At 43.1% G+C, this 115343-nt stretch carries 86 protein-coding genes, 2 pseudogenes and 1 riboswitch (2 of these 89 cut by a window edge); of the genes and pseudogenes, 56 read left to right on the forward strand and 32 right to left on the reverse strand.

The features are described 5' to 3' along the window. The 5 genes from MKZ05_RS02075 to MKZ05_RS02095 all read left to right on the forward strand — a co-directional run. Window positions 1-3476, forward strand: the 3' end of a protein-coding gene (locus MKZ05_RS02075) for an amino acid adenylation domain-containing protein (protein WP_339161157.1). It extends 7219 nt beyond the left edge of the window; only the last 3476 of its 10695 coding nucleotides appear in the window; its start codon lies off the left edge, out of view; the stop codon is at window positions 3474-3476. 44 nt (window positions 3477-3520) lie between these two features. Continuing rightward, window positions 3521-7354 (forward strand): amino acid adenylation domain-containing protein, encoded by a 3834-nt coding sequence (locus tag MKZ05_RS02080; RefSeq protein ID WP_339161159.1) that lies wholly within the window; start codon window positions 3521-3523, stop codon window positions 7352-7354. A 63-nt stretch (window positions 7355-7417) separates the two neighbouring features. Next, window positions 7418-17548 carry an amino acid adenylation domain-containing protein gene (locus MKZ05_RS02085; RefSeq protein ID WP_339161162.1) on the forward strand — a complete coding sequence of 3377 codons (10131 nt, stop codon included), beginning with the start codon at window positions 7418-7420 and terminating at the stop codon, window positions 17546-17548. A gap of 13 nt (window positions 17549-17561) precedes the next feature. Beyond that, complete coding sequence (locus MKZ05_RS02090) at window positions 17562-25757, forward strand: amino acid adenylation domain-containing protein (protein WP_339161164.1); 8196 nt, start codon at window positions 17562-17564, stop codon at window positions 25755-25757. Window positions 25758-25763: 6 nt separating this feature from the next. Beyond that, window positions 25764-26504, forward strand: coding sequence for an alpha/beta fold hydrolase (locus tag MKZ05_RS02095; protein WP_050945481.1), 741 nt, complete (start codon window positions 25764-25766; stop codon window positions 26502-26504). A gap of 35 nt (window positions 26505-26539) precedes the next feature. Here the strand turns inward: MKZ05_RS02095 and MKZ05_RS02100 are convergent, their stop codons facing one another. Further along, the gene (locus tag MKZ05_RS02100; RefSeq protein ID WP_226804645.1) at window positions 26540-27454 is read right to left on the reverse strand and encodes a DMT family transporter; all 915 of its coding nucleotides are present in this window, start codon (window positions 27452-27454) and stop codon (window positions 26540-26542) included. Between the two features lie 130 nt (window positions 27455-27584). Between MKZ05_RS02100 and MKZ05_RS02105 the strand changes: the two genes are divergently transcribed. After that, entirely contained in the window at window positions 27585-28922 is a 1338-nt protein-coding gene (locus MKZ05_RS02105; RefSeq protein WP_339161166.1) for a PLP-dependent aminotransferase family protein, read from the forward strand. On the opposite strand, the gene MKZ05_RS02110 is transcribed toward MKZ05_RS02105, so the two are convergent. Both MKZ05_RS02110 and MKZ05_RS02115 read right to left on the reverse strand, forming a co-directional pair. Further along, a complete protein-coding gene (locus MKZ05_RS02110) occupies window positions 28919-29611 on the reverse strand; it encodes a 4'-phosphopantetheinyl transferase superfamily protein (RefSeq protein ID WP_050945484.1) in 693 nt (230 codons plus the stop codon). The two genes, MKZ05_RS02105 and MKZ05_RS02110, sit on opposite strands and share 4 nt — an antisense overlap. Window positions 29612-29807: 196 nt before the next feature. Beyond that, the gene (locus tag MKZ05_RS02115; protein ID WP_044140485.1) at window positions 29808-30452 is read right to left on the reverse strand and encodes a YitT family protein; all 645 of its coding nucleotides are present in this window, start codon (window positions 30450-30452) and stop codon (window positions 29808-29810) included. Between the two features lie 534 nt (window positions 30453-30986). Here MKZ05_RS02115 and MKZ05_RS02120 point away from each other — a divergent pair. The 3 genes from MKZ05_RS02120 (at window position 30987) to MKZ05_RS02130 (ending at window position 35993) form a co-directional block, all read left to right on the forward strand. Beyond that, entirely contained in the window at window positions 30987-35036 is a 4050-nt protein-coding gene (locus MKZ05_RS02120) for an isopeptide-forming domain-containing fimbrial protein (protein WP_339161171.1), read from the forward strand. A gap of 6 nt (window positions 35037-35042) precedes the next feature. Next, window positions 35043-35603, forward strand: coding sequence for a class D sortase (locus MKZ05_RS02125; RefSeq protein WP_339161174.1), 561 nt, complete (start codon window positions 35043-35045; stop codon window positions 35601-35603). 105 nt (window positions 35604-35708) lie between these two features. Next, window positions 35709-35993, forward strand: a complete 285-nt coding sequence (locus tag MKZ05_RS02130; protein ID WP_339161177.1) for an AbrB/MazE/SpoVT family DNA-binding domain-containing protein — start codon at window positions 35709-35711, stop codon at window positions 35991-35993. A 40-nt stretch (window positions 35994-36033) separates the two neighbouring features. Here MKZ05_RS02130 and MKZ05_RS02135 read toward each other — a convergent pair whose 3' ends face one another. The 3 genes from MKZ05_RS02135 to tcyA are packed head-to-tail and all read right to left on the reverse strand — an operon-like array spanning window position 36034 to window position 38284. Next, window positions 36034-36777 (reverse strand): amino acid ABC transporter ATP-binding protein, encoded by a 744-nt coding sequence (locus MKZ05_RS02135; RefSeq protein ID WP_003214030.1) that lies wholly within the window; start codon window positions 36775-36777, stop codon window positions 36034-36036. Window positions 36778-36789: 12 nt separating this feature from the next. Continuing rightward, entirely contained in the window at window positions 36790-37482 is a 693-nt protein-coding gene (locus MKZ05_RS02140) for an amino acid ABC transporter permease (RefSeq protein ID WP_034325166.1), read from the reverse strand. Then, the gene (gene tcyA, locus MKZ05_RS02145) at window positions 37469-38284 is read right to left on the reverse strand and encodes a cystine ABC transporter substrate-binding lipoprotein TcyA (RefSeq protein ID WP_003213831.1); all 816 of its coding nucleotides are present in this window, start codon (window positions 38282-38284) and stop codon (window positions 37469-37471) included. The genes MKZ05_RS02140 and tcyA overlap by 14 nt, the downstream gene beginning before the upstream one ends. Window positions 38285-38651: 367 nt before the next feature. Between tcyA and MKZ05_RS02150 the strand changes: the two genes are divergently transcribed. Further along, the gene (locus MKZ05_RS02150) at window positions 38652-40043 is read left to right on the forward strand and encodes an amino acid permease (protein ID WP_050945663.1); all 1392 of its coding nucleotides are present in this window, start codon (window positions 38652-38654) and stop codon (window positions 40041-40043) included. Window positions 40044-40088: 45 nt separating this feature from the next. Here MKZ05_RS02150 and MKZ05_RS02155 read toward each other — a convergent pair whose 3' ends face one another. Beyond that, window positions 40089-41582: a peptide MFS transporter gene (locus tag MKZ05_RS02155; protein WP_044140493.1), complete on the reverse strand. Its 1494-nt coding sequence runs from the start codon at window positions 41580-41582 to the stop codon at window positions 40089-40091. 262 nt (window positions 41583-41844) lie between these two features. Between MKZ05_RS02155 and MKZ05_RS02160 the strand changes: the two genes are divergently transcribed. From MKZ05_RS02160 to MKZ05_RS02195, 8 genes are all read left to right on the forward strand, one after another. Then, window positions 41845-43629: a right-handed parallel beta-helix repeat-containing protein gene (locus tag MKZ05_RS02160; RefSeq protein WP_050945490.1), complete on the forward strand. Its 1785-nt coding sequence runs from the start codon at window positions 41845-41847 to the stop codon at window positions 43627-43629. A 200-nt stretch (window positions 43630-43829) separates the two neighbouring features. Further along, entirely contained in the window at window positions 43830-45155 is a 1326-nt protein-coding gene (locus MKZ05_RS02165; protein WP_137055599.1) for an LLM class flavin-dependent oxidoreductase, read from the forward strand. Window positions 45156-45172: 17 nt separating this feature from the next. Beyond that, entirely contained in the window at window positions 45173-45676 is a 504-nt protein-coding gene (locus tag MKZ05_RS02170; RefSeq protein WP_003214146.1) for a GNAT family N-acetyltransferase, read from the forward strand. 22 nt (window positions 45677-45698) lie between these two features. Further along, window positions 45699-46493 (forward strand): amino acid ABC transporter substrate-binding protein, encoded by a 795-nt coding sequence (locus tag MKZ05_RS02175; protein WP_050945492.1) that lies wholly within the window; start codon window positions 45699-45701, stop codon window positions 46491-46493. Between the two features lie 24 nt (window positions 46494-46517). After that, window positions 46518-47192, forward strand: a complete 675-nt coding sequence (locus MKZ05_RS02180) for an amino acid ABC transporter permease (protein WP_003214174.1) — start codon at window positions 46518-46520, stop codon at window positions 47190-47192. 12 nt (window positions 47193-47204) lie between these two features. Then, on the forward strand, window positions 47205-47951 hold the full coding sequence (locus MKZ05_RS02185; RefSeq protein ID WP_003214010.1) for an amino acid ABC transporter ATP-binding protein: 747 nt from the start codon (window positions 47205-47207) through the stop codon (window positions 47949-47951). A 33-nt stretch (window positions 47952-47984) separates the two neighbouring features. Then, window positions 47985-49142 (forward strand): amidohydrolase, encoded by a 1158-nt coding sequence (locus MKZ05_RS02190; protein WP_339161181.1) that lies wholly within the window; start codon window positions 47985-47987, stop codon window positions 49140-49142. Then, the gene (locus MKZ05_RS02195; RefSeq protein WP_339161182.1) at window positions 49133-50467 is read left to right on the forward strand and encodes an MmgE/PrpD family protein; all 1335 of its coding nucleotides are present in this window, start codon (window positions 49133-49135) and stop codon (window positions 50465-50467) included. The genes MKZ05_RS02190 and MKZ05_RS02195 overlap by 10 nt, the downstream gene beginning before the upstream one ends. Window positions 50468-50530: 63 nt before the next feature. Here the strand turns inward: MKZ05_RS02195 and MKZ05_RS02200 are convergent, their stop codons facing one another. The 5 genes from MKZ05_RS02200 to MKZ05_RS02220 all read right to left on the reverse strand — a co-directional run bounded on the left by MKZ05_RS02200 (window position 50531) and on the right by MKZ05_RS02220 (window position 55799). Next, window positions 50531-51376 (reverse strand): GAF domain-containing protein, encoded by an 846-nt coding sequence (locus tag MKZ05_RS02200; RefSeq protein WP_003213998.1) that lies wholly within the window; start codon window positions 51374-51376, stop codon window positions 50531-50533. A gap of 164 nt (window positions 51377-51540) precedes the next feature. Then, a complete protein-coding gene (locus tag MKZ05_RS02205) occupies window positions 51541-52917 on the reverse strand; it encodes an aspartate kinase (protein ID WP_335356167.1) in 1377 nt (458 codons plus the stop codon). A 173-nt stretch (window positions 52918-53090) separates the two neighbouring features. Then, the gene (locus MKZ05_RS02210) at window positions 53091-54524 is read right to left on the reverse strand and encodes an MDR family MFS transporter (RefSeq protein WP_335356166.1); all 1434 of its coding nucleotides are present in this window, start codon (window positions 54522-54524) and stop codon (window positions 53091-53093) included. Between the two features lie 16 nt (window positions 54525-54540). Next, complete coding sequence (locus MKZ05_RS02215) at window positions 54541-55407, reverse strand: TetR/AcrR family transcriptional regulator (RefSeq protein ID WP_335356165.1); 867 nt, start codon at window positions 55405-55407, stop codon at window positions 54541-54543. Window positions 55408-55544: 137 nt separating this feature from the next. Next, the gene (locus tag MKZ05_RS02220) at window positions 55545-55799 is read right to left on the reverse strand and encodes a hypothetical protein (RefSeq protein WP_335356164.1); all 255 of its coding nucleotides are present in this window, start codon (window positions 55797-55799) and stop codon (window positions 55545-55547) included. A 237-nt stretch (window positions 55800-56036) separates the two neighbouring features. Between MKZ05_RS02220 and MKZ05_RS02225 the strand changes: the two genes are divergently transcribed. Beyond that, window positions 56037-56348, forward strand: a complete 312-nt coding sequence (locus MKZ05_RS02225) for a metalloregulator ArsR/SmtB family transcription factor (protein WP_050945500.1) — start codon at window positions 56037-56039, stop codon at window positions 56346-56348. A gap of 207 nt (window positions 56349-56555) precedes the next feature. Here MKZ05_RS02225 and MKZ05_RS02230 read toward each other — a convergent pair whose 3' ends face one another. From MKZ05_RS02230 to MKZ05_RS02250, 5 genes and pseudogenes are all read right to left on the reverse strand, one after another. Continuing rightward, entirely contained in the window at window positions 56556-56906 is a 351-nt protein-coding gene (locus tag MKZ05_RS02230; protein WP_310026016.1) for a hypothetical protein, read from the reverse strand. A gap of 548 nt (window positions 56907-57454) precedes the next feature. Next, a complete protein-coding gene (locus MKZ05_RS02235) occupies window positions 57455-57841 on the reverse strand; it encodes a hypothetical protein (protein ID WP_339161186.1) in 387 nt (128 codons plus the stop codon). A gap of 30 nt (window positions 57842-57871) precedes the next feature. Then, window positions 57872-58393, reverse strand: a complete 522-nt coding sequence (locus tag MKZ05_RS02240) for a hypothetical protein (protein ID WP_339161188.1) — start codon at window positions 58391-58393, stop codon at window positions 57872-57874. 3 nt (window positions 58394-58396) lie between these two features. Continuing rightward, window positions 58397-58627, reverse strand: coding sequence for a hypothetical protein (locus tag MKZ05_RS02245; RefSeq protein WP_339161191.1), 231 nt, complete (start codon window positions 58625-58627; stop codon window positions 58397-58399). Window positions 58628-58646: 19 nt separating this feature from the next. Continuing rightward, a pseudogene (locus MKZ05_RS02250) lies at window positions 58647-58760 on the reverse strand (peptidase); the annotation flags it as partial. A 77-nt stretch (window positions 58761-58837) separates the two neighbouring features. Between MKZ05_RS02250 and MKZ05_RS02255 the strand changes: the two are divergent. After that, entirely contained in the window at window positions 58838-59149 is a 312-nt protein-coding gene (locus MKZ05_RS02255) for a metalloregulator ArsR/SmtB family transcription factor (protein WP_339161193.1), read from the forward strand. A 31-nt stretch (window positions 59150-59180) separates the two neighbouring features. Here MKZ05_RS02255 and MKZ05_RS02260 read toward each other — a convergent pair whose 3' ends face one another. Continuing rightward, window positions 59181-60605: a PLP-dependent aminotransferase family protein gene (locus MKZ05_RS02260; protein WP_339161195.1), complete on the reverse strand. Its 1425-nt coding sequence runs from the start codon at window positions 60603-60605 to the stop codon at window positions 59181-59183. A 108-nt stretch (window positions 60606-60713) separates the two neighbouring features. On the opposite strand from MKZ05_RS02260, the gene gabT reads away from it, so the two are divergent. From gabT to MKZ05_RS02275, 3 genes are read left to right on the forward strand one after another with little or no spacing between them, the layout of a single operon-like run. Beyond that, window positions 60714-62030, forward strand: a complete 1317-nt coding sequence (gene gabT / locus MKZ05_RS02265; protein ID WP_003214114.1) for a 4-aminobutyrate--2-oxoglutarate transaminase — start codon at window positions 60714-60716, stop codon at window positions 62028-62030. Between the two features lie 21 nt (window positions 62031-62051). After that, the gene (locus tag MKZ05_RS02270) at window positions 62052-63440 is read left to right on the forward strand and encodes an APC family permease (RefSeq protein ID WP_339161198.1); all 1389 of its coding nucleotides are present in this window, start codon (window positions 62052-62054) and stop codon (window positions 63438-63440) included. Continuing rightward, window positions 63415-64809 carry an NAD-dependent succinate-semialdehyde dehydrogenase gene (locus MKZ05_RS02275; protein ID WP_310026027.1) on the forward strand — a complete coding sequence of 465 codons (1395 nt, stop codon included), beginning with the start codon at window positions 63415-63417 and terminating at the stop codon, window positions 64807-64809. Before MKZ05_RS02270 ends, MKZ05_RS02275 begins: the two co-directional genes overlap by 26 nt. A gap of 48 nt (window positions 64810-64857) precedes the next feature. On the opposite strand, the gene MKZ05_RS02280 is transcribed toward MKZ05_RS02275, so the two are convergent. The 3 genes from MKZ05_RS02280 to MKZ05_RS02290 form a co-directional block, all read right to left on the reverse strand. Further along, window positions 64858-65454 carry an NAD(P)H-dependent oxidoreductase gene (locus MKZ05_RS02280; protein WP_003213835.1) on the reverse strand — a complete coding sequence of 199 codons (597 nt, stop codon included), beginning with the start codon at window positions 65452-65454 and terminating at the stop codon, window positions 64858-64860. Between the two features lie 197 nt (window positions 65455-65651). Continuing rightward, complete coding sequence (locus MKZ05_RS02285) at window positions 65652-66266, reverse strand: DUF1775 domain-containing protein (protein WP_003214390.1); 615 nt, start codon at window positions 66264-66266, stop codon at window positions 65652-65654. Window positions 66267-66282: 16 nt separating this feature from the next. Then, entirely contained in the window at window positions 66283-67917 is a 1635-nt protein-coding gene (locus tag MKZ05_RS02290) for a copper resistance CopC/CopD family protein (RefSeq protein WP_339161204.1), read from the reverse strand. Between the two features lie 507 nt (window positions 67918-68424). Here MKZ05_RS02290 and MKZ05_RS02295 point away from each other — a divergent pair. The 5 genes from MKZ05_RS02295 to MKZ05_RS02315 all read left to right on the forward strand — a co-directional run bounded on the left by MKZ05_RS02295 (window position 68425) and on the right by MKZ05_RS02315 (window position 73986). Next, window positions 68425-69867 carry a PTS mannitol transporter subunit IICB gene (locus MKZ05_RS02295; protein WP_212046378.1) on the forward strand — a complete coding sequence of 481 codons (1443 nt, stop codon included), beginning with the start codon at window positions 68425-68427 and terminating at the stop codon, window positions 69865-69867. A 95-nt stretch (window positions 69868-69962) separates the two neighbouring features. Then, window positions 69963-70397 (forward strand): PTS sugar transporter subunit IIA, encoded by a 435-nt coding sequence (locus MKZ05_RS02300; protein WP_012008933.1) that lies wholly within the window; start codon window positions 69963-69965, stop codon window positions 70395-70397. Between the two features lies 1 nt (window position 70398). Then, on the forward strand, window positions 70399-71520 hold the full coding sequence (locus MKZ05_RS02305; protein WP_339161208.1) for a mannitol-1-phosphate 5-dehydrogenase: 1122 nt from the start codon (window positions 70399-70401) through the stop codon (window positions 71518-71520). A 97-nt stretch (window positions 71521-71617) separates the two neighbouring features. Next, complete coding sequence (locus MKZ05_RS02310; protein WP_339161211.1) at window positions 71618-73366, forward strand: methyl-accepting chemotaxis protein; 1749 nt, start codon at window positions 71618-71620, stop codon at window positions 73364-73366. A gap of 227 nt (window positions 73367-73593) precedes the next feature. Beyond that, window positions 73594-73986, forward strand: a complete 393-nt coding sequence (locus MKZ05_RS02315; protein WP_034664057.1) for a RidA family protein — start codon at window positions 73594-73596, stop codon at window positions 73984-73986. 232 nt (window positions 73987-74218) lie between these two features. Here the strand turns inward: MKZ05_RS02315 and MKZ05_RS02320 are convergent. Next, window positions 74219-74388: pseudogene (locus tag MKZ05_RS02320) on the reverse strand (DUF2651 domain-containing protein); the annotation flags it as partial. A 21-nt stretch (window positions 74389-74409) separates the two neighbouring features. Between MKZ05_RS02320 and MKZ05_RS02325 the strand changes: the two are divergent. Continuing rightward, window positions 74410-74781: a hypothetical protein gene (locus MKZ05_RS02325; protein ID WP_339161214.1), complete on the forward strand. Its 372-nt coding sequence runs from the start codon at window positions 74410-74412 to the stop codon at window positions 74779-74781. A 35-nt stretch (window positions 74782-74816) separates the two neighbouring features. On the opposite strand, the gene MKZ05_RS02330 is transcribed toward MKZ05_RS02325, so the two are convergent. The 4 genes from MKZ05_RS02330 to MKZ05_RS02345 form a co-directional block, all read right to left on the reverse strand. Further along, window positions 74817-75062, reverse strand: a complete 246-nt coding sequence (locus tag MKZ05_RS02330) for a DUF2651 family protein (protein ID WP_339161217.1) — start codon at window positions 75060-75062, stop codon at window positions 74817-74819. 16 nt (window positions 75063-75078) lie between these two features. Further along, a complete protein-coding gene (locus MKZ05_RS02335) occupies window positions 75079-76206 on the reverse strand; it encodes a hypothetical protein (RefSeq protein ID WP_339161219.1) in 1128 nt (375 codons plus the stop codon). Window positions 76207-76272: 66 nt separating this feature from the next. Further along, on the reverse strand, window positions 76273-77064 hold the full coding sequence (locus MKZ05_RS02340) for a septation ring formation regulator EzrA (protein WP_339161221.1): 792 nt from the start codon (window positions 77062-77064) through the stop codon (window positions 76273-76275). A 370-nt stretch (window positions 77065-77434) separates the two neighbouring features. After that, on the reverse strand, window positions 77435-77812 hold the full coding sequence (locus tag MKZ05_RS02345) for a VOC family protein (RefSeq protein WP_003214168.1): 378 nt from the start codon (window positions 77810-77812) through the stop codon (window positions 77435-77437). 184 nt (window positions 77813-77996) lie between these two features. Here MKZ05_RS02345 and MKZ05_RS02350 point away from each other — a divergent pair, with 184 nt between their 5' ends. From MKZ05_RS02350 to MKZ05_RS02385, 8 genes are all read left to right on the forward strand, one after another. Continuing rightward, window positions 77997-78266, forward strand: coding sequence for an excalibur calcium-binding domain-containing protein (locus MKZ05_RS02350; RefSeq protein ID WP_339161223.1), 270 nt, complete (start codon window positions 77997-77999; stop codon window positions 78264-78266). Between the two features lie 127 nt (window positions 78267-78393). Next, a complete protein-coding gene (locus MKZ05_RS02355) occupies window positions 78394-79149 on the forward strand; it encodes a Cof-type HAD-IIB family hydrolase (RefSeq protein ID WP_003214460.1) in 756 nt (251 codons plus the stop codon). A gap of 172 nt (window positions 79150-79321) precedes the next feature. Beyond that, window positions 79322-80080, forward strand: coding sequence for a 5-oxoprolinase subunit PxpA (locus MKZ05_RS02360; protein WP_003214363.1), 759 nt, complete (start codon window positions 79322-79324; stop codon window positions 80078-80080). A 26-nt stretch (window positions 80081-80106) separates the two neighbouring features. After that, window positions 80107-81324 (forward strand): NRAMP family divalent metal transporter, encoded by a 1218-nt coding sequence (locus MKZ05_RS02365; protein WP_050945512.1) that lies wholly within the window; start codon window positions 80107-80109, stop codon window positions 81322-81324. 5 nt (window positions 81325-81329) lie between these two features. Next, entirely contained in the window at window positions 81330-82121 is a 792-nt protein-coding gene (locus MKZ05_RS02370; protein ID WP_339161228.1) for a putative hydro-lyase, read from the forward strand. Window positions 82122-82139: 18 nt separating this feature from the next. After that, window positions 82140-82886 (forward strand): 5-oxoprolinase subunit PxpB, encoded by a 747-nt coding sequence (gene pxpB / locus MKZ05_RS02375; RefSeq protein WP_339161231.1) that lies wholly within the window; start codon window positions 82140-82142, stop codon window positions 82884-82886. Then, window positions 82883-83896: a biotin-dependent carboxyltransferase family protein gene (locus tag MKZ05_RS02380; protein ID WP_339161234.1), complete on the forward strand. Its 1014-nt coding sequence runs from the start codon at window positions 82883-82885 to the stop codon at window positions 83894-83896. Before pxpB ends, MKZ05_RS02380 begins: the two co-directional genes overlap by 4 nt. Window positions 83897-83911: 15 nt before the next feature. Then, window positions 83912-84673, forward strand: a complete 762-nt coding sequence (locus MKZ05_RS02385; RefSeq protein WP_339161237.1) for an IclR family transcriptional regulator — start codon at window positions 83912-83914, stop codon at window positions 84671-84673. A gap of 45 nt (window positions 84674-84718) precedes the next feature. Here MKZ05_RS02385 and MKZ05_RS02390 read toward each other — a convergent pair whose 3' ends face one another. Then, window positions 84719-85354, reverse strand: coding sequence for an FMN-dependent NADH-azoreductase (locus tag MKZ05_RS02390; protein WP_003214444.1), 636 nt, complete (start codon window positions 85352-85354; stop codon window positions 84719-84721). 403 nt (window positions 85355-85757) lie between these two features. On the opposite strand from MKZ05_RS02390, the gene MKZ05_RS02395 reads away from it, so the two are divergent. The 3 genes from MKZ05_RS02395 to MKZ05_RS02405 all read left to right on the forward strand — a co-directional run bounded on the left by MKZ05_RS02395 (window position 85758) and on the right by MKZ05_RS02405 (window position 89780). After that, window positions 85758-86390 carry a GDSL-type esterase/lipase family protein gene (locus MKZ05_RS02395; RefSeq protein ID WP_253621848.1) on the forward strand — a complete coding sequence of 211 codons (633 nt, stop codon included), beginning with the start codon at window positions 85758-85760 and terminating at the stop codon, window positions 86388-86390. A gap of 89 nt (window positions 86391-86479) precedes the next feature. Next, window positions 86480-87562, forward strand: a complete 1083-nt coding sequence (locus MKZ05_RS02400) for a C45 family peptidase (RefSeq protein WP_310026056.1) — start codon at window positions 86480-86482, stop codon at window positions 87560-87562. A 130-nt stretch (window positions 87563-87692) separates the two neighbouring features. Further along, on the forward strand, window positions 87693-89780 hold the full coding sequence (locus tag MKZ05_RS02405; protein WP_339161241.1) for a BglG family transcription antiterminator: 2088 nt from the start codon (window positions 87693-87695) through the stop codon (window positions 89778-89780). Between the two features lie 218 nt (window positions 89781-89998). Here the strand turns inward: MKZ05_RS02405 and MKZ05_RS02410 are convergent, their stop codons facing one another. Continuing rightward, the gene (locus MKZ05_RS02410) at window positions 89999-90610 is read right to left on the reverse strand and encodes a class I SAM-dependent methyltransferase (RefSeq protein ID WP_339161244.1); all 612 of its coding nucleotides are present in this window, start codon (window positions 90608-90610) and stop codon (window positions 89999-90001) included. Window positions 90611-90765: 155 nt separating this feature from the next. On the opposite strand from MKZ05_RS02410, the gene MKZ05_RS02415 reads away from it, so the two are divergent. Both MKZ05_RS02415 and MKZ05_RS02420 read left to right on the forward strand, forming a co-directional pair. Then, a complete protein-coding gene (locus tag MKZ05_RS02415) occupies window positions 90766-91635 on the forward strand; it encodes an SDR family oxidoreductase (protein WP_339161246.1) in 870 nt (289 codons plus the stop codon). Window positions 91636-91925: 290 nt separating this feature from the next. Beyond that, on the forward strand, window positions 91926-92348 hold the full coding sequence (locus MKZ05_RS02420; protein ID WP_003213986.1) for a pyridoxamine 5'-phosphate oxidase family protein: 423 nt from the start codon (window positions 91926-91928) through the stop codon (window positions 92346-92348). A gap of 480 nt (window positions 92349-92828) precedes the next feature. Here MKZ05_RS02420 and MKZ05_RS02425 read toward each other — a convergent pair whose 3' ends face one another. After that, entirely contained in the window at window positions 92829-93011 is a 183-nt protein-coding gene (locus tag MKZ05_RS02425; RefSeq protein WP_106051290.1) for a hypothetical protein, read from the reverse strand. A 13-nt stretch (window positions 93012-93024) separates the two neighbouring features. Beyond that, window positions 93025-93243, reverse strand: coding sequence for a hypothetical protein (locus tag MKZ05_RS02430; RefSeq protein ID WP_003214476.1), 219 nt, complete (start codon window positions 93241-93243; stop codon window positions 93025-93027). 160 nt (window positions 93244-93403) lie between these two features. Between MKZ05_RS02430 and MKZ05_RS02435 the strand changes: the two genes are divergently transcribed. After that, window positions 93404-95653 (forward strand): hypothetical protein, encoded by a 2250-nt coding sequence (locus tag MKZ05_RS02435; protein ID WP_339161251.1) that lies wholly within the window; start codon window positions 93404-93406, stop codon window positions 95651-95653. Between the two features lie 58 nt (window positions 95654-95711). Here the strand turns inward: MKZ05_RS02435 and MKZ05_RS02440 are convergent, their stop codons facing one another. After that, window positions 95712-96008, reverse strand: a complete 297-nt coding sequence (locus MKZ05_RS02440; RefSeq protein ID WP_003214125.1) for a DUF3817 domain-containing protein — start codon at window positions 96006-96008, stop codon at window positions 95712-95714. A 136-nt stretch (window positions 96009-96144) separates the two neighbouring features. Beyond that, window positions 96145-96819, reverse strand: a complete 675-nt coding sequence (locus tag MKZ05_RS02445; RefSeq protein WP_003214154.1) for a GntR family transcriptional regulator — start codon at window positions 96817-96819, stop codon at window positions 96145-96147. A gap of 154 nt (window positions 96820-96973) precedes the next feature. Between MKZ05_RS02445 and MKZ05_RS02450 the strand changes: the two genes are divergently transcribed. The 13 genes from MKZ05_RS02450 to MKZ05_RS02510 all read left to right on the forward strand — a co-directional run. Then, a complete protein-coding gene (locus MKZ05_RS02450) occupies window positions 96974-97801 on the forward strand; it encodes an AraC family transcriptional regulator (protein ID WP_106036163.1) in 828 nt (275 codons plus the stop codon). Then, window positions 97791-98723: a DMT family transporter gene (locus MKZ05_RS02455; protein ID WP_339161254.1), complete on the forward strand. Its 933-nt coding sequence runs from the start codon at window positions 97791-97793 to the stop codon at window positions 98721-98723. Before MKZ05_RS02450 ends, MKZ05_RS02455 begins: the two co-directional genes overlap by 11 nt. Window positions 98724-98821: 98 nt before the next feature. Next, a complete protein-coding gene (locus MKZ05_RS02460; protein WP_339161256.1) occupies window positions 98822-99877 on the forward strand; it encodes a tartrate dehydrogenase in 1056 nt (351 codons plus the stop codon). Window positions 99878-99949: 72 nt separating this feature from the next. Continuing rightward, window positions 99950-102136, forward strand: a complete 2187-nt coding sequence (locus MKZ05_RS02465; RefSeq protein WP_339161258.1) for a DNA topoisomerase III — start codon at window positions 99950-99952, stop codon at window positions 102134-102136. A 197-nt stretch (window positions 102137-102333) separates the two neighbouring features. Beyond that, window positions 102334-103416 (forward strand): glycosyl hydrolase family 8, encoded by a 1083-nt coding sequence (locus tag MKZ05_RS02470; protein ID WP_310427569.1) that lies wholly within the window; start codon window positions 102334-102336, stop codon window positions 103414-103416. Beyond that, window positions 103397-104248, forward strand: a complete 852-nt coding sequence (locus MKZ05_RS02475) for a GGDEF domain-containing protein (RefSeq protein WP_034620220.1) — start codon at window positions 103397-103399, stop codon at window positions 104246-104248. The genes MKZ05_RS02470 and MKZ05_RS02475 overlap by 20 nt, the downstream gene beginning before the upstream one ends. Beyond that, window positions 104238-105953 carry a DUF2334 domain-containing protein gene (locus MKZ05_RS02480; protein WP_339161259.1) on the forward strand — a complete coding sequence of 572 codons (1716 nt, stop codon included), beginning with the start codon at window positions 104238-104240 and terminating at the stop codon, window positions 105951-105953. The genes MKZ05_RS02475 and MKZ05_RS02480 overlap by 11 nt, the downstream gene beginning before the upstream one ends. Continuing rightward, complete coding sequence (locus tag MKZ05_RS02485) at window positions 105946-107214, forward strand: glycosyltransferase (RefSeq protein ID WP_113386728.1); 1269 nt, start codon at window positions 105946-105948, stop codon at window positions 107212-107214. Before MKZ05_RS02480 ends, MKZ05_RS02485 begins: the two co-directional genes overlap by 8 nt. 4 nt (window positions 107215-107218) lie before the next feature. Beyond that, window positions 107219-109306 carry a cellulose biosynthesis cyclic di-GMP-binding regulatory protein BcsB gene (locus MKZ05_RS02490; RefSeq protein ID WP_339161261.1) on the forward strand — a complete coding sequence of 696 codons (2088 nt, stop codon included), beginning with the start codon at window positions 107219-107221 and terminating at the stop codon, window positions 109304-109306. Window positions 109307-109375: 69 nt separating this feature from the next. Continuing rightward, window positions 109376-109523: riboswitch (cyclic di-AMP (ydaO/yuaA leader) on the forward strand. A 112-nt stretch (window positions 109524-109635) separates the two neighbouring features. Further along, window positions 109636-111462 carry an APC family permease gene (locus MKZ05_RS02495; protein ID WP_212046400.1) on the forward strand — a complete coding sequence of 609 codons (1827 nt, stop codon included), beginning with the start codon at window positions 109636-109638 and terminating at the stop codon, window positions 111460-111462. Window positions 111463-111532: 70 nt separating this feature from the next. Beyond that, on the forward strand, window positions 111533-113254 hold the full coding sequence (locus MKZ05_RS02500) for a pyruvate oxidase (RefSeq protein ID WP_335356141.1): 1722 nt from the start codon (window positions 111533-111535) through the stop codon (window positions 113252-113254). A 194-nt stretch (window positions 113255-113448) separates the two neighbouring features. Continuing rightward, window positions 113449-115047, forward strand: a complete 1599-nt coding sequence (locus MKZ05_RS02505) for a T7SS effector LXG polymorphic toxin (protein WP_339162335.1) — start codon at window positions 113449-113451, stop codon at window positions 115045-115047. 14 nt (window positions 115048-115061) lie between these two features. After that, window positions 115062-115343, forward strand: partial view of a hypothetical protein gene (locus MKZ05_RS02510; RefSeq protein WP_050945533.1) — the 5' portion only. Its footprint extends 228 nt past the window's final position; the window shows 282 of its 510 coding nt (coding positions 1-282); its start codon is at window positions 115062-115064; its stop codon lies off the right edge, out of view.

A 115343-nucleotide genomic window follows, 5' to 3' on the forward strand; every position in this document is an offset into this window, starting at 1 on the left:
TTCCGAAAGACACTAGCCGCAACCCATTGTTTAGTGTCATGCTGACAACGGATGACCGTGATATGACGTTACCGAATCTAAATGGTCTCAAGCTTTCGCAAAAACAGCAAGAGACAGTTCATGCAAAATTTGATGTAACGCTCGGTGTATTCGAAGAAAAGGACCAAGTGGGCTTACGCTTTGAGTATGCAACAGCGCTGTTTAAAAAGAAGACCATTCAGCGTTGGAGTCGATATTATGAACAAATCATAGACGAGATGCTGGCGAAGCTAAATGAACCAATTTCATCGCTTTCGATCTTAAATGAAGAGGAAAAACAAGAGCTGATCAATGAATGGTCAGGCCCTGTGCTACATGTACCGTCAGATCAAACGGTTCATGCACTGATTGAGGCTAAGGCATACCAGATACCTCATCAAAAAGCGGCGACCTTCCGCGGAACGAGCTGGACGTATGAGGAACTGAACAATCGGGCAAATACAGTCGCTTCAAGGCTTATCTCAAACGGCATAAAAAGAGGAGACCGCGTCGGCATTCTCACCCGTCCGTCCCTTGACATGACGGCAGCCGTCCTTGGCGTCCTCAAGACAGGTGCGACATTCGTTCCAATTGATGCGGATTATCCGGATCAGCGTATTGCCTACATGCTGGAAGACTGCGGGGCAGAGGTGCTTCTCATGCAAAAAGGATTAACTGCACCAACTTCCTTTGCAGGTCATGTCCTGTTGATAGAAGATGCCGTAGAAGGCGAAGCGCAAGAAATTCAGGTTCATGTCAAACCAACAGATCTCGCCTATATGATTTACACATCTGGAACGACAGGACAGCCGAAGGGTGTCGTGGTCGAGCACCATTCTCTTGTCAATCTTGCGTTCTGGCACAATGATGCCTTCCAAGTGACAAACGCGGACCGAACCGCCAAATATGCCGGCTTTGGCTTTGATGCTTCCATTTGGGAAATGTTCCCGACATGGATCGCCGGCGCAGAGCTGCACATCATTGATGAAGCGATTCGTCTCGATATGATCAAGCTCAATGCGTATTTCAATGACGAAAATATCACCATTGCATTCCTGCCAACTCAGCTATGCGAGCAGTTTATGTCGATGGACAATCATTCCTTGCGTTACTTACTAACAGGCGGAGACAAGCTGAAACAGGTAAAGCCTGTTCCATATCAACTCGTGAATAACTACGGCCCAACTGAAAACACAGTCGTAGCGACAAGCGGGATCATCGATCCAGATCAAGGTACGCTTCCGATTGGAACAGCGATTGCCAATACCCGTTTTTACATTATGGGTTCGTTATATGACCTCTCGCCGCCAGGCGTACCGGGTGAGCTTGTGATCGCAGGAAAAGGACTGGCAAGAGGGTACTGGAATCTTCCGGAGGAAACAGAGAAAAGCTTTGTCCCAGATCCATTTTATCCAGGTGAGCGTATGTACCTGACAGGCGACTTAGTGAAATGGACAGAGGATGGCGAGCTAATCTATCTCGGCAGAAAAGACCATCAGGTCAACATCCGCGGCTTCCGGATTGAGCTGTCAGAAATTGAAGCTCAGCTTCTTGAACTGAATTCAGTCAAAGAAGCAGTCGTGACAACGGTCAAAGATGCCAGCGAACAAGATGCGCTTGCCGCTTACGTCATCACAGATGAAGAAACGACCGACCTAAAAGAAAGTCTAAAACGAAAGTTGCCAGACTATATGGTGCCTTCATGGATCATCAAGCTTGACCAACTGCCGATGACGGCAAATGGCAAGGTCGATCTGAAAGCATTGCCAGCACCAAATATGGAAGCGAACCAAACAGCATACGAAGCCCCAAGAGATGAAGTCGAAACACTACTTTGCGGCATTTGGGAAGACGTGCTTGGCGTCAACCAAGTCGGCATTCACGATCACTTCTTCTTCCTTGGCGGAGATTCGATTAAAGGCATTCAAATGGCAAGCAGACTCACACAAGCGGGCTGGAAGCTTGATATGAAGCTATTATTCCAGTATCCAACCATTGCCGAGCTGCGCCCATATATCGAAGAAGCTGATCAACTGACAGCCGACCAATCATCGGTTGAAGGGGAAGTCATGTTGACTCCAATTCAACGCTGGTTCTTTGAACGAACATTCACTGACCAGCATCATTGGAATCTCTCGATGATGCTTCATGCGCCAAATGGATTTGACCTTTTGATGACAGAACAAGTGATGCAGAAATTACTTTCACATCATGATGCACTGCGCATGGTATACAGGCAAGAGGATGGCGGCATCCTGCAATACAATCAGCGGGAGCTCACTGAACCGATTGCGGTTATTTCTCATGATGTCTCTAAAGAGCACGACGTGAAAAAAGCCATTTCCACCTATGCCAACGAGTATCAGCGTCAGCTGAACCTCGAAACAGGTCCGCTCATGAAAGTGATCTGTTTCCGTGCAAAAGATGGCGATCACTTACTTATCGTGACACACCATCTTGTGATTGATGGTGTCTCATGCCGAATTTTACTAGAGGACTTTATGTCTCTTTATCAACAGGCAGCCCAAGGACAAACGCTCGTCCTACCGCCTAAAACCCACTCCTTTAAAGAATGGGCAGAGGCGATCGAACGATACGCACAGTCCAAGCCGTTAAAAAGCCAAAGTGAGTACTGGAATGAGATTGACAGGACGCCAATGACCACTTTACCTGTTGATCATGAAGTAACGAAAAGAAAAGTTGCTCAAACAAAAGCAGTACAGATGCAGCTTTCAGAGTCCGAAACCGAGCATCTTTTGACCGACATTCATCTACCGTACACAACGGAAATGAACGATATTCTTCTATGTGCGCTCGGTCTTGCCGTTCAGGAGTGGACAGGTGAATCCCATGTACATGTGCAGCTTGAAGGTCATGGAAGAGAGGATATTTTATCAGGGCTGGATGTCTCCCGCACGGTTGGATGGTTTACGAGTATGTACCCAGTCGTACTGAAAGCAAAGTCGGATCAGACCGTAGCTGAGGCTATTAAAGAAACGAAAGAGATGCTGCGGCGTGTCCCGAATAAAGGGATCGGCTACGGGATTTTAAAATACCTCACAGCCACTGAATCGTCAGGACAGCATGTACAGCCTGAAATCAGCTTGAACTATCTGGGGCAGATTGATCAAGAAGTGACGACAGAACTCTTTAGACCGTCCGCCTATGATATGGGACGACAAGCAAGCCCTGATTCAGAAGCTGTCTATAAGCTGAATCTCAGTGGTCTTGTTCAACATAATCGATTCATGATGTCGTGTTCCTATTGTACAGATGAATATGAAGAACAAACGATACAGCAGTTCATGGCATTGCTAAAAGAAAAAATCCAATCCATCATGACTCATTGTTTAGCGCAGCACGAACGAGAATTTACGCCAAGTGATTTCTCTGCTGGTGACCTTGAAATGGATGAAATGGACGATATATTTGACATGCTTGAGGAGAAATTGACCTAACAACATGAGATCAGTCATAAAAACGGGAAGGGAGGATGAAATAGATGAGTTCATTTAAAAGGGATCAAGTTCAAGACATGTATTATCTGTCACCGATGCAAGAAGGCATGCTGTTTCATACCCTCCATCACCAAGAAAAGGGCTTTTATGTAGAGCAAATGGATATGAACGTAAAGGGCACACTGCGTCATGACTTACTTGAGAAAAGCATGAATGTCATCGTGGAGCGGTACGATATTTTTCGTACCGTATTTCTCCACGAAAAAGTGAAGCGCCCTGTCCAAGTTGTGCTGAAGAAACGTCCTTTTACGCTTGATGTGGTGGACATGCAGAATCTTTCTGAAGACGAACAGCTTGTACGTCTTGAGACATTTAAACAACAGGATCGCCTGAGAGGATTTGACCTTTCGAAGGATGCTCTCATGCGGGCAACTGTTTTCCAAACGGGCCCTGCCAGCTATCGCTGGATATGGAGCTACCATCATATCCTTCTTGATGGCTGGTGCTTTGGGCTTGTGGTGCAGGAGTTATTTGCGATTTATCATGCCCTTTTACATGACATCCCTTACAAACTGGAACCGGTTAAACCGTACAAAGAATATATTCAATGGCTTGAAAAACAAGATAAACAAGCATCACTTCAATATTGGCAGCAATCATTAGCCGGGTTTGATGGGCAATCTACCTTTAAAGAACAGAGAAAGCAAACGAATGAACATGAATTAGGCGAATTGGAATGGTCGATGAGTAAGGCAGAAACGGCTGCTTTATCAGAGTTAGCGTTCCAGCAAAATGCGACGTTAAGCAGTGTGCTGCAATCGGTCTGGTCAATTCTGCTGAGCAGATATCAGCGGTCAAATGATGTGCTGTTTGGCACGGTTGTGTCGGGACGTCCGGCAGATTTAGCTGGTGTTGACAGAATGGTTGGCTTGTTCATCAATGTCATCCCAAGAAGAATTCAGCTGACAGATGATATGACATTCCGTTCTCTTCTGTCAGAAACGCAGCAGCAGTCTCTTGCAGCCGAGCCGCATCAATATATTCCGATTTATGATATTCAGGCAAAGACAGGTCATCAGCCACTCATTGATCATATTGTCGTGTTTGAAAATGTCCCAGCCGCAAAGAAGGACGAGCAAGAGGCGCGGTTAGGATTTACTGTGGAAAACATGAATGTGTATGAAAAATCGAACTATGATCTCAATTTGCTGGCATCACCAGGAGAACAATTGCAATTGAAGCTGGCCTTTAACAAAAAAGCATTTGATCCTCAATTTGTTCAACGGTTAAAGGAGCAGCTGAGTTTATTGATGAGCGAGGCGATCAAGCATCCTGATCAATCGGTTCATACACTTACACTTGTCACGAAACAGGAAAAGCAGCTGATTCTTGAGGAATGGAATGCGCCCGAGCTTGAGCATGACCAGCTATATTTGTCGAAATGGTTTGAGCATAATGTCCGCAAACAGCCGAATGCGGTCGCATTATCAGCAGGTGAGCACACGATGACATATGCGGAGCTGAATGAACAAGCTAACCGATTGGCAAGACATTTGCAAAAAAATGGGGTCACGCATCAAACGGTCATCGCCATTTTAGCGGGCCGCACGCCTGAACTGATTGTCAGTCTACTTGCTGTCTTAAAAGCAGGTGCAATCTATGTGCCAATTGATCCCGATTATCCAGAAAGCCGCATTCAATACATGCTTAAAGACAGCGGGGCAACGCATCTACTGACTCACTCATCCTTTATCGGTCAAGTGAAGGGACTTGCGTTTGATGGAAAGTATCTGTTTGCAGATGATCAAGAAATTTCACTGATGAGCTCAGAGAATCTGCCGCTTGAAGCAGGCTTACACGATACGGCTTACATCATGTATACGTCTGGTACAACAGGTCAGCCAAAAGGCATCATGACGACCCATTCCAATATTGCCCGGGTGGTCAAAAATACAAACTACTTAACCATTTCAGAAACAGATACACTGCTGTCATTATCCAACAGCGTATTTGATGGCTTTACATTTGATGTGTATGGCGCACTTTTAAACGGAGCGAAGCTTGTCTTGCCGAAAAAAGAGACCATTTTAAACATGGGCGAGCTGACGGGATTGATTAAAAGGGAAAACATTTCTGTCATGTTTGTTCCAACGGCATTATTTAATCTCCTTGTTGATGAAGAAACCGACTGGATGCGTAGTGTGCGCAAGGTGCTATTCGGAGGAGAGCGGGCATCGGTACAGCATGTGAGGAAAGCTTTTGCTGTCATGGGGAAAGGCAGACTCATCAATGTCTACGGCCCAACCGAATCAACAGTATTCGCCACTTATTATCCAGTCGATGAGGCTCTGCCGATGGAAGCGCGTTCGATTCCAATCGGAAAGCCGCTCAACCAGACGGGTGCTTATATATTGAGTCAGCACAGGCAGCTTCAGCCGATTGGAATGGTCGGAGAGCTTTGTCTGAGCGGCAAAGGGCTTGCGAAGGGGTATTTGAATCGTCCTGATCTGACAAAACAAGCCTTTATCGCGCATCCATTTGCTGCGGGAGAAAGGCTGTATCGTACAGGAGACTTGGCTTATTTTCGAACGGACGGTTTGATTGAGTATGCAGGCAGAGTGGATGATCAGGTGAAAATTCGCGGTCACCGAATTGAGCTGACAGAAATTGAAGCCCACCTTCTCATGCATCCAGGTGTAAAACAAGCGGCTCTTATAGCTGATCAGCATAACACGCAGCATACAAGGCTGCTCGCCTATATGACGTGTGAGGAGGAGTGGAAGGATAAACTGGATGTGATCAAATCAGGGCTGAAGGAAAAACTTCCGGCTTACATGCAGCCTCATGACCTGATCAGACTTGAGAAAATACCACTTACGCCAAATGGAAAGGTTGATAAACGTCAGCTGCCAAAGCCAGAGGTGCCTCAAGGAAACCGTCATGTGAAGCTTCCGGTAAATGAGGTAGAACAAAAGCTACTTGTGATGTGGCGGGAAGTGCTTGAACGAGAAGATATCAGCACAGATGACCATTTCTTTGAGCTTGGCGGGCATTCATTAAAAGCGATGTCGCTTTTATCCAAGATGTCGAAGGAATTCGATGTTCAGGTGCCTATTCACTTGCTGTTTGAGACGCCTACCATTGAAGCAATCAGCCGTTATATTCAACAGCAGGATCAGGAAGCAGCCGGCTATCTTGTATTCAATGAATCTCAAACGCCAACAGTCTTTGCTCTACCCCCATTACCAGGCTATGGCTTTATCTATCAGGAAGCCGCAAAAACGCTCGACGGTGTTCGTTTGATCGCCTTTGACTTTATTGAAGCTGATCACCGAATCACGCAATACGTTCAGCATATCCAGCACCTTCAGCCTGAAGGACCGCTGACTTTGATGGGTTACTCTGGCGGGTGCTACCTAGCCTTTGAGCTTGTTCAATCGCTCGAACAAGCAGGGCGGACCGTCGAAAAAGTCATCATGATCGATTCCTATAAGAAAATAGGAGAAAGTGATTTAGAAGGACGATCCATTGATGACGATATTGCAGCGATCGTCCATCAGTCGAAGCAAAGTGAACTTGCCCAAGCGGAGCTCATTCAAGACGCGCTTGCTCAAAAAACGAGGGCTTACTATGAAACTTTTGTTAAGGGGGTGAACCAAGGAGAGATACAAGCAAACATTGATTTCATCCAATCCGAAGAAAACATTGCGATACCAGAATGGATGGAACATTGGGAAACTGCGACGACCGGCGCTTATCGACAATATCAAGGCTATGGTCAGCACGCCGACATGTTCAAAAACAAAGAATGTGCCGCCCGAAATGCACAGCTAATTAAAGAAATAGTCCATCATAAAAATAGAGAAACAGTCTTGTGAACTTTAGATGAGGCAGGGGTGCACATTGGCAGCCCTGCCTGACAAAAAAGGGAAGGAACTCATATGAAACCATCAACCATTAATCAATCGAATGTACATGAATCAATGGATACGATTTTACAAGATGTACAGAAAACCATTTTACAAACCAACGAAATCGAACGCTTCGCTGTTTTTTCTCGTGAAAAAACCATTCGACCACGGCCATATCACCTCTCTCATTTATTTCTAGACCAACACATGGAGCAGGAGGCCGCAGCTGAATGGATACAAACGCAAATGGCTTCACCTGCTTTAGCGGACATGCCCCCAGCCATTTCCTATGGAGGGGATATAGATGTTCGGGCAGGAGCTCAAACCTTGCAGGACGCTCTAACTGAGGCAGCCAAAACAACAAATGGGCTGACTTATATCATCAATAGTGAAAACGAGCTCACGCAATCCTACGCGCAGTTAAAGGAGGATGCCGAGCGGGTGTTGACGGGTTTAAGGGCACTAGGGCTTGAGCCAGGAGATCCTGTGTTCTTTCAATTTTCATCGAATCATGCGATGGTCACGGCTTTTTGGGCATGTGTGTTAGGCGGATTTGTCCCAACACTTGTGTCGGCAGCCCCGACCTATCGGGAAATGAATGCCTCAGTGAAGAAGCTTCATCACGCTTGGGACCTGCTGGAGCATCCGCTCATTCTCACGGATGACTCGCTGATTGATGAGGTGCAAGGCTTGGCTTTACTGTGGCATACAGATCAATTACGTGTGGCAGCCGTTGAACCAATGCTTACTTTAGAAAGAGATCTAGAAGCACACCCAGTCACGCCCGATGATTCCGTCTTTTTTATCTTAACGTCTGGAAGTACGGGGATGCCCAAATGCGTAGAGCATTCTCATAGAAGTGTGCTGGCGAATGTCAAAGGAACAGTGGCAGCCAATGGGTTTACACAAGAGGATGTCTCGTTAGACTGGATGCCATTAGATCATATTGGCGGCATTGTCATGTTCCATCTTGTCAATGTGTACACAGGCTGTGAGCAAATTCGAGCAAGAACAGATGACTTCATCGCTCAGCCGCTGCGCTGGCTTGACTGGATGGACCGCTATCGTGCAACGAAGACATGGGCACCTAACTTCGCATTTGCGATGATCAATGATTATGAGAAAGAAATCTCTTCGGGATCGTGGGATCTTTCTGCTATGACTTGTATGATCAATGGGGCAGAAGCGGTCGTACCGAAGACGATTCACCGGTTTTTACACCTGCTCGCTCCGCACGGCTTAAAAGGAGACGTCATCAGACCAGCTTTCGGCATGTCAGAAATCTCATCAGCCGTGGTCTTCTCTTTTGCGATTGAGCGGGGAGATGAAAACAGCGGGGTACTGACCTTTGAGGAAACATCGCTGACAGAGCAGCTAAGACCAGCAGAGGCACGCGAAACTGGAACCGTCAGCTTTACAGAGCTCGGGAAACCGATTCCGGGTATCACGATTCGTATCGTTAACCATGAGCATGAGCTTCTTCCCGAAGATCATATTGGTAGCGTGCAAATCAAAGGGCCGACGACAATGAAGGGCTATTACAAGAATGACGAAGCGAATCAAGAGGTTTTTCAAACAGAGGGCTGGTTCCACACGGGTGATTTAGGTTTTCTGCATGAAGGAAGACTGACATTAACCGGTAGAGAAAAAGACATGATCATCATCAACGGGAAAAATTATCACAACTATGAAATTGAAGCCATGGCAGAGGAAGTACCCGGCGTAGAAACAAGCTTTGTGGCAGCTTGCTCCGTTCGGATGGAGGCATCTGCATCCGATGAACTGATTCTCTTTTTTACACCGAAGCTGTATGAGCCTGCTTATATCATGAGGGCTAGCCAGCACATTAAAACCCATATTGCGACAAAAATGGGTCTTTATGCATCAAGGATTATTCCTGTCCAGAAGCATGCCTTTCCGAAAACAAGCTCTGGAAAAATAGAAAGGGCACAGCTCAAGACAAGGTGGCAGGAAGGTGAATTTGACGAAATCATCAAGGAACTGGACATCAGACTTGAAAATGAACACACCTTGCCTGATTGGAGTTATCAAAAGAAGTGGACACCCGCTCCGCTTCATGAAACGGAAAAGCAAACAGAAGGGGACATGGTGATCTTTGCTGATGAGTTAGGGCTGGCAGATCAATTGAAATTCCTCTCAAACCATGAACAAACCTATATCACGGTTGAACCGGGTCAAGCATTCACACAACTCACACCCACTCACTTCATCATCCACCCGAATCGGCCGTCAGACTACGAACAACTCTTTGAGACGCTCCGTTCGTATGGCGTTTCGGTGAAACAAATCATTCACCTTTGGAACTACACAAACAAGAAAGACACACTTCAAGCGGCAATGGCGAAGGAAGCGCAGAAAGCTGGCAGCATGAGTGCATTGTATGTAACAAAAGCGATCGCCGCCTATGAGGAACCTGTAGAGATGACCTTTGTCTCCGCTCATGCGATGAATTTGCCAGAAGACAAAGTACATCATGTGGAAAAAGCAACAACAGCGGGATTGATGACAGCTGTTCAGCATGAATGGCCGTTTATCAAGGTGCGATGTCTTGATTTTTCTCTCACAGAATCGGTTGGTCATTCTCATGTATCGGCGATCATGACAGAGCTCATCCATGGCACAAGTCAGCATGTCGCTGCTTATCGTGAAGGTGTTCGTTATATTCCTCTTATAGCGCCGCTTCATCTGGAAAGGGAACAAAAGAGGAAAAAACCGCCATTTGAATCATCGGGGCTTTACGTGATGACAGGCGGGCTTGGCGGAATAGGACGGATGCTAAGTGAACATCTTCTAACATCCTATCACGCGCATCTTGTGCTGCTTGGAAGAAAGGCACGAGAGGTTTTAAGTGCGGAGCAGCAAGACGTATTGACCTCACTTGAGAAACAAGCGGAAAAACGCGGCGGCACTGTTCATTATGAAGAAGTGGACTTGACGGATGCAAAAGCCCTTGAAGCCCTTATCTCGAGACAAGAGGTGGCTCATGGAAAAAGGCTGCATGGTGTGATTCATTTCGCTGGCATCATTCAAGAAGAGCTGCTTGCGGACATGACGTCTGCGTCCTTACATGCGATGTACGAAGCAAAGGTATATGGCACGATTGCGCTTCATGAAGCGGCTTCTAAACGGCATAATGTCTTATTTCTTTCTAGCTCATCAGCACGAACGTTAAAGGGCGGGATGACCGTAGGCGCTTATTGCGCTGCCAATGAGTTCGTTGAACAATTTGCTCATTATCAGAGGCTGACATCTACCGTGAAGCCTTACTGCTTTAGCTTTAGCATGTGGGATGAGATCGGCATGAGTGAGGGTTCAATGATCAAAGGCATGTTAAAAGAAAGAGGCTATCTTCCGATTCCGAAGCGGGCGGGCTTGCAGACGATGCTGGCATGTTTGATGACTGATGCACCTCTCATTTATATGGGATTAGATCGGTCGAAGCAGGACATTCAAGAGATGCTCCATGCGAAGAGCCGAACAGAGAAAGCCGTGTATGTCTTTTTCAAAACCGACAAAACAAAAGCCATTGAAGAACGGCTGTATCAGTCCATTTATACGTCTTTGCAGTCTCATCTATCTGGTGAATATTCCGTCCATCTATTTCCTGAGGAATATTGGAAAGAATCAGAGGATGGCATGCCGGATGAAGCGCATTTCAAAGCACTCATTGAGGATAGTGGACAGGAAGCCGAGGACAGAGCGCCTCAAACGGAGACGGAGAAACTTTTGGCAAGCATTTGGTCCGAGCTGCTTGATGTCTCAAATGTCAGCTGTGGTGATCATTTCTTTCTACTCGGGGGTCATTCGCTCAAGGCAACGCAAATGCTGTCTGCGGTGAGACAAAAAATGGGGTTTGATGTGCCTCTCGCTGTTCTTTTTGAGCATACGAGACTTGGGGAATTAGCGGCATGGATCGATTCGCATGCAAAAGTGGATGAAGCGGTACAGGTGTGGAAAATGGCAAAGGGTCAGGAGATTCCGATGTCTTATGCCCAGCAAAGACAGTGGTTTCTCTATCAATTACAGCCTGATCTGCCATTTTACAATAATACAATTTCCTTTCGGATGAATGGATCTTTAGATGTGAAGGTACTTCAGCGCAGTCTTCAGCAAATGGTGCGAAGGCATGAATCGCTCAGAACTTCCTTTGCCATGAGCGGCGATGAACCGGTGCAGATCATCCATGAGCATATGACCCTTCCAGAGCTTGAAGTGGTGGATCTATCAGATCTGACGTCACAGGAAGAAAAAGAACAAAAAGCGGCTGAGTGGGCAAAAAGAGAGGCAAGCAGAGCTTTCCGCTTAGAGCATGATCCGCTCTTTCGGGTAAAACTAATTCGGTTGTCGGACACAGATCATTTGCTACTAATGTCCATTCACCACATTGTGTCAGATGGCTGGTCGGTTGGGATTGCCGCAAGAGAGCTGTCTGAATGGTATACAGCGATGATTGACAAGAGAGAGCCTGATCTTTCGCCGCTGCCAATACAATATGCGGATTACGCCCTATGGCAGAAGGAGTATTTGACTGGAGAGACGCTGCAAAAGCAGGTTTCCTATTGGAAGGAGCAATTTGCTGTCCCTGTAGAAGATTTGGTTTTGCCGTATGACTACCCGCGGCCAGCCGTTCAATCCTACAAGGGAAAAACGAAAAAATACCACCTGTCGAAGTCGCTGTCTGAGCAGCTGGCAGCTCTTTCTAAAAAAACAGACAGCACCCTTTATATGACGCTACTGACTGCCTTTTCTACCTTGCTGCACCGTTTGTCTTCACAGGATGAGTTTGTGATTGGATCAGTCATTGCTGGGAGAAATCGGACGGAGATGGAGCAGCTCATCGGATTTTTCGTCAATACGCTAGCACTTCGGATCAATCATAGCGGGAATCCTGCTTTCACTGACCTATTAGAACGGGTGAAAGAAACAACAATGGGCGCTTATGCGCATCAGGATGTGCCGTTTGAGATGGTCGTAGATGAGCTGAATATTGTACGTGAGGCTGGCAAACAGCCGCTGTTTCAGGTCATGTTCGTTTTGCAAAATCTGCCTCTTGAGGCTTCTCCGATGGGGGAGGCGACATCTGTTTTAGCCATTGAAGATAACGATACCGCCAAATTCGATCTATCCCTGTTTGTTTTTGAAGGAGCGGAGGGTCTTCAACTAAAACTGGAGTATGATGTGGACTTATTTTCTGACGATACGATGGACCGGTTCCTTCAGTACTACGAGCAGCTGCTTGAGCGTATTTGTGAAAATCCAGCACAGCCGATTAGACTAATGAATTACCTGCCAGAAAAAGAGAAGCATCAGCTGCTCTATGAATGGAGCGGCAAAACAGATCAGCCTGCAGGCCCGCTTCTCATCACTGAACGGTTTGAAGCGCAGGTGAGAAAGTCACCCGATGCCATCGCTCTCGAATTCGGGGAAGAGCAGTGGACGTATCGTGTGTTACAAGAGAAAGTCGACCGGCTTGCGGCTTCTCTGCAGCAGCGAGGTGTGACGCCGCATGAACCAGTAGGGCTGCTCATCGACAGGTCGCCTGAAATGATTCTTGGGGTGCTGGCGATTGTGAAAGCAGGAGGCGCCTATGTGCCAATTGATCCTGAATATCCAGATGCCCGCATTGATTATATGCTGAGGGATACAGGTATTCAGCTGTTACTGACAAAAAATAAATGGCTGAAAAAGGTGTCCATCAGTCAAACCGAACTCATTTGTCTTGATGAAGGATATGAAGAATTTTTATCAGAAGCAGAACTCATACCTGCTGCCTTAAAACCTGATGGACTCGCTTATATCAATTACACCTCAGGATCAACTGGACAGCCAAAAGGGGTATTGATCCCGCATCAAGCAGTCATCCGGCTTGTGTGTGAAACAGATTATGTCACCCTTGATGAACATACACGTATTTTACAAATCGCTAGCTTCTCCTTTGATGCCTTTACGTATGAAATATGGGGAGCCCTGCTAAACGGGGGAAGACTGATCCTGACCGATCGAAATACAGTTTTATCAATGGATACACTGGCTGATACACTGACATCATACAAGATCACAACAGGATTTCTGACGGTGCCGCTGTTCAACCGATTGACAGAAGAACATCCAGAAGCTTTATCTGGATTCGATGCATTATTGGTCGGTGGTGATGCGCTCTCAGCTGCTCATATCCGCAAGGCACTGCCGTATTTACCGGAAGGGCTTTTAAACGGCTATGGACCAACTGAGAATACGACGTTCTCCTGTGTGCATCACATTCGTTCATTAGACGAAGGGCAGACGACCGTTCCTATCGGTCAGCCAATTGCTTATTCACAAGCCTATGTATTAGACGACCAGCTGCAGCCGGTTCCGCAGGGTGTCATTGGAGAAATCTACGTTGGCGGAACAGGGCTGGCACTCGGCTACCTTGGAGATGAAGAAAAAACATCGCAATCATTTATCCCGCATCCTTTCCATAAAGGAGAGCGTTTATATAAAACAGGTGATATGGGCCGCTGGCTCCCAAATGGCATCATCGACTGCCTTGGAAGAATGGATCATCAAGTGAAAATACGCGGACATCGCGTCGAATGCGGAGAAATTGAAGCCGCTATGCTGAGTGTTGAAGACATCGTAGAATGTGCGGTTATTCCGCATCAGCACGAGAGTGGTCATAAGCGCCTGATCGGTTACTTTGTCCAAAAAGGTGAATGGACTCAGCAAGACCTTCGACGCAAGTTAAAAGATAGACTGCCAGATTATATGGTACCGAGCCTATTCATAGAGCTCGAGGAACTGCCGCTCACGCCAAACGGCAAGGTAGATCAAAAGCATCTCCCGCCGCCAATGTGGAGACAGGAAGAAGCAGACAAACCAGCAGATCAGGCACTCAGTGAGGAAGAACGAGTGCTGGAAAAGGTGTGGACTCAGCTTCTTGGCACTCCTTCAATCGGTGTTCATGATAACTACTTTGAGCTTGGCGGAGATTCTATTATTGTCATACAAATGGTGGCACGCCTAGCACAGGAAGGCTACATCATACAGCCGAGAGATGTATTTGAAAAACAGACCATTTCACAGCTGGCACGCGCTATGAAAAAAGCAGATGTATCTGTGTCCTATGATCAATCACCTGTTACAGGAAATGTTCGTCTGCTTCCAATCCAATCTTGGTTTCTTGAACAATCGATGACAAACCAAGATTATTGGAATCTATCAGCGCATATTGAATTCAAGCAATCGATACAACCTGAGCAGTTAACACAAGTTCTTTCAAAGCTTGTCGATCATCACGATATGCTGAGAGCCATTTATACAAAAGCAGCAGACGGTACATGGATTCAAACCGTTCGTGCGCCTGGCATCATTCCTTGTGTCACTTTCGTTGATTTGACGGATATTTCTCACGAGGAAGCGCTAGAGCAAATTCGCTTGGAGACAAGCGCTTGTCAAGGAACATTGTCATTAGAGAGAGGAGAATTGATCAAATTTATTCTTTTTCAGACAAGTGATCGTACGTCTGAACTCTTTATCGCAGCCCACCATCTTGTGATGGATGGAATATCGTGGCGCATCATACAGGAAGATGTATTAAATGGGTTAAAGCAGGTTGCGGCAGGGCAGGAGATCACGCTTGCAAAGAAAACCGCTTCCTATCAGCAGTGGGCAGAGGCACTCTATGAATATGCACAAACCGATCAATTACAAGAGCAGGTTCCTTTTTGGGAAAAGATCATGAATCAAGAGGAAGAAGGTTCTCCTTTTCAACCACCTGCGCTTTTCAATATAGAAGAACATGCAGAGATCCTGACTATTCAATTGACGAAGGATCAAACAGACATTTTACTAAGGCACGCATCACAAGCGTACCGAACAGAGGTCAACGATTTACTCCTGTCAGCACTTGCGCAAGCTGTTGGAAAGCCACTACTGATTACATTAGAAGGACACGGACGCGAGGATTTATTTGAACAGATGGATTTGTCACGGACAGTCGGCTGGTTTACAAGCTCTTATCCTATTTTTATTCCTTTTATTCAAACCGATGTTGAGAGACAAATTAAAGATGTCAAAGAAACCTTAAGAGCTGTGCCGCAAAAGGGGATCGGCTATGGCTTACTTCAATACATGACCGCATCACGTTTACTTAAAACGGCAGCGCCGCAGGTGAGCTTTAATTACCTTGGACAGTTAGATCAAATAGATGGTGAGGCAAATCTGTATATAGCAGATGAACGAAATGGACATGTACATGACCCAAAAGCAGAAAGACAGCATTTGATCGATGTGTACGGATACGTTGTCAGTGGTCAGCTTCAGATGAATTTTATGATCAATCGTGAACTGCTTCAGGAGGAAGAGGTGCGTCAGTTACCTGAACGATTTAAAGAAAAAATGGAGGGCATTTTGACGCATTGTGTAGAGGCAAAAGGCGGCTTTACGCCATCTGATTTTCCAATGGTCCAGCTGACGCAAAAGCAAATAGATAAGCTTCCAGACAATGTGGTAGATGTGTATCCATTATCTCCGATGCAGCAAGGGATGCTGTTTCATGCACTGTTAGATCAAGCATCACAGGCGTATTTTGGTCAGGTGCATATGACACTCGAAGGCTTAACGGACGGCGAAGCCTATGAAAAAGCATGGAATCTGCTTGTGGAACGTCATTCGATTTTACGGACAAGATTTGCTTGGGAGGGGCTAAAGGAGCCTGTCCAATTGATTCAATCAGAAGGAAGCATTCACCTCACTCAGCACGATGTGCGCCACCTGAGTGAAATGGATCAGAAGAAAACCATTGAGCGTTATTTACAATCCGATCGTTCAAAGGATTTTGATTTGGAAAATACGGCTGAACCGCTCATTCGTATCGCTTTGTTCCATCGTGACGAGAAAACTTGCACGTTTGTTTTTAGCTTTCATCATATTTTAATTGATGGCTGGAGCCTGTTCGGCTTGATTGAGGAATCCTTTTCAATGTATCGCTCGCTTGTGGATGAACGAGAGATGAACCTTCCTGCTGTGCGTCCATATAAAGATTTTATTGAGTGGCTGCAAAAGCAGGATCAAGAGAAGGCACAAGAGTTCTGGAAACATTATATGTCAGGAGTAGAGGGAGTCACACCACTTCCAGGAGACGGAGAGCAAGCCTCGGATGAAGGAGCAGGTATTGATCAAATTAGTATCAAACTGACGCCTGAAATGCAGCAGAAGCTGGACAAAATGACAGGGACACAGAAGGTCACGATGAGCACATTGATTCAGGCGGCATGGGGTCTGCTCTTGCACCTTCATTCAGGCTCAGAGGATGTCGTGTTCGGTGTCACAGTATCTGGCCGGCCGGCGGACTTACCAGAGGTTGAAAGCATGACAGGGCTCTTTATTAACACCTTGCCGCTTCGTTTGCCGATCACACCAGACAGGACCATTGCCGAACTGCTTACGCAGACGCAGGAAACGGTTTTTCACATGCGAGAATTCGAGTATACCGTACTCCCAGATATTCAGCAGATGACCCAAATTCCGAATGGAGAATCATTGTTCAACAGCATTGTCGTGTTTGAAAACTACCCGATTGAATCTGTAGAGCCGTATGGTGTACGGATCTTAGACATTGCTAGTCATGAAGAAACCAACTATGACCTGACCCTTGTGGCTGTCCCGGGAGATACGCTGGAGCTTCGGGTCACATACCGCTTCAATCAATATAAAGAAAAACAAATACAATCGCTGATGCAGCAGCTGGTCCATACACTTGAAGCCATGACAGAACAAGTGGAGACACCACTCTCTTCCTTCACGATCGTGACAAATAAAGAAAAAGAGCGGATGATCACCGATTGGGCGAAAAATGCACAAGTCAGCGTGCTGTACCCAGATCAAGAAGAGGTCTATTCAGTTATTCATGATCCTTCGTGTGAGACGGAAATCTATGTTCTGAGCGAAGAGCATCAGCTCATGCCGGTAGGATTTCCTGGAGATATTTTTATCGGTGCAAAGGATATCAAGGCACTTTGCGGAGAGCTTGCCGATTGGATGGAGACGCATAAAATTCCGCATCCATTCAAACATCAAACTGGCGAATACCTCTATCCGACAGGGGATGTCGGCGTTTGGACTGAAAAAAACAAGATTCAGATTTTGGATTGGGTGTAGGAGGAGAAGAACGATGTTAATGAGTAGAAGAAAAGGACATGCAGCAAATCATATCGTCAGAATCAACGGAAAACGAATCGATCTCAAAGCATTAGAACAGGTCGTGATGCTTCATTTTCCGTTAAAGGAATGTGCATTCATCCCGAAGAAAAATGAAGAAGGTAGCCTCTCGCTTGTGCTATTTGCACAGGCGAAGGACCCTTCGCTAGCAAGAGAGGATCTAATGACAGGCGCGCTTCACCCTGATGAAGTGCCAGCCGCTCTCGTCTTATTGCCTTCCTTGCCAAGGACAGAAAGTGGAGCGGTCGATACAGAAGCACTGCTTTCGATTGACATCATTGATGAAGAGAGTTTGAGAAAGATAGAAGATCGTACGAAAGCTATAGATGGAGTAGAGGAAGCGGCTGCTCTCATTGAAAGTCAGACAGAAAAACAAACGCCTTATCACCTAGATGATCTGTTTCCTAATCGGCAGCGTGCGCAAGGGAACGAATCGATCTCGAAGGATGAAGAGGGCGAAACAAAGCAAGCATCTTGTCATGAAAAGCCGCCTGCACTTGTGTATGGCGGGGATGTCATCAAAAAACCAGGCACACCTGTCACACTGACAGAGGTGTTGATTCGATCAGCCTTTATGTCACCTGACCGCGGGGTGACCTACATCAAAGAAGGCGGGTGCACGTTGACCCAATCCTATCCTGAGTTACTCACAAACGCAGAACGGGTTCTGTCTGGTTTAAGGAAAGCAGGCCTGACAAACGGCGATCAAGTGTTACTACAATTGAAAGATCATCAAGATTTCATCACTGCGTTTTGGGGCTGTATTCTCGGTGGTATCATTCCGACTCCGGTTTCTGTACCGCCTGTTTATGATGAAACGAATCAAGCTGTGAACAAGCTGAAAGGCGTGTTTCGGCTGCAAAATGAACCGTTTATTATGACGAATGAAGCAAGTGCTGAGGACATTGCTGGGCTGCGTGAGTCATTTGAGGCAAAAGACATGCCTATTTTAACAATCGAAACATTGCTCTCGTGTGAACCTGATGAACAGCATTATGAGCCAGAGCCAGATGAGCCTGTGCTTCAGCTGCTCTCTTCAGGTAGTACGGGTGTGCCAAAGTGTATTCGTCACAACCATCAAAGTATTTTATCTCGAATCATCTCTTTTGAGCAGACAAATGGCTTTACGCATGAGGATGTGTCGCTTAACTGGATGCCGCTTGATCATGTAGGAGGCATTGTCATGTTTCATGTGCATGACGTCTACTTTGGCTGCCAGCAGATTAGTCCATCCATCGATCAATTTATCGAGCGGCCGATGGTGTGGCTGGATTGGGTAGAAACATACGGCGTCACAAGGACATGGGCACCGAATTTTGCTTTTGCGATGATGAATGAATATGAGGACGACATTCGCAAGGGGAGCTGGGATCTCTCCACACTGACTTATATCATGAATGCAGCCGAAGCGGTTGTGCCAAAAGTGACGCAGCGCTTCATGCATATGATGGGCCAGCACGGATTAAGCCGTCATGCGATGGTGCCGGCGTACGGCATGTCTGAAACATCCTCAGCCATTGTTCAATCAAAGAAATTCATGCGGCATGGTGATCAGGATGGACAGCTGACGATTGATCAGACTTCGTTAACAGGTGAAATTCAATACGTGGCGCAAGATCATCCGCACAAAATGACGTTTACCGAAGTCGGTGCACCGATTCCGTCTGTATGGATTCGGATTGTAGACGAGCATCATCATGTGCTGCCAGAAGATCAGGTCGGGCGCTTGCAGGTGAAGAGTCCGACGATTATGATGGGCTATCATCAAAATGAGGAAGCCAATCAAGAGGTATTTGCGGAAAATGGCTGGTTTCACACGGGGGATTTAGGATTTATCCACGAAGGGCGTCTTGTTCTAACAGGCCGGGAAAAGGATATCATTGTCATCAATGGAGCCAACTATTTGAATTACGAAATTGAAGCAGTTGTGGAAGAGGTGGACGGGGTGGAAGTCACCTTTGCCGCTGCGTACGGCATCTACAATCCCGAATCAAGCAACGACACGCTTGCCGTCTTCTTTGTCACACAAAAGGATTCGCTAGAGGAACAAATCACGATGATTCAGCAGATTAGAGAGGCCATCATTCGTAAAATTGGCATAGAGCCCGATCACATCATTCCAGTGAAAAAAGACCAATTTCCGAAAACAGAAAGTGGAAAGATCCAACGTGCTCAGTTAGGCGCGGCGCTAAAAGAAGGGATATTCCGTGACATTGAAAGGGCACTGGACCTTGCTTCTGAAAATGAACAAACACTGCCAGATTGGTTTTTCAAACGCACTTGGGCAAAGGAGCATATTGGTCCGTCTCAGCCTGCTACTGATCATGTACTCGTTTTCGAGGATGAAAAAGGGCTTTACCAATCACTTTATGCCCATTTCGAACAAAGAAATCAGCCCTATGTTTCTGTGAAAAAAGGACATGAATTTTTGCGTCTCTCCAAAGGGATGTACCAGATGAACCCGAGAATCAAGGGGGATTATGTCAGGCTCGTTGCAGCACTTGAAGCAGATGAATTAAAGACAGGGTGCATACTCCATTTGTGGAATGTGGCAGACAAAGAAGCCATTGTTGAGCCTGCGCAGTTCACAGAAATGCATGCGAGGTCCAATCAATCGATTTTGTACTTGTATCAAGCATGGAGGCAAGAAAACAAAGAGCCTGTCCGGCTTGTTGTGGTGACAAAGGGTGGTCAATTTGTAAGCCCTGAAGACGATCTTCATGTGGAGAAAACGTCGCTCGTTGGTTTATTAAAAACCATCCCGCAAGAATGGGAAGGAGCAGAGGTGTCCCATATTGATATTGAAGCGGAGCAAGTGGAGCAGGATGCAAAGCACATTGCTGATGAGCTGTCGGCGATTCATATAAAAGCAGAGGTGGCATACCGAAAAGGGCACAGGCTCGTACCAAAGCTGGAAAAAGTCGATATGATGAACGCACCTCAAACAGAAGGATTTTTAGAATATGAAGGACTTTATTTGCTGACCGGAGGACTCGGCGGTATTGGATTTGAACTGTCTAAGCAGATGCTCCAATTTGGCCTAAAGCTTGTATTGATTGGAAGGACATCTTTGGAAGACAGCTTGGAAAAGAAAGAAGCGTTCTTACAGCTAAAAAGTCTCGGTGACGTTATCTATGTACAAGCGGATGTGACCGATTTAGCTGACGTGGAGCGGGCGATTTACAAAGCAGAAAAACATTTTGGTCAAACCATCCGGGGTGTGCTGCATTTAGCCGGTGCTGGCAATGTATCAGAGCATTTTCAGCATACAGATAAGTATACATTGGCGCATACGTCAGAAGAGGATTTTACAAAGGAACTGTCAGGGAAAGCAGACGGAGCGTTTGTCCTGCAGGAAGCCTTCAAGCATGATCCGGCAGTACCACTCGTCTTTTTTGGATCAGTAAATGGCTTTTTTGGCGGTACAACATTCGGGGCTTACTCTGCGGCCAACAGCTTTTTAGATGGGCTTGCGCACACGCTCACCTTTCAAGAAGGAAGACGGGCGATCTCTTTAAACTTTAGTATGTGGGATAATCTCGGTTTGTCTAAGGGACATACCGGCGCAGCCCTTACCGTCCGCAAGGGATTTCAATTGATTGGAAAGAAGCAAGGTCTCCATTCATTATGTCTAGGTGCTCGGCTGAATGAAGCGCATCTATTTATCGGACTAGATGGAGCCAATCCAGAAATCGCAGCGTATCTTCAGCCAGCGCCAATACCGACTTTTGAGAAAAAGCTTTTTTACACAGTTCAGCCTGGCAAAGAAGTGCATGTGGAAGATATCGCAGGCGGAACAAAAGGTGACTGGGATATTCAGCAAGTACAGGAAATACCGAAAAAACTAGATGGCTCTATTGATCATGAAGCCGTTAAGCTGAATCATCACAAAAATGGACAACACCTTGAAAAACAATTGCCTGAAACGAAAACAGAGCAAATGCTTGCTGCCATATGGGAGGACATTTTAGACGTTGATCGTGTGTACAAAGAGGATCAATTCTTTGACCTTGGCGGACATTCATTAAAGGCGACTCAAACCATTTCTCGGATCAATCATGAGTTTTCAATCAAGGCGCCTTTAAAAATATTATTTGAAAGCAAGCATCTGGCACATTTGGCGCAAATGGTTGATGACATCAAAGAGATATCGGCAGTTCATGAAGCCAATATTCCAAAGCTGGAAAAGCGAACAAGCTATGAACTGTCACATGCTCAGAAGCGTATTTGGTTCTTATCCACATTGGAAAAGAGCCATCATTACAATATATTAGGTGCTTGGAAGCTGACAGGACAACTGCACATTCAAGCGTTAACAAAAGCGATTGGTCTCTTAACGAAACGTCATGAAGCACTACGCGCAACTTTTCAATCGTTTGGTGGCAAGCCAGTTCAACTGATACGTGAAGACCTTCCGCCATCCGTCACAGTTGCGAACTTCTCATTATTTAATGAAAAAACAAGAACGAGAAGACTCAAGCAGCTTATTCAGCAAGAAGCGAACCGCATTTATGATTTAGAAAGAGGGCCTCTTGCGCAGTGGACGATTGTGGATATGGGCAATGAAGAATTTTATCTTCTTTGCGCGCAGCACCATATCATTTCAGATGCATGGTCGCTCAGTCTGCTCATTCAGGAATTAGAAGTGGCATATGACGGGCTGCTTGCAGATGAAGCGCCGCAGCTCCCAGCGCTGGAAATTGAATGGACAGATTATGTCCATTGGGAAAATGAGCAAGTAATGCATCATCAAGTAGACCAAGCCTATTGGCTCGATCATTTACAAGGTGATCTTCCGGTGTTAGAGCTGCCGTTTGACCGTCCTCGCCCGCCAGTTCAAACATTTAACGGCGCTACAGAGCAAATTGTCTTGGAAGATACGCTTATCCGCCGTTTGCAGGCTTTGTCCAAGCAGCAGGGCACAACGCTGTTCATGACGATGCTGTCAGCGTACTACGTCCTGCTTCACAAGCTGTCCGGACAGACAGATATCATCATTGGTTCGCCGATCGCAGGGCGAGGTGCCAAGCAATCAGAGAAGCTTGTTGGAATGTTTGTGAATACACTCGCGCTGAGACAGGATATCTCCACAGCAGATACGTTTGCTGATGTCATGGAAAACGTGAAGGAGATGACATTAAAAGCCTTCGAGCATCAGCGTTATCCATTTGACAAGCTTGTCGATGATCTTTCATTAGATAGAGATTTAAGTCGATCGCCTATTTTCCAAGTGGCGATGGGCTATGTAACAGATTCGCTCCATGTCAATCTCAAAGGGCTGACAAGTGAACATGTGATGGTTCATCATACAGTGTCTAAATTTGATCTCACCCTACATGTATTTGAACAGGGGGATCAGCTGTCGATCCATGTGGAATACAATACAGATTTATTTGATCAAGAGACCATTCATCGTTATATGAATTATTATCTTCATCTGCTAGATGGTATGACAGCTCAGCCTGAACGTACATTTTCTGATTATTGCTTAATGGACAAAGCGGAACAGGCTGCGATGATCATAGGGAAAAACCAAACGGCTACGCCCTATCCAAAGCGCACCATTCAAGAGCTGTTTGAAGAACAGGTGCAGCGTGATCCGCACCGCATTGCCTTGTCTTATTTGGAAGAGCACATGACGTATCAAGAGTTGGATGAGAAGGCAACACAGCTTGCTGCTTACTTGCAATCAAAAGGAGTTGGACCAGGTTCACTTGTACCGATGCTTTTTGATCGTTCCTTTGACATGATTGTCTCAGTGCTAGGCATTGTCAAATCTGGTGCTGCATATGTTCCAATGTCACCAGAATATCCAGATGCGCGAATCCGCCTCATTGTTCGCGATACGCAAAGTGATGTGATCATCACTCAGTCTCATTTAATAGAGCGTCTAGTAGACTTTACAGGTACAAAGATTGAGATGGACAAGCCATTACCAGTAACAGATGCAGTGTATCAAAGAGAACAATCAATCATTGGAGAAGACCAGTTAGCCTATGTCAACTACACATCAGGCTCAACAGGTACACCAAAAGGCGTCATGCTCCCCCATGCAGGAGTTGTCCGTCTGGTTCGAAAAACAAACTATATAAAACTAGGTCCAGATGATAAGATGCTTCAGCTCTCAAACTATGCTTTTGATGCCTTTACATTTGAGTTGTGGGGCATGCTGCTGAATGGCGGTCAGCTCATTCTGATTCCGAAATATGCCGCACTGAATATGGATGAATTATCACGGCTGATCAAAGTGCATCAAGTGACAGCCAACTGTCTGCCAACCGCTTTATTCAATCGGCTGGTGGAACACGATCCAAAAAGTGTAGCAGGCTACCGCACATTACTCGTTGGCGGAGAAGCGATGTCCAGTGAGCATGCACGAAAGGCACTGCCACATATGGAGGGTGTACTCATCAATGCTTACGGCCCAACAGAAAACACGACCTTAGCCACAACACATCAAGTCACGCACATGCCAGAGGGAGCAAGGTCAGTTCCAATTGGTGTCCCAGTATCGAATTCAACTGTTGTCATACTAGATGATGCGCTCAACCCAGTGCCAGCAGGCGTCAAAGGAGAAATTTACATCGGCGGCACAGGGCTGGCAAAAGGCTACCTTCATGATCCAGAGCGGACGCATGAACGGTTTATAGACAATCCATTCCCTGAACTAGGGGGAGACAGGCTGTATCGTTCAGGTGATCTAGGTACATGGCGTTCAGATGGCACCATTGAATATCTCGGCCGAAAAGACAACCTCGTGAAAATTAGAGGCTACCGGATTGAATGTGGAGAAATAGAGACAGCTCTCCTCAAGCATCCACAAGTAAAAGAATGTACAGTCATCGCCAAAACGTATGGCAGCTCAAAACGGCTGGCGGCCTACCTTGTCACAGACGGAGAGAATCCTGTTTCAGGCTGGAAAGCATTTTTACAGGAAAGCCTGCCAGGCTACATGATTCCAAGTTACTTTGTTGTAATGGACGAAATGCCAGTCACAACAAACGGAAAGGTTGATCAAAAAGCACTGCCAGACCCAGCAGAAACGAACTCTCTTTCTCAGGGGGAGGACAAACCAGTCACCGAAACGCAGCAGCTGATTGTCACAGCTTTCAAGGACGTGCTTGGTGTCAAACAAGTAGGCATACATGACTCATTTTTTGATTTAGGCGGCGATTCAATTATGAGTATCCAAGCTGTTGCCAAATTAAAAGAACAGGGGATTCATGTGGATCCAAAATGGATTTTCATGCATCCAGCGCCGGCTCAGCTAGCCGCACATGTGGACGCAATGCCAGAGGCCGGAGAGCACGTCGAAAGGTCTCCAAAGGACTACGTGATTGAGCTGAAAAAAGGCGATCCAGCCGTACCGAGGATTTTCTTTGCACCGCCTGCCGGTGGAACGGTGATGGGCTATATCGATGTGGCTAAGCTGATGACACATCAAGGCGCTGTGTACGCCTTGCAGTCTCCTGGCTTATATGAGGATGAAGAACCGCAATTCCTCCATTACACAGAGCTTGTGTCCATATTTGTTGAAGCCATTGAGACCTTCTATCGACCTGGTGTTGACTATCTAGCAGGGCATTCAATGGGCGGGCACCTTGCCTACGGAATGAATCAGCGGCTCTGCCATGCAGGAAAAGCGCCGAAAGGACTCATCATTTTAGATACCGTCCCTGTGTTAAGAGATGAGGCAGATCAGGCGCTCCATGCGGATATGAACGAAGAAGAAGTGAAAATGCTTGCGCTTGTCCTTGGAATGGGGAATCTTATCGGCATCCAGCCAGAAGCATTACAAGGGCTGAGCTTCCAAGAAGTGAAGCAAAAAATACTCAAAGAGGCAGAAAAGGATGAAGTGGTTCATCAATTTATGAATGATCAGTATTTAGATAAATATTTGCAAATGCAAACGCATAATACAATCATGTCACAAGCCATTGAATTAGAAAAAGAACCATTCGATGTGCCGTTTTATATTGTACAAAGCAGTGATCACGCCATTGATTTTCAGAAGAAGTTCTCAGACTGGGAGGCTTATACGAAAGGATCATGTTCGTATTATCACATCAAAGGAGACCATGTCACCATGATGAAAAGGCCGCAGGCAGATGAACTGGCACGGATTCTTCAAACGATGATAAAGGGGTAAGAACATATGAACCATTTATTTAAAACCTTTGAAAAAAAATCAGACCTTATTCAACTTATTTGTTTTCCTTTTGCAGGCGGTTATTCCGCCTCGTACCGCCCGCTTTTTGAACAGCTAAAAGGCACTGCCGAAGTAACAGCAGCAGAGCCCCCAGGTCATGGAACCAATCTCATGCCGCTCGAAACGAGCATTGACCGATTGGCTGAGCTATACAAAGAAGGGCTCTCGGGCAACTTGAACCGCCCGTTTATCCTGTTCGGACATTCCATGGGAGGACTTGTTGTGTATAGACTGGCTCAGCTGCTAGAAAAGGAAGGAATCGATCCTGCAGCAGTCGTGATCTCAGCCATTCAGCCGCCGCAAACAAAACGACAGATCCTGACCCATTTATCGAATGAAGCATTTGTTCAGCATATTGCCGAAATGGGCGGGATTCCAAAGGAATTATTAGAGAACAAACCAATGATGGATTACTTTACGCCGTCCTTACGTGCAGACTATCAGGCGCTGGAAACCTTCCAGCACAAAGATCAATCCATCATCGAAACACCCGTTTATTTATTCAATGGAACAAAAGATGAAAAATGCATGAAAGATGCAAATGGCTGGCTGCCATGGGCAAAAACCATCGAACGCACCAATTTCGAAGGAGGGCACATGTATATCAACACACACCTCGAGCCCTTCGCAGAACAGATGAGACATGTGATTGATGTTGCAAGCAAACAACAATTAATGAAACTTTAAAAGAAAGCGGTCCTCCTTAAAGGGACCGCTTTTTCTTATGAATTCCGCTTTTTCACCACATTCCCGCCAATCACTCCGCCAATGACCAGCACACCTCCGATGAGATGATACCAATCGATTGTTTCATGTAAAATGAGAACCCCAGCGGCAACTGTAATAAACGCAGATAAATTGTTAAAGATGCTGACCTTTGCCGCTTCAAGCTGAGAAAGGGCATAGTTTGATAAATATGCCGTGAGAAGTGATGAAAGAATGCCTAAAAAGAGCATTGACCATACAAAGGATGGTTGTGTAAATGGGCTGAAAAATTGCGGCATTGTCCCGTTTGCTGAATGCTGGATGAGCGCAGCGGCATTGAAGAAGACAAATCCAAAGAATGTCATCACGAAAGTGAGTTCAATCACATGGAAGCGCCGTGTAATCACTCGGGCAAATACACTGTATGCACTGGAGGATAAGGCTGAAAGTAATATCAGTCCATAGCCGATCATGTGTGAATGCTTCACATCAATTCCCTTCATGACAAAGAGAAGCATCACCCCGCACACAGAAAGAATGGTAAACAGCACTTGGATCCATGTCGCGCGTTCCTTTAAAAACCACGCGGCAAGCACCATCGTCAGAATGGGGATCGTTGCCTGAATAATACCAGCCTCTGACGAAGAGGTATACATCAGCCCCCATACTTGAAAAGCAAAAAACAACACAGGATAAAGCAAGGAAAACGGTACGATGTAGAGAAGATCACGCCATTGAATGGAGAGGCGGATTTTCTTTCGTAAAAAAGGATAAAGCAATAGTGCGGCTGCAAAAGAAACTGTAAAGCGGTGTGCCAATAAATCAATCGGATTTGCTGATTCTAATGCAACTTTGACAAACAAAAATGAAAAACCAATGATCGTGGCGTAGCCTATCGCGGCAGCATACGCTTTCTGTTTTGAAATGTCCACAATTTGACTCCTTATACGAGCATGCATGCTTCAGTTGAATTGACCGGTTCTGTTCTTCTATCGTAATCGGATCATCTAAAGTGTACAATAAGAGAACATGATATCTGTACCGGTACAAGGAGGAAGTGGTGTGAGGAAATATGATCAGCTTGTTCTCAGCTTAAAAGAGAAGATGACGTCTGGTGAATACCATGCAGGCATGAAGATCCCCTCCATTCGCCATTTGGCGGCTCAATATGCAGTGAGTAAAAGCACTGTCATCAAAGCACTAGACACATTAGAACGTGAACATCTGCTGTATTCTGTAGAAAGAAGCGGCTATTATGTCGTGAAAACGAAGCAGTCAGCGGGGAAACAGGATAGCACATGGATTGATTTTGCTTCATCTGCACCTGATCCCGTCGTGTTTCCATATGTTGATTTCCAGCACTGCATCAACCAAGCCATCGATTTGTATCAAAATGACTTGTTTATATACGGCACAGCCAACGGATTACCCTCGCTGCTGCCAGTCATTTCTAAGCGATTAATGGATTATCAAGTGTTTGCAAATCCAGAACAGATCGTTATGACTTCTGGTATTCAGCTGGCGTTATCCATTTTAAGCACCATCCCTTTTCCGAATGGCAAACAGACCATATTAGTCGAACAGCCAGGCTATCATCTATACCTTCAATATTTAGAAAAAAATCAACTGCCTGTACGGGGGATTCAGCGGACGGAAAAGGGAATTGACCTTCAGGAATTGGAGCGCATCTTTCGAGAAGAGGAGATTCGTTTTTTCTATACGATGCCAAGGTTTCAAAACCCGCTTGGAACGAGCTTGTCAAAGCAGGAGAAAAGAGCGATTGCAGCTCTTGCCGAGACATATGACGTCTATATCGTTGAAGATGATTACATAGCCGATTTAGAATTCGACGCAAAAAGAGACCCGATCTATTCGTACGATCAGGCGGGGAAGGTCATTTATTTAAAAAGCTTCTCCAAAATCATCTTTCCAGGACTTCGAACAGGAGCGGTCGTCTTACCTGAGGAACTGATTAGACCTTTTAGCGAACACAAACGGCTCATTGACATCGACAGCTCCATGCTGTCACAGGCAGCCTTAGAAATATATTTAAAAAGCGGGATGTTTGAACGGCATCGAGACAGGATGCGGGCGACCTATCGAAACCGCTCCAAGCAGCTCGTGGCAAGTTTAAAAAATGATCAGAGCGCTTATGTGCTGGGAGAACAGGAGCCGGCTACCCATACACATGTACGTTTCGATCGGTCAATTCCGATGAACCAGCTCATTCAGCAGCTGAAAAAGGCATCTGTTTCCATTCAGTCAATCGACCGCCATTATCTGTCGACTTATCAAAAAGACCCCATTCTTCAGTTGAACATTTGGCATGTGAAAGAAGAGCAAATCACACGTGGAGTCGATTTGATAAAGACAGCATTTCAGCAAATTGGGCGATATTAAAGACGAGACAGTACATCACTACAAGAGAGTATCTCAACACGTTCAGCCGCAGAAGGCTTTCGTGTACACACCGCCATTTGGTAGGTAGGATCGAGTGAGTATGTTTGAACAAAGCAGGGCGCTTCATGATCAGGTAATGCAAGCGTCGCCTGTCCATCCTCTGACAGGCGGGCTGTAAAGGACGAAAGACCATAAGATAATCCCTTTCCAGTCAGCTTGATAAAGGCCTCCTTCATTGACCATAAATGAAAGAAGTAGGCTTCCTGCCGTTCTGCCGGTTGTGAAAGTAAATCCTCATACTCATCTGCTGAAAAAAATCGTTTAGCAATCGCTAGATCAATCGGTTTGATCTCCTCAATATCAATACCTACAGGTGCATCATCTATTGCGCATACGACCCAATCACCAGAGTGAGAAAGATTAAAATGAAAAGAAGGAATGTGCCGGACGACAGGCTTGCCATTGCCCTCTGTTTCAAAAACGATCTCATCAAAAGGCAGATCGTACATATCATGGATCATCTGACGAACCAGCACCTCACCTAATAAGGTCCTTCTTGCATCGACCAAAAAGCGAAAGCGCTCAGCCGCAGCACGTTTTTCAGCTGAAACAAAGGGTTTCAATTGATCGATTTGTTTTCGTGCATGGATGTCATCTAAATGTTGTAATTGGATAGCGAAAATCTTCATAATGAACCTCTAATTTTTTACATTGATTGTACCATTGGAGAGCGCCGTACAAAAGGGAAACAGACCTCCTTTTCAGCGAAAGCTCAAAATGACAGGAAGTGGAAGGGTTGGGTTGATTTCCTCTTATGAATATAAGAATATTCTGTTTATTTATTTTAACACAAGAAAAGCCATTCTTTTTGTAGAATGGCTTTTTTTATCGGATAAGCGTCTGAACAGGTTTCTCTGCTGTTTTTGTAATAAGCAGCTGCAGGAGCCGTGTCGATTGCGGTAAGGAGAATCGAAGGACGAGACCTGTAAAAATAGCCGTCAGAATCGTGCCAACGCCAATCGGCCCGCCGAGCATCCATGCAAATAAAAGCACTGTTAGCTCAATGCCATTTCGCACCCACTGCACGTTCAATCCTGTTTTCGCTGAGATGAGCAGCATTAATGAATCCCTTGGCCCGGCGCCAAGATTCGCTGAGACATAAATGCCAACACCATAACCTGAAACCACAACGCCCGTAATAAACACATATAAAGCGGGTAAATACCCATGTGGTGCAGGTAATACCGCATTAAAGAAATCTATAAACATACCAATCAGCACCATGTTTAGTAATGCGCCGATCTTTGGAAATGATTTTGTAAAGACAGAAGTCAGTGTCACAATGAGTGCACCAATAATGATGGACCATTGTCCAATCGTGAGTCCAAAGTGCTGAAACAGTCCGTAGTGGAAAGCGTCCCAAGGACCAATGCCTAGAATCTTTCCTTTCACTGTCAGCGATAGTCCAAAAGCTAGTACGATCAATCCAACAAAATAAAAAAACCAACGTAAAAGATGTTCCCGCTTCAAAAGCTTTCCCTTCTTTCTTAAACACTCGAATTCAATCGTAACATACTCCCACGCCCCTTTAAATGGCTTTGCTAAATTGTAATCGCTTACTTATAAAAAGAATTTTTCGCATCGTAAAAGGTCAAAACAAGAGCAAGACTTTCGACTTGTTTTTTTTAACAAAGTGAACCAATCATTCCCTTTTTTTAAGATAAAATGAAAAAAATTCAATATATACTGACAAAAAAATAAGCATCACCCAATTAAAGAATATTTATCTTTAAATAGAAAGGATTGTATGTAATTCACATTATAAGACCTGTTTGGAAAATAGATAGATGAGGAATTTCGGGATGGAAAAAGGTTATTTTATTGGAAAAACATAAGCAAATCAATCATCGGGAGGTATTTAGTTCAAAATGTCTATTTTTGTCGAAAATAGTCATTTAGTCCTGTTGAGGCTTTTGAAATCTTACTGATATTCTTTACCAAAGTGTGGGAGGTGAACTGGTACATACCATTATGATTAAAGCAGGGAAAAGGGGATGTCAAAAAATGAATATATTAAAAAGAACGAGTCAATTATTTCTTATATTGGTGTTGATTGCTGGAAATTTATTAACAGTCTCACCACCTGTTACGAAAGCCGCTGGGACGGTGGTTGTCAATAACACAGATTCCTACATGATTGGAAATGGTAAGTTAGTTCTTTATCAGCTTGATGGGCAAAACCCAACAAACGTAAAGGCTAGTGTACAGGTGAAGGGAATTAATTCGTCTGTAGTGAACGGTGTTGCTGTGAATGATCAAGAAAACACAGTGTATGCAACTACGACAGCAAGTGGAGAGCCAGTTCTTTATAAAATAAATGCGACCACTGGACAAGCAGAGCGTGTAGGTGTTTTAGGCGGAAGAGCGCCAAATGCCGTTGTTTATAACGGTAAATATATTCATTCGTATGCGGTTGGTGGAGAACCCTACCTTGCAACGTACGACTTAGCAACTGGTCAAAAAACGGCCAAGAAAATTGCCGGTTATGACGTTGGCCCTGGCATTGGCGGAGACATTGGCGGAGACCTTGTAGTCGATAAGGATGGCTATCTTTGGTTCGCATCTAATACCAGTGGGTCCATTGCGCAAATGAATCCTGAAACAGCTGAAGTAATTCGAGTGATTCCAATCACAAATGCAGATGGTAAACCTATTGAGGGAGGAGTACGAGGAATTAGCTTTTTGCCAAATGGACAAATGCTATTACAATCAGGAAAAGATGACTCTATCGGTCATTCTACTCTTTTCACACTTGATGCGAAAACATTAAGTACAACATATATGGGCACTGCAGGTGATTCATTATCTTACGACTTAGCTTCAAGGGTGAAGCCCGAATTTGATCCATATCCTCCTAACCTTGAATCAGAAAAATCTGTTGCCTTACAGAAAAAAGCAGAAGGCAACACAGATGAAAAGAATCCAGAAGTAGGCGACACTTTGCTTTATACAATTAGAGCAAAAAATACGGTGCAATACGGTATTCTTAAAAATCTGACCATATCAGATAACCTTCCGAGCAGCTTAGCCTATGTTCCAGGCTCACTTAAGGTGGATGGCGCAGGCGTAACAGATGCGAAAGACCAAGACAAAGGTGATTTTACAAACGGTACTGTTACAGGTCAAATAGGTGATGTGAAAGACACCGATTGGCACACCGTGACATTTGAAGCGAAAGTAGCAAAAGGTCAAGCTGGCAAAGATATTCAAAATACAGCCAATGTCAAAGGGGAAAACACACCGCCAGACAAACCAACAACAAACATAGAAATTTATCCTCGTGATCCAAAGCTTGAATCAGAAAAATCAGCGGTCTTACAGAAAAAAGCAGATGGTAATACAGATGAGAAGCACCCAGAAGTAGGCGACACATTACTGTATACCATTCAAGCCCGTAACACTGTTGAAGACAGCTTCATTGAAGATCTTGTGATTTCTGACAAGTTACCTCAAGGGTTATCATATGTACCAAATTCTCTTCAGATAGATGGGAATCCAGTTACAGATACAAAAGATGACGACAACGGTGATATGACAGGTGGAACTGTCACTGGAACGTTCGGTGAAGTGAAAGATGCGAAATGGCATACCGTGACATTTGAAGTCACAGTTGAAAAAGGTCAGGCAGGCAAAGACATTCAAAATACAGCGAGTGTCACAACCGGCAACACACCGCCAGACGAGCCGACAACGAATGTAGAAATCTATCCTCGTGACCCGAAGTTGGCTTCTGAAAAATCAGCCGTCTTGCAGAAAAAAGCAGATGGTAATACAGATGAGAAGCATCCAGAGGTCGGTGATACCCTTCTTTATACGATTAAAACAAAGAATACGATAGAAGACAGTCTCGTTAAAAACTTAGTGATCTCAGATGAACTGCCAGAAGGATTAGCATATGTGCCCAATACACTTGAGGTAGACGGACAAGCGGTGACAGATGAGCAAGATCAAGACAATGGTGATGTCACAAATAGAACCGTCTCAGGACAATTCGGTGACATTCAGGATACAGATTGGCATACCGTGACGTTTGAGGTCACGATTCAAAAAGGACAGTCTGGTAAAGACATTCAAAATACAGCGAGTGTCACAGGTGAAAATACACCACCAGACGATCCAACAACAAAAACAGAAATCTATCCGCGTGATCCAAAGCTTGAATCAGAAAAATCAGCGGTTTTGCAGAAAAAAGCAGAAGGTAACAAAGATGAGAAACATCCAGAAGTAGGGGACACCCTTCTTTATACGATTAAAACAAAGAACACGATAGAAGACAGTCTTGTTGAAAATCTAGTGATCTCAGATCAATTGCCAAAAGGGTTGGAGTATGTCGCTGGTTCTCTTGAGATTGATGGAGAATCCGTCACAGATGTGAAAGATGACGATAGCGGTGAGTACACAGATGGAAAGGTCACGGGGTATTTTGGCGATGTGAAGGACACGGACTGGCATACAGTGACGTTTGAAGTCACTGTTGAAAAGGGACAGGCTGGTCAAGACATTCAAAACACAGCCGAAGTAACAGGTGAAAACACACCGCCAGATGAGCCAACAACAAAAACAGAAATTTACCCTCGTGAGCCAAAACTAACATCAGAAAAGGCAGCGAGCATTCAGAAAAAAGCAGAAGGTAACACAGATGAAAAGACACCACAGGTAGGCGATACCCTTCTCTACACGATCAAAACAAAGAATCTTGAAGAAGACAGCATCGTCAAAAATTTAGTGATCGCAGATCAACTGCCAGAAGGTCTTGAATACGTCGAAGGATCATTAAAAGTAGATGATCAAGCCGTCACAGATGCAAAAGATGACGACAACGGAGACTACACAAAAGGCACAGTAACTGGCCAATTTGGCGATATCAAAGACACGGACTGGCATACGATTACTTTTGAAGCGAAGGTTGCTAAAGGCCAATCAGGTAAAAGCATTCAAAACACAGCGAAAGTAACAGGCGAAAACACACCGCCAGATGAGCCGACAACCGAAACAAAAATTGATCCAAAGGATCCAAAGCTTGAATCAGAAAAAACATCTGAGATTTCTCAAAAAGCAGAAGGGAATAAAGATGAAAAACAAGTTCAAGTAGGCGACACCCTTCTTTACACCATCAAAACAAAAAATAGTGTAGAAGACAGTGTCATAAAAGATCTAGTCATCGCAGATCAACTGCCAGAAGGTCTTCAATATGTCGAAGGTTCACTAAAAGTAGATGGACAAGCTGTCACAGATGCAAAAGATGACGACAACGGAGACTACACAAAAGGCACAGTAACTGGCCAATTTGGCGATATCAAAGACACGGACTGGCATACAGTGACGTTTGAAGCGAAAGTTGCTAAAGGCCAATCAGGTAAAAGCATTCAAAACACAGCGAAAGTAACAGGCGAAAACACACCGCCAGATGAGCCGACAACCGAAATAAACATTGATCCAAAGGATCCAAAGCTTGAATCAGAAAAAACATCTGAGATCTCTCAAAAAGCAAAAGGCAATACAGATGAAAAACAAGTCCAAGTAGGCGACACCCTTCTTTACACCATCAAAACAAAAAATAGTGTAGAAGATAGTGTCATTAAAGATCTAGTCATCGCAGATCAACTGCCAGAAGGTCTTGAATACGTCGAAGGATCATTAAAAATAGATGATCAAGCTGTCACAGATGCAAAAGATAAAGACAACGGAGACTACACAAAAGGCGCAGTAACCGGTCAATTTGGCGATATCAAAGATACGGACTGGCATACGATTACTTTTGAAGCGAAGGTCGCTAAAGGATATGAAGGTAAAACCATTCAAAATATCGCAGTTGTGAAGGGTGAGAATGTTGACGAACCAGACAAACCTGAAAACTCAACAACAGTAGAACCGCCGCATGTGCCAGAGGTGCCAGGGAATCCAGAACAGCCTTCTCATTCAGAACCGGATACACCTGGTCATCATCTTCCGAACACTGCAACAGCGATGTACAACCTTTTACTAGCAGGATTTGCACTTGTGCTAATAGGTGCCTCCCTTATTGTATGGAAAAGAAGAAAAAGAAACGGGTAATCGTCCATGTTTCAAAAAATCATCTCAACTCTATTGATCACAGCAGGTATTTGTCTTGTGATGATAGGATACATGAGGATCGTTGATGGGCAAAGGCAAGTAGATCAATCTTTCCAGTCTGCACAAGCAGCCATCCAGCAAAAGGGGGAAACGGATCCCTCTTTTGTGCCAAAGGCTGGTGAAACCATTGGGCTCTTGCACATTCCAAAATTAAATGCTGAGTTACCAATTGTAGAAGGAACAGAAGCGGAGGATTTAGCAAAGGGCGTTGGTCATTATCACGAAAGCTATTTACCTAATGAACAAGGACAAATCGTTTTATCTGGGCATCGTGATACTGTGTTTAGACGAACAGGAGAACTGGTGAAAGGGGATCAACTTGTCATTGAGCTTTCATATGGACGATTTACCTATGAAATTGAGAAAACAAAGATTGTGAAAAAAGATGATCAAAGTATTATTACATTGCAACAGGAAAAGGAAGAACTTATCCTCACCACATGTTATCCTTTTTCTTTCATTGGTCCTGCACCAAACAGATATATCATATATGGGAAGCGTGTTTAGCCACTGGATCAGCCTGCAACTTATCTTTTCATGAACCGATTGGAGCGCTTCATTCCTTGATAAAGAGGGAATTGCCTATATCTAGAGATGCAGGAGGGGGTCAATTTGTTAAATCAAGACTATGTAAGATATATAGATAACGTCGGGAGAATTGTCCTGCCGACAGATATGAGAAAACGGTTGAAAATTCACCCAAAAGATATTATGGAGATTTATCGAGAAGAAGACCAAATTGTCATAAAGCCGTATTGGCAGGACAAACCTTGTATCGTCACAGGGGAAGTGACAGGCTCCAACAAAGTGCTATCGGGTGGAGTGGTTATCAGTCCAGAGGGAGCGAGATTGCTTTTACAAGATTTACTGGCGCTTCGCCTGCAAAAGGAAATATAAAAAAAGGCTGTTCTCATCACGTGAGAACAGCCTTTTTTCATCATACTGGATTCAAAATCCGGTTTAAGAATTGTTTTGTTCGTTCTTCCTTTGGTCGTTTGAAAATTTCTTCGGGAGGACCTTGTTCGACGATGACGCCGCCATCAATAAAAATCACTTCGTCTGCCACTTCTTGGGCAAACTTGATTTCATGTGTGACAACTGCCATGGTCCAGCCTTCTTTCGCTAAATCCTTCATGACCTTTAAGACTTCCCCGACAAGCTCAGGGTCAAGTGCAGAGGTGGGCTCATCAAAAAGCATGAGCTCTGGCTGAATGGCAAGTGCACGGGCAATCCCGACACGCTGCTTTTGACCGCCTGACAGCTGGAATGGATACAGGTCTTTTTTATCTTCAAGACCGACCTTTTGCAAGAGCTGAATGGCTTCTTTTCGAACCGTTTCCTTTGGACGGCGCTGCACCTGAACAGGACCTTCCATCACATTTTCAAGCACGGTGCGGTGTGGAAACAGGTGATAATCTTGAAACACCATTCCCGATTTCCGGCGAAGCTTCAGCAGATCAGCTGACTTATTTTTTTTCGAAAAATCAATCGAGAAATCATCGAAGGTAAAGGAGCCGCCATTTGGTGTTTCAAGTGCATTTAAACAGCGAAGCATCGTTGTTTTTCCTGAACCTGATGGGCCAAGAATGGCTACAACCTGCCCTTTGTTGATCGTAAAATCTATTGACTTTAAAATCTCATTTTCACCAAAGGATTTCTTGAGACCTTTGACTGTTAGCATGTCGTTCCCTCCTTACCTTGCGACATATCGATCAAGTCGTTTTTCAATTTGATGCTGAACGAGCGATAGAATGAAGCAGAATACCCAATAGATCAGGGCTGCCTCCATATAAATGAACAAGATCTGATCCAAGTTCGCCGCAGCAATTTCCTGAGATTTACGGAAAAGCTCTGCTACGAGGATTTGGGAGGCAAGAGATGTATCCTTCACCAAGCTAATGAATGAATTAGATAGCGGTGGAATCGATACACGCACAGCCTGCGGTAAAATCACGCGGACGAGCGTTTTACGATGCGTCATCCCAATTGAATAACCAGCTTCCCATTGACCTTTAGGAACAGATAGGACGGATGCACGGATAATTTCCGACGCATACGCACCTACGTTTAATGAAAAAGCGATAATGGCACTTGGATATGGATCCAGTGTGATATTAAATGTCGGAAAGAAATAGAAAATAATAAACAATTGCACAAAAAGCGGCGTTCCGCGAACGGCCGACACATAGATGGAAAAAATCCATCTGAGGGCTTTGATTTTAGACATTCTAGCAAGTGCTGTCACAAGCGCGATAAAAATACCAATAATAAAAGCAATGATGGCGAGGGGGATTGTGTAATAAATCCCCTGCATCACCATTGGCCAAAAAGATTGCTGAAGAAGATCCCAAGGAATGACGACTCCTAGGGTATTACTTTGTAACATCTTCACCAAACCATTTCTTAGAAATCTTAGCAAGTGTACCGTCTTTTTTCATTTCTTTTAATGCGCCATTCACTTTGTCAACGACTTCGCCGCTGCCTTTTCTGAATGCAAAGTAAGTTTCTTGAGGATCTCCTGTTTCAAATGCAACTTTTAGGTTTTTGTTCCCGCTTGTTTTCAAGTAATTCAATACAGCCAGCTTGTCATTGAACGTCAGATCAGCACGTCCTTGTTGAATCAATTGAATCGATTGTGCAAGACCTTCAACGCCCTCAATTTTAGCACCAGCATCTGTAGCTAGTTTATTGTAGTTACTTGTTAATGATTGTGCTGCTTTTTTGCCTTTTACATCAGATAGTTTCTTGATGTCGTTGTTATCTGATTTTGTCACAACAATGGCTTGAGACGTTGTGTATTTATCAGAGAACTCGTATTGATTTTCACGTCCAGTTTTACCAACTTGGTTCGCTACCACGTCAAAACGTTTTGAATTCAGTCCAGCAAACATGCTGTCCCATTGTGTTTCTTTGAATTCAGGTTTTAAGTCAAGACGTTTTGCTACTTCTGTGATGACTTCTACATCGTAGCCAGTTAATTTATCTGTCTTTTTGTCATGGAATGTGAAAGGAGCATAAGTTCCCTCTGTTCCGATCGTCAGAACACCTTTATCCTGAATGGATTTCCAAAGGTCGCCTGATTCCTTAGACCCAGATTGTTTATTCGCGTTGTCGCTTGCACCAGATCCACATGCCGTGATCAATGCAACACAAGCGCCTAACATAATGGCAAAGAACATTTTTTTCATTTTATTCCCCACTTTTCTTGTTGGTATTTACAACATATGATCTTACAGAGAAGCAACCTAAAAGTAAAGCATTTGAAACTAGCTTGAGCGAATCTCACCAACTTTATGCCCGCAACCCGTTTCTTTCAAACCTCTCACGTCTACAAAGCCTTTCATCTTTTATTTGTGCGAACATTATTAAAATAAAGACTTTGAGACAGTGACCATAGAAGGAAGCATATTTATTATAAAAGATGTATAATTAGTAGGTTGTTTTGAAAATGGAATGAATCACATGGAGACATGTTTTGATAAGTTATCATCTTAGAAGAAGGAGGGCATCATTGTGGATGTTGGACAAAATCAGCCTGAGCAATTGAAAAGGGCGATGACCTCCCGCCATTTATTTATGATTTCACTTGGCGGTGTCATTGGGACAGGCTTTTTCTTAGGAACGGGCTATACGATTGGACAAGCAGGGCCAGTTGGAGCCGTTCTTTCTTATATTGTGGGCGGATTGATTATGTATTTAACCATGCTGTGTCTTGGAGAGCTGTCGGTTGCACTTCCTGTGTCCGGGTCGTTTCATACGTATGCGACGAAATTTGTCAGCCCTGCAGCGGGTTTTGCGGTCGGCTGGATTTATTGGCTTGGCTGGGCAGCAACGGTCGCCCTGGAATTTTTATCAGCAGGACAGCTGATGAGGCGCTGGCTTCCACAAGTGGATGTGTGGATTTGGTGTCTCGTATTTGGACTGTGTCTTTTCTTATTAAATGCCCGGTCGGCGAAAGCGTTCGGGGAGTCGGAGTTTTTCTTTTCAACCATTAAGATTATTGCGATTTTACTTTTTATAGGTGTAGGCGGAGCGGCGATGTTTGGTTTTATTGAAACAACGAGCGGTGAACCTGCCCCTTACTTCAGTCATTTTGTGAGTGATGGGCTGTTTCCAAATGGATTGCTTGCCGTTGTGGTCACGATGATCACCGTGAATTTTTCATTCCAAGGAACAGAGCTGATCGGGATTGCGGCAGGAGAAAGTGAAAACCCTGAGAAAACCGTTCCTCGCTCAATTCATCAGACTGTTTGGCGTACACTCGTCTTTTTCGTCCTATCTATTTTCGTCTTAGCGGGTATGGTGCCTTGGAAGGAAGCGAGTGTGCTGCAAAGTCCGTTTGTTACTGTATTTGAGAGAACGGGCATTCCTTTTGCGGCAGATATCATGAACTTTGTCATTATCATCGCTTTATTATCTGTTGCAAACTCTGGCTTGTACGCATCGACGAGAATGCTCTATTCCTTATCGAAAGAAGGAATGGCAGGAAAAGCATTTAGACGCGTGAATCAGCGCGGTATTCCGATGAATGCCTTACTGCTCACGTTCTTGTTTACAGGGATTTCGCTATTATCCGGGTTCTTTGCAGAGAAAACAGTTTTTGCCTGGATCGTGTCCATTGCCGGCATGAGTGCCCAGACTGGCTGGATCACCATTACCTTATCACAAATGCTATTCCGCAGAAGATATCTTAAAGCAGGCGGAAAGCTGGAAAACTTAAAATTTAAAACCCCTCTTTATCCGGTGCTGCCGATTATTGCGATCACACTCAACACCATTGTTTTGGTCAGCCTTGCCTTTGATCAGGAGCAGCGCATCGGGTTATATGTCGGCGTCCCTCTCATGATCATTGGGTATGTCGTCTATCACCGCTATGTGAAAAAGCATCAGGCGAAAAGTGAACCGCTTAAGCTGCAAATTCATGGAGATGATGAGATCCGGTTTTAAACTAGAAAAAAGAAGCCAACCCAATGGGGAGGCTTCTTTTTTTATTTAATGAATACCTTTCATCGCTTTCTTAATCACTGGTGTTAAGAGCAGCATCACACCGCATAAAACGATGGCGAGCAATCCAATGATACCGAAATAGACGGTTTCTGGCACTTTATCAAACAGTTTGACCACTTGGGCATTGATCGCCTGTGCCATCGCATTTGAAAGGAACCAAAGGCTCATTGTTTGCGCTGAGAAGGCAGCAGGTGCAAGCTTTGTTGTCGCTGACAGCCCAACAGGTGATAAGCAGAGCTCTCCGATCACGACGAGGAAGAAGCTCAGAACGAGCCATAATGGACTCACAAGTGTATTCGGACCAGACATGTAGGCAGGAATGATCATGATGATAAAGGATAATCCTGCAAACAGAAGGCCAAGTGAGAACTTAATCGGGGTAGACGGCTGTTTCTTTCCAAGTCTAATCCACAACCAAGCAAACACAGGAGACAGCAGCACAATAAAGATTGGGTTCAATGATTGGAACCACGAAGAGGCAAGTGTCATCCCAAGGAAATTCAAGTTTGTTCGTTGATCTGCATATGTGGCTAAAATGTTTGAGCCTTGTTCTTGAATCGCCCAGAACATCACCGCAGCAAGGAACAATGGAATATAAGCAAGAACCCTTGATTGCTCCACTGGGCTCGTCTTTTTACTGAAATACATGACGATGAAATACACAATCGGAATGAGCACACCAAGGACACTGACAAACCAAGTGAATAGATTAATCGTGAGTGCGCCTGTTTGAATGCCAATGACGACAAAAACAGCGAGCACAATGGCAATTAATGTTCCGAAAATTTTGAAGTTCTTGCGTTCAGTAGCTGATAACGGATTTGTTACATAAGTACCGGCAAGACCAAGATTCGGTTTTTTCGTGATCACAAATGTAATCAGACCAACAAGCATCCCAACGGCAGCAAGTGAGAATCCGAGGTGGAAGTTCACTTTTTGACCGAGTGTTCCGACAATTAATGGGGCAATAAAACCGCCCATGTTGATCCCCATGTAGAAAATACTAAAGCCAGAATCCCTGCGTGGGTCTGTTTTGGAATACAAGTCGCCAACAATGTTTGAAACATTCGGCTTCAGAAGACCTGTCCCAATAATAATCAGCCCCATACTAATAAAGAGCGCTGTTGCACCGCTTGGCAAAGCCAAAATGACATGTCCAAGCATAATGAAAACCCCGCCATAAAAGACCGTACTGGACGAACCGAATACTCGGTCGGCGAGCCATCCGCCAATAATGCCTGACATATAGACAAGCGCACCGTAGACAGACATGATCGAATTGGCTGTCGTCTGATCAAAACCAAGACCGCCCTTTGTCACCTCTGTGTACATATAGTAAATAAGCAGTGCACGCATGCCGTAATAAGAGAAACGCTCCCAAAATTCAGTGAAAAACAGTGTGTAAAGTCCTTTAGGATGTCCAAAAAAACCTTTTTGAGGAACACTTTTAACAATTTTATCGTGGTCAATTGTTGACATGGCATAGATCCTTTCTTAAAAAAAGAGATATGAGAAAAATGATATTCTTGTATAGTTCTTGTGTCAATATAAAACTATTCTAAAACAGGAAAATGTTAGTTAAATAGGCGTAAAGACTCAAAAAACGAAAAATTCTTTCAAGTAAGAATGGTCAGAAAGTTATATTGGAAGAATTTATTTAAAATTTGAAGGATTGTACAAGCAAACCTTTTACACATGCATAGGATGACAAGAGGACATGTGTGAAAAGGAGGGGTTTAGATTGGGGGAATTGAATGAATCTGATCTAAAAAAACCTGTTGTCAATGTTCAAGATTTTGGTGTAGTGGCGGATGGGAAAACGGACTGTACAGCGAGGCTCAATGAATGCTTAGAATGGACGAAAGCGCAGGGGTATTCCCATGTCTGGCTGCCGAGCGGCACGTATGTCATCGATGCTGTGTACAGAGGTGATCAATTTTTTCCTTTTCGGGGTGCGGGTATACGTGTGCCAAGTCATATGACCATTGAGATGGCGCCGGATGCCGTCATTAAGGTGAGGCCAAATGATTCGTGGGGGTATGCGGCCTTTTATATAGGAAAGGTTCAGCATGTGACCATCCGGGGTGGGCGAATCGAAGGGGATCGCCATGAGCATGTGTACAAGTCGCTTCCCCCTGAACGAAAAACCCATGAATGGGGCTTTGGGATATGTATTGAAGGGGCCTCTGATGTGGAAGTGAATCGTGTACAAATCAAGAATTGTACGGGAGACGGCATCATTGTCAGTCCTCACGGTTTATTATCACAAGCTGAATCGTACTCGCCTGCTTCATCTATTCACATTTCTGGCTGCCACATCACAGATTCAAGACGAAACAATATCTCGATTACAGGCTGTGATGGAGTCATTGTGGAGGACTGCCTGCTGGAGAGAGCAGGAGTTGACGGAGTCGAGCCGAGAATGGGCATTGATATTGAAGGCTACGGAGAAAATGCGGTTAATATGGAGGAACCACTGAATATTCAAATTCGAAACAACATTGTAAGAGGTGGTGCCGCAAGCTCCATTTATAACTTCAACGGCTATGGTGTCATCATTGAAGGCAATCACACAGACAGCAGTATCTCCTATGGCTTTGCCACCGAAACTATCATTGCCAACAATTTGATCCGTGCAGTAGGAGGAGGCGTCACAAAAGCTGGGATTACGAGCTTAGGAGTCTCTTTTGGTCAAACGGAAAACAATGTGATCATTATTGGCAATATGATTGAGGGATTTGAAAAAGGGATTGATGTGAGGGGCGATAGTGTTCACATTACAGGGAATAAGATCAGTCTATTTGAAGATGCGGCTTTGTCCGTTTATATGGCGAACCGTATTCTAATAGAAGGAAATCATATTGAATCGGGGACGAATATAGGGCAAAGAAGCGCAGCGCTGCGTATCTATCAGTCGGATAGCGTGGTCTTTTCAAACAATACGATTTACTCGGTGATTGATGGAGCGATGGTGAGAGGAACGAATATCCTGATCCAGCACAATCAATTTAAAGATTTCAGCAGAGGGATCTGGGTGCAGGAAGGAGAAGCTGGAGTTAACGGCAATCTCTTTATTCAAGAAGGACACCCAGAGCTAGGGTCTTCGTATACGATCAGTGTCACTGGAAATGCAAAGGCTTTCATTTGGCAAAATCGCTTTAAGCACTACCAAAACTACGCCGTATACAGCAGCACGACTGGTCCATTAGAAATCAAAGACAATTCCTTTGAAGAATCATCTTTATATGTCGTGATGTATATTAAGAACGGTTCACCACAAATCGGAGATAACCGCTTTTATTTAAATCGTTCGATCGGACAGCCGACGGCGATCTTTATCGATCAAGCCGCCTCAGCCCGTGTGCTGCGGAATAACATCATTAATTTATCTCCTCAAAAAGCGATTGCCGTCCGCACCATATCTTCCACTCATTCCGTGATCGCCCATAACATGCTGGAACGCAGCCAATTGATGACACATACTACAGATCGGCTCATTGGGAATATTGAAATCGATACACCGTGATAAACGGGTGAAATCCCTAATTTTGGAGGTTCAGAAGGCGGTTGACAATCCTGTAAAAAGGGCATATAGTAATAATTATTTTTCATTTTTCGCAACATTTGCCCTTTTTTTATTGATAAAACCGATTAATTCAATCAGAAAAATGTATCTTACGAGGACTTCAGTTTGATACATCAGGATATAGAAAGGATGAAGAACAAGTGTCACAGCCGAAAAGGAAGCTCAAGCTAGGCGTATTCATCGCAGGAACTGGACATCATGTTGCCTCTTGGAGACATCCGAATGCCGTATCAGATGCAGCCATGAACCTGGATTATTTTAAACAATTAGCGAAAAAAGCAGAGGAAGGAAAGCTAGATTTACTCTTTTTAGCCGACAGCTTATCCATTAACCAAACCTCTCATCCGAATGTACTGACGAGATTTGAACCGCTTACCCTGCTTTCGTCCATTGCTGAGTCTACTTCATCAATTGGTTTAGCAGCAACAGCATCCACTACATACAGTGAGCCTTTCCATATTGCAAGACAGTTTGCCTCCCTTGATCATTTATCAGACGGAAGAGCGGCATGGAATGTGGTCACATCTTCTATTGAAGAAACAGCGAAAAACTTTAGCGGAGAAGAGCATTTAGCCCACCATAAACGATACGAGCGAGCAGAAGAGTTCGTCGAGGTCGTGAAAGGTCTTTGGGATTCTTGGGAGGAAGACGCCCTTGTCAGAAACAAGGAAACGGGAGAATTCTTTGAATCTAGTAAGCTTCATGAGCTCCAGCATAAAGGAGAGTTCTTCTCAGTACGAGGTCCTCTCAATGTATCACGCACGCCTCAAGGGCAGCCAGTGATCATTCAAGCAGGATCATCCGAAGATGGTCAAAAGCTTGCAGCAAAAACAGCTGAACTCATTTTCACAGCACAAAACGATCTCAAAAAAGCGAAGGAATTTTATCAAAGCTTAAAGGAGAAAGTAGAGGCTGCTGGCCGTGCTAGAGAGGACGTCAGCATTATGCCGGGCATCTTCCCGATTATTGCTGATACAGAGGAAGAAGCCAAAGCGAAATATGAAGAATTACAGGAGCTGATTGTTCCTGAGATTGGGCTGAGCATTCTGCAAAACTACTTAGGTGGGATTGATCTGTCTCAGTATCCTTTAGACGGACCGCTTCCAGAGATTGATCCAAGCACGTCAAATGCGGTAAAAAGCCGTTTTGATCTCGTGATGAATATGGCGAGAAAGGATCACCTGACCATTCGCCAGCTCTATCAATCGGTTGCCGGCTCTCGTGGTCATAATATTTTCATTGGTACACCGCAGCAGCTCGCAGATGTGATGGAGACATGGATCAATGAAGAAGCAGCAGACGGCTTTAACGTCATGCCGCCGCTATTGCCAGAAGGGCTGGATATGTTCGTAGACCGCGTCATCCCAATCCTTCAGGAAAGAGGCTTATTCAAAACAGAATATACAGGACAAACCTTACGAGAAAATCTAGGATTAACTGAGCCAAAAAATCGCTACACGACATAAGGGTGAGGTGACTAACGTTGGGATACACGTTTCGTCTGGCAACAGAGGCAGATATAGAGGCACTGCTTGAACTGACAACAAGAGCCTATGAGCCAATTCGTGAGCTCGGCATCCAGTTCCAAGCAGCACATGCTGATTTTGCTCTCGTTCAGAAAAATGTACAAAAGAATCTTTGCTATGTGATGGAAGAAAACGGAGAGCTTCTATCCACCTTGTCGCTCCGTATGCCTTGGGGAGAACAGCCAGGCCCGTTCGGCGTCCCTCACATTTGGTGGTTTGCCTCAGAACCATCCGCCAAAAAAGGGACAGGCTCTGTCTTGCTGGAATGGGTGGAAACCGAAGTGTTGAGGGATACCTTGAAGGTGCCATACGTATCTCTAGGTACAGCTGATAAGCATCCGTGGCTCATCGACATGTATGAGCGCAAAGGCTACGTCAGAGCAGGAGAAAAGGATTTAGGCAAGGGGCACATCACGGTTTATTTTAAAAAACAACTAAGATCAGATATCACACAACCATAAAAGGAAAGAAGGGTATACGAACATGAAAAACAAAAAGTGGCTAGTCGTTCTATTTGCAGCAATGCTGGCAGTTTTAGCAGCTTGCGGCGGGGGCAATCAGGGTGAAGGCAAAGATGAAAAAGTATTAAAGGTAGGTGCCACAGGACAAAGCTATCCGTTTGCCTATAAAGACAATGGTAAGCTTGTTGGCTTCGATGTCGAAGTAACTGAAGCGGTTGCGAAAAAGCTCGGCTACAAACTAGACTGGCAGCTGAGTGAATTCAGCGGACTCATGGGACAGCTGACATCTGGTAAGCTGGATACAGTGTCAAACCAAGTCGCAGTCACAGATGAGCGTAAACAAACGTTTAATTTCACTGATACGTACGCTTATGCAGGAACACAAATCATCGTGAAAAAGGACAACAACGACATCAAAGGTCTTGATGATTTAAAAGGAAAAACAGTGGCGGCGGTTCTTGGCTCTAACCACGCCAAAAACTTAGAAAGCAAAGACCCGGACAAAAAAATCAATATTAAAACATATGAAACGCAAGACGGTGTCTTAAATGAAGTGGCAAATGGCCGCGTAGATGCTTATGTCAACGGACGCAGTGTATTACTTGCTCAAATTGAAAAAACAGGTCTGCCACTCAAAATCGTTGGCAACCCAATTGTGTATGAAGAAGTAGGCTACCCATTTGCCAAAGATAAAAAGCATGACAAGCTAAGAGAAGAATTTAACAAAGCGATTAAAGAATTAAGAGAAGACGGGACACTTAAGAAATTGTCTGAGAAGTATTTCAAAGACGATGTCACAGTGCCAATTAAAAAATAACGACAGCGGCGGTGAAGAGCAGACATGAACAAAATTGATTGGCAGTATATGGTGACCGTTTTTCCGACATTGATCCAATACTTGCCGATAACGATCTTCATGGCGATTGTCTCCATGGTATTTGCCATTATCATTGGTGTGGTATTCGCGCTCATTACGAAAAACCGGATACCTGTTTTATACCAATTTGCCAAGCTGTATATTTCTTTTTTCAGAGCGGTTCCAACCTTGGTTCAGCTCTTTCTCATTTATTTTGGTCTTCCGCAGCTATTCCCTGCGATGACCTCAATGGATGCCCTAACAGCGGTCATTATCGGATTAAGTATTAAAAACTCAGCATACTTAGCAGAAATTTTCAGAGCGGCCCTTAATTCTGTAGATGAAGGGCAACTGGAAGCTTGTCTATCTGTCGGCATGACAAGATGGCAGTCTTACGTCAGAATTATTTTCCCGCAGGCAATTAGAAATGCGATTCCAGCGACGGGGAATACCTTTATCGGTCTTTTAAAAGAAACATCTCTTGCCTTTACGATTGGTGTGGCAGAAATGTTTGCACAAGGGAAGATGATTGCATCGGCGAACTATAAATACTTTGAAACCTATTTAGCCGTAGGGATTGTGTATTGGGTGATGACCATCATTTATAGCTTCCTTCAAGACCTATTTGAACGAAAAATCAGCAAACCTTACCGGAATTAAGGAGGTGTGGACATGATCAAGCTCAGCAATTTGAAGAAATCATTCGGCGAACTTGTCGTCTTAGACGGAATCAATCTCGATGTGCAAAAAGGGCAGGTTGTGGCCATTATCGGACCTTCTGGCTCCGGTAAATCCACCTTGCTGCGCTGCTTAAATTTATTAGAAATACCAGATGAAGGCACGATTGAAATTGGCGATGCGAAGCTAGATGCGTCTAAATATACACGAAAAGAAGCCCATCACCTGCGTCAACAAACGGCCATGGTGTTTCAAAACTATAATCTATTTAAAAACAAGACAGCACTGCAAAACATCACAGAATCACTGCTTGTGACGAAAAAAATGACGAAGCAGCAGGCAAATGAGATTGGAATGAAGCTGCTGAAGCAGGTAGGGTTAGAGCAAAAGGCTGACAGCTATCCAGTCACGTTATCTGGCGGACAGCAGCAGCGAATTGGGATTGCCCGCGCATTAGCGGTTGATCCACATGCGATTCTACTCGATGAACCAACGTCAGCACTTGATCCAGAGCTTGTCTCAGGTGTGCTTCAAGTCATTAAATCCATTGCGATTCAAGAAACAACGATGATCATCGTCACACATGAAATGGCGTTTGCAAGAGAAGTGGCAGACCATGTGATTTTCATGGCGGATGGTCATATTATTGAACAGGGCACACCAACTGAGCTATTTGATGAAACGAAGAATGAACGGACAAAACGATTTATCCAAAAAGAAGCAGCGGCTGAAGAAGCATAAGCTGCTTTTTACTCTTTAGAGGGGTGAGTATCAGTGAAATCAATAGGAAATGAAGCATTAAACAAACGTTTAATTAACATTCGCCGAGCGCTTCATGAGCATCCAGAGCTGGCATTTGAAGAACATGAAACGACTAAAAAACTGCGCGGCTGGTTAAAAGAAGAAGGGATCACCGTACTCGATTTTCCAGCTCTTCAAACAGGTGTTGTCTGTGAAATCAAAGGAGAACAAGAGGGACCAACAATTGCCCTGAGAGCTGATATTGATGCACTTCCGATTGAAGAAGCATCTGGCGAACCATTTTCTTCAAAGGTACCGGGCAAAATGCATGCATGCGGACATGATTTCCATACAGCTTCTATCTTTGGAGCGACTCTTTTATTAAAAGAACGGAAACACGAGATCAAAGGAACGGTCCGCATTTTGTTCCAGCCGGCTGAGGAAGTCGCGCAAGGAGCGAAACATGTCATAGAGGCAGGCGTTTTAGCTGGAGTGGATGCGATTTTTGGTATGCACAACAAACCTGACCTGCCAGTTGGCACTATAGGCATTAGAGAAAAAGCGTTGATGGCAAGTGTAGACCGGTTTGAAATAAATATTAAAGGAACGGGTGGTCATGCAGGTATTCCGAATCATACGGTGGACCCGATTGCCATCAGCGGGCAGATCACAAGTGCTCTTCAGCAAATCGTTAGCCGCCGCATCAGCTCATTGCATCATGCAGTTGTCAGTATCACACGCATTCAAGGTGGTACTTCATGGAATGTGATTCCTGATCGTGTTGAGATGGAAGGAACCGTTCGGACGTTTGAGCCTGAAGTAAGAGCGATGATTCCAGAGCTTATGAAACAAATCGTGAGTGGGATTGCCGAGGGATTTGGGGCGAAAGGTGAAGTGAAATGGCATCCGTATTTGCCTTCTGTGTTGAATGACGATCGTTTGACAAAGGTGGTCGAAGAAACGGCAAGTGCACTGGATCTCACAGTCGTTCAGGCAGAGCAGTCACCGGGCGGAGAAGATTTTGCCCTTTATCAAGAACACATTCCAGGCTTTTTCGTATGGATGGGGACAAGCGGTACCGAGGAATGGCATCACCCTGCCTTTACATTAAATGAAGGCGCACTCCCTGTTGCCGCTGCCTTCTTTGCTGAGCTTGCTGTTCGGGCATTGGAGTCACGATCATGGAACTAACAAAACAACTGGCAGAGGCTGTACTGTCTGCTCATCCACTTCAAGACCAGAGGGCGGTAGAAATGGCTCGAAATGGTCTGTTAGATGCTGCGGCAGCAGCGCTTGCTGCGAAAGAGGATGAAGGAATTCAAAAGCTCATGGCACTGGTGGAACAAGAAGGCGGAGCAGCTCAAATTCCTGTCATTGGACAAGGGAAGAAGGTCAGCCGTCAATCCGCAGCGATGCTGAACGGCTACCTGATCCATGCCCTTGATTATGATGATGTGCATTCAGATGTGAGAGGACACCCAAGTGCAGTCATCATTCCAGCATTGCTATCACAGCTATCAGACGGCAAAGGGTTTGGCGATCGATTTTTAGCAGCCTACATCACAGGTGTTGAAGTGATGGCAAGGCTTGGCGAATCCATCGGCAAGGCGCATTATGAGCGGGGCTGGCATAATACCGGAACCCTTGGAGCCATTGCGGCAGTATGTGCCATTGGATATTTAAAACAAGTCTCGCAGGAAGAGCTGACGAAGGCAATCGGCTTTGCTGGAGCGCAATCGGCCGGAATGCGAAAGCAGTTCGGCTCTGATATGAAGCCATTACAAGCCGGCTTAGCGGCTAAAACAGCTGTCTGGTCTATGGATTTAGCTTGTTCAGGTTTCGGCGGGAATGAAACGGTTCTTGATGGCACGCTTGGTTTCTTTTCTCTCTATGGAGATCAGGAGCGTGCGGAAAGTCGTTTACTAGAGGGGTATGGTATAGCGTGGCGTATTGTCTCGCCGGGGCTGTGGTTCAAAGTATACCCGTTCTGTTCAGCTGCGCATCATGCAGCCGATGCGATCCAATCCTTAATGAAAGAGCATCCTTTCTTACCGGAGCAGGCGAAACAAGTAGAGGTCCTATTCCCGCCTGGCGGAGATGCAGCGCTTATTGAGCGGGCACCTTCGACTGGAGAAGAAGGACGATTCAGTGCCGAATACGTGATCGCACTTGCCGTGTTTGGACAGACGCTCACGCTGGATCACTTTACGAAAAAATCCATTCCATCACACATGCGCACATGGATGAAGCGGGTGAGCAGAGGATATGATCAAACGATAGAACCCCATCCAGACGCAGTCCCAAAAGGTCGCTTTACGATTGTGAAGCTTACCTTATCTGATGGCACCATCATTAGCGAACGAGTCGATATTCCGCGGGGCGCACCAGGCCATGCATTATCGAAAGAAGACATCATGCAAAAATTAAACAGTGTCACTGACGATTCACATGCACAGAAGATTGTACAAGTTATTGAAGACGGAAACGATTCTTCTTATTTGCAGCTGTTGGCATGATTGAAAAAGAAGAAAAAGGGCTAAAATAAACATCATTTTAGCCCTTTTTGTATATATCATTTCTTAATCCATTTTGGTAAACGTCAAGCCAATATGAGCAAGTGCCTGCGGCAAGTCTTTCCGAATGGTGATGTCTTTAAATGAAATATTCGATTGAATCGCACTTAAAGCAAGGTCTTGTTTAATCCCTGTTAAAACAGCCGAAATCCCTAAAAGTCTCAGCGTTTGTGCATAGCTGACCAGATATTGAATGCTCTGTTCATTCAGGCGTTTTGTTCCCGATACATCAATGACCAAATGAGAGAGCGACAGCCTATAGCTTTCCTGTAAAATGGTTTCTAATATATGCTGAGCACGTGTCTCCTCGATATCACCAAGTAGAGGAAGCACGGCGACACCGTCAACAACTGGGACGATCGGTACAGATAATTGCTGAATCTGCCGGTTGGCACGGTCTAGTTCGAGGACGTAGCTTAATAGAGAAGCCATCGTTTCAAACATATGCACATGCTCTTCTGTGAATTGCTGCGGTCTTAAATCAAGCCCGCAAATCGTTCCGTAGTTCGTACCATCTGTAAAATCAATCGGCACGCCGATGAATGATCCGCCTTGAAGACGTTTCGTAACTTCTAAGTATTTAGAACGATCATCCAATGATATATCAGGGATCACAAGCGTATCCTGATGATCAACCGCCAGCTTGCAAAATGTCTTCTCGTAAGGAATTTCTTCTCCTTCTTCAAGAAGCTGCTCGTCATGATTTAGCACCTTGACAATCTGATTGGTGGTTTGATCGTTTTTAGCAATAAACAGTGTATTCACATCAGTGAATTGACTCATCATATTTAGAATACTCGTAGAAGCATCATGAAAATTGCGAAACTGTTTTAATAGTTGTTGACGAGGCATTGTTTTAGGACTCCTTGTAGCTCCGATCATAGGCCGGAACAATAGTTGGTTTGTCTCTATCATACAAAATCAAACGAGAAATAGATACATTTTAATGCGCAAATCCATGTGAATCAGGTGAGAACAAAAAAGACTGCCGACCCTGAGATCTGACAGCCTGCTGATTAAAGAGAGACCGGGACGGTAGACATAGAGAAAAATTCCTCATACAACGCTTGAACGGCTTCTTTTTCTTGAGCCGCTTTGACGCCAAACATCATGCTGACCTCTGAAGATCCTTGATTGATCATTTCAATATTGACCTTCGCTTTTGACAGCGCCTTTGCTGCTCTTGCTGTGGTGCCAACATTGTGACGCATCGCTTCTCCTACAATCATAATGAGGGAGAGATTCGGCTCTAACACGACCTCATCTGCATCAAGCACGAGCTTTAAGCGATCGAGTAGCTCTTGTTCAATATGCTGCTCCTCCAGCTGATCCTGCCTTAAAATAATGTTCATATCATCAATGCCAGAAGGGACGTGCTCATACGTAAGCCCATATTCCTCTAATGTTTGCAGCACCTTACGCCCAAATCCGATTTCTCGGTTCATCAAATATTTGCTAATATAAATGCTGCAAAATCCGCTGTCTGAAGCGATTCCGACAACGGGTCCATTTGTATGATCCCGCTGGTTCACAATTTTTGTGCCTTTTGCCGAGGGATTATTGGTGTTTTTAATCTGCACAGGAATGCCTGCACGGAAGGCCGGAATGAGTGCTTCATCATGGAACACAGAAAAACCAGCATAGGACAGCTCGCGCATTTCCCGGTACGTCAGCTCTGTAATCTCCTTTGGCTCATGAACGATCGTTGGATTGACAGCGTAAACAGCATCCACATCTGTAAAGTTTTCATACACATCTGCCTTCAACCCGTTTGCCAAAATGGAACCGGTAATATCGGAGCCGCTGCGAGAAAAGGTGACAATGTCCCCCGATAGACTAAAGCCGAAAAAGCCAGGGAATATGATGATGCCAGAGCGCTCTCTTAATTTATACAAATGATCATATGACTCCGGAAGGACTTGCGCTTGACCAGGCTCATCGCTCACAAATAAACCAGCTTCCTTTGGATTCACATAGTGAGCTTCGACACCTTGATAGCGGAAATAGGCGGCAATGAGTTTTGCGTTATTGTCTTCACCGCTTGCTTTGATGGCATCAAGATATCGCTCAGGATGAGACGTATCTGCCTGTAAGAGGGTATCTAGATCTTGCCGGATGGTGTCAATCACGTTATGACTTAACCCGAGTTCATCCGCAATCGAGGCATACCGCTTGATGACGGCTTCCTGTAAGTCATGTGCTTCGCCTAAACGTAAATATTGCTCACCACAGCTAATTAATAGATCGGTGACCTTCGTATCCGTTGAATGCCGTTTTCCTGGTGCGGAAACAACGACTGCTTTTCGAGCTGGATCTGCTGTTACAATGTCAAATACCTTTTGCAGCTGCTTGCCAGATGCAAGTGAACTGCCACCAAATTTAACGACCTTCAATGCATACATCTCCTATAGTAAAAATTTTCTCACAAATTGAATAGTTCCTATTATCAACTCTTTTCTTCAAATTATCAAGGTTTTTCTTCACTAGAAATACAAATGTATTTTCTGAGAGGACGGTATAGCGTGAGTATATGAAAAAAGAGCCGGCAATATGCCGAGCTCTTTTCTTATGAAGAAGATGATGAGGAAGATAGCTCCTGCTTCATCACTTTATTATTGCGTTTTTCCTTTAAGAAAAAGGAGAGGACAAGCCCAATGACCGCAATCATACCAGAAATGAAGAATGACGTATTCATTCCATGAACGGCTGATTTTAATGGGCTGGCTAATTCTGCATTTGCAGCAGAGCTGCTCATGATGGAGACAAGCACTGCTGTCCCAATGGAACCGCCCATTTGTCTCATCGTGTTATTCATCGCTGTCCCATGCGGGATCAAATGAGGTGGTAAAGAGTTAATACCTGCTGTTGTCAGCGGCATCATGATCATCCCAACCCCGATTAAGCGAAGCGTGTAAGCGACCGTAATGAGGGCGATGGATGAATCAAGGGTGAGCAGCATAAATGGCAAGGTCGTCACGGTAAGTATCGTAAACCCGCCTAAAGCCAGCCCTTTTCCGCCGACTTTATCAAAAATCCGTCCAATAATCGGTGAGAGGAGCCCCATAAAGAGAGCACCAGGCAATAAGATCAGTCCTGTATCAAGAGCAGACAACCCTCTGACATTCTGCGTATAGAGCGGCAGAATCGTCTCTGTCCCAATCAATAAAGCAAAGACAAGCATCCCAAGAAAGGTCGTCAAGCTAAAGATTGCAAACTTAAAGACACCAAATTCAAGCATCGGTCTTGTCAAATTCGACTGGCGCAGAATAAAGAAGAACAAGCTCACAGCGCCGACAATCAACGAAATGAGGACAGTGGCACTTGTCCAGCCGTATGTGCCAACACTAGAAAATCCGTAAAGCAGTCCGCCGAAACCGAAGGACGACAAGATGACAGATAAAACATCAATACGTGTCTCTCTTTGCTGCGTTACATTTTTCATTAAGAAGAAAGCAAGAATGAGATCAATGATACCGATTGGCAGAACAATATAGAACAAGAACTTCCAGCTGAAGGAATCAACAATCCAGCCGCCAAGTGTCGGTCCAAGAGCTGGTGCGAAAGATATGACAAGTCCGACCATGCCCATTGCCTGCCCGCGCTTTTCTTTCGGGAAAATGGTTAAAAAGATCGTTTGCATCAGCGGCATTAAAATCCCTGCGCCAGCTGCCTGCACAATACGCGCTGCAAGTAATACAGGGAAATTCGTAGCGAATGAAGCAAGAATGGTACCGGCTGTAAAGATGCTAAGCGCTGTTAAAACTAAAGAACGGCTTGAAAATTTCTCGATTAAGAAAGCCGTGATCGGGATGAGAATCCCGTTTGTCAGCATAAAGGCTGTGGTGAGCCACTGTCCTTTGCTGACATCAATATTGAATTCCTCCATGATATGTGGGATCGCTGGTATGAGCAGCGTTTGGTTTAAAATCGCGACGAATGCCCCAACGAGGAAAATCCCCACAATCACAGATCGATTATACGATGTTGTAGATTGGTTCATGTTATCCCTTCTTTATCTATAAGATGATGCTTTTCAGCTGTGACACGTTTTGTGATAAAACGCTATTTTTGCCTAAATAATCGAGTAGTGAGCTGATTAAAAAGGTTCTCGGTTGGTCCTTTGATAATTCTTCACTTAGCAGTTCAAACGCAGAGAGGAAATCGTCCTTTTCTTCCCCGTTTACCAGTGTGTGAAGCTCTTGTTTAATCTTCGTTAAGTATGAGATGATAAGCTTTTCTTCATCGTATTCGTCCTGTGTGGAAAGCAAATAAGAGTCCATCAGCTGATCTGTTAGCACAGGCTCAATAGAGCAAGGCTTTTTCGACACACGGTCCATCACACCGATAATCATTTCGGCGGCATTTTCTAATTGGATGTTCTTGCGCTCAATCGCCAGCATTAAGATGAATTCTCTCATTAATCCGTTAAGAACAATCACAAGATCCCAGACGTAAGGCGCAACAGATTCACCATATGTGCTTAAAATAATGTCTCTGTGCCGCTGCATGATAATGGATCGTGTCTCACGTAAATGCTTAATCACAATGGGTGAATGCTGTGAAAAAGCTTCAAAGGACAGCATATTCAAAAATTTATGATTCTCTTTAAACTCTTCAAGCTCAAGCTTGATCTTCTTTGTGAATTTTTCCTTTTTGGACAGCGTCGTTTCTGAATGAATGATCTGAGAAATCTCTCTCATTTTGCACTGATTGTATTTAATCAGTTCTAATAGAAGAGCTTCCTTTGAATCAAACAGCTTATAAATAGACGCTTTTGATATTTTACAGGCATCGGCAATTGACTGCATGGAGACACTCATATAGCCTTTTTGAGAAAATAATTTCTTCGAAACCCGCAAAATCTCTTCTTGCTTTTCATTCATCTTCATAAGTCCTTTCCGAATCGGCAAAACCATATGGTCACAATGGAAACCGAGTGGTCACTTTTGCAATGATAACAAAACCAATGACCTATGACAAGAAAAGAAACTTAAAAAACACCTATCTTATGACAGGTGTTTTATCCTTCTGCATGTGCGGCATATATGATGATCTGTCCGTTAAGTTCAGCGATCAAAAGGTCTTTTCGCTCCTTTACAGAGTAAATCGCTGTCCCTTTTTTCAGCTGGGAAGCTGTGCCGTGATTAAAATGTTCGGCAGCTGTTTTCTGAATCACACCTAATTGCTGATCTTTAGTGACGGTTAGTTGATGGGTCCAATCTACAGTTGCTTCATAGACAGTTTTTTCCCATTGGAAATAAATCTGCCTGTTCATTGAGAGCTAATAACTCTTCTGCACTAGGTGGTTTAGATTCGGAATGCTGGACGGATTGGCATCCATATAAGCACATGGCGAGTAACATTATACATAAGTCAGTCCATCTCTTTCGTGTCAAATGAGATCCTTCCCTTCACAAGAAAGCTTGTATATGGTCATAGTCGTTTCCGAAGGATGTATCGTTACTATGTGAGGAAGATTGTATGTTGGCACAAAATACGATACATTTATCGTATGAATAATCCAATCTATCCAACCCAAGAAGACATGAGACTGATTTCTGTGCTGCACGCTTTGGCTGATCCTGTCCGTTTAGAAATTGTCCGCTGTTTAGCGGAAACGGGGGAGAGGACATGCGGCACGTATGAGATGAATATTGCCAAATCCACGCTGTCACATCACTTCAAAGTGCTGAGGGAGGCAGGCATTGTGAAAGTGAGAATTGATGGAAAACACCGCTACTATTCTTTAAGAAAACAAGACATCGAGACCGCTTTTCCTGGGCTCATGTCATCCATTCTAGCCGTAGATAAAGAGCGGTGGTAAGCCAGCTGTCTGTGAAGAGCAGCTGGCTGTTTTATTTCCCGAAAACGGCTTCATACAGCCGTTTCATATCCGAGGACGAGTGGAACAAAACCTGCCTGATGCTCCGGCAATTGCTCATCAAGGGCAAAACGGTCTAAGTGTTCTCAACAATGAAACTAGGGTAAATTCAATTTGTTTGCCCATTGAACTCGAATTCTATTGGTAAATCTATGACCTCCACTTTCTTCCTCCATCTTTTTGAACAAGTAAGGACAAGCTTATTAAAAGCATAGCCATGCCTAGTACTAAAAAATATAGTGGCATCGCAAAGACTGTTCCGTTATGGAACACACTCATCCCATAGATGATAGCGCTGACGATTAAATAATAACCTAAGCTAAATATCGCACCAGCAGAACCAATGACGTCTTGAAAGTCAATGAGCGCTAAGCTTAAACAGTTTGGTAAAGCCGTACCTGTACCAAATAAAATAATGAACACACTAACAAGCATTGTTGACATTTGTAAAGAAATCGGTAAGAAATGTACCGATGTAGCTAGCAATGTACCGATGAGCATAATGGCTAACCCTACATAACGAAATGACTCTTGACAAGAAAATCACTTTATATCTTAAGATAAATGGAGATACAGCTATGATGTCAACTTATCAAATACTAATATCCAAAGTGAGTGTCAGTGCATTTTGTTCGAAGTCACTAGAATGTTATCTATGAAAAATTTAAATATCACTTGATACAATATAAATCAATTTCATTCATTGTTATTTTTCTTACAATAGTATAAGTACAGGTATGTGATAATAGCGTCCAGCAATGAAAAAAAGGCGTTATCATGAGCAAGTCCCGTAAGGATGCTCTCTGATAATGCCTAAATGTAATATTCTAGATCATTTTTAAAATTAGAAATGTTTTATAACTATTCTCCGACAAACACTATATTAATTGGAAGATGAATCATCAAGTGAAATTTATAACAATGACTGAATTCAATTAAAATTAATAATCAATCGCCCGAATGAGTTTCAACACCCTTACTTTCCATGATCATTATATCGATGATGGAGTAGTCTCTGGAGTTCAATATTCTTATTTCAGATTAGCGAATCATCCTTCTGTAAGAGCATAATATTTTTTTATTTGTCCATCCACTTCAGCTATCAAAATGTCATCTCTTTCGTTTACTGAAAAAATCACAGTCCCTTTTTGTAGGATAGATGCAGTGCCGTCTTTAAAAGAGCTATTTGCTGTATTCTTAATTGTCCCTACTTTTTTCTTTTTCGTTAACGTCAATTTGTTTACCCAATCGATATTAGTTTTATAGACTGTTCCATTCAGCTGAAAAATATCAGTATCTTTTTCAAGTGCTAAAACTTCGGCAGCAGTCTGCTTTTTTGACACTACTTTTTCGTTATTTTCTTCTGTTTGACAGGCAGTTAACACCGAAATAATTGAAATAAAAATAAATAATGTAAATACTTTCTTGATAATCAATTTTCTACCTCCTTTTAATATTATTGTATTCTAATTTTGGCTTATTTCAATTATTTTTTCTTTTATCGAATCAAACTTGTCCCCTGAAATGTTATCTATAACTTGTTGATGAATGTCGTTAGTAACTGTAATATTTTGTCCACCTAAATTTTTATTGAAGGAGAGATTTTCTTTTTGAAGATCAGTTAAGTTACTTTGTAGAATAGCAATGTCTTCTTCATTAAATTTAATAAGATACGGTTCAAGAGATCCGAAATAGTTCCCAGTGTTTCCTTTTTGTAAAAAGGCAATGTATTTTTGGTTTAATTCTGGTTTAATATACAAAGGATCTTTATTTGTAACAGTATATACTTGCTTTTTTGATGCATCCTTAATTAAAATTCCTTCATCGGAAATTATCTCATCTCCTGATGTGACTTCAATTGGTACAGTTTCCGAATAGCGATGGTTAATTTTGATGATACTTTCACTATTACCTTTTAGGGTATCTTCTACTTTAAATTGATAAAGATGGCCTTCAGTAAATTCGGAAGGTTCAGAGGAACCAGACATGTTCTAACTTTTAAGTAATTTCTGATAGTGACCTACAACTATAACATCAGATTGTAATACCATCTCTTCAATACCATCAGCAACATTAAAATCTTTTGAAAGTAAAATAGTATTTTTTTTAGAGCCTGATTCCAGTTCATTTTCTTTAGGTAAGTGAATAGGATAATACATGTAAATTGTAACGAATAATATTAGTGAGATAAAAATAAATAATATTTTTTTATACTTAATCATTTAATTTCCTCGCATTTCTTTATTTATAAATATTCTTTACTCCATTAATATCATCTTTTTGAGGAGTGGTCATTTTATTTCTATTTCTTTCGGAATTCATTATAGAAGTTCCGGTGGTATGAGCTATCCCTATTAATTGAAGTTCCAATATGTGTATCGTTACTTGTAAATGAGATTGTTTGTGAGAAAAAAATAAGATAAATTTTACGTATGACGAATCCAAACCATCCAACCCAAGAAGACATGAGACTGATTTCTGTTTTGCACGCATTGGCTGATCCAATTCGGTTAGAAATTGTCCGCTGTTTAGCGGAAACGGGGGAGAGGACATGCGGCACATATGAAATGAACATTGCCAAATCTACGCTTTCCCATCACTTCAAAGTGCTGAGGGAGGCAGGCATCGTGAAAGTGAGAATTGACGGAAAACACCGCTACTATTCTTTAAGAAAACAAGACATCGAGACCGCTTTTCCTGGGCTCATGTCATCCATTCTAGCCGTAGATAAAGAACGGTGGTAAGCCAGCTGTCTATGAAGAGCAGCTGGCTGTTTTATTTCCCATAAATCGCCTCATACAGACGTTTTACCGCCGGCTCAATATCCTCTGGTCTCATATGAGAGAAGCCGAGGACGAGCGGAACAAATCCTTCCTGATGCCCCGGTAATTGCTCATCAAGGGTAAAACGGTCCATTCCATACATTTTCAGCTTTCTTTCTTTGGCTCGCTGTAAAATCTCATGCTGCGTGCGGTTTGAACGGAACTCTGCGATAAAATGAAGTCCAGCATTTTCCCCAATAATCCGCACGTTGTCAGCAAACACCGTGTCGAGCTCTTCAATGAGTTGCTTCCGCTTTTCCTCATATAAACCATTCATTCTTTTGATATGTCGCTGATACGCCCCATCCTTTATAAAATGAAGAAGGGTGTATTGTGTAAAAAGGTTGGCTGTTTGAATGAAGAAGTGCTGTTCTTCTTTATAACGTCTCAATAAATGCTGCGGGAGCACCATGTAACTTAGCCTTAAGCCTGGCAGCAATGATTTTGAAAAGGTTCCCATATAAATCACTTTGTCATATCGATCCAAACTTTGCAGTGCTGGAATGCTGTCTGTCCCATACTTGAATTCACTGTCATAATCATCCTCAATGATATAACGGTCTTGCCCATCGGCTGCCCAGTTTAAGAGCTGAATCCGCCGGGAAATTGGCATAATCACTCCTGTTGGGAATTGATGTGAAGGGGTAATGATCAACACATTCGGCTCTTTCTTCTGAATGTCACTCATCCGTACTCCTTTTTGATCAATGCCAATCGTTTCAATTTGATGATGATTGCTTTTCAGCATTTGATAGAGCCGGCGATAGCCAGGGTTTTCTAACCCGTATACTTGATCGGCTGGAAGAATGCTTGATAACGAATGAATAAGTGACTGTGTGCCTGCACTTAAAATGAGCTGTTCTGGATAGCATTTGACTCCTCGTGCAAGCCCGATTAACCGAGCAATTGTTTCTCGAAGCTCGTACACGCCTTGTGGATGCGGAAGCTCACCAAATGCTTCTTGGTGGAGACTGATCGCCTTTTGTTCACTTTTCAGCCAGCTTTTAAAAGGAAAATTGGCTGTATCAACAGAGATATGTGAAAAGGAATACCAATCGTCTCGTGCAATCGGCTCTTCTTTTAAATCTGCTGGAAGAGAAGAGGGTTTCAGCTGACCTGACTCATGAAATGTTTCTAGTGATTCCACGAAAAAACCTTTGCGTTCAACCGAATATAAATATCCCTCGGCAAGCAGCTGCTGATATGCGCCATTCACTGAATTGACGCTGACATTTAAAGTATCGGCTAACTCTCGTTTGGAAGGTAATTGATCATGCGGCTGAAGGTTTCGATTTAAAATTTCACCTTTAATTTTCGTGTAAATTTGATGATAAATAAATCCGTTTGCCCCTGTTTGGTCTAGTTGAATTGTCAGCATCTTGTCATTCCTTCCTCTCTGGTACCATGAAAAAAATGATATTGGTACTTTCTATCATACCAAAAAATATTCAGAATAATAAAAAAGACATAAAGGGGATGGATGACAATGAGTCAAACGACAACAAACCGTTTTTCAACAGAGGAATGGCAGGGGAAAAGAGATCAATATGTCGCAAGAGGCGTGAGTAATGGCAACCGTCATCTTGCAGCAAAAGGGAAGGGAGCCGAGCTGTTCGATATCGATGGGAAACGTTTTATCGATTTTGCCGGTGCTATCGGTACGTTAAATGTAGGGCATTCACATCCAAAGGTTGTGGAAGCCGTCAAAGCACAGGCAGACAGTCTGATTCACCCAGGATTCAACGTGATGATGTACGAATCGTATATTGAATTAGCTGAAAAGCTATGCCGCCTCACACCAGGCGATCATGACAAGAAAGCCATTTTTCTCAATTCAGGCGCAGAAGCCGTTGAAAATGCGGTGAAAATTGCACGTAAATATACGAAAAGACAGGCCGTTGTCTCGTTTACAAGAGGCTTCCACGGCAGAACGAATATGACGATGAGCATGACGAGTAAGGTCAAGCCATATAAATTTGGGTTCGGACCATTTGCGTCAGAGGTGTATCAAGCGCCATACCCGTATTACTATCAGAAGCCAGAAGGGTTAAGCGATGCAGCCTACGATGAGTACATCATTGATCAATTCAATCAATTCTTCGTCGCTGCCGTTGCACCAGAAACCGTTGCGTGTGTGGTCATGGAACCAGTCCAAGGGGAGGGCGGATTCATTGTACCATCGAAGCGTTTTGTACAGCACGTTGCTTCATTCTGTCAGCAGCACGGGATTGTGTTTGTTGCAGATGAGATCCAAACAGGCTTTGCGAGAACAGGGAAATATTTTGCGATTGAGCACTTTGATGTGGTGCCTGACTTAATCACGGTGTCAAAATCTCTTGCAGCTGGCCTGCCGCTGAGCGGTGTCGTCGGCAGAAAAGAACTGCTTGATGCGGCAGATCCAGGGGAGCTAGGGGGAACATATGCAGGAAGTCCATTAGGCTGCGTGGCAGCACTAGCGGTTCTTGATATTATTGAATCAGAACAACTGAATCAACGATCTGAGCACATCGGACAAGTCATTGAGGACAAAGCGAATGAGTGGAGAAGTAAGTACTCATTCATCGGGGAAGTCCGGCGATTAGGGGCAATGGCGGCCATTGAAATTGTGGAAGATCAAACAACGCGTACACCAGATAAGAAAACAGCCGCAGCGATTGCAGCCTATGCAAACAAGCACGGACTACTCTTATTAACGGCAGGGATTAATGGGAATATTATTCGCTTTTTAACACCACTTGTCATCACAGATGAGCTGCTTCATGAAGGACTAGGGATCATCGAGGACGCCTTCAAAGCACGCTAAACAACAAAGGGGGATGGTTGTATGCAAAAACAACAAATGGCAAAAGCCATGTCGCAGTCTGACGTACTGTTTTTATCCATTGGTGCAATGCTTGGATGGGGCTGGGTTGTACTTTCGGGAGATTGGATTTTAACAGCTGGATTTTTAGGCAGTGTGATTGCCTTCGTTATAGGCGGTATTCTCGTCATTTTTATTGGACTGACGTATGCCGAGCTTTCGTCTGCGATTCCAGAGACAGGCGGAGGGCTCGTCTTTGTCCAGCGGGCATTTGGGATGAAATCAGCGTTCGTCTCAGCATGGGGCGTATTGTTTGGTTATGTGTCCGTCATTACGTTTGAGGCTGTTGCCTTGCCGACAGTTATTGATTATGTGATTCCAACACAGCATGTTGGCTTCCTATGGAATATAGGGGGATGGGACGTTTATTTCACATGGGTATTGATTGGTTCTGGCGGTGCATTGTTTTTAACAGCACTGAATTACATTGGGGCAAAGCCCGCAGCCATTTTTCAGTCTGTGTTCACAGTAGCGATTATTTTGACAGGCTTTCTCCTTTTAGGCGGCGCGACTTTTAATGGAGATTTTGCAAACCTTGAGCCAATGTTTCAAGGCGGGGTTGGCGGGCTTATGGCCGTGTTAGTCATGATTCCTTTTTTATTCGTTGGGTTTGATGTGATTCCGCAAGTAGCAGCAGAGATTAATGCGCCGAAGAAAATCATTGGGAGAATTTTAATTATCTCCATCGTGAGTGCGGTCGTATTTTACCTACTTATTGTCTTTGGGGTAGCTGCGGGGCTATCAAAAGGACAGCTTGAAGCCTCTTCATTGGCGACAGCAGATGCCATGGTGCAGCTTCTCGGTCATCAAGCATTTGGGACAGTGCTTGTCATTGGCGGTGTAGCAGGGATTGTGACGAGCTGGAATGCTTTTATCATCGGTGCAAGCCGTATTCTATACGCGATGGCGGAAAGAGGCATGATTTCCAAATGGTTTGCGTATATTCATCCAAAGTATAAAACGCCGACAAATGCCATTTTATTTCTTGGTGCTTTGGCCTTTTTCGCTCCATTATTAGGGCGCCCTGCTCTCGTATGGATTGTCAATGCGGGCGGTGTCGGGATCATCGTCGGGTACTTAATTGTGTCCATTGCCTTTATGAGACTTCGCAAAGTAGAACCAGAGCTTGAGCGTCCGTACCGCATTAAGTATTGGCGAACGACAGGCGTTTTAGCCATCGGGCTAAGTCTCCTTTTTCTTTCATTTTATTTTCCAGGGATGCCGGCCTCGTTATCATGGCCAGCTGAATGGATATTGCTTTTAGGTTGGGCACTCATTGGGTATATACTATATGTAATGAATCCAAGAACGAAGGAGACGGTAGAGCATGACAAACGAACTCAAAGTGTATAATCCTGCAACAGGAGAAGAAATTGCTTCAGTTGCTCAGCATACAAAAGAACAGATCGAAGACGCCATTTCTCGCTCACATCAAGCATTCAAAGTATGGGCAAAAACGTCAGCACATGAACGTGCCAATATCATTCGCAAGTGGTTTGATCTCATGATTGAACATAAAGAAAGGCTCGCAAAAATCATCACGGAAGAAAACGGGAAGCCGTATCAAGAAGCATTAGGCGAAATCGTTTATGCGGCTGGATATATTGAATGGTACGCAGAGGAAGCCAAACGAATCTACGGCAGAACCATTCCGTCACATACGACGAACAAACGCCTTTTTGTCACAAAGCAGCCAGTTGGACCTGTTGCGGCCATTACACCGTGGAATTTCCCAGCAGCCATGATCACGAGAAAGGCAGCACCAGCACTTGCAGCGGGCTGTACCTTTATTGTGAAGCCTGCCGAAGATACGCCGCTGACGGCTATTGAACTTGTAAAATTAGGCCACGAAGCCGGAATTCCAGAGGATGCCCTGCAATGGGTGGTTGGAGATGGAAAAGAAGTCGGTGAAATATTCACAGATAGTCCATTGATTCGCAAAATCACGTTCACAGGCTCAACGCCGGTCGGAAAGCATTTGATCAAAAACAGTGCAAGTACAGTCAAGCACGTATCAATGGAGCTTGGTGGTCATGCCCCGCTCATCGTAGACAAAGATGCCAATCTTGAACTAGCTGTCAAACAAGCAGTGGCATCTAAATTCCGTAATGCAGGACAAACCTGTGTCTGTGCCAACCGCTTAATTGTGCATGAAGACATTCATGAAGCATTTGCTCAAGGCTTCAGCAAAGAGGTCGAAAAGCTGAAAGTGGGAAATGGCTTTGAAGAGGGCACATCCATCGGCCCAATTATCAACAAGCGTGGCTTTGATAAAATTGTCAGCCAAATTCAAGATGCAGTCGATAAAGGGGCGAAAATCCTTGTCGGCGGAGATACGCATTTCGATGATGACAAGTCGTATTATTTTGTCCAGCCAACGGTTCTCACACATGTGGACCCTTCCATGAACATCATGCATGAAGAAACCTTTGGACCAGTGGCACCGATTACGACGTTCAAAACGCTAGATGAAGCGATTGAATTAGCGAACGATACACCTTTTGGTCTTGCAGCTTATTTCTTTACAGAAAATTATCGAAACGGCCTCTACATCTCAGAGAATCTTGATTACGGGATTATTGGCTGGAATGATGGCGGGCCATCGGCTGTTCAAGCACCATTCGGAGGAATGAAAGAAAGCGGAATTGGCCGTGAAGGCGGCATCGAAGGGATCGAACCTTATTTAGAAACCAAATATGTATCCATTGGTTTAGACGAATAGACGTGAAAAAGACTGTCCGAATAAGGAATCTCGGCAGTCTTTTTTATGTTAAACAGCCGGCGGAAAAAGCTGCTCCACCGTTTCTTTTGTTTCTTTCAGAATGTCGTGGATGTAATCTGCTGGTGCCTGCTCCATGCTGCTGAACAAAAGTCGTTCAACAGGCTCAACACCAATAAAATTGAAGACTTCTGTATCTGATGTCATTCGGTGGGAAGCGGAAACGATCCGGTTAGAGTCAAGAAAGGTCCTTGGAGCATCGTGCGTGTTGATAATGACACCTTTTTTGTGCCGAAGCAGGTTTTCAATAGCCCCATGCTCATTGATTTGATAAGCGAAGCCCTCAGAAAAAACGCGTTCTACATAGCCCTTTAGCATAGCGGGTAAGCCTGTCCACCAAATGGGGAAAATAAACGTTAGGACATCTGCTTGCTGAATCAGCTTCTGCTCTGTTTGAATGGCAATTGGGAGATCACCCCGTTTGATCGCAGCCTTTTCCAAGATGCTTAGTTCTGGTGAAAAACCAAGAGCATAAACATCACGAACAGTCACTTTATGACCATTGTTCAAAAGAGTGCTGACAACAAGATCTAATAAGGTTTGATTTAAGCTTTGCTGGGGATGAGCAAATATAATTAGATGGTTCATCTTATAGCCTCCTAGGTGGTCATGTGTCTCATTATGGCATGCGTCATCATCCTATTCAATCCTATATTGGTAATAATAGGTTGGGAAAATGGAGGTTGATCGTCCAAGCTTGCAGGCAAAGCCTTGCATCTCGTGTTCAGGCAAGGTGGAAAGAAACAAAGCGATCGTTTCCGTGAAAACGATCGCTTACGAATCAATTATTTCTTTCTAAAAGCAAGCACAAGCGCAATCAGTGCTACGACTAGAGCAGCAATGGACAACCCTAGCACAAGTGGTGAAGAAGAATTGGAGGCTGTTTCAGATGCCTTTTCTTCTTTTGGTTTTTCTTGACCATGTGAATCCGTTACCGTATTAGATGCGACAATGTTTGTGATCGAATGCGGCTTATCAGCATCTTGATCGCCAGTCCATTCAACGACCGTTCCATCCTTATAATATTGATACGCATCCCATGCAGCTTCGCCTGCTTTTTCAGGGTTTTTCGCTACAAAAACGAATTGCTGGAACTGTCCGGCAAGCACGCCTTTACCCGTTGCTTCCCAAGTCACTCTTGTTACCTTGCCATCTTTTTCTTCAGTTGACGTTTTCCATCCAGAGACTGGCTCATATTGTTGGAATTCGACGCCTTTAGGTATTGTCAAGACAACCTTAGTCGTTGGGCTGTCACTCTCAGAAGGAACTTTTAACGTATAGGTTTCCCACGCATTTGTCGCAGACGTATCAGGTTTGACTGTGACGTGAGCACTTACAGGAATCGCCAATAAAAATGAAGCGAGAAGCATTGGTAATAAAGCTTTAACGTATTTTTTCATATGGTATGAACTCCTTTTAGTTTCTTCTAATAAATGTGGTATCAATATTTTCAAAAGAACCAGTTAACGCATGGATGTCAATTTTCCAAGTGCCTTTTTCATTTAACAAGAGGTTTTCAGCAGAGTAATGACCATTTTTTAATCGTTTCAGCTGAAATTCACTCGGTTTCTCTTCACCGAATAAGGTGACTTTATGGATCTTGGCTGACACAGATTGAATATCAGTAATCGTTTGTCCATCCTTCTTCGTAAATGCGACCTCGAATGTGTTTTTGCCCGGGGCATTCGGGGTAATGCTCATGGACACAATGTCACGATGCTCCACTTGGTTTGCGCCGAAGAACGGCTCAGGTGCAGGCGGAGGAGGGCTCGGGATATTGGTGAATACAGCTGTTAATAACAAGATAGCGATTCCGATGATCCACTCAGCTCGTAACGAAACGTTTTGTTTCTGTTTCTTTTCCCATCTTAGCATCAAGTAATGGACAAGCCCAAGAAGGCCCATCAAGATAAATAAGCCAAGCTTGATTAAAAAGGTTCGTCCGTATGCTGATTCGAAAAGAGCATCAAACGATTGCAAAATAAAGATCGCATTTACAAATCCTGAAAACACAATGAGTCCAACAGAGAGCAGTGCCCAAGGGTGAAACGCTGTTAACGTATTCCGTATGAGCGGCTGATCTTCATTTGGCAGCTTCTTCAACAATAAAAGCACAATGGCTGTTAAACCACCGACCCAGATTGATGCAGAAACGAGATGGATGAAATCAAGTGACGTTGTCAGTATTTTATTATCCGTTGCTGCTGGATGTCCGATTTGTGCCTTCAGCCAGAGAAGTACTGCGAATAGGAGCAGTGGAAACAACCATACCCGAAAAGAAGTGAAATCCCCTTTTTTCATCGCAACTAGGCTCCAAATGGTTAGAAGCACAAATGACACCATGAGCATCATCCACAAACTACCGCCAGAAGTCGATGCAATGGTTTCTTGTAAAAGCGCTGGCTGAAATGCTCCCCAAAAAGACACGTCTGCTGCTGATTTTGTTTGAATCGGCAGCTGGAACACGAGTGCTCCGCTCATCATGACCAGTGACAATGTCAAAAGCCGTTTCATTCGTTCCGCTAATACAGGTGAAATGGCTGCTTTAAACCAAAACAGTCCAAACAAAATGGTCCCGAGAAATAAGCTAAACGACGTATAAAGAAAGGCTTTATCAATGGTCGAGGCAACATCAATAGATTCATTCGTTTGACCTTGATCTAATTGGTCAAAACCGCCATCCGCTTTGCCAATACTAAATGGGATCATGCCAGAGACAGAGTGTCCGTCTGCTGATACCGCATTCCATTGAATGGTGTAAATTCCCTTTGGTAAATCCTTTTTTAAAGCTGCTTCCATGATTTTTTGATCTTTGATGACCGTATCTCCTTGATCCACACGATCCCCTTTTGCATTTAGCACCTTAATGGCATGAAATCCACTTTCAATTCCTTCACTAAATGTGATAGAGACCGAAGGAGGCTGCTTCTCCAGCTCTTCATTTGCTGCTGGATTCGAGCTGACGACGTATGCATGGGCAAATGCTTCCTTTGGAATGAAAAAAGCAAACGTAACGATAAGGAGCAGAAGCCACTTACTATGTTTCAACAAGTGTATAACCGCCTTTCTACCTATGAAAATGTCTCATGTATCAGAAAGAAAGCGGCAGTAAACTGTGAGTCACAGAAAAAACCCGCTCCTCCTATTGTACCGCTCACTCTAAAAGGTAAACGAAACAAACAGCAAGATGGTTCACTTTTTCTGTGTCATGTCTGCGCAGACATTTCTTGATTGAATAGGTTTGATCATGTATAAGCCTATTCGATTTAAGAAGAGGAAACAAGAAGTGACGATTTGAAAGTTGTGAAATTCCAATGAATTTTGCGTCAAAACCACGGCACATCAACTTTTTTACTCTATTTGTCCTATGCTCTGACAGAGAATTCACATCATATTTCAATTTTGTCACACACTAAGTGACAAAGTGAAATTTAGTTTCAATTGAAGGAGAAGTGAAAGCGTTTTACGATAAGGTTAAGGGCTTCACTGACACTTGTTCTTATATCTTTTGACCTATAAAGCCCTAAATAAAGGGAAAGAAGAAAGGAGTTTTCATAGATGCAGGAAAAAAGCGGATTCCGCGTAAAAGTACAGCGCTTTGGAAGCTATTTAAGCGGCATGATTATGCCGAATATTGGAGCATTTATCGCTTGGGGACTCATTACGGCCTTATTCATTCCGAGTGGCTATTGGCCAAATGAACAATTAGCTTCACTTGTTGGCCCAATGATCAACTACTTACTGCCGCTCTTAATTGGTTACACAGGCGGTAAACTCGTATACGACCATCGAGGCGGGGTACTCGGTGCAACTGCGACGATTGGGGTCATTGTCGGTTCGGACATTCCAATGTTTTTAGGTGCCATGATCATGGGGCCACTTGGCGGTTACTTGATTAAGAAAATTGATCAGCTCTTCAAAGATCGAATCAAATCGGGCTTTGAAATGCTTGTGAATAACTTTACGGCAGGGATTTTAGGTGCCATTCTTGTCGCGATTGCCTTCTACGCCATCGGACCAGTGGTACTTGGTCTAAATAAAGCCCTTGCGGCAGGTGTAGATATCATTGTGAATGCACATTTGCTTCCGCTGGCAAGTATTTTCATTGAACCAGCGAAAGTCTTGTTCTTAAACAATGCGATTAATCAAGGGATCTTAGGTCCTTTAGGAGTAGAGCAAGCGGCGAAGACAGGGCAGTCCGTTCTGTTCTTGCTTGAAACAAACCCAGGGCCAGGTTTAGGTGTTCTACTTGCATACATGTTCTTCGGAAGAGGGAATGCAAAGCAGTCTGCACCGGGTGCGATTGTCATTCAATTTTTAGGAGGAATTCATGAGATTTACTTCCCGTACATCTTAATGAAACCAAAGCTCATTTTGGCGGTGATTGCAGGGGGAGCGAGCGGTGTTCTGACCTTTACCCTGTTAAATGCAGGCTTAAAGGCTGTGCCGTCACCAGGAAGTATTATCGCTCTCATGCTGATGTCACCAAAAGGCGGACATCTTGCTGTTCTAGCAGGTGTTGTCGTGGCTACCGTCGTCTCATTCCTTGTCGCTTCTGTGATTTTAAAAGCTTCAAAAGCAGTTGACGAAGACTTAACAGCAGCAACAGAAAAAATGCAGGACATGAAAGGGAAGAAAAGCGCAGCCGCCTCTGCTCTTACAGCACAAAAAGAAGACGCTGAAGCAAATGAGCAAGCAGCATCTCCAAGTGATGTCAATCCAGATGATGTGAACAAAATCATCTTTGCCTGTGATGCAGGAATGGGCTCAAGTGCGATGGGCGCATCCATCTTAAAGAATAAAGTCAAAAAGGCAGAGCTTGATATTGATGTGACAAACACATCCATCAGCAACATTCCAAATGATGCTGATGTGGTCTTCACTCATAAAGATTTAACAGACAGAGCCAAGGCAAAATTGCCAGGCGCTGTGCATATCTCAGTTGATAATTTCTTAAACAGCCCGAAATACGATGAGCTAATTGAGAAATTGAAAAAATAACATGGCGAAACGGGTTGAGTTCAATTTTTCTTCATTGAACTCCCCGTTTTGGTTGTTTTCCTGATTTTCCATTCTAAAAAAAGGTGTGATCATTCATGAAACAAGTACTATCAAAAGACAATATATTTCTTAACGAACAAGCAGGCTCGAAAGAAGAAGCCATTAAAAAAGCAGGCGAAGTCCTAGTGGCAAATGGCTATGTCACAAGTGATTATGTTGACAAAATGTTTGAAAGAGAAAATATCTCGTCTACATTTATGGGCAACGGGATTGCGATTCCTCATGGAACAGAGGATGCGAAAGCAGCTGTCCTTCATTCTGGGATTTCCATCATTCAAATTCCAGATGGCGTTGAATACGGCGAAGGAAATATCGCCAAAGTCGTCTTTGGCATCGCAGGTAAAAACAACGAACATCTCGATATTCTTTCTCAAATTGCGATTGTCTGTTCAGAAGAGGAAAATGTAGAACGCATCATCCATGCAAAGGATCAGGATGAATTGATCGCCATCTTTAACGAGGTGAACTAACATGAAGGCACTTCATTTTGGAGCAGGGAATATTGGCAGAGGGTTTATCGGTTCTTTGTTAAAAACATCAGGCTTTGAGCTTGTCTTCACTGATGTAAATGAAGCGGTCATCAACGAGCTGAATGCAAGAGGAGAATACACGGTTGAACTCGCAGCACCAGGTCAGAAGCAAGAAGTAGTCGGTCCAGTGACAGCGATCAATTCTGCACAAGACCCAGCGGCATTAACAGAGGCGGTGGCATCAGCCGATTTGATTACAACAGCTGTTGGACCAACCGTTTTGAAGATCATTGCTTCATCGATTGCTGAAGGATTGAAACAGAAAAAGCCTGACCATATCATCAACATCGTGGCATGTGAAAATATGATTGGAGGCAGCTCTCATTTAAAAGAAGCCGTTTTCTCTCATCTAACAAAAGAGGAACAAGAAGCGTTATCAAAAACAGTTGGTTTTCCAAACGCTGCTGTGGACCGCATTGTGCCGATTCAGCACCATGAGGACATTTTAAAAGTATCAGTCGAGCCTTTTTTCGAATGGGTCATTGATGAGACTGGCTTTATTGGGGACGTTCCTCAAATTGACGGAGCGACCTTTGTACAAGATTTGACGCCGTATATTGAGCGCAAGCTCTTTACTGTCAATACAGGACATGCGTTAGCTGCGTATGTCGGGTATCAGCAAGGCGTTCAAACGATTAAAGAAGCCGTCGATACACCAGAGATTCGCCAGGTGGTTGAAGGTGCACTGCACGAAACGGGCAGTTATTTAATCGACACATATGGCTTTGAAAAAGAAGAACATGATGTGTATATTCAAAAAATCATCAAACGATTCGAAAATGTTTTTATCTCCGACGAAGTCACTCGCGTCGCACGCTCTCCTCTTAGAAAGCTAGGAGCAGATGACCGTTTAATCGGTCCGGCGAAAAAGATCAAGCAGCCAGTGTACTTAATCAAAGGCATTGCTGCAGCTCTCGCTTATGACTTCGCCGAAGACGAAGAAGCGGTTCGTTTGCAGGTATTAAGAAAAGAAAAAGGCATTGAAGGTGTGCTGGAAGAAGTATGTGGCCTCACGCCAGCAGATGATCTCTATCAAGCCATTCTTAAAGAAACAGATCGATAATTAGAAAATCCCTTTCCAACGAGTGAAAGGGATTTTTTGATGACTTTTTAATACTTTACCCCGTTTGTCGATATATGAAGTAAGGGGGAATTTGTATATGAAAAGGAAAATGTTTGCGTCAAGGAGTGTCTTTTTTCAATTAATGTCTGCCATTATCGTCATCACGATCTTAACCGGCGGACTTGTTGGGACAACGGGGTATTTATTAGCGAAACATGTCTTAATTGATGCGGGGAAAGCCGATTTAAAGCACATCGTCAGCGGAGCAATGGCTACACTTGAACAGTTGAATGATCGTGTAGAGAAAAAAGAACTGACGATTGAACAGGCACAGGAACAAGCCCGCATTTACTTGAGCGGGCCAAAAAATGACAACGGGAAAGGGTACCAATTTCAAAAGTCAGATTTTATCTATAAAAATAAAGGCTATCTTGTCGCATATGGAGCAGATTATTCCTCTCAAGTCCATCCTGTCAATGACATTGGCGTCATTCCAGATAACACGACCAATCGTGAAAAAATGGTCGCTGGAGCCAAATCAGAAGGCGAGGATGCACACTATGTGACCTATTTAGATAATGACGATGCCACTGGGGAAGAAAAGCAAAAGCTTGCCTATATGAGCCAGTTCACGCCCTGGAATTGGAGTATCGGCATTGCCGTCTTTCAGGATGAATTTTATAAAGAATTAGAGCAGATGAAGCTCTATATCATGCTCATTACAGCAGGTGTCGCTCTTCTCAGTCTTGGCGTCTTTTATTTAGCTGCTCGAAGAAAGGTCAGACTGCTCAAACAAGTCACTGCTGCTTCAAAAGAAATTGCGGCGGGGAATCTTGAACGCACAAGTTTAAAAGAAACAACAGATGAAATTGGACAGCTGGCAAAAGGCTTTAATCATATGTCAGGAGAACTCCGGACACTTGTAAGCGGTCTACAGGAAACGAGCAGTCAACTCGTCGAATCAGCCACAGATTTATCAGCAATATCTGAAGAAACCTCAGCTAGCAGTGAAGAGATTGGCCGAGCGATTGGTGACATATCGACTGGAACGCTTCATCAGGCATCTGACCTTGATGTAGCCAATCAACAAATGACCCAGTTCAATCAATCGATTGAGAACGTCAAAGAACAAAGTGACCAAATTAAACGAATCTCTGACCAATCGAATCAATCTTCGCAGCAGGGCCAGCAAATTGTTCAGCAATTAAAACAATCAAATGAACAATCCATTCAAGCGTCTCAAGGCATTAGAGCAGGCATTGAGCAATTAAGTACAAAAGTACAGGATATCTCTAAAATTACAGATACGATTGAAAGTATTTCAAATGAGACGAATTTACTTGCGCTGAATGCCAGCATAGAAGCAGCACGCGCAGGAGAGCACGGCAAGGGCTTCTCGGTTGTGGCGAGTGAAGTGCGGAATTTAGCAGAGCAGACAAAACAATCAGCTGTGCAAATTCAGCAAATGGTACAAGGCATTAAAGAAGAAACGACGGCAACAGCCGACATGATGTCAAACACAATGGATCGTTTCGCTGAGTTAGATGACGCGGTACATGCAACAGAACATGAATTCAATGCCATCTCTACGTCGATTTCACAAACCATCGTTGAAACAGACGCAATGGCAAAAGAGCTGAATGCATTACTAGAGCAAAACGACCTCATCACAAAAGCCATGCAAGGCGCAGCCCAAATTTCTCAGGAAAATGCCGCTGCGATCGAAGAGATCACCGCATCCACAGACGAACAAGTGACAGCCATCTCTAATGTGGCAAAAGCAGCAGAAAGGCTCAATGAACTAAGCATACGATTGAATCACGATATTGCGCGCTATCGTCTATAAACCATTTTGACTGAACGTCTCGTTTCAGGTACTATATAGTTAATCAAAACCTTGCTCACGCAATCAAAAGGGAGTGTTCCGGTCATGAAAAAGAAAATATTGATGTTCTTACCTTGTGGCTATGGATACTCCACTGCTGTTTTCTTTTAGGATAGATAGAAATTGGTGAAGTCTGTCTACATGAAGAGAAATCTAGCAGAAAAATCAAAGTGAGTGAGGGAAATCATATGGAAAAAATCACAAGAAAAAACCCAGAAAGTATGCCGAAGCCCGTTGGCAGCTATAGTCATATCACAAGAGTACCAAAGGGCGCGGGATTATTTGTTACATCGGGTCAAGTCGGAACAGATATCGATGGACAGGTACCATCAAGTTTAAACGACCAGGTAACCAATACGTTTGAAAATATCAAAAAAATCCTTGAATCAGAAGGATTGAATGAAGAGCATGTCATCAAGGTCAATATATGGGCAACAGAAGAAATCGACTGGGATCATCTATATCCTCAGTGGGATACGATCTTCAAAACAGCTTACCCATCAATGACGGTTGCTTATGTATCAGCTTTAGGATGGCCTGAGCTGAAAATTGAAATTGAGCTATGGTGCGCCGATATTTGATTTAAAAAAAACAGTGAAAACTGTTCTTTCAAATTGTTGACAAAGGGCTAAAATGATCTTTATTTTAGCCCTTTGTCTTCTTTTTTTCAGCGTGATAGAAAACCTTTGAAGTCTAGGAAGGAGCGAGTACCGAAGCGCAGACCTGACACCGAATGCGAGGGTTTGTCTACACGTTGAGCCGCTTAGTAATCCATCCAGCAAGGAACGTAAAGACGGTGTAGACGATGATTCAAATGAGAAAGGATTCATTCCCGCCAATATAAGTGAACATGAAGATCATGCTTGCTATCAGGACAATCAAAGTGGGCATCTAAGTATTTTCAAAAGCAGCGTGCCAAAAATGCCAATCAGCACAGAGATAATCGGAAAACCAAATACAATGAATAGGACAAAAACAGCCATATGACTAACTCCTTTTAACAAGTGTTTACATCAAAACATATAAGACCGACGCAGCCAGCTGTTCAAATTCAGCAAATGATCCAAGGCATTAAAGAAGAAATGGCTGCAACAGCCGGCATCATGTCGAGCACAATGGATCGTTTTGCCGAGTTAGATGAAGCGGTGCATGCAACAGAAAATGAAATCAATGCTATCTCTACATTGATTTCACAAACCATCGTTGAAACAAACGCTATGGCAAAAGAGCTGAATACATTGCTGGAGCAAAACGACCATATATTTGCATCCACAGACGAACAAGTGACAGCCATCTCGAATGTGGCGAAAGCAGCAGAAAGATTCAATGAACTAATCATGCGATTGAATCAGGACATTGCGCATTACCGTCTATAAATTAAAGAGGACCGAATTATTTCCGGTCCTGTTGATTAAGGAGATTTCTTAATAATGATAAATGTTATGACAGAAGAGATTATGGAAATAACAGTGTAGCATACTACCCAAAATAAAAAAGAAAGGTTTCCTTCTGCTAAAGTAAACAAAAACACCAAACTTAAGACAAGAGAAACAAGAGGAGAAATCCATATGTTTCTAAAGATACGTGTACCTATTATTCCAATTAGAATTGACAATATGGGCAAAACAAAAACAATTAATAAAACAATAGATCCCACTAGGTCAGCCCCCTTATTACTGAATTAATTCAAGTCGCCCCGTTTCCCAATCTTTTTTTGAATGAATATTGATGGAAGTAGTTAATGTTCCCTTCTTTATATTATATATATCTACATGTCCTATCACATTTTGTTTTTTTTGAGTAGGGTACTTGAAAAACGCATACATATTATCTTTAGAGTATTGAATGTTTTGGAGATATTGTTCTTCTTTTGTATCTTTCATATCAAAAGATTTTATTAATTTGAAATTTTTATCATAGATTAATACTTTGCCCTCAGAGGATGGGATAGCAATATTACCATCATGTAGTAATTCAATTTGTGTTGGAGAAAAGGATTTTTGATTAATTGTAATTTCTCTTTTTATTTTTAAATTAGACTTATTAATTAATAAAATTTTAGATTCTTCACTTTGGTTAACCGTATCGGTTAGGGCTAAAGCTATTGTATCAGAGTCTAACTCTTTAAATGCATCTTTTTCGTTACCTTCAATAAAATAAATTTGTTTATTTGGAATACGTTTATCCAAAATAATTTTATTGTTATTTGGATCAATAACTTTTATAGATAAGTATTCATCGTCATAGTTGGAAAGTATATAAAATTTCCCATCTATAAACCTTGCAGAGTTGAGCATCCCTTTTAACTTTATATGTTGTTTTTTATTATCATTGTTGTCTGTCCAGTAAACAAATTCGCTCTCATACCCTTTATTTGTATAACCGATATTTATATCTTTAAAAACATAAGAGTTACTAGCATTAATAAAAAAAGACCCTTCATCTTCTGTGGTTTTTGACATACTTTTTAAATTAACTTCTTTTAGTAATCCTGATTTTTTGTTTATGGTAAAATAATCATTACTTCGACTGCTATTAAAATAAATATTATCCTTGCTTTGTGAGCTGGATATAATACTATAACCAGAATTCAATAAACTATCTTTTATACTATTTCCTTTATTATCAAAGTAAATTATTTCAGTACCGGATTTTAATGTATTGGAAAGAGAAATAATAAATGATGTATCCTTCATTTTGGTGAACTCTTTCTCTTTTGAGTTATTTTCCGAATTATTGGCTGTACACGCTGATAAAATTAAAATAACAAATATACTTAAAAAGATACGTTTGCTAAACATTTATAGACATCTCCTTAAAGACTAAAACAACCGTATAAGGAATACGATTGTTTTGAGTTAATTATTTTATTTGTTATGTTTAAAAATCTTAGTATTATTTGACTTTACAAGTTCCATTGGGGTGACAATAGTATCCCATTTGATATTATCAATATCTATGCCTTGATTCTTCCATGCTCTCCATGCAAGCTGTGAACAATAGAAACTTTTAGTAGTGTTTTTGTTTAAGAAATTCCAGTTATAAGGTTTCTTATTTGAGGCTTGTTTTTCTGCATATTTAGCTGCTGCAATATATTTAGCGTTAGAAGAACCTTTAACCCATAAACCATAAACCTTTTTCTTCGTATTCCATGTATTCGGGTATTTTCTCACACCATCTTGCTTCTTTGGGCTATAACTTTTCGCCCAAGATTCTACAGTGTTTGAGCTGTTTTGGGCAACAATTGCTGCATGTCCAACTCCTATTGAGGCGCTTCCAGAGTTAATTTCATAACTAACTAATACATCCCCCTTTGTGCCCATAGATTTTTTGGTGGACAAAGCAGATATTTTATTTTTCTCTGTTTTATATTTAGGGTAAATCTTGTCAATTTGTCCTGAATTTTCAAGCTGTTTGAACTCTTTTTGATCTTTTTTGTATAATTCGTCCCCTTTAGTTTCAGCAAATTTACGATCTTCTTTGGCGGTCTTAATTAATTCAGTAATTTCTTTATCGCTCATTCCTGATATTTTGTGTTGTTTTATTGCCTCTTTTTCTAAAGAATTTGATTCTGCAGCAAAAGCTTGCTGAGAAAATCCAATACTAGTAATTAAAAGTGTAGAACATAAAACAGTTTTAAACGTTTGTTTATTTATCATACTAAAATCTCCCTTCAAATTTATAAGTAAAATATACAATAAATAAGTTGCCCTTTAAACCCATATTTTCAATTTTAAGGTTATTTTAAGGTTTATTTTTACTTATATATTTTGGAAGGTTTTAAGTATGATTTACACATATTTGTGTAAAGTGCGGAGCAAATGAGAAGCATAGACGATAACAAAATGTCTTTTCATTCCACATTGGTAGTTAGTGCTAGTCTTATTTAGGAAGGTATCTGTCGTTACTCTTGAATATCATCACTTATTGTTCCTATCCATTAAAAGCACTGCAAATCACAATCATTGAGCAAACACCGGCGATAAAGGCATGTTTTTTTCTCATACTGGTTCACTCCTTTAAACAGGATTAGGAGACGGCATCACATATTTCAATGAAATGACCATCAGGATCAGCGACATAAGCGACGGTTTGACCCCATGGTTTTTTTGCAGGTTCTTTAATGATCGAAACCCCTTTTTCCTTCATTGATGCAATGGTTTGTTCCACATCATCCACAACAAATCCAATCTCAAACGTTTGCGAGGATTGATTTGCTTCAGGGACAGGCAATCCAAGTGCATCTTTGACATCCTGACGCGAGTTAATCGATAATGTCACGTCCCCCGTGTCAAACTCAACATAGGATTCAACCCTAAGTTTCATAGGAAAGCCAAGTACATGTTGATAAAAATGAATACTTGCCTCAACATCGTTTACATATAGAATGGTATATTTCATTTTCATGTGAAAAACTCCTCTCTTCATATACGTGTCAAAACCGGAAAGGTTTCCCACTCAGTGTACCATATAGGATATAAAGCATGTTTTATTCCAAAAAAATCAATATATTTAGCTCGATAGTCTTGAAAAACAAAAAGTGGTGACATATGATAAAAATGTAAAAATAGAAAAAATAGGGGGATTCTACATGTTGAAAAAAATCATGGTGGCTGTCTTGTCCTTAGGTCTTTTACTAAGCGTTACACAAGTCGACACCCACACTGCAGATGCAAAAACAGTCAAGTCCTACAAAAACTGCAAAGCGCTGAACAAAGTCTATAAAGGCGGCGTAGCGAAAAGCAAAAACACGAAAAACAAAGGCGGCAAAACAAAGTACAAGCCGTATGTGTCAAAAGCACTTTACCAAAAAAATCAGCGACTTGACCGTGATAAAGACGGGATTGCATGTGAACGCTAAGCCAATGCGAAGAGACCTGTAACAAGGTCTTTTTTCTATGGGATCAAACTCGTCCCTTTGTGCCATCTCCCTCTTTATATTAAAATAAAGATAGTTACAAAAAATGATACAAAGAGGGGTACTCAATTTGTCCATTCAAGCTGATAAGAAAGACATCCGATTGATTGCCATTGATATGGATGGCACGCTGTTAAACAGTGAACACGTCATTCCAGAGGAAAATAAACAAGCCATTAAAGATGCTGAAGCAAAAGGGGTCCATGTGGTGATTAGCACAGGGCGGACGCTGATGACATGCCGAGAGCTGGTTGAGCCGCTTAAGCTGTCTTCTTACCTTGTGACAGCAAACGGAAGTGAAATCTGGGATTCAAACTTCCAGCTGATCGAACGAGATCTATTGCATCCTGATCATGTCCAAATGATGTGGGATCTAAAAAATAGGTACGAAACCGATTACTGGGCTTCCACTGTGGAGAAGGTGTGGAGAGGTGAATTCCCAGAACGAATTCATGACCACGAATGGCTGAAATTCGGCTTTGAAATTCATGACGATGACGTTCGTGAGGAAGTGCTCAATACACTGAAAACAAATGGTCATCTAGAGATTACAAATTCAAGTCCAACCAATATCGAAGTCAATGCAGCTGGCATTAACAAAGCGGCAGCTCTTGCAAAGGTAGCAGAACGCATTGGCTGTACGATGGACAATGTCATGTCGCTTGGCGACAGCCTAAATGATATGGCCATGATCCAAGAAGCCGGATTAGGCATTGCGATGGGAAATGCGCAAGAAGTGGTAAAAGAAGCCGCTGATTGGATTACAGCTCCTAACACAGAACACGGTGTAGCAAAAGCCATCCAGCATTGGGTGTTGTCTAAATAAAGAACATGATGAAAAAGCGAGAGGCGATATCCTCTCGCTTTTTTATGTCCTAGTTCTATTGTTATGTTTTCTGACAATGTCATGTGCAATCTATCCAAAATTGATATAATCAATATAAATTCGAATATTCGGACTTTATGTTCCGTTATTCGGAACAACAAGGAGGGATCCTATGTATCAAGTAGATATCAACTGTGATTTGGGAGAAAGCTTTGGTCAATATACTATCGGTTCGGATGAACAAATTTTAGAATATGTCACCTCAGCCAACATCGCTTGTGGTTTTCATGCAGGAGATCCAACAGTCATGAGAAAAACCGTCAGAATGGCACTGGATAAAGGGGTCCGAATTGGCGCGCATCCGGGTCTGCAAGATTTAGTCGGATTTGGCAGACGTCCAATGGCGATTTCAGCAGAGGAAGCCTATGATCTCGTCGTCTATCAAATTGGCGCTCTATCAGCCTTTCTCAAAGCAGAAGGCGGCACGATGCAGCATGTCAAGCCACACGGCGCCCTGTACAACATGGCGGCTAAAAATACTGAATTATCTGAATCGATTGCGAAGGCTGTGTATCATGTCGATCCAAGTCTTGTATTATACGGGCTTTCAGGCAGTGAACTTGCGATAGCAGGTGAGAGAATGGGTCTTCAAGTGGCGCATGAAGTATTTTCTGATCGGACCTATCAATCAGACGGGACGCTGACATCCCGCCGCGAACCACACGCACTCATTGAAGACGATGAACTGGCCGTTCAGCAGGTCGTTCGTATGGTGAGAGAAGGGAAAGTTCATACCGTTCAAGGGGAAGACATTTCGCTTAAAGCGGATACTGTCTGTATTCACGGAGACGGCATCCATGCGCTCCAATTTGCCAAAACTATTACATCAAAGCTAAAAGAAGCGAGCATTCATCTCAAAGCCTTTCAATAAAAATCGTCATCAAAGGGGGAAACAGCATGAAAAAAGAAGAAGTCAAGCACACGAAGGCACCAAAGGGGAACCGGTCTATGCTGATGGGCGCAGCCTTTTTAATGGCGACGTCCGCCATCGGACCGGGATTTTTAACACAAACGACTGTCTTTACACAGCAGCTGGCGGCTAGCTTTGGGTTTGTCATTCTCATCTCTATTTTGTTAGATATTTTTGCGCAAACCAATGTATGGCGCATCATCGCCGTGTCAGAAAAACGAGGGCAGGATATTGCAAATATGGTTCTGCCGGGTCTCGGCTATGTCCTGGCCGTTTTGATTGTCATTGGGGGACTTGCCTTTAACATCGGAAATATCGCTGGTGCTGGTCTCGGTTTTCAGGTCATTTTCGGAGTCGATCCGCGAATCGGTGCAGGGGTCAGTGCTGCTATTGCTATTCTGATCTTTGTGATCAAAGAGGCTGGAAAAGCGATGGACCGTTTCACACAGATAGCGGGTTTTGTCATGATTGGTCTGATGCTGTATGTGGCGATTTCAACAGCACCGCCAGTTGGAGAAGCGGCAGTGAGAACATTTGTCCCAGAGAAAATTGATATTTTATCCATTGTGACACTTGTAGGCGGAACAGTAGGCGGCTATATCGTCTTCGCTGGCGGACACCGCTTGCTGGATGCAGGTATTAAGGGGAAGGAAGCATTGCCCCAAGTGACGAAAAGCTCTATTTTCGGTGTCCTCATTACGTCCATCATGCGTGTAGCACTCTTTCTTGCTACATTAGGAGTTGTCGCAAAAGGCTTGCAGATTGATCCATCTAACCCGCCTGCCTCTGTATTTCAACTAGCTTCAGGAAATATCGGATATAAAATGTTTGGCATTATTATGTGGGCTGCGGCAATTACGTCCGTCATTGGAGCAGCATATACATCAGTTTCCTTCTTTAAAACCTTCTCGCCAAAAATTGAGCAAAATCAACGTGGCATTATCATCGGCTTTATTGCCCTCTCGACCATTTGTTTTATTACGATCGGAAGACCTGTGAACATATTGATATTAGTTGGGGCAATCAATGCATTGATCTTACCGCTCGCGCTTGGCACCTTGCTGGTAGCGGCTTATAAGAAAGACATTGTTGGGGATTATCGACATCCATTCTTTTTGACAGTATCAGGCGCATTTGTAGTTGTCATCATGGCAATGATGGGCGGATATACCATCATCAATGAAATTCCAAAACTATGGAGCTGAATCGAATGAATATCTATCAAACATATGAGCCTTCACAGATCAGAGAGTTGATTCGTAAAAAAGAAATCACAGGGCCAACGGCAGGCCTAGCAGAGGGATATGCTCAAGCCAACTTAATGATCGTCAAAAAGGAACTTGCCTTTGATTTTCTGTTGTTTTGTCAGCGCAATCCGGCTGCATGCCCCTTGCTTGATGTGCTGGAGCCGGGTGATCCAGTGCCGAGACGGTCTGCACCTCATGCGGATATTCGTACGGACTTTCCTAAATACCGTGTTTACCGAAAAGGGATTCTTCAAGAAGAGGTGTCGGATATCTCTGCTTATTGGGAGGACGATATGGTTGCCTTTCTCATCGGCTGCAGTTTTACGTTTGAGCATGCGCTCATGCTGAATGATATCCCTGTTCGCCATATTGAAAACGGCCATAACGTTCCGATGTATCAAACGAATATCGCTTGTGAAAGGGCGGGGGCATTTCATGGCCCGATGGTCGTCAGCATGAGACCCATTCCGGCGCATCAGATCACAAGAAGTGTACAAGTGACGTCTAGGTTCCCGTCAGTTCATGGTGGCCCCATTCATATAGGTGACCCAGCGATGATCGGAATTGACAATGTGGATCAGCCGGACTTTGGAGAAGAATCTGTGATCAAAGAAGGAGAGGTCCCGGTGTTTTGGGCATGTGGTGTGACGCCGCAAGCCATTGTCATGCATACAAAACCAGACATTGCGATTACCCATGCACCTGGGCATATGTTCATCACAGATCAACGAGATCAACAGCTTGGTGTGCTTTAGAAAGAGAGGGGTCCTCAAGTGGCATTTTCAACAATAAAAAATTCTATCACCTTTCACCCGTTAGGAGATGCAGCGATTGTTATTCAAGCAGGAGCAGACATATGTGAAGAAATTCATGAGCGTGTTGTGCAGCTGTTTTCTTGTATTGAACAGCATCCATTTGCCGGATATGTGGAAGCTGTTCAAGCCTTTACAAACGTGACTGTTTTCTACGAGCCGTATACCGTTTATCAATCTGCCCATCTTCAACAACAAGATTTGTCCCCCTATGAATGGGTGAAAAGCTATATTGAAACACTCCTTGAAGAGAAATGGCAGGAGGGGGTTCAGGCTAAGCGCCGCACCATCGACATACCGGTCTGCTACGGGGGAGAGCTGGGTCCTGATTTAGAAGAAGTCGCCCGGATCAATCATTTAACACCAGAAGAAGTCGTGCGTATTCACATCGCAGGGACGTATCTTGTCTATATGATTGGATTTGCACCAGGGTTTCCGTTTTTAGGCGGGCTTTCTGAAAAGATCGCAGCCCCGCGCAGGGAAACACCGAGAATGTCCATTCCAAAAGGATCTGTCGGCATTGCGGGAAAGCAGACCGGCGTTTACCCGATTTCCACACCTGGCGGCTGGCAGCTCATTGGACAAACACCGCTGCCACTCTTTCGTCCAGACGAGAAAGTCCCAAGTCTATTGAGAGCAGGGGACGAGGTCAGATTTGTCCAAATGTCTGAAAAGGAATTTTTCAGCATGAAGGAGGCAGAACGTTGAGTATTCATGTCATCAAGCCAGGTATGTTCACAACCATTCAAGATAAAGGGCGGAAAGGCTATCAAAAGTATGGCGTCTTAACGAGCGGCGGCATGGATGCGCTCTCGCTTAGAATTGCCAACATTCTCACAGGCAACGAGGAAAACGAAGCCGTACTGGAAATCACATTAATGGGGCCGGGTCCTGTGTTGACGTGTCAAAAGGATGCGCTTATTGCAGTAACTGGCGCTGATGTAGAGATCGACATCGATGGAGAGCCAGCCCCTTTATGGAAACCGCTCTTTGTTCGATCAGGAAGCACGCTCATCTTTGGTCCTTGTAAGAGGGGCTGCCGCTCTTACCTTGCTGTGGCGGGTGGATTCGATGTGGAGCCCGTCATGGAGAGCAAAAGCACCTATGTGAGAGCAGGAATCGGTGGACTGAACGGACGTCCGCTTGAAAAAGGAGACGTCCTGTCCATTGGAAAGCCATCACTCGTAGCAAATCGATTGTCTGATAGACTCAAAAGCAATCTGAAACAGGCGGCGTACAGCGCACCCGATTGGACTGTAAGTTATACGCATTTTTTACCGTTGCGGAAATCGCCCGTGATTCGGGTGCTGCCAGGGAGACACCTTTCTTTTTTTCAAGAAACATCTCAACACACCTTTTTTGAACAGCCTTACCAGGTCACGCCTCAATCAGATCGCATGGGCTGCCGCTTGAAGGGGGAGCCGGTTCATTTAAAAGAAAAGCTTGAATTGATTTCAGAGGCGGTTGCCTTTGGTTCTATTCAAATTCCTCCTGACGGTCACCCGATTATTCTGCTGGCAGATCGGCAAACAACAGGCGGATACCCACGGATTGGAGAAGTTGCGACGGTCGATCTGCCGCTCATTGCACAAGCGATGCCTGGGGCGAATTTGTATTTTAAGCGAATCGATCATCAGGACGCAGAGCAGGCGCTATTTAAACAAGAAGCAGAACTAAAGGAGCTGGGTGCCAGAATCAAGCTGGAAGCCTTCGTTTAGAAAAAGGGGATGGACATGCAGAACACAAATAAAACCGTCGTGAAATCAATGGAGATTTTGCGGCTGTTTATCACACGTGACCAATTAACATTGAATGAAATGATTGAACTTTCCGGCATGCCGAAAACGTCTGTGCACCGGATGGCGAGCTCGTTAAGCGATATGGGATTATTAGAAAAGCAAGATTCAGGTGCTTATCGGTTAGGACTGATGTTTCTAGAATACGGTCAGCTTGTGGCGGACCGCCTTGATATTCGGAGAATTGCGAGACCATTTATGGAAGGCTTGCGGGATGAAGTGGGAGAAGCTGTACAGCTCATCGTTCGTGAAGGAGACGAAGCCATTTACGTGGATAAAATTGAAGGGACGCAGCCTGTTCGTCTCTACACCGCCGTCGGCAGGCGCTCTCCTTTATATGCGGGTGCTTGTGCGAGAAGTATTCTCTCCTTTTTGCCAGAGAACGAGAGACTTGCCTATATCGATTCGATTGAGCTAGGGAAAATCGGAATCGGAACCATTACAGATAAAGAGGTTCTTCGAAACATACTGGAAGAATCAAATGAGCGGGGGTATACGTTAAGTTATTCGGAGCTTGAAAACTATACAGCTGCGGTTGGAGCACCTATATTCAATCACCTTGGGGAAGTCGCAGCAGGAATTAGCATTGCTGGGTTTGAAGCGGGTTATCAAAAGGAACGTCTTCCATACTTAATTGAACAAGTCAAAAAAGCCGCGAGCGGTATCTCCAGAGAATTAGGCTTTCATCTAGATAAATAAAAAGCCAATGACCGTTAAGATCATTGGCTTTTCGCGTTCAGTTTATTAGAAAGTTTTACCTAAAGCTTTTGCACGTTCGATTGCATCTGCTTTAATTTGCTCTGCTTTCGCAGGTTCAGCATTGTGACCTTCAACGATAAGACCTTCGAAAGAAGGAATTCCGAAGAAGCTCGCAATTGTACCAAGGTAACGGTGGCCTGCTTCAAGTTCAGCAGCAGGACCTTCAGTGTAGTATCCGCCACGTGCTTGGATGTGTAGAGCTTTTTTGTCTGTTAATAATCCAACAGGACCTTGCTCTGTGTATTTGAATGTTTTACCAGCTACAGCAACAGAGTCGATGTATGCTTTAAGAACTGGTGGGAATGAGAAGTTCCAAAGTGGTGAAACAAATACATATTTGTCAGCAGAAACGAATTGATCGCTTAATTCGTTTAGGCGAGCAACCTTCGCTTGCTCTTCAGCTGAAAGTGTATCGAAACCAGCACCTGATTGCAGCTTGCCCCAGCCAGCGAATACATCTGCATCAATGTGAGGGATGTTTTCTTTGTACAAATCGATATGTACAACCTCGTCACTTGGATTTGCTTCCTTATAAGATTCGATAAATGCTTTAGCAGTAGCCATACTGTAAGAAACTGTTTCATCATGCGGATGTGCAGTGATGTATAAAACTTTTGCCATGTTCATTCAATCCTTTCTGTTTCAGTGATTTTTTTAGCGTATCCCAAAGATACACTGAATATGTGGCATCTTTAATCATAGTGGAATGCTACGAAAAAGATGTAACAAGCACAGTTACATAAAAACTGATATTTTTATTGTAATCACAATGTAGTTTGAAGTCAAGGTATAAAGTCTCGAAATCAAGATAAAAAGTTTGTCAATTTTTCTGGAACGCATGCAGGTGCAAATTTCATGATCTCAACCTATTCTTATTGAACAAAAAATCAGTCGATCTCGCAAGTAAAGAGTTTGTAAAGACGTCTCATGAAAAAAAGATGAATGCCTCTAAGTCATCTGCTACAAGCATCTGTTCTCCGATTTCGTATATATAAGAGAAGGCAGGAGAGAGTGAGGGATAAGAGTGGGACGATCCTATGTTGCGATTGGAGATTCCTTAACAGTTGGAGTGGGGGCACGTTTATTTGGTGGAGGCTTCGCAGAGCGGTATCAGTGGATGCTTGAAAAAAAGACACATACGCCAGTCGAGCTGTCTGTATTTGCAAAGTCAGGGTTAACAACAGATCAGATTTTACAGCTGTTCAAACGATCTGATGTGAGGCGTGCTATTGCAGCAGCTGACATCATCACCATCACAGGCTGTGGGAATGACCTTGTTCAAGCGATTCAGCAGTATGAAAAGGGTGAAGATGAAAAGAAATTGCTGCAAGCGACGCTGCATTGCCAAGCAAATTTCAGCAAAATGATTCAAGAAATCGCTCAGATCAAAAGAGGGCAGAAGCAGCCCTATTGCGTGTATCTCATGAATTTATATAATCCTTTTCCGCAAATACCTATAGCCGGGCGGTGGCTTGAGCAATACAATCATCAGCTTCGCTCGCTTGCTGCAAATCCGCATGTAGAGGTTGTGGATGTGTACCGGGCGTTTGAAGGACATGAAAATGAGTACTTATCGATTGATCAATTTCATCCGAACCATAAAGGATATGAAGCAATGGCAAAAGCATTGTTTCAACAATCCTGTAAACAGCTGTAATCCATTGGGATTGCAGTTTTTTTCATCCTTTTAAATGAAGGAGGGTTTCGATATGATAAAAGAAACGAAAGCGAAAGAGGTGTGCAGGCATGGAGGAAATCAGTGCATATTTTCAAGAAATGAAAGGAACCGCTTATGAAGTGGGAAAGCAGCAGGCTGTCTGGATGAAGAAAAAGCAATGGCTACAGACACAATACATTCGAACAGAACCGCTTGCAAAAGAGGCTGTGAAAGAAACGAAGCAGCTGATGCGCCCTTATCTTCCTCAGTTAGAAGAAGAGATTGCTGGATTTTGTGATGAACTGCAATTAGATGAGCGCTATTTGACCTTTTTCTATTCATCTCATCTACAGCCAGGCTGTTCCCACTGCGTGAGGCAGGGAAATATGGAGACAGGTCAACAAACGGTCATGCTGCGTAACTATGATTTCTCTCCGATATTTGATGATATGCGTCTTGTGACGACACATGTGAAGGGCTTGGCATATCATACAGGCTCGTCGCTGCTTTTGTTTGGCAGATCTGATGGGATGAATGAGCATGGTCTTTCTGTCACATTCTCTGCATGTGGTCCGCCGGTTGGAAATGAACCCGGTTTAAAGCCTCCAGCAGTTGCCGGCTTGCAAGTGTATCATGTGATTCGATCTGTTCTGGAAACCTGTAGAACGGTTGAGGAAGCCATTCGCTCTATTCAGGAAATGCCCGTTGCCTCAAATGTCCACCTCATGCTTACTGATCGAAAAGGAGAAGCGGCTGTGATTGAAATCATTGATGGCCGTAAAATGGTGAGAAGACCGGAGGAAGGTTATATTGCAGCCACAAATCATCCGCTTGCTGATCAAACAGCAAAAGGGGTGACGAAACATCATTCTGTTGTCAGATATGACATGCTAATAGAGGCATTAAAAGAACAACAAACAAGTGATTCTCTTGTTAAGCTGTTTCAGACAGAATATCCTGATGGTCTGGCTGTGCACAATTATGAGGAGCTGTTTGGAACAATGCGAACCGTCATCTTCCGTCCGGAAGAAGGAACGATGGATTATTGCTTTGGCTCTCCAATATACAATCCGACGTATTCTTTAAAAGCTGGGGGTTCACTGCCTTTTCATGAACAAAAGGTTCAATTTCATCAAAAGGATTATGGACCGTCATTTTGGAGAAATGTATGATCAGACGTTGTATTTAATTTTGTCACAGCTGATGTGCCAAAGTCAGATCAACTTAAGATTGCATCTTTTGTTGAAAGCGTTTTATATTAGGGTACGACAATAGACCTATTTTTGCAGAAGGAGGCATTTCATGTACATAACGGCACGAGAACAGAAGATCATCAAATACATCATTCAGCAAAATCGTTATGTCACGATTCGTGAGATAGCCGATTCTGTTCAGGTGAGTACAAGAACGATTCATAGAGAACTAAAATCGATTAAACCCATATTAAAGAATTATGATCTTTCACTAGATAAACAGCCGGGGAAAGGCTTGAAGGCAGTCGGTGAACAGGAGGATAAACAGCGGCTTCTTGCTCATATGTCAAATGAGGATCAAATTGAATATAGCTCTGATGAACGGAAGCTCTTAATATTATGTGCGCTGCTTGAAGCAAAGGAACCGGTGAAATTATATACACTCGCTTCCGATTTGCAGGTCACAAATGCGACGATCAGCTATGACTTAGATGAACTGACGGAGTGGATCGCGCCATACGGTTTGCAACTGATCCGAAAACGCGGGTATGGCATTGAATTAAAAGGACCGGAGGAAGCAAAACGAAAGATTGTCGGCAACCTCATTGTCGACCGGCTCGATATTCAATTATTTTTAGAAACGATTGAAATGAATATCAAGCAACGAACGAAAGCGACGGAAAAAGTGTTTGGCGTTGTCAGCAGAGGGCAGCTGCTCAAGGTAGAAAGACTTCTCTTTCATTTGAAAAATCGACTGTCACTCTCTTTATCTGATAGTGCCTATATTGCGCTTGTCGTTCACTTAACCTATGCTATCGAACGGATTCAGCTTGGCGAAACCATTCGAATGGAAGAGGAAGAGCTGCTTGAACTAAAGCGCACAAAAGAATTTGAATCATCTCTGCGAATCGCAAGAGCACTTGAACGCATGTTTAATGTCGAAATCCCTGAAGCAGAGGTTGGATATATGACCATCCATCTGCGCAGTGCAAACCGCAGCTTTGGGGCAGAATACCGTATTGATGAAATCGAACTGGATATCGCGATTAGAACGAAGAAGCTCATTGATTTTATTTCAAATAAAACTGGCTATCATTTAAATGAGAATGATTCATTGTATGAGGGACTCGTGTCTCATCTTGAACCTGCCATGAACCGTTTAAAGGAAAAGATGAGAATCTACAATCCACTTACACAACAAATTAAAAAGGACTACTTTTTACTTTTCATGGCGATTGAAGAAGGAGTCGAACGTTTCTTTCCAGAGATCGAATTTCCAGAGGATGAAATCGCCTTTATTGTGCTTCACTTTGGCTCAGTGCTTGAGATCAAAAAAGAAGAAACGAACATTCATGCATTGGTCGTGTGCTCAAGCGGGATCGGTTCCTCTAAAATGCTCGCATCTCGGTTAAAAAAAGAATTGCCAGAGATCGCCGAATTTGATCTGTCTTCCTTGATGGAGCTAAAAGAAATCGATGCATCAAGCTATGACATGATTGTCTCGACCGTCCCTATCCCATATGAGCATATCGATTACATCATGGTCAGTCCGCTCTTAAACGAGGATGATGCTATGCGTGTGAAGGCTCATATTAAACGAAAGATCCCTTATATGATTGAGAAAAAAAGGATGAAAGAAGCTGCCAAAGAAGCGGTACAAGAATCCGTTAATATGATGGCGGTTGCAGAGCGGGTGACGAATTACATGTCTGTGATTCGCAGCATCTTGTCCCATTTCACCATCGACAATAGAAAGGCGATGCCGCAGCATGAGGCAACAATCAGGCAGCTGCTTCGTCAGCTTGAAGAGGAAGGATTTATCACACATGCGGATGAGGTAGCAAGTGGTTTACTAGAACGTGAACAGCAAGGTGGTTTAGGGATTCCTGGTACAGAATTTGCTCTTTTTCATTTAAAGCATACGTTCATCAAGGAACCAATCTTTCATATTTATGATCTTGATCAGGCATACGAGGTCAAAAGCATGGACGGCGGGCAGCAGCAGATGTCACGAATGCTCATGATGCTGGCGCCGCTAGAGCTAGGCAAGGAAGGGTCAGAAATGTTTAGTCTGATCAGTTCATCCATCATTGAAAGTGAGGAAAGCATGACGCTTTATGGTCATGGGTTAAAGGAAGACATTGAACAGAAATTGCATCAGCTGTTCTATCAATTTGTCAAAGAGGCAAAGTGGTAAGAAAAAAGCCGAGAGCTTATTCGCTTCTCGGTTCAGATTGTAGACAAAGGGCTAAAATGATTTTTATTTTAGCCCTTTGTCTTCTTTTCAGCGTGATAGAAAACCTTTGCAGTCTAGGAAGGGCGAGCACCGGAGCGAAGCGAATTTGACATTCGTGAGCACCGAAGCGCAGACCTGACAAAGAATGCGAGGGTTTGTCTACACGCTGGGCCGAGAGCTTATTCGCTTCTCGGCTTTTTGGCTGTGACACAGATAGCAAGCGTTGGACGAATTTCCACATACTCAACAGAAAAATGGTCAAACCCCGCAAACTGTAAATCATTCAATATGTTTTCACCCATCTCTTTTGTCCGGCTCGCATCAGCACCTTTTTCTCTTGGCTGCATCACAATGACGAGTTTTCCGCCGGGTTTCAACGTGTGATAAAGGTTGAGTAGGCCAGTCTTTGGATCATCCCAAATCGTAAAGTTGTTCACAGACAGTACTTTGTCATACTGCTCTCCCGGCAAACGTGTTTTCTCGATTTTTCCTACATACAGCCGGACCTGTTTGTCTTTTGACCGTTTGCTGACGCGGGATTTTGCTTGCTCCTGCATGGTGGAGGAAGCATCTAGTCCATCTATATGGAGACCTTCATAATGCTTAAGCATATGCTTGATGCTGTAGCCGGGTCCATAGCCGATTTCCAAAATGTTTTCACCATCTGACAAATCTAAATGCTGGATCGCCCACTGATTCAGTGCTTTATTTTCATTTGCCATAATGAAACCTGCAATGCTTCCGAGCCAGCCTTTTGGTTTGCTAAAGGTTTTCGAAATGGTTGACAGCATGTGAGAACGCTCCTTTTTAATGATCATGTAACCGATTTTATCCATCTTGAAACATGCCGAATTTCAAAACGCATCAGTGCCGCACCGGGATGTTTGAGTGAAAAAGTGAGGTGGTAATGAAAGGATACATCAACAAATCAAGGAGGAGCTTACACATGGATTTATGTGAATATTTGACAAATGGCATTCCGCGCCAAACACAGGATCAGCAGCCAGGCAGTGAAAGGGAAATGAATCCTGCGCCGATCTTTGAGGATGAATCATATCAAGGGTCTGGCAAGCTCAAAGGGAAAGTCGCACTGATTACAGGCGGAGATAGTGGAATTGGACGTGCTGTGTCTGTTGCCTATGCAAAAGAAGGGGCACACGTCGCCATTGTGTACTTAAATGAACATGAGGATGCAAAGGATACGCAAAAGCGCGTAGAACAGGAAGGCGTCAAATGTTTAACGATTGCAGGAGATGTCGGTGACGAAGCCTTTTGCGAGAAAGCGGTAGAAAAAACAGTTGAAGCCTTTGGGCAATTAGATATTTTAGTGAATAATGCGGCTGAACAGCATCCGAAAGAACGGATTCAGGATATATCTAGTGAACAGCTTCACCAAACCTTTAGAACCAACTTCTATTCCTATTTTTATTTTACAAAGAAAGCACTGGATTACTTAAAACCAGGAAGTACAATTATTAATACAACATCCATTAACCCATATCGAGGCAACAAAGTGCTGATTGATTATACGGCGACAAAAGGCGCTATCAATGGCTTTACGCGTTCTATGGCACAGTCGCTTGTGAAGGATGGGATTCGGGTGAACGGTGTAGCGCCAGGTCCAATTTGGACGCCGCTCATTCCATCTACATTTGATGAGGATCGTGTGGAAAGCTTCGGGGCAGAAACCCCAATGGGAAGACCAGGACAGCCTGTAGAGCATGTCGGCTGCTATGTGCTGCTTGCTTCTGACGAATCGTCTTATATGACAGGACAAACACTTCACGTCAACGGCGGTTCCTTTATGAATACATGATCAATAGCGCACCGCCCACCTGATTGGGCGGTGTGTTTAGTATTTCTTGCGATTTTTCTGCACAGATGAGACAGACCATACGATAATGCCCACAACAACTGCCGCAATGACAAGTGAACTTAAATGGAACATCGTTTCATGATGCATGTTCAACTTCTCCCTTCATTGAGCCTGTTTTCTATAGCATCAGCCAGAAGATCTCTTTTTATGAAAAACACATTTCTTTGTTTAATGAATGGATTGTCGTGGAAACCTAAGAGTACGGATGAAATTTGAAGGAGTGAAACGATATGTCACAAGAAGAATTAAAACAAAAGGTACTCAATCTATTAGATGAACAAAAGGTCGGAACACTAGCGACCGTTGAACAGGATAAGCCGCATACCCGCTACATGACTTTTTTCCATGAGGGACTGACATTATATACACCAACGAGCAAAGAAACACATAAAGCAGACGAAATTGAAAAAAACCCGAATGTCCATATTCTCATTGGTTATTCAGGTGAAGGATTCGGTGACACGTATGCAGAAATCGCAGGTACCGCCACATTAACCGATGATCCAGAACTGATCGACCGCCTTTGGTCTGAGGAGATGGAGAAATGGTTTAAAGGAAAAGATGATCCGAACCTAGTGATTCTGAAGATTGATCCAACATCTATTCGTTACATGAATGAAGGAAACCGTACTCCAGCTGAATTATCACTTTAACACTTGCGTAAGATGGGGGGATGTGTTATAGTTTTATATTAAGTGTTGAAATAAGCAAATAAATAAAGAAAGTAAACTTTCTTTTTTCTATGACATAATGAGAAGCAATAGAGCTTCTACTAGATAAGAACGAGACGCTGTCAAAGCGAACAAACTTATTCTTTTCCTTCTGCACCCGCCCCCTATAAAAGCGGAAGAGTGGAAAAAAGACGTTTTGATTTACAATTCACACTGGCACGGCTTCGGAGCCGTAAGGACGAATGAGAGGTAGGGCTTTCGTTGTCTTGTTATCCAGAACTTCCATGGCGTTTACTTTCAAACGTAGGTTCACTCGGAACACATATGACACACTGATATGATCGAATCTTAATTCATACACTCCGTAACGGAGATCACACATTGATTATTTATTTGCATGAAAAAAGCAAGAAAAAGGCTGCCATCTATTTGGCAGCCTTTTTCATTGGATTCATTTCATGATCACTCACTTCTTCCTTTCTTCTGATAACGCCAAATCTTCTGAATAAAAAAGAACATCACCGCAAACAAAATAGAAAAAATGAACATGTCCAAGAGTGTCACGCCTCTATTAGGGTGCACAATGCCAAACCAAACCCATTGCAGAACAAAAGAGATAGCAAAATAACTAATGGATTCTTTCATGATTTTCCCCCTTTCATTTATTTTTTTGACCTTTTAGCCATAACAGCCAAATGAAGAAGGAACCGATGATACATGATAGTAAAGTGATGGGCGGCAAGGTATGCCAGCTAGTCAGCCCCTTTACAAAACACATATAAAAAAAGAAAATGGAAATGGATACGAGCACCCATTGCTTGAACCAACGGGGAACACGCAGCCAAGCCGCTAGAATGATCGATGATAGCTTACTCATTGTGATAACATCCTTTTTTCGAATCTGATTAGATTTTATCGCAAACTACCAAGTTTGTAAAATATGGAACTTAAAGGCTGGAATGGTATTCTTCTAGCATGAAACATTCTCGTTGCACTGACGTATAAGATAAAGGAACCTCATGAAAGGAAGCGATCAAGTGAAAAGAATACCAGTGATTTTTCTCAGATATATTGTCTTCTTTATTCCAGCGATCATTCTTAGTGTCTTGGTGTGGAACCATTACCAAGATGATTTGTCAGCAGGGAAAGTGACGGAATATGACGTCAAACGAATATTTACATTTGATGAAGGAAAACGAGTGGTGAGTGCTGTATCAAAAGACCAGCAGCTCCATTTTGAAATGTATGATCCTCAATCAGGAAAAAGAATCAGTGAATGGACGACAGCAAGCGATTCGTTTAATGAAATGCTGCCATCCATTCAAGGTAACAATCTCTTACTTGCTTTAAAAAATAAAGACGGGCAGCTGTTGATCGAGAAACTAACGCCAAGCGGAGAAAAGAAAGAGCTCGTTAATCAAAATCTACAGATACCCTCGTTTTTAAAAACGAATACATATCAATGGAATGGACGGCTCGTGTTTACAGGAGAAATGGAAGGCGCCGCTGCAGTCCTTGGTGAGCTAAAGGATGGTCAGTTTCATGTGCACAATCTAAGCGAGCTAAAGCTGCCAGCAAGGCCAGTTTCCATCGATGTCGTCATGAATTCCTTTAGAGGACAGACCCCTATTCCTATATTTGAATTGACTTTGAAAAATGACCAGAAGGCATATGTCAGCGGAGTCTCAAACGATAAGAATCAGCTTGGGGTCTATGTCTCCAAAAACGCTGAACCGTTTAGCCTCATTGAAGATAAAGTGGAGCAGCAGCTGGAAAAAACGATCGGAACATCCCAAAATGTTGCAGTCGCTGTCGAATCTAACTATCCAAAAAGACCAAGGAAAGTGAATGCAGAGGGAAGGCTTGGGGAAGTCGTCCCAACACCAAAACCGATTTATCAAACCCTTATCTACCAGCTTAATGAGGAAGAAGTTCTTCTTGCAGGCTCTACAGCAAAGGACGAAGCAAAAGGCAAGCTGACTGGTTATATTTATAACCACCGCACGAATAAGACAACGTCCGTCAGCAAGCTTTTGCAGTCGTTTTTATATGAAACGTTACAAAGAGAAGGACTCTCTTTCAATAAAAATGTGAAAAGCGATTGGATCTATTATTCAATCGACAATCAATTAACGGGTGCATTTGAGACGAAGAGCAAAGAGCTAAAGGAATTTCCTTTGAAAAAAATGATCTCAATCGAAAACGCCAGTCCTGCTCACCAAACGTCTGTTGACACCTTTATGCAATATGTCATGAAAGGAGGACCGCTCATTCTCAACTGGGCGATATGGCTGTTTATTCCACTGCTGTTATTTGTGCTAGCCATCTTCCTGCCGCCGATTTTGAGACTGGTGAGAAAGAACAAGATGAAAGACAGTGTCACATTAGAAGCCAATATTGTATCTGTCAAAGAAACGGGTACTTACATCAACGAACAGCCGCTTGTCAAAATGCAGCTGCAATTTCAATATGATGGGGAAAATATCGAGAAGGCAGCTAAAACGGTTGTATCCTACACCCAAATACCGCAGCCGGGTCAGCGTATCGCCATTCTCTACAATCCGAAGAAGAAAAAGGCGATGCTCTTAAAAGAGGGGGACTTCTCACAGACAAGTGAGCCAAAGTTCATCAAAGGCGCTGTTTTAAGAAATATAGAATCATATGGAACCGTAGGACGAGGCACTGTCTTATCGCTTACATTTGAAGCAGATCAGAAAAGGTATACCATTCCGATGATTCAAGCCGCTGGTTTTGAATTTAGAACAGGAGAAAAAGCCGACCTCGTCGACATTAGCGGTCAGTTGAAAATGGCAGCCTATGGCCATGAAGTTCGGAATCGATCGGGGAAAGACGTGACATTAACAGGAACCATCCAGCGGGTGAAGCAATATCCAGTCACGATTCATGGTCAGAAGCCGATCATGCTAGATGTGACGGTTTCTAGCGGAGATCAGTCCATCACAAAAACGGTCAGTCAATTCATCCCTGATCATATGGAGGTCGCGCCAGGAACTCAAATCACGATGCAGACAAAACAAGAAGAGCTGGATAAAGAAATCAGTCTCATGCAAGAGAAACAAGGAAGTGCAAAAGTGACCCATGTCGCATTTGCTGGTGTCATCGGCAACCAGTCGCTAGCGATCATTCAGATTGAGCGAGATGGCATGATGTATGAAGTGAAACAGCCAATCGATCCAATCACCAGCGTACTGCCAGGTGATGAATTATGGGTGGCATATCACGAAATGACGCGTCAAGCAGCCATAGTGAAATATGCCTCGATTTAAAAAATAATTCAGTGTGTAGAAAAAGGGCTAAAACGAATTTCGTTTTAGCCCTTTTTGATTAAGCTTTTGTATCATACTGGCGGAGCACCTTATCATAGGCGAAGTTGCCGAAAGGAATGAACGCCGCAAAAAAACCAGCGATCGACCATTTCAAATGCCAGCGAACTTTAAAGGTCACATATGCCAAAATCAGCATATAGATGACAAACAATGCGCCATGAAGAGAGCCTACAATGGTGACTGCCATCGGAATATCCGCAAAATATTTCAGAGGCATGGCAATTAAAAGAAGGGTTAAAAGAGACATACCCTCAATAAAACCCGCCTTTCGAAGACGGCTAATACTTGTATGCATAAACAAATCCTCCTGTATAAAAGCTAGTTTCTCATCTTCTAATATAAACGAAAGATCGTCTGGACATGCTAAAATCTACGAAAAATTCAAAATATGTTCATGTAATGCTTAAAAAATGGGAAAAAGGAAAAATCACTTAATCCGTGTTTGTTTCAGAGAGTACTTGCTTTAAGTGCATCACATCATGTAACAAATGATTCGTCATTGCTTGGACGGCTTCTGTGGAGCGGCGCTCTTTCATTTCAGAATAAATGGCAGCATGCTCTGTTTGAATCGTCTCAGCACGCGCCCCGCCGCTAAAATGAAAGATGCGGCAAAAATGAATGAGTGCATTCACATGATTCAATTGTTTACATAAGCGGTGATTGTGACTCGCTAGAATGATTTTTTGATGAAAGGCTTCATGTAACTGGACGATGTCTTTAGATGGCAGCTGCTGTTTGATTGCTTCGTCTGCCTGCGTGAGGACATGCCCAATTTCCTCCAGCTCTCTTTGCGAGGCTTCCTTGCATGCAAGCTCAACAGCAAGCGTTTCTAGGGCGATCCGAATTTGATAAAGCTCCTCGACATCTTTTTCCGTTAACGTATAGACAGAGTAGCCCGACCGATGATCAGCGATCAAGAGCTCATCTTTTTCTAAAAGTCTCATTGCCTCTCTCACTGGTGATCGGCTTACACCAAATTGTTTGGCAAGCTGTGTCTCATTGATGCGTTCCCCTGGCTGAAACTGTCCATCAAATATCATTTGCTTCAGCTGTTCATAAAATTGCATATGATATGGTGCTGGTCTTTCCATCTCGAATGAATTCATCCTGTCATTCCCTCATTTACACATCATCTTTTGTCTCATGTTATCCAAGTTTTTCCCTCTAGGCAAGCCTGCATCGGAAAAGTCAATATCGTACAATTCAAGAGAAAAAGGGTGTGCTACACTGATGATCAGTTCAGTGAAAGAGGGGATCGACATGAAAACACAAGAGGAACGAACGGTACATTTTGATCAGGACTTGCAAATAGAGGCGTATCGCTTTCATGGCATCATGCAAAAGTTCCCGAATCATTTTCATACATACTATGTGATTGGATTTATTGAGGATGGTCAAAGACGTTTGATCTGCCAAAATAAAGAATACATCATTGAAAAGGGAGACATTCTTCTTTTCAATCCATATGACAATCATGCATGCGAGCAGATTGATCACAGTACACTAGATTATCGTTGTTTAAATATTGAAGCAGATGTGATAGAGAAGATGTTTCAGCACAAGCCGCATTTTAAAGCTCCTGTGTTTTCACAAAGTGAACTGACAAAGCCGTTATATGATCTTCATCAAATGATGACAGAAGAAGCCCCAGCTTTGAATAAACAGGAAACGTTCTATTTCTTTATGAAGCAGCTGATTGAAGCCTACGCTGATACATCAGAGGAAAAAGCGTCAGTAGTACATGCCGCCGAACAAAAAGTCCAAGACGTACAGCAATATATTGAAACACACCTTACGGAAAATATATCGTTAGACGACTTAGGAGAGCTTGTCTCCATGAATAAATACTCACTTCTGCGCGCTTTTACAAAGTACAGAGGGATCACGCCGTATCGTTATTTACAAACAGTTAGAGTGAATTATGCGAAGGAGCTTCTCGCCAAAGGAGTGAAGCCTGTAGATGCGGCAGTCTCCACCGGTTTTTCTGATCAAAGTCATTTGAGTCATTTCTTTTCAGAATTTATTGGGCTCACACCAGGGCAATATCAGCAAATTTTCACAAAGCAGGTAACAGCAGATGAAAAATAAACAGCTTCTTGGTCATCTAGCGGCCATGTTCACCATTTTTCTATGGGGATCAACCTTTATCTCAACCAAAATATTGTTAACGGCTTTTTCTCCAACAGAAATATTATTTTTCCGCTTTTTTATTGGATATCTCGCTCTGATGATGATCTATCCGGTCACTATGAAGGTGCAGCGTAAAAAGCATGAAGCGATGTTTGCGCTCGCAGGTTTATGTGGTGTGGTCTTATACTATTTTTTAGAAAATGTCGCACTCACCTATACGTTTGCTTCGAATGCAGGTGTCATCAGCTCAGTTGTACCATTCTTCTCATTTTTATTGGCTTATTTTTTATTGAAAGATGAGCCTTTGCATCGCCGGTTTTTCATAGGCTTTTTCATCGCGATGACAGGAATTGTCCTGATTAGCTTTAATGGAATGGCGACGTTCCAATTGAATCCAATCGGTGATGCGCTAGCATTAACGGCGACCATTGTCTGGGCCTTCTATTCTATTTTATCGAAAATCATCAATCAATATGGATACCATATCATTCAAGTGACGAGACGTGTCTTTTTTTACGGCTTACTCTGGATGCTTCCCCTGATCTGGCACTTTAAAATTCGTATAGACTGGGAGCGATTGACGAACCCGTCGTTTGCCTTTCACTTATTGTTTTTAGGCCTGTTCGCATCTGCTATTTGTTTTCTCACATGGAGTTTTTCAGTGAAAACGCTCGGTGTGGTGAAAGCGAGTGTGTATATTTATGGCGTTCCTATTATTACGATGGTCATTTCAATGATCGTTCTTCATGAGAGATTGACCCTCATGTCTGTACTTGGAACGGCACTGACCTTAGGCGGACTGCTGCTTTCAGATAAAAAAGGTACGAAGAGGAAGAAGGAGAAACCCTCGATGCTTTTGCAGGATAAACAGGCGCTTTGATCAAAAAAGCGCCTTTATCCATTGAAAGAACATGCACTCTCTAGTAAACTCAAACTTAAACGGTCGACGGTCGACCGACAATAAAGGGGGAGAAATAAATGAAGCATGTTTCAATTGCGGCGATACCAGGTGACGGGGTTGGGAAGGAAGTTGTACCTGAAGCCATACTAGTATTGAAAGCGGTATCAGAAGTGCATGGCGGTCTGTCTTTTACCTTTCAGGATTTTCCGTGGAGCTGTGAATATTATTTAGAGCATGGCGAGATGATGCCAAAGGATGGATTACATCAATTGAAAGCCTTTGACAGCATTTTTTTAGGGGCTGTCGGAGATGCCAATTTAGTGCCGGATCACGTATCACTTTGGGGACTGCTTATTAAGATTAGGCGGGAATTTGAACAGGTGATAAACATCAGACCTGCAAAACAGCTTAGCGGCATTCGCTCACCGCTTGCTCAGCCAAAGGATTTCGATCTTCTAGTTGTCAGAGAAAACGGTGAAGGTGAATATAGTGAAATTGGAGGCCGTATGTATCAAGGGGAAGATCAGCTTGCAGTTCAAAATGCAGTGTTCTCAAGAAAAGGGACAGAGCGTGCGATGCGTTTTGCCTTTCAATTAGCAGAAAAAAGGCGAAAGCATGTGACGAGTGCAACCAAATCGAATGGGATCGTTCATACCATGCCTTTTTGGGATGAAGTGTTTCAAGACGTAGCAAAGGATTATCCAGAGGTGACAGCAGACTCACAGCACATTGACGCGCTCTCAGCCTTCTTTGTAACAAGACCAGAAAAATTCGATGTGATTGTTGCCAGTAATTTGTTTGGTGATATTTTGACAGACCTTGGGGCAGCCATTATGGGAAGTATTGGCGTAGCGCCTGCCGCCAACATTAATGTAAATGGTAAATACCCATCCATGTTTGAGCCTGTACACGGATCAGCTCCAGACATTGCGGGAAAAGGAATCGCCAACCCAATCGGTCAAATTTGGACCGCTAAACTCATGCTTGATTATTTCGGGGAGGAAGAACTGGGCACACATCTGCTCGAAACCATCGAATCAGTCACAGCAGATGGCTTTTTAACGGCAGACATCGGCGGCGCCTATCAAACGCAAGAAGTCACAAACGAAATCATCACACGATTGAAGAAATAATCCGCCATTAGAACCGCATCTCCACGTCTGCTATAATAAAAGGATGGATAGAAGAAAGAGATGTGAAATCTAGTGTCAAAAACAGTTGTATTAGCAGAGAAACCTTCAGTCGGACGTGATCTTGCACGTGTGCTGAAGTGTCATAAAAAAGGAAATGGCTTTTTAGAAGGAGATCAATACATTGTGACGTGGGCGCTTGGCCATTTGGTCACACTGGCTGATCCAGAAGGCTACGGAAAAGAATTTCAATCCTGGCGTTTAGAGGATTTACCAATCATTCCCGAACCGCTTAAGCTTGTGGTGATGAAAAAGACAGGAAAACAATTCCAAGCAGTGAAAGCACAGCTTGCGAGGAAAGAGGTCAAAGACATTGTCATCGCAACAGATGCTGGACGTGAAGGGGAGCTTGTCGCTCGATGGATTCTTGAAAAAGCGCATGTGAAAAAGCCTTTGAAACGATTATGGATCTCATCTGTCACGGACAAAGCCATTCAAGAAGGCTTTAAACGATTAAAAGACGGCAAAGAATACGATAACCTGTATCGCTCAGCCGTTGCACGTGCAGAGGCAGACTGGATTGTCGGCATCAACGCAACAAGAGCGCTGACAACGAAGTTCAATGCACAGCTTTCCTGCGGACGGGTGCAAACACCAACGATCGCCATGATCGCCAAACGAGAAGAAGACATTCAGCAATTTCAGCCGAAGCCGTTCTATGGATTGACTGCACAAGTAGATGGACTGACTTTGACATGGCAGGATGCCAAAACAAAGCAAAACCGGACATTCCAAGAGAGTGTGATCAAAGAACGCTTGACAGCCTGCGAAGGAAAACCAGCAGTGGTTGATGCGTTGAAAAAAACAGCGAAAAAAGCTTTCGCGCCGGGACTGTACGATCTGACTGAATTGCAGCGTGATGCACATAAACGCTATGGTTTTTCAGCCAAAGAAACATTATCTACGCTTCAGCGATTGTATGAGCAGCATAAGCTCGTAACATATCCACGTACAGATTCACGATTTATTTCAGCGGATATCGTTCCTACATTAAAAGATCGTTTAAAAGGAATGAACGTCAGACCGTACGCCCAGCATGTGAACCGGATTTTACAATCAGGTGTGAAAGCGCACAAAGGCTTCGTCAATGATGCCAAAGTGTCAGATCACCATGCGATTATTCCAACCGAGGAAGAGCTGTACCCAGGAGTATTAAGCGATAAAGAGCGTAAATTATATGACCTCATTGCCAAACGTTTCCTTGCAGTACTCATGAATCCTTTCGAGTATGAGGAAACAACGGTCATCACCAAAATAGGCAGTGAAACGTTCACAGCAAAAGGGAAAACCGTGCAAGCAGCTGGCTGGAAAGCCGTGTACGATGACTCATATGAAGAAGAGGAATCAGCCGAGGCAGATCAACATTTGCCGCTGCTTTCAGAAGGACAGTCACTAGATGTACGACAGCTGAAAGAGACAAGAGGAGAAACGAAACCTCCTGCACGTTTTAATGAAGCGACCCTATTATCTGCTATGGAAAACCCAGCGGCATTTATGCAGAACGAGGAAAAGGACTTAGTGAAAACCCTTGGTGAAACAGGTGGACTAGGAACAGTAGCAACAAGAGCCGATATTATTGAAAAGCTGTTCAATAGCTTCTTAATCGAGAAAAAGGGCAAAGACATTTTCATCACATCGAAAGGGAAGCAGCTGCTCTCGTTAGTGCCTGAGGACTTAAAGTCTCCTGCATTAACAGCGGAATGGGAACAAAAGCTTTCTAAAATCGCCAAAGGGCAATTGAAAGCTTCTCAATTCATGAGTGAAATGAAGTCATATGCCAAACAAGCTGTATCTGAAATCAAACAGACGAACCAGACCTTTAAGCATGACAATGTCACTGGCACCCATTGTCCAGACTGCGGTAAACTCATGCTGAAAGTGAATGGAAAACATGGCACGATGCTCGTTTGCCAGGACCGAGAATGCGGCCATCGTAAAAATGTGGCGAAGAAAACAAACGCACGCTGCCCGAACTGTCATAAAAAGCTCGAGCTGCGCGGAGAAGGCGATGGCAAAATCTTTGCTTGTGTATGCGGCCATAGAGAAAAACTGTCTGTCTTCGAAAAACGCAAATCTCAATCCAATCAAAAGAAAGCCAGTAAGCACGATGTGTCTAAATATATGAAGAAACAAAAGAAAGTGGAAGAACCAATTAATAACGCACTAGCTGAACAATTAAAGAAGTTAAAATTAGATCAATAGTTCTATAAAAACCCGTGCGGAAACGCATGGGTTTTTCAGTATTATTAAGTATATCGGCATATTGTTTTTCTGAAAATGGGAATGAATATGCGGAAAGGCTCGTAATTTGGCATAAAATATTCATTTAAATTTAAACAAAAACGCTCTATAATAAATCGTTAGATGCTTAGAGAACGCGGAATTGAAAGGGGACACGAATGCATACACGCATATATCGTACAGCAATTGTTTTACTCATTGTCATTCTACTAGGCGGATGTACCTGGGAACAGCAGAAAGAATCAGCTGATCCAGTATCATCTCAGCCCGTTTTGCCTGGAGAATATTTTATCACTCACCACTTAATGACAGATCAAGGCTTAATTCGCACCTCTTTTGCAGAGCAGCACATCTACTTATCTGAATCACTTGGACTTTGGATGGATTATCTTGTTCGAAAAAAAGATCAAAATTCATTTGACCAACAATTTGATGTTCTGCAAGATCAATTTTTACTAGACCATCATCTTCTCAGCTGGCAAATTGAATCCGATCAAAGAAATAAGGCCAATGCTTTAGTTGATGATTTACGTGTAGTGACGGCACTTCAAAAGGCAAATCATTTGTGGAAGAAGTCAGCGTATCAAACGACAGCAAAAGAAATCGCTCAAGCGTTAAAAGAAAAAAACATGTTCAAAGGCATATTGTCCGATTATTATGATGCATCAACCAATCGAACTTCACATACAATCACACTCTCATATATAGATCCAAAAGCAATCAAAGAATTGGAATCCCTCCAAATATTCACGAAACAAATGACCAGTAACCAATTAGCCATTCTAAAACAAGCACCGAGAAAAAAAGGATTCTTTCCTAAATCCTATGACATAAAGAAAAAAACCTATTCATTCGATCAAGAAATCAATATGATCGATCAACTTTATACAGCTTTACATGCATATCATGCAAAGGTGAATACGTCCGAGATCATGAAATGGCTTAAAACGTCGTTTAAACAAGAAGGCAAACTGTACGGAAGATACAAACTGAGCACATTGAAGCCATCTGTCACATATGAATCGCCTTCGGTATATGCACTCGTCATTTTGTATGCCCTTAAACAAAACGAGCTGAAATTCGCAAAGACTGTCTATCACCGCATGAAAGAATTACAAACTCAAGATCCTCTCAAGCCTTATTACGGAGGATACATGAACGAAAAAGAGACACACTCATTTGATAACTTATTGCCTTTAATTGCAGAAAGGGAGCTTCTAAATGAATCGGTTGTTCAGTAACACGTATCGCTTGTACTATTCTCTGCTCCTCACGTTTGCAGGCCTTATTTTGTTTATGGGCTACCTTAACGTACAAGATGCGGAGAGCTTTATGATCATCGCACTGACATTTGTCGTGTTAGGCTGTGGTATTTTATTTGGTATCCTACCAGCATTAATTTTCACCTTACTGTTTTTGTTCTTTATAGGAAGCGTCATGTTCTTTACAGAGCTTGGTCATGAAAATTCCCTTTTTTCAAATCAAACATTGCAAGATGTAGTAATTTGGGGCGTAGCACTTCTTTTTTTCGCTATTTCAGCGGGAAGCTTGCATGAACGGATCAATACGCTGCGTCACACCATTGAACAACAAAAGCAGGCCATCAAACAATTTGTGGCGATTGACTCGACAACAGGATTTGACAATGCTGAGCGGATGAAGCTCGAATTATCCGAGGAAATGAAACGGGCGGAACGGTACAAACAGCCATTTGTCTTTATCCTTCTTCATATGAATTACGCAGCGGAATTCAAATCGTTATATGGAGAAAAAGAAATGCAGCATCTATTTCAACAATTAAGTCTCAAGATACGCGAAAGCGTAAGAGAAACCGATAAAAAATTTCGGTTATCTGAAGAACGAATGGGCTTGCTGCTAACCCATACACCAGAAGAAAATGTGTCAGTTGTCCTTGATAAGCTAAAGGATAAACTGCAAACGCATGTCCTATTAAACGGTCGTGAAGTGACCTTGACATTTCATGTCTGTCATTTAACAAGCAGCTCGGATTATCGTACGCCAGAGCAGTTTTTAGAAGAACTAGAAAAAGAGATGATGATGAATGAACTTTAATTCTTTGATGAAATGTTGTTTGATGATCACGCTTTTTTCGATTCTTTCGTTTAAACACATGGCTTCAGCCGATGCGCTCGTCACGCAGCCAAATACACTGATCGTTTATTCCACACCATCGGGGGAAGTGACTCCAGCCGTTCATATGCTGGATCTACTCGCCGGTCATTTTTCAAAACAGACGACGATTGTATCTGATGAACATTTGGCTGAAAAGAGGATGAATGAATTTCAGCAAGTCATTTATCTTGGAGAAATAAAGAGAACCCTGTCAAAACAAACCATTCGTGCGATGAACGAATCACAGCAATTCATCGCCATTGGATACAATGCGGAACAGCTTCGCCCATTCTCCAAGCTTACTTTTCACAAACAAGATCATATCAGTCAATTGAAACATACACATGATCAGACATACCGTCAGCTAGAGAGAAGGATCAATGTGTTAACGGTTCGAGGGACAGACTTGGAAAATGAATTTCTAGTGAAGAAACGTCAATCTGATCTGCCATTTGTGACTCAGACAAAAGAAGGTACGGCATATATCGGTATCTTAGATGTCGTGCAACACAACAAGCTTCTTGCAGAAGTGCTAGAAAAATACATGCCATCTTCTGTGCAAATGAAGACAAAATACTTAATGCTCGGGAACATCAGTCCAGCAAGTGACGAGAAGAAGCTACTAGAACTTGGACAATACGTATCCGCACAGCATATTCCTTATCAAATTGCAGTGACCCCTGTTTGGATAGATCGAGCAACAGGTGATGAAGTCACACTGAGCGACCGCCCGAAGCTCGTGAATGTGTTAAAACAATTGCAAGAAAATGGAGCGAGTATCATTCTTCATGGCTTTAGCCGTACGTATCGAACGGAGGAATCTGGTCAGGGATTTGAGTTCTGGGATGCAAAATATGATCAGCCCATCACGACAAATGATCCAAAAAATGCAGAGAAGAAACAAAGTAAAAGCCAATTCCCAAATGAAAAAGACTTTCATACGTATACCAAATTGAATCAGCAGCAAGAAGTCGCCTATACAGAAGAAAAACTGACAAAGGGCATTGAGCTTCTTGCTAGGCAAGGCTTATATCCTCTTGCGTTCGAGGTGCCTCATGATGCGATATCACAAAAAGGTTATGAAGTAATTTCAAAGCATGTATCCAGCCTATTTGGACAGGTGCAGTTATCAGACCGCACTTGGAAAACAGCCGGTGCATCGCCGCTCGTGACGTCTCCTGCCATGTTACACAGCATGACCTTATATCCTCAGCAGCAAGTTGAGCAAGTGTCTGACAAAGAAGGTTCAAATGTTTTAACTGAACAGACGATTCAATCCGTGCAGCATCTGCAATCAGCCGCAATCGGGCTGTCCTATGACGTGGAGTTAGGGATAGCAGGGTTACAGAATTTAATCACACAGATGGAGGCAATCCCTTCTAGCGAATGGCTGGATGTAAAGAAAACAAAACAGACGGTCCAAACTGCACATGTAAAAATCCAAACATCTGGGAATGGACATATTCAAGTAGAGGAATCCAACATCGCCGAAACAAAAACAGTCAAACGAAGTGGCATGGAAAATATGCTGAGAATTCTCACGGTCGTGGTCATGCTGTTTATTGCGGCATTTGCTTTATACACATTGTATTTAAGACTGACAATGAAAAAACGAATTTTTAAGGAGAGAAAATTAGGTGGCTGATGTCTTATTTTATCTTTCATTAATGCTCATTTGGATCATGCTTCTATACCACATGTTTCTCATGCAGGGCGGCTTTCAGCATTACCTCACCTATGAAAAAGTGCTGCCTAAATGGACAAAACAAGGGAAAGAGCTGCCGACCGTCAGTATCCTGATTCCTGCTCATAATGAAGAGGTCGTCATTCGGCAGACATTAAAAGCGATGGTTCAGCTATCTTATCCTAAACACCTCCTTGAAATCATTGTGATTAATGACAATTCTTCTGATCGCACAGGAGAGATTGTGCAATCATTCAGTGAACAATATGATCATGTCCATATGATTGAAACGAAGCCGCCATTTGCAGGGAAGGGAAAATCCACTGCGCTGAATGAAGGCTTGAAGGCTTCAACAGGAGAAGTGATTTGCGTATACGATGCAGATAACATGCCTGAACCAAAGGCTGTCTATCATTTGGTTCTTGGATTATTAAATGACCCAAAAGCAGGCGCTGTTGTCGGGAAATTCAGGGTGATCAATGCAACCAAAAATTTGCTGACCAAATTTATTAATATTGAGACCATCTGTTTCCAATGGATGGCGCAGGGCGGGAGATGGAAATGGTTTGGTATTGCGACAATACCAGGTACCAACTTCGCCATCCGCCGGCACATTTTAGAAGAGCTCGGCGGCTGGGATGTCCAAGCTTTGGCCGAGGACACCGAATTAACGATCCGTGTGTATAACCTTGGATATGTGATTCGATTTTTTCCAGCTGCGATCACATGGGAACAAGAGCCTGAGACATGGAAGGTCTGGTGGCGGCAAAGAACGCGCTGGGCTAGAGGGAATCAATATGTTGTCCTTAAATTTTTAAGGCAGTTTATGAAGCTGAAACGAAAACGAATGGTTTTCGATTTGTTTTATTTCTTCTTTACGTATTTCTTATTTTTCTTCGGCGTTCTGCTCTCAAATGGCATCTTTATTGTAAACCTATTTGTTGATCTTCATTTATCTGTAGGGGCTGTCGCACTAATCCTTTGGGGATTAGCCTTCTTCCTCTTTCTAACAGAAGTGATGATTACATTAAGTATTGAGAAAACAGAGCTCACCAAACAAAATATTCTCATTGTGGTCCTCATGTACTTCACCTATTCTCAAGTATGGATTGCGCTTGTCGTGTACTCCTTATGTGTAGAGGTGAAGAGCCGATTATTGAAACAAGAAGTGAAATGGTACAAAACAGAGCGTTACGATCAACAACAAAAGAAAAGCGGGTGACAAATTGAAATCGGTCAAATGGATGTTTTTAATATTAGCGCTATCCCTTGCCATTCAGCCTTTTTTCATGGCAAGTCAAGCAATGGCGCAATCCAATCGAGTACAAGTGAAAGACGATTGGGTTCACTCATCAAAAGGAAATCAAACAGAAACGCAGCATCTATCAGAAGATGTGGTGACCTTGTATGGTCAAGAAGACCGCACTGAATTTTCCTATCAAATGGAGAAAGAAAAAGTAGAGTCTAGCACTCTTACATTAAATATAGAGGCTTCACCATTACTAATATCGCCATCATCTTTCACAGTGATGATCGATGGAGAGATTGAAAAAACGATCCCTGTATCAGGGAAAAACCCAAAAAAATCGATTCAAATCAAATTGAACAAAACGCAACTGAAAAAAGGATCTCATCAAATTCAGCTCGCATTTTATGGTGTGTTAAAAGAAGGTGTGTGTATCAACCAAGAGACGCCTGCCAATTGGCTGAAAGTATATCCTGAAAGTGAGCTGGCGTTCAAAGGAGTTCAAACGAAAGACGTGACGTTAGACAGCTTCCCTTCACCATTTATTCCATCAGGTGATCAGGAAGAACAAACAGATATTGTGATTCCAAATAAACCAGAAGCGGCTGAATTAGAAGCGGCTATGAAAGTATATCGTACGTTGAAAAACAAAGACCGCCTAGCAGACCTCAAACTCGTTCAAGAAAAGGACGTCGAGCAAATTGCGCACCCAACTATTGCTGTTGGAGCAAAAGGAAGCTGGAATGGACGAATAAAATCGCTCGAGCAAGCGGCTGGAATTAAAACAGAAGGCGATCAACTTACGTTAGCGGTGAGAACCCTGACAGCAAAGAAAAAAGAACAGCCCATTTTATTTGTCACTGCTAAGCAGCCAAAGACAATTGCTGAAAAAATCAATGTCTTGACTCAGCCAGAACTGACAGGTCAGCTCACTGGAACAGACTTGCTGCTGCAAAAGGTGACAGCTAGTGCTTCTAAGCCATCGCATCATATTCGTTTAATAGATTTTGGCGCAGATGATGTCAAAGTTGGAACCAAAAAGACAGCATCTGATCATTACTATTATCCGAAAGCATTAATGGCTCAACAAAAATCAGGTGCAAAACTAAATCTATCATTTAAAAAATCAGATCCAGCGAACAAAGCAGAGCGTCTAACAGTGATGATCAATAACGAACCGCACGACGTACCGTTAACAAAACTAGGAAACAAAGATGAGAATGGGTTCTACCATGTGTCGATTCCAGTAGATTCACAAGTGCTTCAAAAGAACGAATATGTGGACTTACAGTTTGTCACAACAGGTTTTAAAAACATGGAATCCTGTAGACATACAGATGAAGAAGGCTGGATTTACATTGATAAGAACAGCTCTCTTCAAATACCAGAAGGAACAACTAGTGATACACCGGACTTAGCCGCATGGCCGCTTCCTTACACTTCAGAAACGGAGCAAGGAAACACATTGATCATTATGCCAGATCAAATCAATCAAGCCTCAATCAATCAAATGGCTATGCTGACCGAATCATTTAGTCAGCCGGAAGCTGCTCAATATCATTTAATTGAAGCATCGAATGTGACAAATGAACAATTGAAAAAGAACTCTCTCATTTTCATCGGAGGCATCCAGACATTCTCTCTTTTAAAAGAAAAAGCAGATGATCTCATCGTTCCAGCGAAAAAGGGTCAATATGATGTATCCTCATTTGGCATGATCAACGAAACAACAGCTCGTATTGTATGGACGCAGCCATCCGTATGGAATAAAGAACAAACCATGACCGTTTTTTCAGGAATGACGGCAGCTGACGCTGATATATCAAATGAAGTGATTCGATTCCTTCAAACAAATACTGAGACCGCAACAGTTGCAATAGAAAGCAAAAACAAAGATGTGTTCTCTAATCACCAAACAGTCAGCAATGCAAAAAATGATCTTAAAAAAGGTGAAAAGCAAGGCGTCGGTGATTCTTGGATTTACTTTGCATGTATCGCTGTACTGATCATTTTTGTCGTTGTGATGATTGTTTATTTCGTACGAAAAAACCGCAAAAAGTCTGATTAATAAACGGTCAAAAGACCTCGAAAAAATCTCTTTACTTTGGTGTCAAACGGGAGTATGATCTCTTTTATAAAAGACCAATCGCTGAATCATTTCGATGAGCGGGGGAACCAATTTTGGTGGTATAAAACACCATGTGGGGTGAATCCTTTTAAGGTAGGGCAAAGTCTCATGCGCCCGAATCCGTCAGCTAACCTCGTAAGCGTTAAAGAGAGCAAAGACCAACCTGTGATCTAAACAATAGACACAGGGGCATTCTATTGCCTCTGTGTCTTTTTGGCGATCCATCTTTTGCAACTTAAATCGTTTGACACTAAAGGAGCGGGCATCACATGTACAGTTTGATGAAGCGTATTTTAATTGGTAAACCATTAAAATCACAGGCAGCAGGAGAACAAAAACTATCAAAAATCAAAGCGTTGGCATTATTGTCATCAGACGCATTATCATCGGTTGCATATGGTACAGAACAAATCTTAATTGTACTTTCTGTCGTTAGTGCAGCAGCATTTTGGTACTCACTCCCGATTGCAGGTTGTGTATTAATTCTTTTAATGGCGTTAATTCTGTCTTACCGCCAGATCATTTATGCTTATCCAGAAGGCGGCGGGGCATATATCGTCTCTAGCAGAAACCTAGGTGAAAAACCGGGATTGATCGCTGGCGGATCATTGCTTGTAGACTATATTTTGACTGTAGCAGTGAGCATTTCAGCGGGGACCGATGCCGTCACATCGGCTTTTCCAACACTATATCCATATCATGTCTTGATCTCAATTGTATTGGTCATCGTGATTATGGTGCTCAACCTCCGTGGATTAACAGAATCGGCATCTATTCTGGCTTATCCTGTATACTTGTTTGTATTTTCACTCCTTATATTAATTGGAGTAGGCGGTTTTAAATTATTAACAGGCGGCGTACCGCCAGCACCTGAACATACAGCGGTAGGCACACACGTACAAGGCATTACATTATTTTTGTTATTAAAAGCTTTTTCATCTGGCTGTTCTGCTCTGACTGGAGTAGAAGCCATTTCAAATACGATTCCATCCTTTAAAAAACCAGCTGCACAAAACGCAGCGAGAACATTGTTGATGATGGGTGGATTGCTAGCTGTTTTATTTGTGGGAGTCACATTGCTTGCATTTGGTTTCGGCATCTCGCCAAAGCCAGAAGAAACGGTTGTATCACAAATTGCGTCAGACACTTTTGGACGTACGTTTTTCTATTACGTGATTCAGGCAGTCACAGCGCTAATTCTAATATTAGCGGCAAATACCGGCTTTTCAGCCTTTCCGTTATTGGCTGTCAATTTAGCAAAGGATAAATATATGCCGCGTATGTTTACTGTAAGAGGAGACCGGCTTGGTTACTCTAATGGCATTATCTTTCTAGGCGTAGCCTCTATGCTGCTCATCTGGTTGTTTGATGGGAAGACAGAACATCTCATCCCGCTATATGCTGTCGGTGTGTTTATTCCATTTACCCTGTCGCAGACCGGCATGTGTGTGAAGTGGATTCGTGAAAAACCGCAGGGCTGGAAAACGAAAATGCCAATCAATATCGTCGGAGCACTGATTTCTTTTACAGTTTTTATGATTCTCATTTTGACCAAGTTCCATCTCGTATGGCCAATATTTGTTTTCCTGCCTATTGTTTTATTTATCTTTCATTCCATTAAAAAGCATTATTTGTCTGTGGGAGAACAACTGCGTTTATTGAATGAAACAGAGCCAGTTGAGATTAAAGGAAATGTGGTCATCGTACCGATAGCAGGAGTCACACGTGTTGTTGAACAATCTGTTCAGTATGCAAAATCTTTATCAGAGCAAGTCATAGCGGTTCATGTATCCTTTGATAAAGAAAAGGATAAGAAAATTGAAGAAGATTGGGAAAAACTTAATAGCGGTGTACGGCTTGTGATGCTGCATTCGTCCTATCGAAGCCTCATTCACCCGCTAGATAAATTTCTTGAGACAGTTGAGACAAAAGCAAATGCCCATCAATATAAAGTGATGGTCCTCGTGCCACAATTTATACCGAAAAAAAGATGGCACACCATTTTGCATAATCAATCTGCCTTTTTATTAAGATTCCGCCTATTATGGAAGCGGGATATTGTGGTGGCAACCCTGCCCTATCATTTTAAAAAGTAGCAGGAGCAGGTTGAAACGTTTGATCAAAAGGATGCGGTGGTATGGAGTAAGAAAAAAGGAGTTTTCTCACATGCCGCAAAGAACCGCAGGAAAAGAAGTAACAGCGCTACTGGAAGAGTGGGGCGTGAAACATATTTATGGAATGCCCGGCGACAGTATAAACGAATTGATTGAAGAACTTAGGCATGAATCAAGCCAAATAAAATTTATCCAAACGAGACATGAAGAAGTGGCAGCACTATCAGCGGCGGCTGATGCCAAACTAACAGGTAAACTTGGTGTCTGCTTATCAATCGCTGGGCCGGGTGCTGTCCACTTATTAAATGGGCTGTATGATGCAAAAGCAGATGGTGCACCAGTTTTAGCAATTGCAGGGCAGGTTGCTTCGGCCGAAGTAGGCAGAGACGCATTCCAAGAAATCAAATTGGAGCGAATGTTTGACGATGTCGCTGTCTTTAATCAGCAGGTACAGACAGCAGAGGCGCTGCCTGACTTATTGAATCAAGCCATCAAAGCAGCTTATACCCATAAAGGTGTGGCAGTTCTTACCGTATCGGATGACTTATTTTCTCAAAAAATAAAGCGTAAACCCGTCTATACATCTCCTCTGTATGTTGAGGGAGAAGTACGGCCAAAGAAAGATCAATTGCTAAAGGCAGCTCAGCTGATTAACAATGCTAAGAAGCCAGTCATCTTAGCAGGTAAAGGATTAAGACATGCAAAAGAAGAGCTTCTTTCATTTGCAGAAAAGGCAGCTGCTCCTATCGTCATCACGCTTCCTGCAAAAGGGGTTGTGCCAGACAGGCATCCATACTTTTTAGGTAACTTAGGTCAAATTGGAACGAAGCCGGCATATGAAGCGATGGAAGAATGTGATCTCTTAATTATGCTTGGCACCTCCTTTCCATATAGAGACTACTTACCAGAGGACACGCCAGCCATTCAACTAGATATTAAACCAGATCAAATCGGCAAAAGGTATCCGGTAGATGTGGGAATTGTGAGCGACAGCAAGAGTGGTTTGCATGAACTAACTTCCTACATTGAATATAAAGAACAGCGTGGCTTTCTTGAAGCTTGTACAGAGCATATGATGAAGTGGCGAGAAGAAATGGATAAAGAAAAATCTGTTGCTACTTCACCAATTAAACCGCAGCAAGTCATTGCTAGACTAGAAGAAGCAGTCGAGGACAATGCCATTCTTTCAGTTGATGTTGGTAATGTCACGGTATGGATGGCACGTCATTTTGAAATGAAACAGCAGGATTTCATTATCTCCAGCTGGCTTGCCACAATGGGTTGCGGTTTACCTGGTGCGATTTCAGCTAAATTGAATGAACCGAACCGACAAGCCATTGCCGTCTGTGGTGATGGAGGCTTCACAATGGTCATGCAAGACTTTGTGACAGCTGTAAAGTATAAGCTGCCGATCGTTGTCGTAATCTTAAACAACAACAATTTAGGGATGATTGAATATGAACAACAGGTAAAAGGAAACATAAATTATGGTATAGAGCTGGAGGATATTGATTTTGCTAAGTTTGCAGAAGCGTGTGGCGGCAAAGGAATCTCCGTGTCATCACATGAAGAATTAGCTCCAGCCTTTGATACAGCTCTTCAATCCGATAAACCAGTCATTATTGATGTCGCTGTCGCCAATGAACCTCCGTTACCTGGGAAAATCACTTACACCCAAGCAGCAGGCTTCAGTAAATATTTATTGAAAAAATTCTTTGAAAAAGGTGAGCTGGATATCCCTCCACTCAAGAAAAGCCTCAAACGCTTTTTCTAAACACAAAGTAGTCGGTCTTCTGAAAAGAGGGCTGACTTTTTTTGCGATGATTAGGAAAAATATTTCAATTGTCACTTGCCTTCATCTCTATTAAAATATTTGGAAATAATTTTTGTAACTTAAAGCCTATTTTTCCAATTCGCTGAGAAAGGTAAAATAGACTTTATGATCAATAATGGAGGGAGTGACTTCTTCTGGGCAAGATACTTGATGCAAAAGCACTAACAAGTGCCATGGACGCAAGGGCAAAACACTACCAGGAACTCCGTGAACAAATGGTAGACTTGAAAAAGACACTTCAAGGCGTGGCAAACCTCGGTGATGATTTCACTGGAAAAGGTGCCGATAACATTAAAAGCTTTTATAAAGAACTGGCTGGAAATGTAGATATGTTTATCAGCTTCATTGATAAGCAAAAAGCCTTTCATGAAGGTGTTTCTGGGACACTTGATGATACGAGTTTTGGCGGCGAAACCTTCGTAGAAGAACACTTTTTAGACAACGCTGTACATATGGGCATCAAAAATGCCAAAAGCATTGTGAAGGATCAAAAAAAGGCGCTTAAAACGATTTTTCAAGACATCGACGACCTCATTTCTCTAGAAGTATTTGATAGTCAAACCTTTGATGAAAAAATTGCAGATGCGGAAGACGAGCGAAAAAAGACGATCAAAGATCTAAGAGAGCTTGATCAAAATTTAAAAGATGAATATGCTTTGTCAGAAACGGAGCAGCAAGCTACAATGGCATTGTATACGGAAATGATGAATGCCACAAATGATGGAAAAGCCATTTCGCCTATGAATTTTGACAAGAAAGCGTATCAAAATAGCGAAATCTACAAGGCAAAAAGCGATATTGAGAAGCAAACTTCCGAATATCTCAACATTAAAAAAGAACAACAGGAAGCCCGCGAGATCGCAAAGGAACAAGAAGCACTCGCCAACCGTCCTTGGTATGAAAAAGCACTTGATTATGGCGGGAATATCGTCAATGAACTGACTGGCGTGAACGATGCAAAACGCGCCGCAACAGGCGTTGACCCGATCACAGGTGAAGAGCTCACCGCAGGACAGCGCGTCGCAGCAGGCGGTATGGCAGCAGCAGGTTATATCCCAATCGTCGGATGGGCAGGTCGTATTTTCAAAGGTGGTAAAGCCGTCTATAAAACAACTCAAGCCACATCAGCCGCAGTCAGAGCAGTCGATATTTACAAGACATCGCAAAAATCCTTTGACGCCTTAAAAACATCTCAAAAAGGCTTATATGGTCTCACCGCCACCAACGGCTTCAGCGAAGCGATTACAGGGCGTGATATGTTTGGGAATAAGATCTCAAAAGAACAGCAGGAAGCGAGTATGAATGCGGCTCTGGGAATGCTTTTACCGTTTGGGGCGAAGGGGTTCAATGGGAAGATGGGGATTAAAGGTGGTACTGGTAAAAATGTGGATAATGGTACAGTGTGGAAGGATATAAAAGTTACTCAACCACTTTATGAAGGTACAAAAATCCCAAAATCTTTTGAATTAGCAACAGTTGATGGAAAGTTCTGGGTGCACCCTAATGGGACAAAACATATGGTTGAGTATATAACTAGAGATGCAACGACACATGGTATGCCGATAAATAGTCAAACTTTATTGTCGAGTTTCCAAAGCTCTGTTAACAATGCTGCCAAGCAAGGAATTAAATATGAAGAAATTATGAAGGTAGGTAATTGGGAATTAATATTTAGTAAACCTCGCGGAGACGGATTGCTACCAGTAATAAAGCATGCTGTGTATATGCCTTAAAAGGAGAAATGATGATGTTAAAAGTAATAGAATATAAAGACAGTCAACCTATCAACATTGAATATGATCTTTATACACCGATTAATATAGAATTTGGTAGTTGGAATATATCAAAAGAGCCAACGATATATTGGAGAACTGGAGATTTCAAGAAATCTTTAATTGAAATAGGTTTAGGGAAATATACGGGTAATATTCGTTCAATTACACTAACGTTAAGTGAAAATGTACACAAAATGGAAAGTTTGAAATTAGATATGGAAGATATAATTATGGTTAAAGGTGTACCGAGTTTT

The organism is Bacillus sp. FSL M8-0277, assembly GCF_037975305.1.
In the GTDB taxonomy this organism is placed as follows: domain Bacteria; phylum Bacillota; class Bacilli; order Bacillales; family Bacillaceae; genus Bacillus; species Bacillus pumilus.

Excerpts from the sequence above, each read along its gene's own strand:
- MKZ05_RS02080 (WP_339161159.1), top strand. The coding sequence starts at position 3,521 with ATGAGTTCATTTAAAAGGGATCAAGTTCAAGACATGTATTATCTGTCA.
- MKZ05_RS02085 (WP_339161162.1), top strand. The coding sequence starts at position 7,418 with ATGAAACCATCAACCATTAATCAATCGAATGTACATGAATCAATGGAT.
- MKZ05_RS02090 (WP_339161164.1), top strand. The coding sequence starts at position 17,562 with ATGTTAATGAGTAGAAGAAAAGGACATGCAGCAAATCATATCGTCAGA.
- MKZ05_RS02095 (WP_050945481.1), top strand. The coding sequence starts at position 25,764 with ATGAACCATTTATTTAAAACCTTTGAAAAAAAATCAGACCTTATTCAA.
- MKZ05_RS02110 (WP_050945484.1), bottom strand. The coding sequence starts at position 29,611 with ATGAAGATTTTCGCTATCCAATTACAACATTTAGATGACATCCATGCA.
- MKZ05_RS02120 (WP_339161171.1), top strand. The coding sequence starts at position 30,987 with ATGAATATATTAAAAAGAACGAGTCAATTATTTCTTATATTGGTGTTG.
- MKZ05_RS02125 (WP_339161174.1), top strand. The coding sequence starts at position 35,043 with ATGTTTCAAAAAATCATCTCAACTCTATTGATCACAGCAGGTATTTGT.
- MKZ05_RS02135 (WP_003214030.1), bottom strand. The coding sequence starts at position 36,777 with ATGCTAACAGTCAAAGGTCTCAAGAAATCCTTTGGTGAAAATGAGATT.
- MKZ05_RS02140 (WP_034325166.1), bottom strand. The coding sequence starts at position 37,482 with ATGTTACAAAGTAATACCCTAGGAGTCGTCATTCCTTGGGATCTTCTT.
- tcyA (WP_003213831.1), bottom strand. The coding sequence starts at position 38,284 with ATGAAAAAAATGTTCTTTGCCATTATGTTAGGCGCTTGTGTTGCATTG.
- MKZ05_RS02150 (WP_050945663.1), top strand. The coding sequence starts at position 38,652 with ATGACCTCCCGCCATTTATTTATGATTTCACTTGGCGGTGTCATTGGG.
- MKZ05_RS02155 (WP_044140493.1), bottom strand. The coding sequence starts at position 41,582 with ATGTCAACAATTGACCACGATAAAATTGTTAAAAGTGTTCCTCAAAAA.
- MKZ05_RS02175 (WP_050945492.1), top strand. The coding sequence starts at position 45,699 with ATGAAAAACAAAAAGTGGCTAGTCGTTCTATTTGCAGCAATGCTGGCA.
- MKZ05_RS02180 (WP_003214174.1), top strand. The coding sequence starts at position 46,518 with ATGAACAAAATTGATTGGCAGTATATGGTGACCGTTTTTCCGACATTG.
- MKZ05_RS02185 (WP_003214010.1), top strand. The coding sequence starts at position 47,205 with ATGATCAAGCTCAGCAATTTGAAGAAATCATTCGGCGAACTTGTCGTC.
- MKZ05_RS02195 (WP_339161182.1), top strand. The coding sequence starts at position 49,133 with ATGGAACTAACAAAACAACTGGCAGAGGCTGTACTGTCTGCTCATCCA.
- MKZ05_RS02200 (WP_003213998.1), bottom strand. The coding sequence starts at position 51,376 with ATGCCTCGTCAACAACTATTAAAACAGTTTCGCAATTTTCATGATGCT.
- MKZ05_RS02210 (WP_335356166.1), bottom strand. The coding sequence starts at position 54,524 with ATGAACCAATCTACAACATCGTATAATCGATCTGTGATTGTGGGGATT.
- MKZ05_RS02215 (WP_335356165.1), bottom strand. The coding sequence starts at position 55,407 with ATGAATGAAAAGCAAGAAGAGATTTTGCGGGTTTCGAAGAAATTATTT.
- MKZ05_RS02220 (WP_335356164.1), bottom strand. The coding sequence starts at position 55,799 with ATGAACAGGCAGATTTATTTCCAATGGGAAAAAACTGTCTATGAAGCA.
- MKZ05_RS02225 (WP_050945500.1), top strand. The coding sequence starts at position 56,037 with ATGAATAATCCAATCTATCCAACCCAAGAAGACATGAGACTGATTTCT.
- MKZ05_RS02230 (WP_310026016.1), bottom strand. The coding sequence starts at position 56,906 with ATGCTCATCGGTACATTGCTAGCTACATCGGTACATTTCTTACCGATT.
- MKZ05_RS02240 (WP_339161188.1), bottom strand. The coding sequence starts at position 58,393 with ATGTCTGGTTCCTCTGAACCTTCCGAATTTACTGAAGGCCATCTTTAT.
- MKZ05_RS02245 (WP_339161191.1), bottom strand. The coding sequence starts at position 58,627 with ATGATTAAGTATAAAAAAATATTATTTATTTTTATCTCACTAATATTA.
- MKZ05_RS02255 (WP_339161193.1), top strand. The coding sequence starts at position 58,838 with ATGACGAATCCAAACCATCCAACCCAAGAAGACATGAGACTGATTTCT.
- MKZ05_RS02260 (WP_339161195.1), bottom strand. The coding sequence starts at position 60,605 with ATGCTGACAATTCAACTAGACCAAACAGGGGCAAACGGATTTATTTAT.
- gabT (WP_003214114.1), top strand. The coding sequence starts at position 60,714 with ATGAGTCAAACGACAACAAACCGTTTTTCAACAGAGGAATGGCAGGGG.
- MKZ05_RS02270 (WP_339161198.1), top strand. The coding sequence starts at position 62,052 with ATGCAAAAACAACAAATGGCAAAAGCCATGTCGCAGTCTGACGTACTG.
- MKZ05_RS02275 (WP_310026027.1), top strand. The coding sequence starts at position 63,415 with ATGACAAACGAACTCAAAGTGTATAATCCTGCAACAGGAGAAGAAATT.
- MKZ05_RS02280 (WP_003213835.1), bottom strand. The coding sequence starts at position 65,454 with ATGAACCATCTAATTATATTTGCTCATCCCCAGCAAAGCTTAAATCAA.
- MKZ05_RS02285 (WP_003214390.1), bottom strand. The coding sequence starts at position 66,266 with ATGAAAAAATACGTTAAAGCTTTATTACCAATGCTTCTCGCTTCATTT.
- MKZ05_RS02295 (WP_212046378.1), top strand. The coding sequence starts at position 68,425 with ATGCAGGAAAAAAGCGGATTCCGCGTAAAAGTACAGCGCTTTGGAAGC.
- MKZ05_RS02300 (WP_012008933.1), top strand. The coding sequence starts at position 69,963 with ATGAAACAAGTACTATCAAAAGACAATATATTTCTTAACGAACAAGCA.
- MKZ05_RS02305 (WP_339161208.1), top strand. The coding sequence starts at position 70,399 with ATGAAGGCACTTCATTTTGGAGCAGGGAATATTGGCAGAGGGTTTATC.
- MKZ05_RS02310 (WP_339161211.1), top strand. The coding sequence starts at position 71,618 with ATGAAAAGGAAAATGTTTGCGTCAAGGAGTGTCTTTTTTCAATTAATG.
- MKZ05_RS02315 (WP_034664057.1), top strand. The coding sequence starts at position 73,594 with ATGGAAAAAATCACAAGAAAAAACCCAGAAAGTATGCCGAAGCCCGTT.
- MKZ05_RS02335 (WP_339161219.1), bottom strand. The coding sequence starts at position 76,206 with ATGTTTAGCAAACGTATCTTTTTAAGTATATTTGTTATTTTAATTTTA.
- MKZ05_RS02340 (WP_339161221.1), bottom strand. The coding sequence starts at position 77,064 with ATGATAAATAAACAAACGTTTAAAACTGTTTTATGTTCTACACTTTTA.
- MKZ05_RS02345 (WP_003214168.1), bottom strand. The coding sequence starts at position 77,812 with ATGAAAATGAAATATACCATTCTATATGTAAACGATGTTGAGGCAAGT.
- MKZ05_RS02350 (WP_339161223.1), top strand. The coding sequence starts at position 77,997 with ATGTTGAAAAAAATCATGGTGGCTGTCTTGTCCTTAGGTCTTTTACTA.
- MKZ05_RS02360 (WP_003214363.1), top strand. The coding sequence starts at position 79,322 with ATGTATCAAGTAGATATCAACTGTGATTTGGGAGAAAGCTTTGGTCAA.
- MKZ05_RS02365 (WP_050945512.1), top strand. The coding sequence starts at position 80,107 with ATGAAAAAAGAAGAAGTCAAGCACACGAAGGCACCAAAGGGGAACCGG.
- MKZ05_RS02370 (WP_339161228.1), top strand. The coding sequence starts at position 81,330 with ATGAATATCTATCAAACATATGAGCCTTCACAGATCAGAGAGTTGATT.
- MKZ05_RS02385 (WP_339161237.1), top strand. The coding sequence starts at position 83,912 with ATGCAGAACACAAATAAAACCGTCGTGAAATCAATGGAGATTTTGCGG.
- MKZ05_RS02390 (WP_003214444.1), bottom strand. The coding sequence starts at position 85,354 with ATGGCAAAAGTTTTATACATCACTGCACATCCGCATGATGAAACAGTT.
- MKZ05_RS02400 (WP_310026056.1), top strand. The coding sequence starts at position 86,480 with ATGGAGGAAATCAGTGCATATTTTCAAGAAATGAAAGGAACCGCTTAT.
- MKZ05_RS02405 (WP_339161241.1), top strand. The coding sequence starts at position 87,693 with ATGTACATAACGGCACGAGAACAGAAGATCATCAAATACATCATTCAG.
- MKZ05_RS02410 (WP_339161244.1), bottom strand. The coding sequence starts at position 90,610 with ATGCTGTCAACCATTTCGAAAACCTTTAGCAAACCAAAAGGCTGGCTC.
- MKZ05_RS02415 (WP_339161246.1), top strand. The coding sequence starts at position 90,766 with ATGGATTTATGTGAATATTTGACAAATGGCATTCCGCGCCAAACACAG.
- MKZ05_RS02420 (WP_003213986.1), top strand. The coding sequence starts at position 91,926 with ATGTCACAAGAAGAATTAAAACAAAAGGTACTCAATCTATTAGATGAA.
- MKZ05_RS02425 (WP_106051290.1), bottom strand. The coding sequence starts at position 93,011 with ATGAAAGAATCCATTAGTTATTTTGCTATCTCTTTTGTTCTGCAATGG.
- MKZ05_RS02430 (WP_003214476.1), bottom strand. The coding sequence starts at position 93,243 with ATGAGTAAGCTATCATCGATCATTCTAGCGGCTTGGCTGCGTGTTCCC.
- MKZ05_RS02440 (WP_003214125.1), bottom strand. The coding sequence starts at position 96,008 with ATGCATACAAGTATTAGCCGTCTTCGAAAGGCGGGTTTTATTGAGGGT.
- MKZ05_RS02445 (WP_003214154.1), bottom strand. The coding sequence starts at position 96,819 with ATGAATTCATTCGAGATGGAAAGACCAGCACCATATCATATGCAATTT.
- MKZ05_RS02450 (WP_106036163.1), top strand. The coding sequence starts at position 96,974 with ATGAAAACACAAGAGGAACGAACGGTACATTTTGATCAGGACTTGCAA.
- MKZ05_RS02455 (WP_339161254.1), top strand. The coding sequence starts at position 97,791 with ATGAAAAATAAACAGCTTCTTGGTCATCTAGCGGCCATGTTCACCATT.
- MKZ05_RS02460 (WP_339161256.1), top strand. The coding sequence starts at position 98,822 with ATGAAGCATGTTTCAATTGCGGCGATACCAGGTGACGGGGTTGGGAAG.
- MKZ05_RS02470 (WP_310427569.1), top strand. The coding sequence starts at position 102,334 with ATGCATACACGCATATATCGTACAGCAATTGTTTTACTCATTGTCATT.
- MKZ05_RS02475 (WP_034620220.1), top strand. The coding sequence starts at position 103,397 with ATGAATCGGTTGTTCAGTAACACGTATCGCTTGTACTATTCTCTGCTC.
- MKZ05_RS02480 (WP_339161259.1), top strand. The coding sequence starts at position 104,238 with ATGAACTTTAATTCTTTGATGAAATGTTGTTTGATGATCACGCTTTTT.
- MKZ05_RS02495 (WP_212046400.1), top strand. The coding sequence starts at position 109,636 with ATGTACAGTTTGATGAAGCGTATTTTAATTGGTAAACCATTAAAATCA.
- MKZ05_RS02500 (WP_335356141.1), top strand. The coding sequence starts at position 111,533 with ATGCCGCAAAGAACCGCAGGAAAAGAAGTAACAGCGCTACTGGAAGAG.